The organism is Synechococcus sp. MU1625, from assembly GCF_020514205.1.
Taxonomy (GTDB): Bacteria; Cyanobacteriota; Cyanobacteriia; order PCC-6307; family Cyanobiaceae; genus Parasynechococcus.
In genome coordinates this window covers 441,521-552,836 of the sequence record NZ_VTLA01000001.1, presented here as the reverse complement: position 1 = coordinate 552,836, position 111,316 = coordinate 441,521, and the positions used below count along the sequence as shown (strand labels likewise).

General features: G+C 57.5%; 118 protein-coding genes, 2 tRNA genes and 1 pseudogene (2 of these 121 cut by a window edge). 69 read left to right on the top strand and 52 right to left on the bottom strand.

All coding sequences use genetic code 11. The features are described from left to right. Positions 1-525, top strand: the 3' portion of a protein-coding gene (dacB, locus tag FZX13_RS03140; protein WP_226407198.1) for a D-alanyl-D-alanine carboxypeptidase/D-alanyl-D-alanine-endopeptidase. It extends 780 nt beyond the left edge of the window; the window shows 525 of its 1,305 coding nt (coding positions 781-1,305); the start codon falls outside the window, past its left edge; the stop codon is at positions 523-525. Here dacB and FZX13_RS03135 read toward each other — a convergent pair. Both FZX13_RS03135 and coaD read right to left on the bottom strand, forming a co-directional pair. After that, the gene (locus FZX13_RS03135) at positions 470-1,576 is read right to left on the bottom strand and encodes a hypothetical protein (RefSeq protein ID WP_115023051.1); all 1,107 of its coding nucleotides are present in this window, start codon (positions 1,574-1,576) and stop codon (positions 470-472) included. The two genes, dacB and FZX13_RS03135, sit on opposite strands and share 56 nt — an antisense overlap. 1 nt (position 1,577) lies before the next feature. Further along, complete coding sequence (gene coaD, locus FZX13_RS03130; RefSeq protein WP_226407196.1) at positions 1,578-2,069, bottom strand: pantetheine-phosphate adenylyltransferase; 492 nt, start codon at positions 2,067-2,069, stop codon at positions 1,578-1,580. Between the two features lie 69 nt (positions 2,070-2,138). On the opposite strand from coaD, the gene FZX13_RS03125 reads away from it, so the two are divergent. The 7 genes from FZX13_RS03125 to FZX13_RS03095 are packed head-to-tail and all read left to right on the top strand — an operon-like array spanning position 2,139 to position 8,235. Continuing rightward, on the top strand, positions 2,139-2,621 hold the full coding sequence (locus FZX13_RS03125) for a flavin reductase family protein (protein ID WP_226397767.1): 483 nt from the start codon (positions 2,139-2,141) through the stop codon (positions 2,619-2,621). 9 nt (positions 2,622-2,630) lie between these two features. Next, positions 2,631-4,622, top strand: a complete 1,992-nt coding sequence (gene uvrC / locus FZX13_RS03120) for an excinuclease ABC subunit UvrC (RefSeq protein WP_226407194.1) — start codon at positions 2,631-2,633, stop codon at positions 4,620-4,622. Beyond that, a complete protein-coding gene (locus tag FZX13_RS03115; RefSeq protein ID WP_115023056.1) occupies positions 4,619-4,906 on the top strand; it encodes a hypothetical protein in 288 nt (95 codons plus the stop codon). Before uvrC ends, FZX13_RS03115 begins: the two co-directional genes overlap by 4 nt. Before the next feature lie 2 nt (positions 4,907-4,908). After that, the gene (locus FZX13_RS03110; RefSeq protein WP_226407192.1) at positions 4,909-6,396 is read left to right on the top strand and encodes a cryptochrome/photolyase family protein; all 1,488 of its coding nucleotides are present in this window, start codon (positions 4,909-4,911) and stop codon (positions 6,394-6,396) included. A gap of 35 nt (positions 6,397-6,431) precedes the next feature. Further along, entirely contained in the window at positions 6,432-7,004 is a 573-nt protein-coding gene (gene hemJ, locus FZX13_RS03105; protein WP_115023060.1) for a protoporphyrinogen oxidase HemJ, read from the top strand. A 1-nt stretch (position 7,005) separates the two neighbouring features. Beyond that, complete coding sequence (locus FZX13_RS03100; RefSeq protein ID WP_226407190.1) at positions 7,006-7,653, top strand: PHP domain-containing protein; 648 nt, start codon at positions 7,006-7,008, stop codon at positions 7,651-7,653. 27 nt (positions 7,654-7,680) lie between these two features. Beyond that, positions 7,681-8,235, top strand: coding sequence for a hypothetical protein (locus FZX13_RS03095; protein WP_226407188.1), 555 nt, complete (start codon positions 7,681-7,683; stop codon positions 8,233-8,235). Here the strand turns inward: FZX13_RS03095 and cobN are convergent. Beyond that, positions 8,225-11,953 (bottom strand): cobaltochelatase subunit CobN, encoded by a 3,729-nt coding sequence (gene cobN, locus FZX13_RS03090; protein WP_226407186.1) that lies wholly within the window; start codon positions 11,951-11,953, stop codon positions 8,225-8,227. The genes FZX13_RS03095 and cobN overlap by 11 nt on opposite strands. 65 nt (positions 11,954-12,018) lie before the next feature. On the opposite strand from cobN, the gene FZX13_RS03085 reads away from it, so the two are divergent. The 3 genes from FZX13_RS03085 to FZX13_RS03075 are packed head-to-tail and all read left to right on the top strand — an operon-like array spanning position 12,019 to position 16,931. Beyond that, on the top strand, positions 12,019-12,933 hold the full coding sequence (locus FZX13_RS03085; protein ID WP_115023068.1) for a branched-chain amino acid transaminase: 915 nt from the start codon (positions 12,019-12,021) through the stop codon (positions 12,931-12,933). 52 nt (positions 12,934-12,985) lie between these two features. Beyond that, positions 12,986-16,612 carry a methionine synthase gene (gene metH, locus FZX13_RS03080; RefSeq protein ID WP_226407184.1) on the top strand — a complete coding sequence of 1,209 codons (3,627 nt, stop codon included), beginning with the start codon at positions 12,986-12,988 and terminating at the stop codon, positions 16,610-16,612. 46 nt (positions 16,613-16,658) lie between these two features. After that, positions 16,659-16,931 carry a DUF4090 family protein gene (locus FZX13_RS03075; protein ID WP_226407181.1) on the top strand — a complete coding sequence of 91 codons (273 nt, stop codon included), beginning with the start codon at positions 16,659-16,661 and terminating at the stop codon, positions 16,929-16,931. 34 nt (positions 16,932-16,965) lie between these two features. Here FZX13_RS03075 and FZX13_RS03070 read toward each other — a convergent pair whose 3' ends face one another. Continuing rightward, positions 16,966-17,196, bottom strand: a complete 231-nt coding sequence (locus FZX13_RS03070) for a hypothetical protein (protein WP_115023074.1) — start codon at positions 17,194-17,196, stop codon at positions 16,966-16,968. A gap of 111 nt (positions 17,197-17,307) precedes the next feature. On the opposite strand from FZX13_RS03070, the gene FZX13_RS03065 reads away from it, so the two are divergent. Further along, entirely contained in the window at positions 17,308-17,703 is a 396-nt protein-coding gene (locus FZX13_RS03065; protein ID WP_115023076.1) for a DUF2237 family protein, read from the top strand. Here FZX13_RS03065 and FZX13_RS03060 read toward each other — a convergent pair. Beyond that, positions 17,685-18,413: an SDR family NAD(P)-dependent oxidoreductase gene (locus FZX13_RS03060; RefSeq protein WP_226407178.1), complete on the bottom strand. Its 729-nt coding sequence runs from the start codon at positions 18,411-18,413 to the stop codon at positions 17,685-17,687. The two genes, FZX13_RS03065 and FZX13_RS03060, sit on opposite strands and share 19 nt — an antisense overlap. A gap of 76 nt (positions 18,414-18,489) precedes the next feature. Here FZX13_RS03060 and FZX13_RS03055 point away from each other — a divergent pair, with 76 nt between their 5' ends. Both FZX13_RS03055 and FZX13_RS03050 read left to right on the top strand, forming a co-directional pair. Further along, positions 18,490-19,407, top strand: coding sequence for a SpoIID/LytB domain-containing protein (locus tag FZX13_RS03055; RefSeq protein ID WP_226407176.1), 918 nt, complete (start codon positions 18,490-18,492; stop codon positions 19,405-19,407). Beyond that, the gene (locus tag FZX13_RS03050) at positions 19,397-20,239 is read left to right on the top strand and encodes a DUF4922 domain-containing protein (RefSeq protein WP_226407174.1); all 843 of its coding nucleotides are present in this window, start codon (positions 19,397-19,399) and stop codon (positions 20,237-20,239) included. Before FZX13_RS03055 ends, FZX13_RS03050 begins: the two co-directional genes overlap by 11 nt. A 20-nt stretch (positions 20,240-20,259) precedes the next feature. Here the strand turns inward: FZX13_RS03050 and FZX13_RS03045 are convergent, their stop codons facing one another. Continuing rightward, positions 20,260-20,703: a hypothetical protein gene (locus FZX13_RS03045; RefSeq protein WP_226407172.1), complete on the bottom strand. Its 444-nt coding sequence runs from the start codon at positions 20,701-20,703 to the stop codon at positions 20,260-20,262. A 187-nt stretch (positions 20,704-20,890) separates the two neighbouring features. Here FZX13_RS03045 and FZX13_RS03040 point away from each other — a divergent pair, with 187 nt between their 5' ends. Beyond that, a complete protein-coding gene (locus tag FZX13_RS03040; RefSeq protein WP_226407170.1) occupies positions 20,891-21,523 on the top strand; it encodes a sigma-70 family RNA polymerase sigma factor in 633 nt (210 codons plus the stop codon). Here FZX13_RS03040 and FZX13_RS03035 read toward each other — a convergent pair. Then, on the bottom strand, positions 21,508-21,693 hold the full coding sequence (locus tag FZX13_RS03035) for a hypothetical protein (protein ID WP_226407168.1): 186 nt from the start codon (positions 21,691-21,693) through the stop codon (positions 21,508-21,510). The genes FZX13_RS03040 and FZX13_RS03035 overlap by 16 nt on opposite strands. A gap of 155 nt (positions 21,694-21,848) precedes the next feature. On the opposite strand from FZX13_RS03035, the gene FZX13_RS03030 reads away from it, so the two are divergent. Both FZX13_RS03030 and FZX13_RS03025 read left to right on the top strand, forming a co-directional pair. Further along, a complete protein-coding gene (locus FZX13_RS03030; RefSeq protein ID WP_226407166.1) occupies positions 21,849-23,393 on the top strand; it encodes a DUF3370 domain-containing protein in 1,545 nt (514 codons plus the stop codon). A gap of 78 nt (positions 23,394-23,471) precedes the next feature. Next, positions 23,472-24,419, top strand: coding sequence for a molecular chaperone DnaJ (locus FZX13_RS03025; protein WP_226407164.1), 948 nt, complete (start codon positions 23,472-23,474; stop codon positions 24,417-24,419). Between the two features lie 63 nt (positions 24,420-24,482). Here the strand turns inward: FZX13_RS03025 and FZX13_RS03020 are convergent, their stop codons facing one another. Then, the gene (locus tag FZX13_RS03020; protein WP_115023093.1) at positions 24,483-25,016 is read right to left on the bottom strand and encodes a YqhA family protein; all 534 of its coding nucleotides are present in this window, start codon (positions 25,014-25,016) and stop codon (positions 24,483-24,485) included. A 533-nt stretch (positions 25,017-25,549) separates the two neighbouring features. Next, entirely contained in the window at positions 25,550-26,044 is a 495-nt protein-coding gene (locus FZX13_RS03015; RefSeq protein ID WP_115023095.1) for an allophycocyanin subunit alpha-B, read from the bottom strand. A 100-nt stretch (positions 26,045-26,144) separates the two neighbouring features. Between FZX13_RS03015 and rlmD the strand changes: the two genes are divergently transcribed. After that, positions 26,145-27,542, top strand: coding sequence for a 23S rRNA (uracil(1939)-C(5))-methyltransferase RlmD (rlmD, locus tag FZX13_RS03010; protein ID WP_226407162.1), 1,398 nt, complete (start codon positions 26,145-26,147; stop codon positions 27,540-27,542). Here the strand turns inward: rlmD and pheT are convergent. Further along, positions 27,532-29,955, bottom strand: a complete 2,424-nt coding sequence (gene pheT, locus FZX13_RS03005) for a phenylalanine--tRNA ligase subunit beta (RefSeq protein ID WP_226407160.1) — start codon at positions 29,953-29,955, stop codon at positions 27,532-27,534. The genes rlmD and pheT overlap by 11 nt on opposite strands. Before the next feature lie 126 nt (positions 29,956-30,081). Here pheT and rpmG point away from each other — a divergent pair, with 126 nt between their 5' ends. Genes rpmG through FZX13_RS02990 form a run of 3 tightly spaced genes read left to right on the top strand, consistent with a single transcriptional unit; the run spans position 30,082 to position 32,577 of the window. Next, positions 30,082-30,276: a 50S ribosomal protein L33 gene (gene rpmG, locus FZX13_RS03000; RefSeq protein WP_006851071.1), complete on the top strand. Its 195-nt coding sequence runs from the start codon at positions 30,082-30,084 to the stop codon at positions 30,274-30,276. A gap of 38 nt (positions 30,277-30,314) precedes the next feature. Then, positions 30,315-30,536 carry a 30S ribosomal protein S18 gene (gene rpsR, locus FZX13_RS02995; protein ID WP_006041316.1) on the top strand — a complete coding sequence of 74 codons (222 nt, stop codon included), beginning with the start codon at positions 30,315-30,317 and terminating at the stop codon, positions 30,534-30,536. A 10-nt stretch (positions 30,537-30,546) separates the two neighbouring features. After that, positions 30,547-32,577, top strand: coding sequence for a ribonuclease catalytic domain-containing protein (locus tag FZX13_RS02990; RefSeq protein WP_226407139.1), 2,031 nt, complete (start codon positions 30,547-30,549; stop codon positions 32,575-32,577). On the opposite strand, the gene FZX13_RS02985 is transcribed toward FZX13_RS02990, so the two are convergent. Further along, positions 32,574-34,352 carry an FAD-dependent oxidoreductase gene (locus FZX13_RS02985; RefSeq protein WP_226407137.1) on the bottom strand — a complete coding sequence of 593 codons (1,779 nt, stop codon included), beginning with the start codon at positions 34,350-34,352 and terminating at the stop codon, positions 32,574-32,576. The genes FZX13_RS02990 and FZX13_RS02985 overlap by 4 nt on opposite strands. Before the next feature lie 86 nt (positions 34,353-34,438). Here FZX13_RS02985 and metG point away from each other — a divergent pair, with 86 nt between their 5' ends. Then, positions 34,439-35,983, top strand: a complete 1,545-nt coding sequence (gene metG / locus FZX13_RS02980; RefSeq protein WP_226397637.1) for a methionine--tRNA ligase — start codon at positions 34,439-34,441, stop codon at positions 35,981-35,983. Positions 35,984-35,991: 8 nt separating this feature from the next. Further along, the gene (gene lptC, locus FZX13_RS02975) at positions 35,992-37,161 is read left to right on the top strand and encodes an LPS export ABC transporter periplasmic protein LptC (RefSeq protein WP_226407135.1); all 1,170 of its coding nucleotides are present in this window, start codon (positions 35,992-35,994) and stop codon (positions 37,159-37,161) included. On the opposite strand, the gene FZX13_RS02970 is transcribed toward lptC, so the two are convergent. Then, positions 37,106-37,756: a cofactor assembly of complex C subunit B gene (locus FZX13_RS02970; RefSeq protein WP_226407133.1), complete on the bottom strand. Its 651-nt coding sequence runs from the start codon at positions 37,754-37,756 to the stop codon at positions 37,106-37,108. The genes lptC and FZX13_RS02970 overlap by 56 nt on opposite strands. Before the next feature lie 62 nt (positions 37,757-37,818). Here FZX13_RS02970 and FZX13_RS02965 point away from each other — a divergent pair, with 62 nt between their 5' ends. The 6 genes from FZX13_RS02965 to FZX13_RS02940 all read left to right on the top strand — a co-directional run bounded on the left by FZX13_RS02965 (position 37,819) and on the right by FZX13_RS02940 (position 42,274). After that, entirely contained in the window at positions 37,819-38,226 is a 408-nt protein-coding gene (locus tag FZX13_RS02965) for a hypothetical protein (RefSeq protein WP_226407131.1), read from the top strand. 33 nt (positions 38,227-38,259) lie between these two features. After that, positions 38,260-38,931, top strand: a complete 672-nt coding sequence (gene psb32 / locus FZX13_RS02960) for a photosystem II repair protein Psb32 (RefSeq protein ID WP_115023113.1) — start codon at positions 38,260-38,262, stop codon at positions 38,929-38,931. Positions 38,932-38,944: 13 nt separating this feature from the next. After that, positions 38,945-40,093, top strand: a complete 1,149-nt coding sequence (pxcA, locus tag FZX13_RS02955; protein ID WP_115023115.1) for a proton extrusion protein PcxA — start codon at positions 38,945-38,947, stop codon at positions 40,091-40,093. A 22-nt stretch (positions 40,094-40,115) separates the two neighbouring features. Beyond that, entirely contained in the window at positions 40,116-40,664 is a 549-nt protein-coding gene (gene cobU, locus FZX13_RS02950; RefSeq protein ID WP_226407129.1) for a bifunctional adenosylcobinamide kinase/adenosylcobinamide-phosphate guanylyltransferase, read from the top strand. After that, entirely contained in the window at positions 40,661-41,152 is a 492-nt protein-coding gene (locus FZX13_RS02945; RefSeq protein ID WP_226407127.1) for a tRNA (cytidine(34)-2'-O)-methyltransferase, read from the top strand. Before cobU ends, FZX13_RS02945 begins: the two co-directional genes overlap by 4 nt. Before the next feature lie 72 nt (positions 41,153-41,224). Beyond that, a complete protein-coding gene (locus FZX13_RS02940; RefSeq protein ID WP_226407126.1) occupies positions 41,225-42,274 on the top strand; it encodes a M23 family metallopeptidase in 1,050 nt (349 codons plus the stop codon). Positions 42,275-42,336: 62 nt separating this feature from the next. Here FZX13_RS02940 and FZX13_RS02935 read toward each other — a convergent pair. Together FZX13_RS02935 and FZX13_RS02930 are read right to left on the bottom strand one after the other, a co-directional pair. Beyond that, positions 42,337-42,410 (bottom strand) — tRNA-Met (locus FZX13_RS02935). 46 nt (positions 42,411-42,456) lie between these two features. Next, positions 42,457-42,759: a hypothetical protein gene (locus FZX13_RS02930; RefSeq protein WP_226407124.1), complete on the bottom strand. Its 303-nt coding sequence runs from the start codon at positions 42,757-42,759 to the stop codon at positions 42,457-42,459. Positions 42,760-42,880: 121 nt separating this feature from the next. Here FZX13_RS02930 and FZX13_RS02925 point away from each other — a divergent pair, with 121 nt between their 5' ends. Next, entirely contained in the window at positions 42,881-43,483 is a 603-nt protein-coding gene (locus tag FZX13_RS02925; RefSeq protein WP_115023120.1) for a peroxiredoxin, read from the top strand. 44 nt (positions 43,484-43,527) lie between these two features. Here FZX13_RS02925 and FZX13_RS02920 read toward each other — a convergent pair whose 3' ends face one another. Next, the gene (locus FZX13_RS02920; RefSeq protein WP_226407122.1) at positions 43,528-46,275 is read right to left on the bottom strand and encodes a UPF0182 family protein; all 2,748 of its coding nucleotides are present in this window, start codon (positions 46,273-46,275) and stop codon (positions 43,528-43,530) included. Then, complete coding sequence (gene ftsH, locus FZX13_RS02915; protein ID WP_226407120.1) at positions 46,272-48,071, bottom strand: ATP-dependent zinc metalloprotease FtsH; 1,800 nt, start codon at positions 48,069-48,071, stop codon at positions 46,272-46,274. Before ftsH ends, FZX13_RS02920 begins: the two co-directional genes overlap by 4 nt. A gap of 87 nt (positions 48,072-48,158) precedes the next feature. On the opposite strand from ftsH, the gene FZX13_RS02910 reads away from it, so the two are divergent. Further along, positions 48,159-48,335 (top strand): 50S ribosomal protein L32, encoded by a 177-nt coding sequence (locus tag FZX13_RS02910; protein ID WP_226407118.1) that lies wholly within the window; start codon positions 48,159-48,161, stop codon positions 48,333-48,335. Here the strand turns inward: FZX13_RS02910 and FZX13_RS02905 are convergent. From FZX13_RS02905 to FZX13_RS02895, 3 genes are read right to left on the bottom strand one after another with little or no spacing between them, the layout of a single operon-like run. After that, entirely contained in the window at positions 48,299-49,276 is a 978-nt protein-coding gene (locus FZX13_RS02905; RefSeq protein WP_226407116.1) for a phosphoribulokinase, read from the bottom strand. The genes FZX13_RS02910 and FZX13_RS02905 overlap by 37 nt on opposite strands. Beyond that, positions 49,266-49,577, bottom strand: a complete 312-nt coding sequence (locus FZX13_RS02900) for a DUF565 domain-containing protein (protein WP_226407105.1) — start codon at positions 49,575-49,577, stop codon at positions 49,266-49,268. The genes FZX13_RS02905 and FZX13_RS02900 overlap by 11 nt, the downstream gene beginning before the upstream one ends. Next, positions 49,574-50,332 carry an HAD-IA family hydrolase gene (locus FZX13_RS02895; protein ID WP_370630770.1) on the bottom strand — a complete coding sequence of 253 codons (759 nt, stop codon included), beginning with the start codon at positions 50,330-50,332 and terminating at the stop codon, positions 49,574-49,576. Before FZX13_RS02895 ends, FZX13_RS02900 begins: the two co-directional genes overlap by 4 nt. A 53-nt stretch (positions 50,333-50,385) precedes the next feature. Between FZX13_RS02895 and recJ the strand changes: the two genes are divergently transcribed. Then, positions 50,386-52,284, top strand: coding sequence for a single-stranded-DNA-specific exonuclease RecJ (gene recJ / locus FZX13_RS02890; RefSeq protein ID WP_226407101.1), 1,899 nt, complete (start codon positions 50,386-50,388; stop codon positions 52,282-52,284). Between the two features lie 10 nt (positions 52,285-52,294). On the opposite strand, the gene psb30 is transcribed toward recJ, so the two are convergent. Continuing rightward, positions 52,295-52,402 carry a photosystem II reaction center protein Ycf12/Psb30 gene (gene psb30 / locus FZX13_RS02885; RefSeq protein ID WP_115023138.1) on the bottom strand — a complete coding sequence of 36 codons (108 nt, stop codon included), beginning with the start codon at positions 52,400-52,402 and terminating at the stop codon, positions 52,295-52,297. Between the two features lie 108 nt (positions 52,403-52,510). On the opposite strand from psb30, the gene FZX13_RS02880 reads away from it, so the two are divergent. From FZX13_RS02880 to fmt, 11 genes are all read left to right on the top strand, one after another. Beyond that, complete coding sequence (locus FZX13_RS02880; RefSeq protein ID WP_226397653.1) at positions 52,511-52,885, top strand: YkgJ family cysteine cluster protein; 375 nt, start codon at positions 52,511-52,513, stop codon at positions 52,883-52,885. Further along, positions 52,875-53,207, top strand: a complete 333-nt coding sequence (locus FZX13_RS02875) for a TMEM165/GDT1 family protein (protein ID WP_226397654.1) — start codon at positions 52,875-52,877, stop codon at positions 53,205-53,207. Before FZX13_RS02880 ends, FZX13_RS02875 begins: the two co-directional genes overlap by 11 nt. 2 nt (positions 53,208-53,209) lie before the next feature. After that, positions 53,210-53,527: a TMEM165/GDT1 family protein gene (locus FZX13_RS02870; RefSeq protein WP_226397655.1), complete on the top strand. Its 318-nt coding sequence runs from the start codon at positions 53,210-53,212 to the stop codon at positions 53,525-53,527. A gap of 100 nt (positions 53,528-53,627) precedes the next feature. After that, complete coding sequence (locus FZX13_RS02865) at positions 53,628-55,949, top strand: RNB domain-containing ribonuclease (RefSeq protein WP_226407099.1); 2,322 nt, start codon at positions 53,628-53,630, stop codon at positions 55,947-55,949. A 3-nt stretch (positions 55,950-55,952) separates the two neighbouring features. Next, entirely contained in the window at positions 55,953-56,561 is a 609-nt protein-coding gene (locus tag FZX13_RS02860; RefSeq protein ID WP_226397657.1) for a flavin prenyltransferase UbiX, read from the top strand. Continuing rightward, positions 56,558-57,031, top strand: a complete 474-nt coding sequence (locus tag FZX13_RS02855) for a hypothetical protein (protein WP_226407097.1) — start codon at positions 56,558-56,560, stop codon at positions 57,029-57,031. The genes FZX13_RS02860 and FZX13_RS02855 overlap by 4 nt, the downstream gene beginning before the upstream one ends. A gap of 45 nt (positions 57,032-57,076) precedes the next feature. Then, entirely contained in the window at positions 57,077-57,514 is a 438-nt protein-coding gene (locus FZX13_RS02850) for a DUF2996 domain-containing protein (protein WP_115093862.1), read from the top strand. 66 nt (positions 57,515-57,580) lie between these two features. Continuing rightward, the gene (gene acsF / locus FZX13_RS02845; RefSeq protein ID WP_226407095.1) at positions 57,581-58,651 is read left to right on the top strand and encodes a magnesium-protoporphyrin IX monomethyl ester (oxidative) cyclase; all 1,071 of its coding nucleotides are present in this window, start codon (positions 57,581-57,583) and stop codon (positions 58,649-58,651) included. 31 nt (positions 58,652-58,682) lie between these two features. After that, positions 58,683-60,092, top strand: coding sequence for a TldD/PmbA family protein (locus FZX13_RS02840; RefSeq protein WP_226397660.1), 1,410 nt, complete (start codon positions 58,683-58,685; stop codon positions 60,090-60,092). 2 nt (positions 60,093-60,094) lie between these two features. After that, positions 60,095-61,462: a TldD/PmbA family protein gene (locus tag FZX13_RS02835; RefSeq protein WP_226407093.1), complete on the top strand. Its 1,368-nt coding sequence runs from the start codon at positions 60,095-60,097 to the stop codon at positions 61,460-61,462. A 2-nt stretch (positions 61,463-61,464) separates the two neighbouring features. Next, positions 61,465-62,481, top strand: a complete 1,017-nt coding sequence (fmt, locus tag FZX13_RS02830) for a methionyl-tRNA formyltransferase (RefSeq protein WP_226407091.1) — start codon at positions 61,465-61,467, stop codon at positions 62,479-62,481. Between the two features lies 1 nt (position 62,482). Here the strand turns inward: fmt and FZX13_RS02825 are convergent, their stop codons facing one another. Genes FZX13_RS02825 through FZX13_RS02815 form a run of 3 tightly spaced genes read right to left on the bottom strand, consistent with a single transcriptional unit; the run spans position 62,483 to position 64,202 of the window. Continuing rightward, positions 62,483-63,133, bottom strand: coding sequence for a hypothetical protein (locus tag FZX13_RS02825; RefSeq protein WP_226407089.1), 651 nt, complete (start codon positions 63,131-63,133; stop codon positions 62,483-62,485). 3 nt (positions 63,134-63,136) lie between these two features. Next, a complete protein-coding gene (locus FZX13_RS02820) occupies positions 63,137-63,475 on the bottom strand; it encodes a DUF6464 family protein (RefSeq protein ID WP_115023158.1) in 339 nt (112 codons plus the stop codon). Beyond that, positions 63,465-64,202 carry a DUF475 domain-containing protein gene (locus FZX13_RS02815; RefSeq protein WP_226407087.1) on the bottom strand — a complete coding sequence of 246 codons (738 nt, stop codon included), beginning with the start codon at positions 64,200-64,202 and terminating at the stop codon, positions 63,465-63,467. Before FZX13_RS02815 ends, FZX13_RS02820 begins: the two co-directional genes overlap by 11 nt. Before the next feature lie 38 nt (positions 64,203-64,240). Between FZX13_RS02815 and FZX13_RS02810 the strand changes: the two genes are divergently transcribed. Next, positions 64,241-64,981, top strand: a complete 741-nt coding sequence (locus tag FZX13_RS02810; protein WP_226407075.1) for a hypothetical protein — start codon at positions 64,241-64,243, stop codon at positions 64,979-64,981. Positions 64,982-67,623: 2,642 nt separating this feature from the next. Here FZX13_RS02810 and FZX13_RS02805 read toward each other — a convergent pair. The 3 genes from FZX13_RS02805 to FZX13_RS02795 form a co-directional block, all read right to left on the bottom strand. Further along, positions 67,624-67,788, bottom strand: coding sequence for a hypothetical protein (locus FZX13_RS02805; RefSeq protein WP_226407073.1), 165 nt, complete (start codon positions 67,786-67,788; stop codon positions 67,624-67,626). 379 nt (positions 67,789-68,167) lie between these two features. Next, positions 68,168-68,395, bottom strand: a complete 228-nt coding sequence (locus tag FZX13_RS02800) for a hypothetical protein (protein WP_226407071.1) — start codon at positions 68,393-68,395, stop codon at positions 68,168-68,170. Between the two features lie 272 nt (positions 68,396-68,667). Continuing rightward, positions 68,668-68,979, bottom strand: coding sequence for a hypothetical protein (locus tag FZX13_RS02795; protein ID WP_226407069.1), 312 nt, complete (start codon positions 68,977-68,979; stop codon positions 68,668-68,670). A 219-nt stretch (positions 68,980-69,198) separates the two neighbouring features. Here FZX13_RS02795 and FZX13_RS02790 point away from each other — a divergent pair, with 219 nt between their 5' ends. Then, on the top strand, positions 69,199-69,705 hold the full coding sequence (locus FZX13_RS02790; RefSeq protein ID WP_226407067.1) for a hypothetical protein: 507 nt from the start codon (positions 69,199-69,201) through the stop codon (positions 69,703-69,705). Positions 69,706-69,796: 91 nt separating this feature from the next. Here FZX13_RS02790 and FZX13_RS12885 read toward each other — a convergent pair whose 3' ends face one another. Next, positions 69,797-69,931 carry a hypothetical protein gene (locus tag FZX13_RS12885; RefSeq protein ID WP_255613917.1) on the bottom strand — a complete coding sequence of 45 codons (135 nt, stop codon included), beginning with the start codon at positions 69,929-69,931 and terminating at the stop codon, positions 69,797-69,799. 1,030 nt (positions 69,932-70,961) lie between these two features. Continuing rightward, positions 70,962-71,213 (bottom strand): hypothetical protein, encoded by a 252-nt coding sequence (locus FZX13_RS02785; RefSeq protein ID WP_226407065.1) that lies wholly within the window; start codon positions 71,211-71,213, stop codon positions 70,962-70,964. A gap of 402 nt (positions 71,214-71,615) precedes the next feature. On the opposite strand from FZX13_RS02785, the gene mfd reads away from it, so the two are divergent. Together mfd and FZX13_RS02775 are read left to right on the top strand one after the other, a co-directional pair. After that, complete coding sequence (gene mfd / locus FZX13_RS02780; RefSeq protein WP_226407054.1) at positions 71,616-75,194, top strand: transcription-repair coupling factor; 3,579 nt, start codon at positions 71,616-71,618, stop codon at positions 75,192-75,194. A gap of 79 nt (positions 75,195-75,273) precedes the next feature. Continuing rightward, complete coding sequence (locus FZX13_RS02775) at positions 75,274-75,441, top strand: hypothetical protein (RefSeq protein ID WP_006849887.1); 168 nt, start codon at positions 75,274-75,276, stop codon at positions 75,439-75,441. Between the two features lies 1 nt (position 75,442). Here the strand turns inward: FZX13_RS02775 and FZX13_RS02770 are convergent, their stop codons facing one another. From FZX13_RS02770 to FZX13_RS02755, 4 genes are read right to left on the bottom strand one after another with little or no spacing between them, the layout of a single operon-like run. Further along, complete coding sequence (locus tag FZX13_RS02770; RefSeq protein ID WP_226407052.1) at positions 75,443-76,792, bottom strand: S41 family peptidase; 1,350 nt, start codon at positions 76,790-76,792, stop codon at positions 75,443-75,445. A 34-nt stretch (positions 76,793-76,826) separates the two neighbouring features. Further along, on the bottom strand, positions 76,827-78,023 hold the full coding sequence (gene ispG / locus FZX13_RS02765; protein WP_166016502.1) for a (E)-4-hydroxy-3-methylbut-2-enyl-diphosphate synthase: 1,197 nt from the start codon (positions 78,021-78,023) through the stop codon (positions 76,827-76,829). Further along, the gene (locus FZX13_RS02760; RefSeq protein ID WP_115023190.1) at positions 78,020-78,607 is read right to left on the bottom strand and encodes a uracil-DNA glycosylase; all 588 of its coding nucleotides are present in this window, start codon (positions 78,605-78,607) and stop codon (positions 78,020-78,022) included. The genes ispG and FZX13_RS02760 overlap by 4 nt, the downstream gene beginning before the upstream one ends. Then, positions 78,604-78,996, bottom strand: coding sequence for a VOC family protein (locus tag FZX13_RS02755; protein WP_226407050.1), 393 nt, complete (start codon positions 78,994-78,996; stop codon positions 78,604-78,606). Before FZX13_RS02755 ends, FZX13_RS02760 begins: the two co-directional genes overlap by 4 nt. A gap of 95 nt (positions 78,997-79,091) precedes the next feature. On the opposite strand from FZX13_RS02755, the gene FZX13_RS02750 reads away from it, so the two are divergent. The 6 genes from FZX13_RS02750 to FZX13_RS02725 are packed head-to-tail and all read left to right on the top strand — an operon-like array spanning position 79,092 to position 84,332. Beyond that, positions 79,092-80,270 (top strand): pyridoxal phosphate-dependent aminotransferase, encoded by a 1,179-nt coding sequence (locus tag FZX13_RS02750; RefSeq protein ID WP_226407048.1) that lies wholly within the window; start codon positions 79,092-79,094, stop codon positions 80,268-80,270. A gap of 27 nt (positions 80,271-80,297) precedes the next feature. Further along, on the top strand, positions 80,298-81,221 hold the full coding sequence (locus tag FZX13_RS02745; protein WP_226407046.1) for a putative selenate ABC transporter substrate-binding protein: 924 nt from the start codon (positions 80,298-80,300) through the stop codon (positions 81,219-81,221). Then, positions 81,218-81,922: a phosphonate ABC transporter ATP-binding protein gene (locus FZX13_RS02740; RefSeq protein ID WP_115023198.1), complete on the top strand. Its 705-nt coding sequence runs from the start codon at positions 81,218-81,220 to the stop codon at positions 81,920-81,922. The genes FZX13_RS02745 and FZX13_RS02740 overlap by 4 nt, the downstream gene beginning before the upstream one ends. Then, a complete protein-coding gene (locus tag FZX13_RS02735) occupies positions 81,901-83,427 on the top strand; it encodes an ABC transporter permease (protein WP_226407044.1) in 1,527 nt (508 codons plus the stop codon). The genes FZX13_RS02740 and FZX13_RS02735 overlap by 22 nt, the downstream gene beginning before the upstream one ends. Beyond that, on the top strand, positions 83,424-84,110 hold the full coding sequence (locus FZX13_RS02730) for a GDSL-type esterase/lipase family protein (protein WP_115023202.1): 687 nt from the start codon (positions 83,424-83,426) through the stop codon (positions 84,108-84,110). Before FZX13_RS02735 ends, FZX13_RS02730 begins: the two co-directional genes overlap by 4 nt. Positions 84,111-84,164: 54 nt before the next feature. Beyond that, positions 84,165-84,332, top strand: coding sequence for a hypothetical protein (locus tag FZX13_RS02725; RefSeq protein ID WP_170952109.1), 168 nt, complete (start codon positions 84,165-84,167; stop codon positions 84,330-84,332). A gap of 3 nt (positions 84,333-84,335) precedes the next feature. Here FZX13_RS02725 and FZX13_RS02720 read toward each other — a convergent pair whose 3' ends face one another. After that, positions 84,336-84,584, bottom strand: coding sequence for a PCP reductase family protein (locus FZX13_RS02720; protein ID WP_370630769.1), 249 nt, complete (start codon positions 84,582-84,584; stop codon positions 84,336-84,338). Between the two features lie 29 nt (positions 84,585-84,613). On the opposite strand from FZX13_RS02720, the gene FZX13_RS02715 reads away from it, so the two are divergent. Next, positions 84,614-85,339, top strand: coding sequence for a sigma-70 family RNA polymerase sigma factor (locus FZX13_RS02715; RefSeq protein WP_226407042.1), 726 nt, complete (start codon positions 84,614-84,616; stop codon positions 85,337-85,339). On the opposite strand, the gene FZX13_RS02710 is transcribed toward FZX13_RS02715, so the two are convergent. Next, positions 85,340-86,059, bottom strand: a complete 720-nt coding sequence (locus FZX13_RS02710) for a TIGR00297 family protein (protein WP_226407040.1) — start codon at positions 86,057-86,059, stop codon at positions 85,340-85,342. Between the two features lie 86 nt (positions 86,060-86,145). Here FZX13_RS02710 and FZX13_RS02705 point away from each other — a divergent pair, with 86 nt between their 5' ends. Next, positions 86,146-86,640 (top strand): hypothetical protein, encoded by a 495-nt coding sequence (locus FZX13_RS02705; protein ID WP_226407038.1) that lies wholly within the window; start codon positions 86,146-86,148, stop codon positions 86,638-86,640. On the opposite strand, the gene FZX13_RS02700 is transcribed toward FZX13_RS02705, so the two are convergent. Together FZX13_RS02700 and FZX13_RS02695 are read right to left on the bottom strand one after the other, a co-directional pair. Beyond that, complete coding sequence (locus tag FZX13_RS02700; RefSeq protein WP_226407036.1) at positions 86,630-87,361, bottom strand: 16S rRNA (uracil(1498)-N(3))-methyltransferase; 732 nt, start codon at positions 87,359-87,361, stop codon at positions 86,630-86,632. The genes FZX13_RS02705 and FZX13_RS02700 overlap by 11 nt on opposite strands. Beyond that, positions 87,354-87,803: a DUF3531 family protein gene (locus FZX13_RS02695; protein WP_115023212.1), complete on the bottom strand. Its 450-nt coding sequence runs from the start codon at positions 87,801-87,803 to the stop codon at positions 87,354-87,356. The genes FZX13_RS02700 and FZX13_RS02695 overlap by 8 nt, the downstream gene beginning before the upstream one ends. A 41-nt stretch (positions 87,804-87,844) precedes the next feature. On the opposite strand from FZX13_RS02695, the gene FZX13_RS02690 reads away from it, so the two are divergent. Together FZX13_RS02690 and hslO are read left to right on the top strand one after the other, a co-directional pair. Further along, positions 87,845-88,483, top strand: a complete 639-nt coding sequence (locus tag FZX13_RS02690; protein ID WP_226407034.1) for an ABC transporter ATP-binding protein — start codon at positions 87,845-87,847, stop codon at positions 88,481-88,483. A gap of 14 nt (positions 88,484-88,497) precedes the next feature. Further along, complete coding sequence (gene hslO / locus FZX13_RS02685) at positions 88,498-89,415, top strand: Hsp33 family molecular chaperone HslO (protein WP_226397686.1); 918 nt, start codon at positions 88,498-88,500, stop codon at positions 89,413-89,415. 3 nt (positions 89,416-89,418) lie between these two features. Here the strand turns inward: hslO and FZX13_RS02680 are convergent, their stop codons facing one another. The 4 genes from FZX13_RS02680 to FZX13_RS02665 all read right to left on the bottom strand — a co-directional run bounded on the left by FZX13_RS02680 (position 89,419) and on the right by FZX13_RS02665 (position 92,795). After that, entirely contained in the window at positions 89,419-90,114 is a 696-nt protein-coding gene (locus FZX13_RS02680) for a CPP1-like family protein (protein ID WP_226397687.1), read from the bottom strand. A 41-nt stretch (positions 90,115-90,155) separates the two neighbouring features. After that, positions 90,156-90,377 carry a hypothetical protein gene (locus tag FZX13_RS02675; protein WP_166018412.1) on the bottom strand — a complete coding sequence of 74 codons (222 nt, stop codon included), beginning with the start codon at positions 90,375-90,377 and terminating at the stop codon, positions 90,156-90,158. Positions 90,378-90,461: 84 nt separating this feature from the next. Continuing rightward, positions 90,462-92,108: a peptide chain release factor 3 gene (locus tag FZX13_RS02670; protein ID WP_226397689.1), complete on the bottom strand. Its 1,647-nt coding sequence runs from the start codon at positions 92,106-92,108 to the stop codon at positions 90,462-90,464. 6 nt (positions 92,109-92,114) lie between these two features. Further along, positions 92,115-92,795 (bottom strand): class I SAM-dependent methyltransferase, encoded by a 681-nt coding sequence (locus FZX13_RS02665; protein ID WP_226408232.1) that lies wholly within the window; start codon positions 92,793-92,795, stop codon positions 92,115-92,117. Between the two features lie 118 nt (positions 92,796-92,913). On the opposite strand from FZX13_RS02665, the gene nrdJ reads away from it, so the two are divergent. The 4 genes from nrdJ (at position 92,914) to FZX13_RS02645 (ending at position 96,271) form a co-directional block, all read left to right on the top strand. After that, positions 92,914-95,244: a ribonucleoside-triphosphate reductase, adenosylcobalamin-dependent gene (nrdJ, locus tag FZX13_RS02660; RefSeq protein ID WP_226407032.1), complete on the top strand. Its 2,331-nt coding sequence runs from the start codon at positions 92,914-92,916 to the stop codon at positions 95,242-95,244. Positions 95,245-95,302: 58 nt separating this feature from the next. Continuing rightward, positions 95,303-95,389, top strand: a tRNA-Ser gene (locus tag FZX13_RS02655). A gap of 209 nt (positions 95,390-95,598) precedes the next feature. Then, positions 95,599-95,895 (top strand): DUF3104 domain-containing protein, encoded by a 297-nt coding sequence (locus tag FZX13_RS02650; RefSeq protein WP_226407030.1) that lies wholly within the window; start codon positions 95,599-95,601, stop codon positions 95,893-95,895. A gap of 217 nt (positions 95,896-96,112) precedes the next feature. After that, a complete protein-coding gene (locus FZX13_RS02645; protein WP_226407028.1) occupies positions 96,113-96,271 on the top strand; it encodes a hypothetical protein in 159 nt (52 codons plus the stop codon). 767 nt (positions 96,272-97,038) lie between these two features. Here the strand turns inward: FZX13_RS02645 and FZX13_RS02640 are convergent. Then, positions 97,039-97,293, bottom strand: coding sequence for a hypothetical protein (locus FZX13_RS02640; RefSeq protein WP_226407026.1), 255 nt, complete (start codon positions 97,291-97,293; stop codon positions 97,039-97,041). 883 nt (positions 97,294-98,176) lie between these two features. Here FZX13_RS02640 and FZX13_RS02635 point away from each other — a divergent pair. Beyond that, on the top strand, positions 98,177-98,413 hold the full coding sequence (locus tag FZX13_RS02635; RefSeq protein ID WP_226407024.1) for a hypothetical protein: 237 nt from the start codon (positions 98,177-98,179) through the stop codon (positions 98,411-98,413). 17 nt (positions 98,414-98,430) lie between these two features. After that, a complete protein-coding gene (locus tag FZX13_RS02630) occupies positions 98,431-98,832 on the top strand; it encodes a hypothetical protein (RefSeq protein WP_226407022.1) in 402 nt (133 codons plus the stop codon). On the opposite strand, the gene FZX13_RS02625 is transcribed toward FZX13_RS02630, so the two are convergent. The 4 genes from FZX13_RS02625 to FZX13_RS02610 all read right to left on the bottom strand — a co-directional run bounded on the left by FZX13_RS02625 (position 98,816) and on the right by FZX13_RS02610 (position 100,887). Next, positions 98,816-99,283: an HIT family protein gene (locus tag FZX13_RS02625; protein WP_226407020.1), complete on the bottom strand. Its 468-nt coding sequence runs from the start codon at positions 99,281-99,283 to the stop codon at positions 98,816-98,818. The two genes, FZX13_RS02630 and FZX13_RS02625, sit on opposite strands and share 17 nt — an antisense overlap. An 11-nt stretch (positions 99,284-99,294) precedes the next feature. Beyond that, on the bottom strand, positions 99,295-99,582 hold the full coding sequence (locus tag FZX13_RS02620; RefSeq protein WP_226407009.1) for a hypothetical protein: 288 nt from the start codon (positions 99,580-99,582) through the stop codon (positions 99,295-99,297). Between the two features lie 67 nt (positions 99,583-99,649). Then, positions 99,650-100,345 (bottom strand): SDR family NAD(P)-dependent oxidoreductase, encoded by a 696-nt coding sequence (locus FZX13_RS02615; RefSeq protein WP_226407007.1) that lies wholly within the window; start codon positions 100,343-100,345, stop codon positions 99,650-99,652. Beyond that, positions 100,345-100,887, bottom strand: a complete 543-nt coding sequence (locus FZX13_RS02610; protein ID WP_226407005.1) for a TIGR00730 family Rossman fold protein — start codon at positions 100,885-100,887, stop codon at positions 100,345-100,347. The genes FZX13_RS02615 and FZX13_RS02610 overlap by 1 nt, the downstream gene beginning before the upstream one ends. Between FZX13_RS02610 and FZX13_RS02605 the strand changes: the two genes are divergently transcribed. Together FZX13_RS02605 and FZX13_RS02600 are read left to right on the top strand one after the other, a co-directional pair. Then, positions 100,882-101,787, top strand: coding sequence for an SdiA-regulated domain-containing protein (locus FZX13_RS02605; protein WP_226407003.1), 906 nt, complete (start codon positions 100,882-100,884; stop codon positions 101,785-101,787). The genes FZX13_RS02610 and FZX13_RS02605 overlap by 6 nt on opposite strands. Beyond that, positions 101,774-102,721 (top strand): SDR family NAD(P)-dependent oxidoreductase, encoded by a 948-nt coding sequence (locus tag FZX13_RS02600; RefSeq protein ID WP_226407001.1) that lies wholly within the window; start codon positions 101,774-101,776, stop codon positions 102,719-102,721. Before FZX13_RS02605 ends, FZX13_RS02600 begins: the two co-directional genes overlap by 14 nt. Before the next feature lie 74 nt (positions 102,722-102,795). Here the strand turns inward: FZX13_RS02600 and FZX13_RS02595 are convergent. Then, positions 102,796-103,038 (bottom strand): annotated as a pseudogene (locus FZX13_RS02595) (DUF389 domain-containing protein); the annotation flags it as partial. A gap of 89 nt (positions 103,039-103,127) precedes the next feature. Between FZX13_RS02595 and FZX13_RS02590 the strand changes: the two are divergent. Then, positions 103,128-103,994: a DMT family transporter gene (locus tag FZX13_RS02590; protein ID WP_226406999.1), complete on the top strand. Its 867-nt coding sequence runs from the start codon at positions 103,128-103,130 to the stop codon at positions 103,992-103,994. Here the strand turns inward: FZX13_RS02590 and cobW are convergent. Continuing rightward, on the bottom strand, positions 103,931-105,049 hold the full coding sequence (cobW, locus tag FZX13_RS02585; RefSeq protein WP_226406997.1) for a cobalamin biosynthesis protein CobW: 1,119 nt from the start codon (positions 105,047-105,049) through the stop codon (positions 103,931-103,933). The two genes, FZX13_RS02590 and cobW, sit on opposite strands and share 64 nt — an antisense overlap. A 6-nt stretch (positions 105,050-105,055) precedes the next feature. Then, a complete protein-coding gene (locus tag FZX13_RS02580; RefSeq protein ID WP_226406995.1) occupies positions 105,056-105,565 on the bottom strand; it encodes a pentapeptide repeat-containing protein in 510 nt (169 codons plus the stop codon). Positions 105,566-105,620: 55 nt separating this feature from the next. Between FZX13_RS02580 and FZX13_RS02575 the strand changes: the two genes are divergently transcribed. From FZX13_RS02575 to ilvD, 3 genes are read left to right on the top strand one after another with little or no spacing between them, the layout of a single operon-like run. Further along, entirely contained in the window at positions 105,621-106,226 is a 606-nt protein-coding gene (locus FZX13_RS02575; RefSeq protein ID WP_226406993.1) for a uracil phosphoribosyltransferase, read from the top strand. A gap of 36 nt (positions 106,227-106,262) precedes the next feature. Continuing rightward, positions 106,263-106,541 (top strand): hypothetical protein, encoded by a 279-nt coding sequence (locus FZX13_RS02570; RefSeq protein ID WP_115023247.1) that lies wholly within the window; start codon positions 106,263-106,265, stop codon positions 106,539-106,541. A 44-nt stretch (positions 106,542-106,585) separates the two neighbouring features. Beyond that, positions 106,586-108,259, top strand: coding sequence for a dihydroxy-acid dehydratase (gene ilvD, locus FZX13_RS02565; protein ID WP_226406991.1), 1,674 nt, complete (start codon positions 106,586-106,588; stop codon positions 108,257-108,259). 1 nt (position 108,260) lies between these two features. On the opposite strand, the gene FZX13_RS02560 is transcribed toward ilvD, so the two are convergent. The 4 genes in view from FZX13_RS02560 to gndA are tightly spaced (at most 10 nt apart) and all read right to left on the bottom strand, a layout consistent with a single transcriptional unit that may run on beyond the window. Continuing rightward, on the bottom strand, positions 108,261-108,629 hold the full coding sequence (locus FZX13_RS02560) for a hypothetical protein (protein ID WP_226406989.1): 369 nt from the start codon (positions 108,627-108,629) through the stop codon (positions 108,261-108,263). Positions 108,630-108,633: 4 nt separating this feature from the next. Further along, complete coding sequence (locus FZX13_RS02555; protein WP_226406987.1) at positions 108,634-109,194, bottom strand: CIA30 family protein; 561 nt, start codon at positions 109,192-109,194, stop codon at positions 108,634-108,636. After that, positions 109,175-109,888, bottom strand: coding sequence for a 6-phosphogluconolactonase (gene pgl, locus FZX13_RS02550; RefSeq protein ID WP_226406985.1), 714 nt, complete (start codon positions 109,886-109,888; stop codon positions 109,175-109,177). The genes FZX13_RS02555 and pgl overlap by 20 nt, the downstream gene beginning before the upstream one ends. Before the next feature lie 10 nt (positions 109,889-109,898). Next, on the bottom strand, positions 109,899-111,316 hold the 3' portion of the coding sequence (gndA, locus tag FZX13_RS02545; RefSeq protein ID WP_115023257.1) for an NADP-dependent phosphogluconate dehydrogenase. It continues 1 nt past the right edge of the window; the window shows 1,418 of its 1,419 coding nt (coding positions 2-1,419); only part of the start codon is in view: it crosses the right edge, with 2 bases visible at positions 111,315-111,316; it ends in the stop codon at positions 109,899-109,901.

The window sequence follows — 111,316 nt, the reverse complement described above, 5'->3', positions numbered from 1 at the left end:
AGCCTTGCCAACACGGAGAGCCATAACTTCACCGCCGAGGTACTGATGCGCGAAGCCGCAGATGCTTGGGACGTGAATCGTGCGGCCCTGGCTACCACCCGTTGGATGCAGGCGCAGGGACTTCCCATGACGGGTCTGCGGGTGAGGGACGGAAGTGGACTCTCCAGGGGCAACCGTCTCACCAGTCGTTCCCTCTCCGTTCTGCTGTGGCGCATGGCGCAACATCCCCTGGGGGCCTACTACCAGGCGTCGATGGCGATCGCCGGGCAGAGGGGAACCCTGCGCAACTACTTCCGGGGTACGTCGCTCCAAGGGCGTTTTTGGGGCAAAACAGGAACCCTGACCGGTGTTCGCTCGATTTCGGGAATTCTTGAAACCGCTGATGGGCCCCGATACGTGAGCATGATCTCCAACGGGGCCTATGCACCCAACAGCGTGATGGGTCAAATCCTTCTGGCAAGCCAGCGGGTCAGCCGTTGCCCCTCATGGAACGCAGGCGGGACGCCGCACGGTGTGCGCGACTAATCGGCACGGTCTTGGAGTCCTCTCCACCGTTGGCCGCAGGGGTGGCTGAACGGATGGTTTGAATCTTGGATAGCTCCTGCCGCCCGGCCATGACCACCTGGGCCATTTCTTTCAAACGCACTTCCAGCTCGCCCAGCGTCTGTTCCGCGTAACGGTTAGCGCCATCCTGAACACCGGCAGCCTCCTGACGGCTGCGCTGGATCAGCGATTCACACTGCTGCTGGGTCTGCTGACGGAACTGAAGCGCATCGTTGTGGATCCGCTCGGCTTCGTCGCGGCCTTCCTTCTGAAGGCGAAGGGCTTCACGGCGGATGGTTTCCAGGTCCTGCAGTGCTTGTTGGCGGGTGTTCTCGTGTTGCTCAAGGTGTTGACGCTTGAGCTCGGCAATTTCTTTCTCCATCGACTGAAGCTGAAGCTGGGCCTGCTGGCGGTTCGCTTCATGCTGATCAGCGTGTTGCCGCTTGAGCTCAACAGCGTTTTTTTCAATCTGCTGGATTTGTTTCTGGGCCTGTTGGCGGCTCGCTTCGTGTTGTTCGGCGTGCTGACGCTTCAGTTCAATCGCCTCTTGATCCAGCTGCTGGCGACGCTCCAGGGCCTCCTGCTCCAGCTGCTGACGCCGGGCAGAGAACTGTTGCTCCATCTGTGCCAGCTTGCTTTGCATCTCCTGTTCGAGCTTGGCGCCCTGCTGACGCGTCGTTTGAAGCAGTTGTTCACACTGCTGGCGGGTCTGATCACGCATCTCATTCACCTGCCGCTCCGCTTCCTGGCGGATGGCGGCATTGTTCACCAGCTGTTCGCGCTGGCGCTGGGCCTGATCAACGATCTCCTCTGCGCTCTTGCGGGCGGTGTTAATGAACTCGTCGCGCCGATCAATCAGCTTGGCGGCACGCTCAAGATCTGTTGGCAGTCCTTCCCGTACGGCATCGAGAAGCTCCACGGCATCTGTTTCATTGACCAGACGTCCGCCGGTGAAAGGGAGTCGACTGCCTTCCAGAACAACTTCCTCCAACTGGTCGAGTTGATCGAGAACGGTGAACCGGACGTCGTTCATCTCAGCTGGTTGGGAAAGCCGAATTAAAGAGCCTGTTGAGGTCCTTCGCCACCTCTGGCGGCACCATGTGGTCGATGGATCCGCCAAAGCGGGCCACTTCCTTCACCACGGAGCTGCTGAGGAAGCTGTGTCGAGCAGTCGTGGCCATGAACACGGTCTCCAGATCCTCCGCTAACGACCGGTTGGTGTGGGCGATCTGTAGCTCATATTCGAAGTCACTCATCGCTCGTAGGCCCCGCAGGATTAAGTCGGCGCGATGGGTGACAGCGCAGTTCACCGTGAGGCCATCGAAACTGATCACCTCAACGCCAGACAAATGGCGCGTCGATGTGCGGATCTGTTCGATTCGTTCTTCGATCGTGAAGGCAGGTCGCTTGCTCGGATTGCTGAGCACGGCAACGACCACTTCGCCAAAGAGACTTACCGCCCGCTCAATCAGGTCCATATGACCGTTGGTGAGGGGGTCGAAACTGCCTGGGTAGAGCGCCCGCATCGGGAATCAGCGATGGGCGGATCCTATGCAGCGGATTGCTGTTTAGATTTCGTCCATCGCACCCGTGCCATGAGCCTCGACGCTGACGCCAAGAAGGTCTTGCTCCGCAAGATCCCGCATGGACTCTTCATCTGCGGCGTTCGCAACGGCGATGAGGTCAATGGTTTCACCGCCAGCTGGGTGACCCAGGGATCCTTCGAACCACCTCTGGTGGTGATGGGCGTTCGAGCCGACAGCAGCAGTCACGCCATCATCGAAGCCACCGGCAAGTTCTCCCTGAATGTGCTGCGGGCCGACCAAAAAGATCTGGCTGCCGTTTTCTTCAAGCCCCAAAAGGCGCTTGGTGGTCGTTTTGAGGCCGCACCTTTTGAAGAGGGAGAGCTCGGCTTGCCTCTCCTCACCGATGCCGTCGGTGGTGTGGAGTGCGAACTCGTTGGGGCGATCAAGCACGGTGACCACACGGTCTTTGTTGGAGAAGTGAAAACAGCGCGTCTGATCGCTGATGGTGATGCGCTGAATCTGGCCAGCACCGGCTGGAATTACGGCGGCTGAGCTGACGAGGTGGATCCAGCTCCAGCTCCCGGTTCACCGCTGCTGACGCAGCCTGAACGTCTTGAACACCGCCTGAAGGAGATTCCCGCTGAACCGGGTTGCTATCTGATGCGGGACGGCGACGACCGGATCCTCTACGTCGGTAAGTCGAAGTCCTTGCGCAGTCGTGTGCGCAGTTATTTCCGCAGTCGGCACGATCTGTCGCCACGGATCCGCCTGATGACGCGCCAGGTCTGCGAGATCGAGTTCATCGTGACCGACAGCGAGGCGGAAGCCCTCGTTCTTGAATCCAACCTGATCAAGAACCATCAGCCGCACTTCAACGTGCTGCTCAAGGACGACAAGAAATACCCCTACCTCTGCATCACCTGGAGTGAGGCCTATCCAAGGATTTTCATCACCCGTCGCCGTCGTTTCCGCAGTCCCCTGGATCGCTTCTATGGGCCCTATGTCGATGTTGGGCTGTTGCGTCGCACGCTGTTCCTGGTGAAACGCGTCTTCCCGCTGCGGCAGCGGCCACGACCGATGTATCCCGACCGCACCTGCCTCAACTACAACATCGGCCGTTGTCCTGGGGTTTGTCAGGAAAAAATCAGCTCCGAGGACTACCACCGCACCATTCGCAAGGTGGCGATGGTGTTTCAGGGCCGCAGCGATGAGTTGCAGCAGCTGCTTCAGGAGCAGATGGGGCGTTACGCCGAGCGGATGGATTACGAATCGGCAGCCCGCGTGCGTGATCAACTTCAGGGTCTGGATCAGCTCACCGCAGACCAAAAGATGAGCCTGCCGGACTCTTCCGTGAGCCGTGATGTTCTTGCCCTTGCGTTTGATGAGCGGCTGGCGGCCGTCCAGCTGTTTCAGATGCGGGCCGGGAAGCTGGTGGGACGTCTCGGCTACACCGCCGATGCGTCTGGTTTGGAGCCTGGCCTGATCCTGCAGCGCGTGATTGAAGAGCACTACAGCCAGGTGGATTCCGTTGAGGTTCCGCCCGAGCTTTTGGTTCAACACGCTTTGCCGCAGCAGACGCTGATGGAGGACTGGTTGACGGAACAACGGGAGCGTCGGGTGCAGATCCACTGCCCGCAGCGCCAGCAAAAGGCCGACCTGATCGAACTGGTTCAGCGCAATGCTGAGTTTGAGTTGCTTCGCGCCAAGCAGGGGCAGGAGAAGCAGTCTTTGGCGACGGAGGATCTGGCGCAGCTGCTGGAGTTACCGACCCCGCCGCGGCGGATTGAGGGGTATGACATCAGCCACATCCAGGGCAGCGATGCCGTGGCCTCGCAGGTGGTGTTCATTGATGGACTGCCTGCCAAGCAGCACTACCGCAAATACAAAATCCGCAGCAGCAGCATCCGAGCTGGCCACAGCGACGACTTCATGGCGATGGCGGAAATCATGCGTCGCCGTTTTCGACGTTGGGCTCGGGCGAAAGCTGAGGGGGTGGATGTGGGGGCGCTGCGACACAAAGGCGGCAGTGCGCTGCAAACCGACGGCCTTAACGACTGGCCCGATGTGGTGATGATCGATGGGGGCAAGGGCCAGCTTTCCGCTGTGATGGAGGCCCTGCGCGAACTGGATCTACATGAGGATCTGAACGTCTGCTCGCTCGCCAAACAGCGCGAAGAGGTTTTTCTCCCGGGTGAAAGCCAACCGCTGGAGAGTGAACCGGACCAGCTCGGTGTTGTGCTTCTGCGCCGGTTGCGGGACGAAGCTCACCGTTTTGCCGTCACCTTCCATCGCCAGCAGCGGGGAGAACGGATGAAGCGGTCTCGCCTGTCTGACATCCCAGGGGTTGGGCCGAAGCGGGTGAAGGATCTTCTGGCCCATTTCCATTCGATCGATGCCATCCAGTTGGCGTCGATCGAGACCCTCTCCAAAGCACCTGGGGTGGGCCCCGCGCTGGCCCGCGATATCCATGACTTCTTCCACCCTTCAGAGGACGGGGACGACGGTGTTGACGGGGCTGCTTTAGAAGAACAGCCTCAGGAACTCTCCGCATGATCCGTCATCTCTGCATGGCCCTGGCAGGAGTGCTTCTATTCGCCACCCCGGTCTGGGCGTCTCCCGGCCTCTGCACAGGGCCTGTGTGTGCCGACGGCATCACCCGCAGTGCCAAGAATCATTGGCAGTTGGTGCTGCGTCTCAACGACCAGCAGGGCCATCACGAAAAGGTGGTGATGAATTGCCGGGCCGGCCAGCTGAGCCCCATGTCCGGTCCTGTGGACCGGGCCTATGCCACCGCCCTGGGTCGTCGTGCCTGCCGTCTTGCGGGTGAGGACAGCTGACGGTGGACCTCAGCCTCGTTTTTCCCCATCAGCTGTTTGAGCACCACCCTGCGATTCGTCCAGGACGGCCCGTTGCCCTGATCGAGGATCCGCTCTTCTTTGGTTCCGACCCCACCTGGCCCATGCAGGTGCATCGGCAGCGTCTTCTCCTTCATCGAGCATCGATGACGGCCTACGCCGAGATGCTTCAAGCCAAGGGCCTCACCGTTCTGCGCATTGTGCAGGGGCAGGTGGGTGACACCGCTGAGATCCTGGCTGATCTAGTGGCCCAGGGATACCGCTCTTTTTATCTGGCGGATCCGGTGGACGACGTCCTCTCGAAACGGATCTCAGCCTTTGCATCGCGGCATCAATGCGGCTTAGAGATCGTCCCCACACCGATGCTGCTCACCCCAGCTGCGGTGATCGATGAACACTTCGCTGCTGGCAAGAAGCCCTTGATGGGTCGCTTCTACGAGATGCAGCGCAAGCGACTGGATCTGTTGATCGAACCTGAGGGTGGCCCCGTTGGCGGGCGCTGGAGTTTTGATGCCGATAACCGCAAGAAGCTGCCCAAAGGCATCGTTGTTCCTGATCCACCAGTGGAGCGCTCGATAGCAGCCGTTGACCAAGCGCGGCAGCAGCTGATCGAGGAGGGTGTGGCTGGTATCGGCAGCTGGGATTCGTTTCATTACCCCGTGACCCATTCCGATGCTGCCCGCTGGCTGGATGGGTTTCTCGACCAACGGTTGCGAGAGTTCGGGGCCTATGAAGATGCGATCAGCACCCAGCACCGGGTGATGTGGCACAGCGTGCTCACACCGATGCTGAACATCGGGCTGCTCACGCCACAACAGGTGCTGGATCGCACGCTGGAGCGAGCTGCGAGCGGCGATGTTCCCTTGAATTCACTTGAAGGATTTCTGCGTCAGATCGTCGGCTGGCGGGAGTTCATGGCCGCGATGTACCGGCGCCATGGGGTGGAGATGCGAAAGGGCAATTTCTGGGGTTTCGAAGACCGACCGATTCCCTCTGCCTTCTACACCGCATCAACGGGCCTGCCCCCGATTGATGACGCCATCCGTCATGCGCTCGAGACCGGCTACTGCCACCACATCGAACGCTTGATGCTCCTGGGCAACGTGATGCTCCTCTGTGGATTCCATCCAACCCGGATCTACACCTGGTTCATGGAGCTTTTTGTCGATGCCTACGACTGGGTGATGGTGCCCAACGTTTATGGAATGAGTCAGTTCGCCGATGGTGGGCTGTTCACGACCAAGCCCTATCTGTCGGGTTCGAATTACGTGCGCAAGATGTCGGACTACCGCAAGGGGGAGTGGTGCGACACCTGGGATGGATTGTTCTGGACCTTCATCCACCGCCATCAGGACTTCTTCCGTCGCCAATACCGGCTGGCGATGATGGCCCGAAACCTGGATCGCATGGGCCCTGATGCTCTCTTGGCCCATCAGCGCCGGGCCAGCGATTTTCTTGACGGGCTCACCTGAACCCTGCGTAAGGTCGCTTCAGATCGGCTGTGTTGATGACGTTCTCGCCCGAGGCCTACCTCTGGTTCAAGACCCTGCACATCGTTGGGGTTGTGGTGTGGTTTGCGGGCCTCTTTTACCTGGTGCGCCTGTTCATCTACCACGTCGAAACCGAGGAGCTGGCGCCGGAACTGCAACAGCCGTTCCGGGATCAGTACACCTTGATGGAGAAACGTCTCGCCAACATCATCACCACGCCCGGCATGGCTGTGGCTGTCTCGATGGCCATCGGCCTGCTGTTGGCTCAACCGTCTTGGCTTCAGCAGGGCTGGATGCACGCCAAACTTGCTTTTGTGGCAGCCCTGCTGGCCTATCACGTGTTTTGTTATCGGCTTATGGGCCAACTGCACGCGGGCACCTGCGCCTGGTCGGGCAAGCAGCTTCGGGCTCTGAATGAGCTGCCCACCCTGCTGCTGGTGATCGTGGTGATGCTGGTGGTGTTCAAGACGCAATTCCCCACAAGCGCGGCGACCTGGTTCATCGTTGCCCTGGTGGTGTTCATGGCCGCGTCGATCCAGTTCTATGCCCGCTGGCGGCGTCTGCGGGCTGAAGCCTCTGCCAAAGCCTGAGATGACCCACCCCCTCAAGGCCGTCCTCGAGCAGGTGGGACCGTCGAGCTGCCCCACCACGCACAACTTTCACTGCCACACCATCTGCAGTGACGGAAGCCTCGAACCTCTCGAGCTCATCCAACAGGCCACCGAGCTGGGGCTCCAGCACCTGGCTGTGACGGATCACCACAGCTCCCAGGCCCACAGGGAGATCCGTGCCTGGTTAGATCAGCAACGCGGCGCCGGTGCTGTTTGTCCCATGGTCTGGAGCGGGATGGAAATCAGTGCTTTGCTGAAGGGATGCCTTGTGCATGTGCTGGCCCTCGGCTTTGAGCTGCACCACCCAGCACTTCAGCCTTACAACCGCGGTGATGCCGTCGTTGGAGAACCGTTGCGTGCCGAGGCGGTGGTCAAGGCCATTCATGCCGCCGGCGGATTGGCGATCCTTGCTCATCCCGCCCGGTATCGCCTTGACCATGACGTTCTGATCAACGAGGCGGCTCGGCTGGGTTTCGATGGGGGTGAGGCCTGGTACGACTACGACATGCAAACGACCTGGTCTGCCAGCCCGTTGATCTGCGACTCCATCGATCGTCAGCTCGGCAACCTTGGCCTTTTGCGTACGTGTGGCACTGATACCCATGGAATTGACCTTCGTGGCCGCTAAGTTCGGACCATCTCAGTTCCGGTCGACATGGGCTTCTTGGATCGTCTGCTGAAAAAGGATTCCGCAGAGTCCGACTCCTCGATTGAGCCTCGCAAGCCAGCGAAGGAGAAGCCGGCGGAGTTCTTCCTCGATGCAGATTCCTCATCCTCACTGGGGGATGTGAACTACATGCGGGAGTCGAAAACGATTCGCCGCACCTTCCCCGGCACGGCTGCCAGCCCCGGAACGAAGGAACAGATCATGGAGGTGGCTGCCGAAACCGAGAAGCTTGAGAAGCGCAGCGAAGGCCTTGGCGGGGTCGTCAAGAAGGAAGAATCCGTCAACATCACAGCCGGCATTCCCAAGCCGGTGAAGAAAACCTTTGCTGAACAGGTGAGCACGAAGGAGATGAGCCAGCGCCTCAAGGGCACGGCCATCACCGGGGTTAATACCCCTGCTGCGGCTGATGCAGCTCCTGTCGGTCGCAAGGAAGAGCTGAAGGCCCCGGCGGAACCGACGGCCAAGGTTGGCTCCGCTGCACCATCCTCCAAGCCTGGATCGATCGATCCCTTCCGTCAGATGGTCCGCGATCTCAACAAATAGGACTGCCCCGTTCAATCTTGGCTTCGCTGCTGTTCACCAGCCGTTGCAGCAGCTGCAACTGTTCAGCAGTTGCGGTACCCCAGAGGCCTCGATTCGAGGCTTCCAAAAGTCGTTCCGCCATATCCCTAAGCACCCAGGGATTGCTGGTGCTTAGGAACTCTTGGATCCTGGGCTGGTTCAACCACTGATCACAGAGTGCTCCGTAACACCAATCGGGTACACGATCGGTGGAGGCGTCATAGGCGAACAGGTAATCAAGACTGGCCCCCATCTCGAAGGCCCCCTTGTAGCCGTGTTGCATCATTCCCTCGATCCAGCGGGGATTGAGCATCCGGCTGCGCATCACCTTGTCGATTTCCTTCTCGAGATGGTGTATCCGAGGCCGTTCATGGCGTGAGTGATCCCCAAACCACAGCTGCGGACGCGCCCCGGACACCTCTTCCACGGCTGCACTCAGCCCACCCTGGAACTGGTAATAGTCGTCTGAATCGAGCAGATCATGCTCGCGGTTGTCCTGGTTGTGCAGAACCACCTGCACCCTGCCCAGTGCCTGCTCGAGTCCGGAGCGATCAAGGCTGGGAGCGTCGGAGCCGTCATAGGACCACTGACTCCAGCTGAGGAAAGCCTGCGCGAGATCTGAGCGTGACTCCCAGCTGCCACTGTCGATCAGGGCCTGAAGACCGGCTCCATAGGCACCTGGGGCTGATCCATAGATGCGGCCCTGGGGTCCCCCTTCACGGGTCAGACCCGCCAGCGGATTGACTGAGTCCGGTTCATCGAGCACTGCGACCATCGACTGGGCCTGATGCACCCAGCCCACCAACTGGGGAAAGGCATCGCGGAACAGTCCAGAAATGCGCAGCACCACATCCACTCGCGGTCGACCCAGCAATCGAGCCGGAATGACCTCGAGATCCACCAACCGCCGGGTGGGGCCATCCCAGACCGGCCGAACACCGATCAGGGCCAGCAGTTGGGCGATGTCTTCTCCGCCATTGCGCATCGTGGCAGTTCCCCAGACCGATAAAGCCATATGGCGCAATGGCTCCCCTTGCTCCAGTAGATGAAGGTCCAGCAGCTGCTCCGCTGATCGACGCCCGAGATCCCAGGCCGCTTCCGTGGGCAAACCCCGTAGGTCGACCGAATAAAAATTTCGGCCCGTGGGAAGCACATCGGGACGTCCACGACTCGGAGCTCCTGAGGGTCCCGCTGCAATGCGCTGGCCTTGAATGCCCCGCAAGAAGGCCGATTTTTCGGCGCCGGCACAACCGTTCAAGCGGGGCCAGAGCTCGTTGCGGAGGTTGAACAGGCAGCGATCATCCGGGTCCCAGTTCTGGAAGGGTTCGGCCAGCCCGTCGCTTCGTTCTCCGTGGACAACCTGTCGAATCAACAGAAGCGCCTGCTGCTCAAGCCAGTCACAGCCATCGCCGACCCGACGGCAATCCGAGCCGCCCAGCCTGCTTAGCCGGTTCTGGTCCGTCTCAGACAGCCGCTCACCTTCATCCTGTTGCCAGGGGTCGAACGCCAGACTCGCTTGCTGGGCCATGGCCTGCAGCAACCCAGGCTTCCCTTGCCGGGGCGGGCGGGCGAGTGCGATCAGCAGTTCATCGGCTGCGGCGGCAGAAGGAGCGACGCCGAACCGATGCAGCCCTGTGCGGATCTGCGATTCCTTCAGTTCGCAGAGATAGGTCTCTGCCTGATCCAGGCAGGTCTCCAGGAGTTCCGGTTGTTGTCGAAGCTCCTCCCCGCTGGGAATTCCAGGCCAGTTGAGGGTCAGCAAGGTGGCATGAACCGACTGTTCCAGCACCCGCGCCCGTTCACCCCCGAGCTGACGAACCTCCACCAGTTCATCGAGAAGCCCTTCTAAGCGCTGCAATGGTCCATGCAGCCCAGCACGGCCGAGAGGAGGTGTGAGGTGGTCCAGAACGACGGCGTGACCACGTCGTTTGGCCTGGGAGCCTTCTCCGGGGTCGTTGACGATGAAGGGATAGAGGTGGGGGATGGGACCGAGGGCCAGATCGGGGCCGCAGCTCTCGCTCAGTCCCACCGATTTGCCCGGCAACCATTCGGCACTGCCGTGTTTTCCCACATGCAACATCACCTGGGTCTGATGCACCTGGCGTAGCCAGAGGTATTGGGCCAGATAACGGTGCGGTGGTGGAAGATCTGGTGAATGAAGATCAGCGATCTGATCAGCGTCGTAACCACGATCCGGTTGGATCAACACCAGCACGTGACCGAAGCGCAGCCCGTGAATCGCAAAACCCTTGCTTCCGTCCAGATCGCAGGCGCTCTGCGGAGGTCCCCATCGGGATTCGATCAAGCGTCGTGCCGGCTCAGGAATTGTGCTCCACCAGTCCAAATAGATGGCAAGGGGAAGATGATCCAGCGGCGGTCGGTTCTGCCCCTCCGGTGCATTGGTCCGTCCGGCCAGCAGCTGTTGCATCAAGGCATCGCCCGTGCTTGGCAAAGACTCCGTCCCGAGGCCATAGCCCGCTTCCGCTAGCCAGGTGAGCATCCGCCACGTGCTGTCAGGTGTGTCGAGACCGACGCCATTGGCAACACGGCCATCCCGGACGGGATAGTTGGCCAGAACCATGGCGATACGACGGTCAGCGCATGGCGTCTGGCGCAGCTCGATCCAGCGGCGGCTGTGCTCTGCAAGCCATCCAATCCCCCTTGAATCCGGCTCTAGGCAGGGAATGGCTGTGGCTAGAGGTCCGGTGGCCTTCTGGTGGTCACGAAAAGCGCACGGTCGCGTGGTGATCCGCGCATCCAGTTCCGGCATCACAACCTGCAGCGAAAGATCCATCGGATTGAGCCCTTGGCTGCTCTCCAGCCACTGGGCGCGGCTGCGGCTGCTGCTGAGCAGCTGCAACACCGGTCGATCCAGGCGATCCCAGAGCGGACTTCCCAAGCCGGCTTGTTCCGCCTGGACCGAGGCAAAAGACGTGCCTGCGATGACGAGCTCTGCCCGTTGCTGCAGGAGCAGGTCATGCACTCCGGCCTGGACTGCGGGGTCTCGCAAGCTGCTGACCCAGAGCAGACAGGGTCGCAGTCCCTGCCTCCGCAGGGCGTCATTCAAGGCATCCGCCAGGGCCAGATCACCTGCTTGAAACTGGGCTCTGTAGAGCACCACTCCCACCGTGGCACCGGATTCATCCCGCCAGTCCCAGGGCATGGGGTCAGGGCATGGCACCACCGCAATGCTCTTTGGGGACGGTGGGCTGCCGTCAAGCAGGGCCTCGAGGCATCGCAGCAGTTGGCCCATGTTCTCGATACCTCCCTCCCGCAGTAGTGCCGACAGCTGATCAGCTAGTTCAGGGCTGCAGGAGCCAAGTCCATGGAGTTCGTTGGTTTGGTCGGCGGTTCCGGCCAGGACGATCAATTCCCGTTGCGGTGCATCACTGCACCATCGCTGCAGCTGCTCGAACCCGTAGCTCCAGTGCCCACGGCTTCCCAGCAGTCGAACCACAATCAACCGAGCCGCCTGGGCAGTGGTGTTGAGGTAGTGGTCCAGCTGAGCTGGGTGTTCGAGACAACTCAGGGGCAACGCGCGGATCCGCTCGTTCCAGGCCGGGGTGAGTGGAAGGCAGGCGTCGAGGCAACTGATATCTGTGCCGGCGCTGGTCAAGAACAGCACATCTGCGCCTGGCTGCTCGACGAGCACCACGTCTTCGGGTGGGTCCAGACCCGGACAGGTGGCAAGACGATGCATGGCTCCATTCTCCGTCTCGTGGTGCCCGGTGGTGAGAAGATTCAGCGATCGGATTCATCAAGGTGATGCATCAGTTCCTGCCCTATGCCTGGTTCCAGGGCCAGTGCGTTCCCTTCGAGGAGGCCAGGATCTCCATCGCCACCCACGCCCTGCACTACGGCACCGGAGCGTTCGGCGGGATGCGGGCCATTCCCGATCCGCAGAACAGCGACACGATGCTGTTGTTTCGCGCTGATCGGCACGCACGCCGCTTGAGCCAGAGCGCCAGGTTGCTGCTGACTGATCTGAGTGAGGAGACAATCCTCTCCGCACTCACCGCAATGCTGAGGGCCAACAAGCCTGACCAGCCGATCTATCTGAGGCCCTTCGTTTACACCAGTGATCTGGGCATCGCTCCGCGACTGCACAACATTGAGACCGATTTCCTGATCTACGGACTCCCCCTGGGGGATTACCTCTCCCCGGAAGGGGTGAGCTGCAGGATCAGCAGCTGGACCCGCCAGGAGGATCGCTCGCTTCCGTTGCGCGGCAAAATCTCCGGCGCTTACATCACCAGTTCACTGGCCAAGACGGAAGCCGTACAGAGCGGTTTCGACGAGGCCCTGCTGCTGAACAGCCGCGGCAAGATCAGCGAAGCCAGCGGCATGAATCTTTTCCTGGTGCGCGATGGCCAACTGATTACGCCTGGGGTCGATCAGGACATCCTCGAGGGGATCACCCGCGCCAGCGTGATTGAGCTGGCGAAAGCGATGGAGATCCCTGTGATCGAGCGGCCGGTCGACAAAACCGAGTTGTTCATCGCCGATGAAGTGTTTCTGTCAGGCACGGCCGCCAAGGTGACGCCGATTCGGCAGATCGAATCCACGGTTCTGAACGCCGAGCGTCCCGTGATGAATGCTTTGAAGACCAAGCTTGTGGCCATCACCGAAGGACGGGACCCCGCCTATGAGCACTGGGTGACCCGTATTCCGATCGCCTGAAGTTCGTGCTGAGCTTTTCCTAGGATTAGCTGTCTTCCCGGGAGTGAACGGAATGGTGGTGGCGCAGGCAACCCGGCAACTCACCACCTCCCGCTTCCTGGACCATCTGCACGGTCCCGACAGGCCTGTTCTGGTGTTCGACGGTGCAACAGGCACCAGCCTTCAGGACCTTGGTCTCACGGCTGACGATTTCGGTGGGCCAGACCTGGAGGGTTGCAATGAAAACCTCGCCGTCACCAAACCGGACGCGGTCAAAGCTGTGCACCGCAAGTTCCTGGAGGTGGGCTGCGATGTCATCGAGACCGACACCTTTGGTGCGGCATCCATCGTTCTGGCGGAGTACGGCCTTGAGGACAAGGCCTTTGAGCTGAACAAACGGGCGGCGGAACTGGCCCGGGAGATCGCCGATGAATTCAGCACCTCTGACAAACCACGATTTGTGGCTGGGTCCATGGGACCAACCACCAAGCTGCCCACCCTGGGCCACATCGACTTCGACACGATGCGGGCCTCGTTCCGCGAGCAAGCCGAGGGCCTGATTGCCGGCAACGTCGACCTGTTCATCGTTGAGACGTGTCAAGACGTGCTGCAGATCAAGGCAGCTCTGCAGGGCATTGAAGAGGCATTTGAGGCCACCGGTGAGCGGCGGGCGCTGATGGTGTCGGTGACCATGGAAACCACTGGGACCATGCTCGTCGGCACGGACATCGCAGCGGTGGTGTCGATCCTGGAGCCCTTCCCAATCGACATCCTCGGTCTGAACTGCGCCACCGGGCCCGAGCAGATGAAGGAGCACATTCGCTACCTCTCGGAGCATTCTCCCTTCACCGTCAGCTGTATTCCCAATGCTGGTCTTCCGGAAAACATCGGTGGTGTGGCTCATTACCGCCTGACCCCGGTGGAGTTGAAGATGCAGTTGATGCACTTCGTTGAAGATCTCGGGGTGCAGGTGATCGGTGGCTGCTGCGGCACCACTCCCGCCCACATCGGCAGCCTGGCAGAACTTGCTCAGGAGCTCAAGCCAGCGGAACGCCCATCCCGCTGGCACTGCGCCACGGATGAGGACGTTCGCCCCAGCCTCAACTATGAACCGGCCGCATCGTCGATTTACGGCGTCACGCCGTATTACCAGGACAACTCTTTTCTGATCATTGGCGAACGGCTCAATGCCAGCGGCAGCCGCAAGGTGCGTGAACTGCTTGCGGAGGAGGACTGGGACGGTTTGGTGTCGGTGGCCCGCGGCCAGGTGAAGGAGAACGCCCACGTGCTCGATGTCAACGTTGACTACGTCGGTCGCGATGGCGAACGGGACATGCATGCGCTGGTGAGTCGTCTGGTCACCAACGTCAACCTTCCCCTGATGCTCGACTCCACTGAGTGGCAGAAGATGGAGGCTGGCCTGAAGGTGGCTGGTGGTAAATGCATCCTCAATTCCACCAACTACGAAGACGGCGATGAGCGCTTCTTCAAGGTGCTTGAACTGGCCCGGCGCTACGGCGCTGCCGTGGTCGTCGGCACGATTGATGAAGACGGAATGGCCAGAACGGCTGAGAAGAAGTTCGCGATCGCCCAACGGGCCTATCGCGACGCCCTTGAATTCGGCATTCCGGCCCACGAGATCTTCTACGACCCTCTGGCGCTGCCCATCTCCACTGGCATTGAGGAAGATCGCCTGAATGGCCGGGCGACCGTCGATTCCATTCGAATGATCCGGGAGAACCTCCCAGGCGTTCACGTGGTGCTGGGGGTCAGCAATGTGAGTTTCGGCCTATCACCGGCGGCACGGATCACCCTCAACTCGGTGTTCCTGCACGACTGCTGCCAAGCCGGCATGGATGCGGCCATCGTCAGCCCCGCCAAGATTCTTCCGCTGATCAAGATCAGCGAAGACCACCAGAAAGTCTGTCGTGATCTGATCAACGACAACCGGCGCTTTGACGACGGCATCTGCGTTTACGACCCGCTCACCGAGCTCACCACGCTGTTTGAAGGCGTCAGCACCAAAGAAGCCCGGGCGTCAGGCCCCTCATTGGCGGATCTCCCAATCGAGGAACGGCTGAAGCAACACATCATTGATGGGGAACGCATCGGCCTGGAACCGTCTCTCAATGAGGCGCTGCAGACCTATCCCCCCCTGCAGATCATCAACACCTTCCTGCTTGATGGCATGAAGGTGGTGGGTGAGCTGTTTGGCAGTGGCCAGATGCAGCTTCCCTTCGTGCTGCAAAGCGCCGAGACGATGAAATCCGCAGTGGCTCATCTGGAGCCGTACATGGAGCAGATCGAAGGGGAGAGCACCAGCAAGGGCAAGTTTCTGATCGCCACGGTGAAAGGCGATGTGCACGACATCGGCAAGAACCTTGTCGACATCATCCTCACCAACAACGGCTATGAGGTGATCAACCTGGGGATCAAGCAGAGCTGTGAAGCCATCGTTGAAGCCCAGCGCGAGCACCAGGCCGATTGCATCGCTATGAGCGGACTGCTGGTGAAGTCCACGGCCTTCATGAAGGACAACCTCCAGGCCTTCAATGATGCAGAAATCGATGTTCCTGTGATTCTTGGCGGTGCGGCGCTGACGCCACGCTTTGTTCAGAAGGATTGCCGCGAGGTTTACGACGGCAAGGTGATCTACGGACGAGATGCCTTCGCTGATCTGCGCTTTATGGATGCGTTGATGGATGCCAAGCGGAACGACAACTGGACCAACTCCAAGGGATTCCTGGCAGACGCACCTCAGGGCGTTGGCTTGGATGAAGAATCGAAACTCTCTGAGGAGGCTGTCGAGCCTTCCGCCTCCGCTAAGGATGCTCCAGCAGCGGATTTGCCTCCCGTCACCTCAGATCGATCTGAGGCTGTCCCCGCTGAAGCCGCACCGAAGCCGCCCTTCCTGGGGTCTGCTGTGATCACCGAAGACGACATCGACATTGCCGCGGTCTTTGACTACCTCGACCGCAATGCCCTGTTCGCCGGTCAGTGGATGCTGCGCAAAACGAAGGAGCAGAGCCGGGACGATTACGAGGCGATGCTGGCTGAGAAAGCGGAGCCGGTGTTGCAGGAGTGGATGCAGCGCTGCATCGACGAGTCACTTTTGACCCCGCGGGCGGTTTACGGCTACTTCCCTGTGGGGCGCGATGGGAACAGCCTCAGGGTGTTCGATGCCGATGGCACGAGGGAATTAGGCCGATTTGATCTGCCCCGTCAACGGTCCGGCAACCGCTACTGCATCGCCGATTTCTTCAATGATCTGGATTCTGATGGACGCCCCACCGACGTGCTGCCCATGCAGGCCGTGACCATGGGACAGAAGGCGTCAGTTGTGGCGCAGGACTTGTTCAAGGGCGATCGCTACAGCGACTACCTGTACTTCCATGGTCTTGCCGTTCAGATGGCTGAGGCGATGGCGGAGTGGGTTCACGCGCGGATGCGTGCGGAACTCGGCTTTGCTGATCCCGACGGCATGGTGCTGCGGGACGTTCTGGCTCAGCGTTATCGCGGAAGTCGCTATTCCTTCGGATATCCCGCATGCCCCAATGTGGCCGATTCCAGGCAGCAGTTGGAGTGGCTTGATGCCGAACGGATCGGCCTCACGATGGACGCCAGCGACCAGCTCGAACCGGAGCAGAGCACCACAGCACTCGTAGCTCTTCATTCGCAAGCTCGGTACTTCAGCGCCTGAGCCAAGCACGACGTCCCATAACCTGAGGCGCCCTGTTCTGTTCACCATGGCCATTGCCGGACCTGATGGTGTTGATGCCGCCATCAATGCGGGTGTTGATCTGGATGGAAGTCCAATTCCCGAAGCAATGCTCGCTCTCTACAACCAGGTGATGGATCTTGAGAGTCAGCGTGCTCGAAGTGGTGTTGTTAAGTCGATGCGCAACCGGGTGGTCAAGACCGGAGCCAAGCATTTCGACCAGGAGACTCTGAATCAGAGGCTGCATGAGGCCGGATGGGAGGGTCTGAAGGACAAAGAGATCGCCTTCTTCTACGGATGATTCCGGACTGATGGAGAGACTGCCTCTGCCTGACTCAGTCCTGGCAGAGCTTCTCCATGGTGTCGATCACCTCCTGCTGAAACGACTCCAGGGCGCTGGACTCACTCAGATCAAGGCCTTCCCCTGCGGCGTTCTGGGCCAGGTCCTGGAAATGAAAAGCTCCCTCTCCATTGGCAAGGAACTCGATCGGTGAGCTTTCGCCGCTCTCGCGAAATGCATCGCAGAGCGCCAGAAACGCAGCGTCTTCAGTGAACTCCCAATCCATCGAGTGGACATGACTGAATGACCTTTAACCCGCTCCCCCAGGGGTTCGTCAACCGTCTGGAGTCAAAATGTGCCAGTCCTTGGGCAGACTCCCCTTCTCTCCAGCAGTCAGATGTCCAGCAATAGCCCCGAATTTTCACCGGCCAGCAACGTTCTCGGGGAACCGCTTCAGAGTTGCAGTTGCGAGCCGATGACGGGCTGGTATCGCAATGGTCTCTGCCAAACCGATCCAACGGATCACGGCCAGCACAGCATCTGCTGTGTGATGACCGAACAGTTTCTCCGTTACAGCAAGGCCCAGGGCAATGACCTGATGACCCCAGTGCCAGCGTTTCAATTCCCCGGGTTGAAACCTGGGGATCACTGGTGTGTTTGTGCACCGCGATGGAAACAGGCCTATGAAGACGGCGTTGCGCCCCTTGTCCGGTTAGAGGCGACAGAAGACACAGCTCTGAACGTGGTCAGCCTCGAGCAGCTGAAGCAACACGCTCACCAGTCGATCGACTGACCATCCCAAGCGAGAAAGCTTCCTGACTTGGCTGGGGTCTGTTGAAGCAGCACCTCCACCAACTGCCGCGCAGCTCGCTCGGGTGCGAACAACTTCTCGGGGGCGACAAAGCTCTGGAACGGACGAGACAACGCTGTGTCCGTTGTGCCCGGATGCAACAGGCTGACTGTGGCCAGGGGCCAGCGGCGGGACCATTCAATGCTCAGAGAGCGCAGAAGCTGGTTCTGCGCCGCTTTAGCAGCCCTATAGCCGTACCAGCCACCACTGCGGTTATCACCAATGCTGCCCACCCGGGCACTCAGGCTGGCGAAATGGAATGGTTGATCCCGCTTCAGTAGAGGTTCAATCGCTTTGGCCAGGAGGATCGGAGCAATGGCATTGATTCCGAATTGCTGCTCCAACTGGAAGCGGTCGACCTGTTGAAGACGTTTTTCTGGATGAAGCTCAGGTCCATGCAGACGGCCGCTGCAGTTGAAGACCAACCTCAGGGGTAGCGTCTGTGTACGCAGCGTTGCGGCCAGACCGTCCAGATCGCTGTCGTTCTCGATGTCCAAACGCAGTGAGCAGGCTGATGGACCATGACGTCCAGCCGTCAGAACCTTGAGGCCAGGACAGGAACGCCTCAGTTCCGCCGCGACCGCCGAACCGATGCCACCAGGACCGACCACCAAGGCCAGGCCAACCCAGTCGGTCGAGGACGCTTCGACCATGTGATCTTGCTGCGGAGTGGAGACCGTCTAACGGAAATCGGGCATCATCGGCTGCAAGCTCCGTCGAGCACCTTTGGTGGCGAATCGCAGTCGTTACTGGCCCCCTGCAGCGCTCGGAGCTCTGCTCATGGCCGCCTTGGTGGGCTGGCTTGCACGACCTCTCCCTCAGCAAGCCGACCAGATGCCTCTCAGCCTGCTTGAGCTGCTCGAGGATGAATCAATAGATGCTGGCGCAGACCCATCCAGAACGGCGGCCGTTCAAACACCTAAAAACGTCGTTCCCAAGGTGCCACTGGGGGCTGAAGCCGTTCCACTGGATATCCGAGTTGGTCTGGTCAGCCAGACGCCGGTCACAGCTTTCTGGCCGGGTCGCGACGTCCTGTGTCGCAACCATGCGGGCTCCGTGGTCCCTGTCCAGCAGTTGGGCAGCACAATCGCTTCATCCACCCAACAGGAGATTCACTGCTCCGGAGGGCACGTTCAGATCAATCATCAGCGCTATCTGGGGGATGTTTCTCTGCTCAAAAGCCAACGTGATTGGCTCGCCGTGATTTCCCTTGATTTGGAAACCTATGTGGCCTCGGTCGTTGGTGCAGAAATGCCCAGCCAGTGGCACCAAGAGGCCTTGAAGGCACAAGCTGTGGCAGCACGCTCCTATGCCCTGGCGCATCTTGCAAGACCAGCAACAACGGCATATCACTTGGGCGACACGACACGCTGGCAGGTGTACTCGGGTGAGACAAGCACCACCCAGGCCAGTCGATCAGCTACTTGGGAGACCCGAGGGATCATCCTCAGTTACGCCGGTGGCATTGTGGAAAGCCTGTATGCATCTAACGAGCAAGTCAGTGCTGAAGCCCATGGCCATCTCGGCGCAAGCATGAGTCAAACCGGGGCCCAGCAACTCGCCCGTCAAGGACTCTCCTTCAATGCAATTCTTGGCAGGTACTACACAGGAGCCTCACTGGCACGGTTGAAACGGCATGACCAGTGAACTGCTCCGACAAGCGAATGGCGTTGCGGCTGAGGCGAAAGCATCCGGAGCTTTGGTTCCGCTCAAGACCTCGCTAACGCACCTGATGGGAGAGGGAGGCACCAGCTTTGAGCTGCGCCATCTCCTTAGCGCAACACCAAAACACTTGCGAGCCGCAGGCCCCAAGCCAAATCCTTTCCTCCCCTGGGATCAACGGCTGGAGGTGGACCGGATCGGCGATTCGCACGTGGTGATTCTGAACAAATATCCGGTTCAGTCCGCCCACATGCTGCTGATAACCCAGACCTGGCAACCCCAAACCGGTTGGTTGTCACTTGACGATTGGCGTGCCCTCGCCTTGGTCGATGCAACAACCACTGGATTGTGGTTTTTCAATAGCGGTCCCAATGCTGGCGCCAGTCAGCCGCATCGCCATCTGCAGTTGTTACCTCGAGCAGCAGGGGAACCGATTTGCGCAAGGCAAGATTGGTTCCGACGTTGTGCTGCAGATCCAACGGTCCTGGCGGATGACCCTCTGTTCCGGAGCAGCCGTGTTGCACCGCTCACTTTTCCCCTGACAGGGGAAATGCTCCACCAGATCTATCTTTCGCTTGCTGGAGAACTCGGGCTGGGATCCCCGTCAAACGACAGCTGTCCAAGGGGTGCCTATAACCTTCTGCTGTCACGCCAGTGGATGGCCATTGTTCGGCGTCAAACAGAAGGCATTCGTGGTTTCAGCGTCAATGCCCTCGGTTTTGCTGGGTCCTTGCTGAGTACCGATGAATCCGATCGTGAATGGATTCAGCGATCAGGGCCAGAAGCCCTGCTTCGCGCTGTTGTTGAAGCGGTCTGAGGCGAGAGAGTCAAAGAGGCTCAGGCCTTGGCCTTTGCTTTCTCCAACTGGCCGATGATGAAATCCCGGTATTCAGAGGCCAGGTCTTGAAATCCCTGTTCGATCAAACCGGCAATCACATCAACTGCATCGTCTTCGCACTCCGGGATCAGCATCACACCACGCTTGCGGCCAAGGATCATTTCTTGAATGATTGGTTGCATTTTTCTGGGCTTACCTGAGGGGTCCTCTAGTAATTCGTTGGCAGGAATGAAGCGTGCACGATGTTGATCGTCGGAATTAATTTGTGCAATAAAGCAATACTGAGTTTTGTTGATATTCACCAATCCCCTGAACTCAGAAAGATCTTCTGTGGCATCAACACAGCAAAAGTTATTGCTTTGGGAAGGGCATTCACCATCAAAGCCACGAATTCTGGTGATCGTTGCAGTGGCATCAAACGACTCTTGACCCAGACGGGTCACCAACGATTCACAGAAAGCTCGCTTGTCCAAGGCCAAGAGGTAGCAAAAATCATTAGAGCCGTATTCAAGCCCCAACTTTGTAGCGATAGGCACAGGCTGTCGACGGTTACCGGCACTTCCGTGGTGGCACGGATGCCAGGGCTTACCCCGCTCTGCCAAGGCTGGAGATGAGATCGACTCGCATCCTTTGAACAAAAAATGCCTCCAGCGTCGGAACCGTCAGATTCAGGACAACTTGCATCTGGTCCGTCCCATTGCGCGCCATTACGCCCTGCAAACAGGCCTCGAGCAAGATGATCTGCTGCAGGTGGGCTGTCTCGGACTGATCAAGGCTTCAAACCGATTTGAAACCAAGCGAGGAACGACATTCCCAAGCTTCGCTAAACCGCATATCCGGGGAGCCATTCTTCACTTTCTACGGGACAAGGTTGGTGTAATCCGCCTTCCCAGAGCCGTTGAGGAACGGGCCATGAGGATGCTGCGAAGCCCTGAAGGCTGCTTAAACGCTGTTGATGCTCTGGTCGTTCACCAGTACCGCAGCAAGCATCACTGGGTGGAGTTCAACGATGACCTGGTCGACGACACCCCGCAGGGAATCGAATTGGTCGCACGTTCAGAAGCGTGGCAGCGGGTTCGAGCAATGTTCCTGAGGATTGGAACAGATGAACAACGTGTCCTGCAGATGGTTGTGATCGATGGAATGAGCCTTAGGCAGACAGCGGCACAACTCGGGATTTCAGCGATGACGGTTCAACGACGCGTCAAACGCGGCCTGAGAAGCCTCGCGAGCCAATTGAACGACGATCAAGCCGGGGTTTGAGTGTCGCGGTCCATTTGTTCCTGGAGTGTCTTGATGGCGGCGTTCAGGGCCGAAAGTTGCCGTTCAGCACTATCCCTCCAAAAACGCAGCATCGACAGCTTCCGCTCCTGATGGTGCCGGCGCAAGGTTGCGTGATCAGTGCTGCCGCTGCAGCAGAAAGGAGGAAGCATGTCAGCAAAAGCAATCCCTTAGATCCTGACGGATTTTCAGACGTGATGCGACTCCTGAATCACTTGGCTCCCGCAGGAGGTGGACCTACGGTGTGGATTCACAACATCTGCACTGTGGTTTCGACGTCCAAGCGAACACCACGACAAATCGCCGCATGAGTCTCAGGCGAGTCCCGATATTGGTCTTGCTCTGCGTCTCGTTTGCGGGACTTGAGTTTTTTTTGCAGGGGAGGGGCGAGGCGTACGTCGCCTTGATGGCTGGTCAGCGTGCACGCCCCTTAAACGGGACGTTTAACAACGTCCCGGTTCTGCATTCAAACCAGCCGGAGATTGTCACTGGTCCAGGGATTCTGGTGAACACAGCGCCCGGATCGGCCATCGCTGCTGAGTCCAACCAGCCGCTTCGCAACGCCGCTTACTCCTTCAACGGTGAGTTCGGCGTTCACATGCATCACAAGTACTACCCCCAGGACCTGTCAAAGCTTGGTGGACGTCGATCCAGGGGCTTGATGACCCTGGCTCTGATTGCAACGAATCCTGGATCGAAGCCAATTACGATTCAATTTGACCGTGGTTCCGTCAAAAACAGTTTTGAGGCGCCGTATCACCCAAATCGCCTGATGGGGGTGAAGCCCCTGGGGAAGCGTCCCTGGAATACAGGACCGGGTGATGCCACTGCCGTTCAACTGCTTCGCGGTGAATTAGACCGCAAACTGCCCGATCGTCTTGAGATACCCGCTGGAGGACGACGGGTCGTGGTAAGTACCGTGCTGCCTGCCCGTGGCATCGCCAACGGTCTTTTGAGGGGACGCAGCAATGGTCCTTTCACCATGGCTGTCGTCGCTGCTGAGCAATCAGCACAGGATTCCGATCTCTTTGCAGTGCTGCAGTCAGGTCGCTTGGCGCCTGGACGGATTTATCTCAACCGTATTCGTGAAATCCAGCTGGGTAGGGTCTTCTCGCGCGTGGCTGGAGTGGCTCTCGGCGATGCCTACAAGGCTGAGATCCACCATGATCTCGGTCAGGGGGCACTTCATGTTCCCCTGACCAGTACGAAGCGGCATCACTTCGGCACGCGCGACATTCAGGTCAATCCATTAACAACGCGGATGGTGGATTCCGCTTTGAACAACGTTGGCACCTACGGCGTCCGTTACGACGTGACACTCAACCTTTCAGGTGCGGGCCCCCATCAACTGGTGCTCAGTCACCCGGTTGTTTCCGGAAAGAAAACGTTCACTGCCTTCCGTGGATCGCTGCAGATTGTTCAGGATCAGACGCTTCAGGAGGTCCACGTCGGCATGCGCTCAGGCGAGAGCCTGGCCCTGGCGGATCTCAACCTCGCTCCTGGAACAACAAAGGCTGTCAAGGTGAGTTTGGTCTATCCAGCTGATGCCACACCTGGCCACCTGCTGAGTGTTGTTCCTGTACAGCAACTGGCCATGCTTCACCGGCGCCAGCAGCAACAGCGTGACGCCCAGGTCAAACTCGCTGAAACCAAATCTCGCAAGGTGGGCCCCAAAACCGCACCGCCACAACCCCCGCTAACGCCTGTTGTTGTGAAGCCAGCTCCCATGCAGCAGAAGCGCAACACCGCACCCCTTCCTTCGACGCCTGCGATCGTGCCTGCCACCAGTCCTCGCTACAGCGAGGTGATCCAATCGCAGCAGCAGTGGTTGCTTCAGCTGCAGGGTCGATAACCTTCGCTGAGCAGGACTGAACTTTTGAGCGGCGAGGACTCAAAACGTCAACGGATCTCTGTCGAGATGTCAGAGCCCATGGTCGAGTTGATTGACCAGCTCAAGGGTGAATACGGAGCACGCTCTCGGGGGCGTGTGCTCGAAATGCTTTTGCAGGATCTGCTCGATCCAGGCGATGGGAGCACAGGCCCTGAGGAAACATCCGTCAAGGACGAGGGTGAACCAGAGGCGACAACCAGCACTGATGAGATAACGAGTCTGGTTTTGATTGGCTCCGGGAGTCTTCTCCACAATGAAGAACCGAGCCAGCCTCCCGATTCCAGCGCACCTTCCGCCAACGTTTCTTCGGGCATTGACCTTCCAGGTTTCGTGAGCAAGCGAACCGGTCAGCTCAAAGCGACACTCCGGTCGCCGCAGCAACGAGATTCCGCTCAAAACGATCCCTTGGTTTCGACGGTTGATCCTTCTGATTTACGAGATGCCAGTGCTGCGGCTGAAGATCACTGGAGATCTCTGTATGGACAACCACCGGGTCCCACAGTGATCGAAGCCTCCATGACTTGGCTAGCCCGCGACGTCTGGTCCAGCACTGACGCCAGTGATGGCCGGCCGTTCACCTGGTCTGCGGCCAATGCTGCTGTTGAGACGCTTTGTGCTGGCTGGGAGTCCCGTGACCCTTCCCTCGGCCGGGTGATGGCCGTTGCAGGTGCGCTTGAGGATCCATTCGCCACCTCATCCCTGGCGGAACGCATGCCGACGTTGATCCGCCGGTTTGTCAATCGCTTTCGTCGCAGCCGTCAGGTCACATCCTTCGAAACTCTTGAGTCCACGATGACGGTCCACGGAGCGCTCAAGCTCTTAGGCCTGTCCACGCGAGCGGGCACAGCGGTGACGTTGAGCTCCATTCGGGATGCCTACAAGCAGCGGGCCCTGGAAGAACATCCCGATGCAGGCGGATCAACCGATGCGATGCGTCGACTCAATGAGGCCTACCGACTGCTGCGCGAGCTGTACCGCAATCGCTAGTGCAATCGTCTAAAGCAAGACGCATACCTGGACTATTGGCGAGTCGCACTTGAGACGATTGCGCTAGCCCTTTTCTTCCGCCCCATGGCTCCGAACAATCAACCAGGCACTGAGAGCCAGCATCACCACCGATCCACTGAGTGCCAGTAGATCGGTTGCATTTTTCACCTCAAAACCAATTGTCTTTTTGAACGCTGCGACAATCAGGCCGACAACAATCACATTGGAGAGATTGTTTTTAAGGCTTTGCAGGCTGTTCACCGACAGGATGTTGGTGTGTTGCTCAGAGCCTCCTTCAAGGCGTGGATCAAGGTCTGAAATCACCAATTCATAAATGCCATAGCCAAAGATGAGCAAGGCAATGCCGATGACGAAATAATCAACACCGCCCACCATCTGAGCGATGGTCTTGGCTGCGAAGCTTTTTGTGCTGAAGGGCATTCGCATGATCACGAGAAAAGCGTTAAAAACTTCAATCGCCCCAATAACGAAGCAGCCGACGCTGCCGAGCAGGCTCAGCACGACGGGAACAATGCTGATCAGACGAAACTTCCAGATGAGCCGCTCAAACCGCCTTTCAATCCAACGGGCGACCATGGGAAATTCACAGCAGACTCCACCGCTAGCACAGAACGCACAACGAGCTCACTTGTCTCATGCGTGACTCATTGCCAGTCTCACTCCATGTCTTATGCGGGAGGCTTGCTAATTAATAAGATCGCAAAAAGCTGTTTTTTTATTGGATCATCCCTGAGATGGATTGCATACCATTCCAGCGAACAATAGTTCTGATTGTCGTTCGTCCATGGCCAGTCCAGCTCTTGTGCATGAGCCACTAGAGGCATTAATTGCAGGCGTTTTGAGGTTTGCGTACCTGCTGTAGACACAGGTACGCAGGCTTTTCGTCCTGGATTTCGAGATTTGGGGCCTGTTGAGACGTCTATGGAGTCCCCGAGTGGAATTATCACAAGACTCGTAACGCGTCTCGAACAATCCAATTAAGACAAATCTGCTGACTCGTTGATCTCAACTGCGTCCTGTTATGAGTCTCGTTCTTTGTCTCAAAAGAGAGCAGTGAGCATAAAAAACCGGGCTCAAAGGCCCGGTTTTAAGCGATGAGGATCCTTGGATCAGGTTGACGTCTGCATGCCTTGAATCAGGTAGTCGAAATAAGGCGACGTGAGCTTCACCTGCTGTTCCGACAAAAGCGCCAGGGAGGCGTCCTTCATGCACTTGATGGCTTCCACCATGCCGGGCATCGGAACACCCAGGCTGTTGTACATCTCGCGTGCGCCCACCAAGCCGATCTCCTGGATCATTTCGGTGCTCCCCGCAAGGACTCCGTAGGTGACCAAGCGCAGGTACCAGCTGTAGTCGCGCAGGCACTGGGCGCGCTGACGTTGACCGTAGGCATTGCCGCCGGGGGCGACGTACTCCGGCTTACGACCGAACAACTGCTTGGCAGATTCGTCGACGATCTTTTTTTCGTTCTCGGTCAGAACCTTGACCACGGACACGCGCATGGCGCCTTGGTCAAGGAAATCCACCATCGTGCGGAGTTCGCCACTGGTGGGATACCGCAGATCGTCATCGGCCTGGAGGATGAGATCCCGGACAACGCTCATGGAACTGGGCAGGCTTCGTGGAGTTTAGTGGTCTCGACCCGTTCACCCGACCCAACTCCGCCCGGGTGTTACGCCATTGCAATGGCAGGGAACCTTGAGCATGACCTACGCCGACAGCCCGAACAGCAGTGAACCGCGGCCGGGGCTCACCATCGAGGTGGAATCTGTTGACCTCGACCGTGACGGAAAAGGACTGGCCCGTTGGAACAACTGGGTGATTGTCGTGCCTGATCTTCTGCCAGGGGAGCGTGCCACGGTTCAACTCCAGCAACGCCAACGTTCCCGCTGGCTGAGCCGACGCGTTGAGCTGATCTCCGTTTCCGAGGTTCGGCGCCGTCCTCCTTGCATCCTTGCTGATGACTGTGGTGGCTGCACCCTGCAACGTCTGGATGATCCAGCTCAGACCCGTTGGAAAGAGCAGCAGATCCAGCAGACCATGCAGAGGATTGGAGGAATCAACCTTGCACCCGCGGCTCCCCTCGTTGATGCCGACCGCTGCTTCGGCTATCGCAACCGAGCCCTGATTCCTTTAAAGCGCGACCAGAACGGACGCCTGAAAGCTGGATACTTCCGTCCCAGGTCCCACAAGATTGTCAATCTGAATCACTGTCCGGTGCTTGATCCACGTTTGGATGCACTGTTGGAACCCATCAAAAAAGACCTTGATGCAGGGGGGTGGCCGGCCGACCATGACCTCATCGATGCGCAAGGTTTGCGTCATCTCGGGCTTCGTATGGCCAGCGCCACTGGCGATGTGTTGATCACCCTGATCAGCAGCCATGGCCAACTGCCTGGACTCCAGGACCTTGCCCAGACCTGGGTTCAGCGATGGCCTGAGGTGAAGGGTGTCTGCCTGAACCTTCAACCGAAGGCCAACAATCTCGTTCTCGGTCGAACGACCCACTGCCTCGCCGGTTCGCCGACCATCGAGGAACAGTTCTGCGGCATCAAGCTTTCCCTGAGCAGCACCACCTTTGTTCAGGTGAACACATCACAAGCGGAACGCATTGTTCAGCGGCTGACTGACTGGCTGTCGGTTCAATGTGGTGGCGGAACCGTGGTCGATGCCTACTGCGGTGTCGGAACCATTGCTCTACCCCTGGCAAAGGCTGGCTTTCATGTTCAGGGTTTGGAATTGAATCCCGACTCTGTGGAGCAGGCTCGGCTGAACGCCATGCACAACGGCCTTTCCTCACGCTGTGAATTTCATCCCGGTGATGTGGCGGATCTGCTCGCCTCTCAGCTTGAGAACTGCCAAGCCCTCGTTCTTGATCCACCCCGACGGGGTCTCGATCGCCGCGTGGTAGCCAGCATTCTTGAGCAACCTCCCGCAGTGCTGGCTTACCTCAGTTGTGATCCCGCCACCCAGGCAAGGGATCTCAAAGAACTACTTGCACCATTAGGCCCCTACGAGCTGGAAACTCTTCAGCCCGTTGATTTCTTCCCCCAAACAACTCACCTTGAGTCGTTGGCGCTGATGAAGCGAATTAGCTCCTGAGCTCGGCCTGAAACTGCTTGCTTAAAGCAGCCCGCACCTTGTCGTGCACCGGCTGGATTTTGTCTTCAGTCAAGGTTTCGTTCTTGCCGCGATAACGCAGACGAAAGGCCTGGCTGACCTTGTTGTCACCGAGTTGCTCCCCTTCAAACCGATCCACCAACTCCACCTGCTCCAGCAGAGGCTTTCCCGCTTTGCGGATGGCTTGAATCAGGTCCGCAGCTGCACTGGAACGATCGACGACGACGGCAAGATCCCGCTCACTGAAGGGCACGGTCGGGTATGCCTTGAAGGACGGGGTCCAGCGGTTGCTGCGGGTAGCAGCGTCCAACAGACGCGTCAGATCAAGTTCAAACAGATATGTCGCTTCGGGGAGATCCAGCTCCTCAGCCAGGGCAGGGTGGAGTTGACCGAAACAGCCGAGGGGTCGACCCTCCAGGACAAGGGTGGCGGCCCGGCCGGGATGCAGTCGTGGATCGTCAGACAGGCGACGATCAGACAGCTCAAGTTGCAGGGTTTCCATCACCCGGGTCAGAACACCACGGGCCTGGAAATAGTCCGGTGCCTGCGGTTTACCACTGGTTCTCCAGATGGAGAGGCGCCGATCTCCGCAAATCACGCCACCGAGTACTGCTGTTTGGTTCACCGCTTCAGGTGATCCGCTGTAGGTGTTGCCGATCTCGAAGACGGAACACCCGCGCTGGGATGCCTTCAGATTGCGCACGCAGATCTGAAGATGTTCCTCCCAGAGATTGGTGCGCAGATGGCTGGTATCGGCCAGCAAAGGATTACTGATGGCGATGCGCTGTTCTTGCTCTGAACCCGGAACAAGCGACAGGGTGGTCACTTCCTGAAGGCCCGTCGCACAGAACAGCTGCCGTAAGCGCCGTTCCGCCTGCTGGCGCGGTGTCAGTACACCTGGTTCCAGCGGATCAGGCAGATGAGTTCCGAAACGGTCGAAGCCGACCAGACGCGCCACTTCTTCAATCAGATCCACTTCACGCTGCAGGTCTTGGCGTCTTGAGGGTGGCGCTATGACCTGCCACCCCTCGTCAAGGGCTGAGAGTTGACAGCCCAGGGCTGTCAAACAGGTCTCGATGCTGCGGTCGTCCAGATCTTCAGCGCAGTCTGGCCCGACGAGAGGGCCAAGCAGTTGATGCAGTGCATTACGCCGCAACATCACTGGTGCGGGTTCAGCGGGACCATCCCCACCAACCCAGCGGCCCGTCTCGGTGCAGGCGAACTCCTCCATTAACAATGCAGAGGCCCGAGCTGAACAAGCCAGGGTCATCTCTACTGGCAAGCCTTTTTCGTAACGGCTGCTGGCATCCGTGCGCAACCCGAGGGCCCGGGCCGACTGGCGAACCCGCGGTGGTGCAAACAGGGCGGATTCCAGCCAGATCTTCCGTGTCTGGGCGGTCACGCCACTCTCGAGACTCCCCATCACCCCCGCGACGGCCACAGGACGGTCATGACAGGTGACGACCTGAACGCGGCTGTCGAGGCTGCGCTTCTGATCATCTAGACCCACAAAGGTTTCCCCGTCGCGAGCGGGACGGACGCCAAAACTCTGGGCATCCACCGGTTGCCCTGTTAGTTGTTCCAGCGCATCGGCATCAAAAGCGTGGAGGGGCTGCCCCTGCTCCAGCATCACCAGATTGGTGACGTCGACCACCGCATTCACGCTGTTCACACCACCGCGCTCAAGCCGCTGCTGCAACCAGGTCGGTGACTGCTTGGAGCCATCCACGCCCTCGATCCTGGTGATCGAGTAAAAGCAGCCATCCATGTCCGTGGTCAGCGGTGTGGTGCTGGGATCAAGATCCAGCTGGGGCAGGCTCAAGCTCCCACCGGTCAGGGCCGCCACCTCGCGAGCGATACCCACCATGGACAGGCCGTCGGGGCGATTGGCGGTGATCGCCAGCTCCAAGACGGTGTCATCAAGGCCCAGCAATGGCGCCACTGGTGCACCCGTCGCAGGCAGTGTTGCCTGGAGCTCATCAAGGATGGCAATGCCGTCGGATTGCTCCGTCAGGCCCAGTTCCGTGAGGGAGCAGATCATCCCGTTGCTGGCAACTCCGCGGAGTTCGCCGGCCTTGATCGTCAAACCAACGGAGGGGAGAGTCGCTCCGACCATGGCGACTGGAACATGAATGCCGGCGCGAACGTTGCTGGCACCACAGACGATCTGGATCGGCTCCTGGGCACCGATATCGACGCTGCAGACGCTGAGCTTGTCGGCATTGGGGTGTTTATCCCGTTCGAGCACATGGCCGACCACCACGCCCTGGGCGCGCGCGCTTAGGTCATCAACGTCGTCCACCTCAAAGCCCGCCATGGAGAGACGCTCCGACAGATCGTCCACGGATTCATTCACCTGGACCAGCTGTTTCAGCCAGGAGATGGATACCCGCATCGGATCAAAGCCAGACAGCGCGCGATCTTAGGAAGTCCCCCTTGGAGTGCTGCTCAGTGCCTGTCGGGTCAGGGGGTAAGCTCGATGTTTGTCAATTCGCTTCGCACCTGCGGCGCAACGTCCTTTATGGCCAAGAACAAGGGCGTCCGGATCGTGATCACTCTCGAGTGCACCGAATGCCGGTCCAATCCCGCCAAGCGTTCACCCGGCGTGTCTCGCTACACGACGGAAAAGAACCGCCGGAACACCACCGAACGGCTGGAGATCAAAAAGTTCTGTCCCCACTGCAACAAGTCCACGCTCCATAAGGAGATCAAGTGACCTTGCAGGTCCGTCTTTCCTCCATCCGTTCCTGAGTCATGTCCAGCTCCTTCTTCAAGAAGCGTCTCTCGCCGATCAAGCCCGGTGATCCCATCGATTACAAAGATGTGGATCTTCTCAAGAAGTTCATCACCGAGCGGGGCAAGATCCTTCCCCGTCGCCTCACCGGTTTGACCGCTAAACAGCAGCGCGATCTCACCAACGCCGTTAAGCGTGCACGCATCGTTGCCCTTCTGCCGTTCGTGAACCCCGAAGGTTGATCCTCGGGCGTTGAACAACTCCATCCAACCCGGAGACACCGTCGCGGTTGTTCTTAAGGGTTCCCCACTCATCGGCCGTCTTCTGTCCATCAAGGGCAGCAAGGCGGTTGTTTCTTTTGGCGGTCAACGTCGGGATCAGGGCCTCCCCCTGCGAGACCTGATTGCTATCGATCCGGAGCATCTTTTCGATAACAGCGTTCTGCCCGCCCCCGAGCAGGTGCAGGACAGCGCCCCATCAGCCCGGGCTGTCGTTGAGGCCTGGCAGCTGTTGGAAACGGATCAACCAGGCGGAATGGCTCGACTCAGCCTCTGCGAACTGGGAGAGCTTGTACTGACACCCCTCAACCTCGAAGGTTTGGCAGCACTGTGGAGCTGGGTACAGGGGTCCCAGCAGTTGTTCCGCTGGCGTCGAGACCGCTTACTCCAACCGCTGACCCTCGAGGAGCGTGCCAGCCAGCGGCGCCAGCGCCGTTCTGAGCGCCAAGCGCAAAGGAAGGAAGAACGGCAGCTCGAGTTGCTGCAGGCGGAGCGAGGCCTCAGCGACGATGAACGCCTCGAACTGGGCCAGGTTTGGGATGAGCGCTTCAGCCATTGGATTCAGTTGCTGAAAGACAATCCCGCGTCAGTCGGCTCAGACCCCGAGCTTCAGCAATGGTCTACCCCGTTGTCGATCGGGTCGGACGCCGCCGATCTGCGGCACTGGTTGATCGTGCGTGGATTACTCGATCCCAATCAACCGATCGCCCTGAGAGGCAGTGTCTGGTCCCGCAGTTTTCCCCACGACCTGGAGGCGGAAGCGGAACGTCTCGTTGCGCTCTCTGATGAGGATCAACCGGGGGATGAGCAACGCATCGACCTCACCAACCTGGCGACCTACAGCCTTGACGATGCGGGCACCCGTGAAATTGATGATGCGCTGTCAATCGAGCGGCGAGATGGATGCGATTGGATCTGGATCCATATCGCTGATCCCAGTCGTCTCATTGGTGCCGACTCTCCCCTCGATCTGGAGGCCCGACGACGGGCCACCAGTCTCTACCTCGCCGATGGGGTTATGCCGATGCTGCCCCTCGTGTTGGCAGCTGGCCCCCTCAGCCTTCGTGCCGGTCAGCGTTGCGCAGCACTGAGTGTCGCCGTCAGGCTTGGGGACGATGGTGCGGTGGTAGAGCACCGCATTGCCCGCAGCTGGATTCGACCCCGCTACGGACTGACCTATGCCGACGGTGATGAGCTGATCGATTTGGCCCCCCCTGGCGATGAGGCTCTCTCGGATCTGTCTCGACTGTTGCTGCAGCGAATGCGCTGGCGTCGCTCCAACGGGGCTGTGATGTTTGACCGGCCGGAAGGACGCTTTCGCCGCTGCGATGAATCGCTGACACTGCAGGTGATTGACCCGTCCCCCTCCCGCTTGATGGTGAGTGAAGCGATGCTTCTGATGGGGGCAGTTGTGGCCAGCTTTGGGCAACAGCACGATCTCCCGCTTCCGTACCGCAGTCAACCTGCAGCGGAGTTGCCCTCCAGCGATGAACTCGATCGGATTCCAGAGGGTCCAGCACGCGATGCGGCGATCAAGCGTTGCTTGAGTCGCGGCGTACAGGGCACGCGACCGATGCCCCATTTCAGCCTCGGATTGGCCGCCTATGTGCAGGCGACATCACCGATCCGTCGTTACGCAGATCTCGTGACCCACCGGCAGATTCTTGCGCAGCTCTCTGCTGTTCAACCGATGGGGGAGGAGCGTCTTGGTGAACTGATCGACGATCTCGACGACCCTCTGCGCCAATCCATTCAGATCAGTCGAGAGGATCAACGCCACTGGCAGCAGGTGTGGTTCGCCGAGCGTCAAAGCACCGTTTGGTCAGCACAATTCCTGCGTTGGTTGCGACCCCAGGATCGATTGGCCCTGGTTCATGTCAGCGACCTGGCAATGGATCTGGTGGGATGTGTCGCCTCAACAGACCCAGCGCCAGGCGACACACTGGAGCTCAGGGTGGGTTGTGCTGATCCCGTGCGTGGGGAGTTGCAGCTTCTAATCGGTTAATCCAGAACTCCGGTGATCCGGACCCAGGGTCCCCATGGATTTTTGATCCCGCGCAGGTTCAGCCTCTGATCTGAATGATCAGTGGAGGCAAGCCAGTGATGAATCGCTGGTTCCAGGGTGATGAGAGGCCAGCTTTCATCTGCGCTCTTCAACTCGTATCCCTCTGCGGCATTGCCAGTGAGCACGCCGTTTAAGGCGATCTCATGCCGTTGGTTCGGCGCTTGATTCAACCCTGGCTGTTTCAGATCTCTTGATGGCCGGCCTGCCAATTCGGCCCATGCATCCAGTTGATCCGGCTGAGCCAAGCCCTGCTTCTGGGCCTCCGCCCAGTGCGGATGCCAGTGGGGCCAGTCCCAAATCGGGAGCACTGCAGCCGGGGCTTGTGGCTCTTCAATCAGGGCTGACTGGATCTCATCGACCGCCAGATCGCCAATGTCACATCCCTGTCGAACGGCCAGGGCCGCTGCAAGACCAGCCACCTGGCCCAGATTCAGAATCAACGGCTGCAACCGGGTTGCCCCGTTGGCCATGTGGCTGACGCTGACTCCTTTCTCCGCCATCACCAGGTTGGCAACGGAATCACAGATCAGGGCATCGAATGGGATGCAGAACGGGGTACCGCTCCAACGCCCTCCCCAGCGCACACTTTTCGGAGCCAGGGGCCAGTCTTCACCGGGATAGTGATGGTCATTGGCGTAGGTCCCCACAGCGATGCTGGTGCAGCGTCCCTTGGCATCGATCGGGATCGGTCCACGAAGGGCGCCCGTGGAGATCGGCAACAGGTCGCGTTCCGTCACCGTTGTTCTGCCGATCAAGCGCCGACTTTCACGCCAGTACGGCATCAAAGCCAAGCTCGGGTCTTCTCCAGGAAAGGCGTTGCCGGGGCCAATCCAACCGCCGCTGCATTCCGACAGCGCAGCGAGAAAATCCTTGCTGTGACGCTGCATCTCATGGGCCAGATCTTCGCGTTCCTGGGTATCGGCACTGATGGCCCGACCGAGTCCGTTGTGCCAGTCATTGCCCTTCAGGGGCCAGTTCACCATGACCAGGCCGCCCGGCAGACGGCCATAGGTGACAGTTTTTTCAAGGCCAAAATTGGCAGTGCTGCGCTGAAAGGGGGCCCGTGGAATTGCATTGAGGTGCTGCTGAGCGAGCTCCCCATGCAATTGCCCCATCACCACCCACGTCGGTGACTGAACCGGTTGGCGTTGGAAGAACGTCTCGTTCTCAAGCCTTGATCGCTCAGGTGCGCTGGGTTCATCCCAGAGCTCCTTGGCTTCCCAACCCCAACGGAAAGGGGCCGAAGTCTGGGCCAGCAGATCACCAAGGTCACTGCCATCAATAAAGACCTCCGCTGCAACCGTCTCGACGCCATCCGCTTTGAGGATCTGAACTGAGTGGATGTGGCCTTGACGGCAGTGGACTTGCTCCAGCTTGCAGTTGGCCCGCCACTCAAGCTTCGGCTCAGCCGCTACCCAACCTTGCAGGATCTGTTCCGCTGTCTGCGGTCGGTATCCGAAACAGCTCACCCAGTTGTGGTCCAGGCCCGTCGGTTCCTCCAGTTCCAGCTGTCGAAGAAAAGCGCCCCACAGTCCGGTCTGCCAGCAACTCAACTCATGGCCATCCGGAGCACAGACTCCAGCCGAGCTCACCATGCCTCCCAGCCATGGCCCTGGGGTGAGCAACGTCGTTACAGCCCCTGATCTCGCGCTTTGCAGAGCGGCTGCGACACCCCCGCAGCCGCCGCCCCAAACCACCACGTCGCGGTGCGTCATGGAAACGGGCTTTTGGAGTGGATCGCGATGGGCATGATCGTTAGAGTCTGGCGTCGCTGCGGTGCAGCGGAGTTCGAGTTTTTCTGATGCCTTACACCCTTACGACTCCGCTCTATTACGTCAACGATCGGCCCCATCTGGGCAGTACCTATACGACCTTGGCCTGCGATGCACTGGCGCGGTTCGAGCGCCTATGCCTGCAGGAGGTGACCTTCGTCACCGGCGTTGACGAGCATGGGCAAAAGATTCAACGCACGGCTGAACGACAGCAGCTCAGTCCTCAGGACCACTGCGACCGCGTTAGCAGCCGCTACCGCGATCTTTGGAAGCAGTGGGGGATTTCAGAGGATCGCTTCGTGCGTACTACCAACCCGCGCCACTTGAAGTTGGTCGAGCAGTTCTACGAACGGGTCAAGGCATCAGGCGACATCGTTGTCGGCAATCAGACCGGCTGGTACTGCGTCGATTGCGAGGAATACAAGGATGATCCTGCTGAGGCGGAGTCACCGTCATGTGCGATCCACCGCAAGCCTCTGGAATGGCGCGATGAGGAGAACCTTTTCTTCCGGCTTTCCCGTTACCAGTCCGCCATTGAAGAGTTAGTGGCTCGGGACGACTTCATCGCTCCCGCCAGCAGACGTCAGGAGGTTCGAAATTTTGTCGCCCAGGGTCTGCGTGACTTCTCCATTTCCCGAGTGAATGTGTCCTGGGGGCTGCCCGTGCCCGATCATCCCGGCCACACCTTCTACGTCTGGTTTGATGCACTTCTTGGCTATCTGACCGCACTTCTCGATGACGGAGAACCGGTGTCTCTCGATCGACTCGGCTCCTGCGGTTGGCCCGCTTCCGTCCACGTGATTGGCAAGGACATTCTCCGCTTTCATGCCGTCTTCTGGCCTGCCATGTGCATGTCTGCGGGTCTGCCGGTACCGCAAAAGGTTTTCGGTCATGGCTTTCTCACCCGCGAGGGGCAAAAGATGGGGAAATCCCTCGGCAACGTGCTGGATCCAGAATTGCTGCTGGAGCGATGCGGCACCGATGCCGTTCGCTGGTACCTGTTGCGCGATATCCAATTCGGGGACGACGGTGATTTCCAACAGCAGCGCTTCGTCGATTTGGTCAACAACGATCTGGCCAACACCATCGGCAATCTTCTGAACCGCACGTCATCGATGGCGCGTAAGTGGTTTGACGACAGCGTTCCCCCTGCCGGGGCTGCCACTGACCCTGACCATCCCCTGGCTCAGAAGGCCTCTGTAACCGTCAGCACGGTGATGGACGCCATGCCGAATCTCGCCTTCAAGACCGCGGCCGAGTCGATTCTTCAATTGGCGATTGCAGCGAACGGCCATCTGAATGACACCGCGCCCTGGAGCCGAATGAAAGAACCCGGCCAAGAGGCCAGCGTGGGCGAAGATCTTTTCGCTGTGTTGGAGACCACTCGCATCGTCGGTCTTCTGCTCGCTCCGCTGCTGCCAGACCTCAGTCAGCGCATCCTGGCCCAGCTGGGGCAGTGTCTTGATTCCGATAACTGGTCGAATCAGCTGATATGGGGCAGGCTGAGCAGCGGTTCCGACCTGCCCAAACCAACCCCGGTGATGCAGCGGTTGGAACTGGATGAACCGCTTTGAGGGAAAGCATGCATTGCCTGTCTCGCTGTGGTCTGACAGCAGCCCTCGTAGCCACCTCTCTTCTGGCCGCCTGCAGTTCCAGCCGGCAGCCCACGATAGAACCCACGCCTTCGTTCGTCTTTCGATCTCTGGATTTGAGTCAGCGAGCCGACAATGGAGATCGAGACTGGGATTTGACCAGCCCAGAGGCGCGCTACGACCTGAGCAGTCGAACCATTCGCGCGCGGCGCCCCCAGGGGATCTTGTATCGCGACGATCAACCGCACTACCGGATCACCGCTGATCTGGCCACCGTGTTGAGGGATGGTGAACTCGTCATTCTTGAAGGTTCGGTTCATCTCCGTCAGTTGAACCAACGGGGGCTAACGATCAAGGGGGACAACTTGATTTGGACGCCCACTCAGTCGCGGATGGTGATCAATCAAAGGCCGATGGCGAGTGATGGCCAGACGCAAATCCGTTCCCGTGAACTGGCCTTTCAACAGGACACGGAACTCTTGGTCTTCGACGGTCCAACAGAGCTGAAACGTCGAGACGAGGCAAGCGATGACAGCACCCCCACAGACGACAATCCTGCTTCAACAGTGGTTCGTGGTGGCAGCGGCACCTGGAATTTGCGGAGCGGTCTGATGCAGGCTCCTGGCCAGGTTGAGGCTGTTCGACGCGATGGCCGGAAGCTCAGTGCTTCAGGGTTAAGTGGCAACACCCGCGAGGGATTTCTCGATCTGCAGGAGCCGGTCACGCTTCTTCTTGAGAACGACCGTGGCACCATCACCGCCGGCCGAACGCGCTGGTTGTTCTCTGCGCAGCAGCTCCAGTCCGTGCAACCGGTACAGGCTGAATTGCAGAACAGCTCAGTTCAAGGCAAGGGTTTCAGGCTTGATGAACGCAGCGGCACGGTGATCATCCCCAGCGACTGTCGTCTGCAGCAGAAGCAGGAAACCCTCACAGCTCGCCGTTGCAGTTGGAACTGGAACAGTGAACGGGTCGTGGCTGATGGAGATGTGGTGTTGCGCCGAAAGAAACCGGAGCAGACCACGCGGGCCTCAAGGATGGAAGCCACGATCACTGACGATGGCGAGATCCGTTTCGGCCAACCGGGTCAGCGAGTTGAATCAACGATCAAGCTGAATCCCAAGACCGATGCGAAACGTCCTCGGTCTCCAGTGTCGTTCTGAGTCGCTGGGCCCATCCCTCCAGCCAACGCTCATCTGAGCGGCTGAAACAACGGGGCGACCAGCCCCCCACAATCACCACCCCCTGCTGTCCCATGGGGCACACGAGAATTGCTGGAAGCGACTGCAGCATCCCGTCAAATTCGGCCCGACCGGGAAAGAGTGTGGTGTTCACGAGAGAGATGGTCTGTTCACGGTCCATGGCTCGCTTGGTGATGGCTCCTGGTTGGAAGGGGGCCTGACTGATCAGGCCCCTTCGCAACACAACCTGCTGACGCCAAAGCACCAGAACCGAAGCAGCTGGAGTCGCTGTCAGAAGCATGTGACTTCCCCAGGCCAGCTCCTGTTTCTGAACATCGTTGAGCTGCTCGAGCAACACCAGTCCCTGCTCTCCCTTCAACGACACCTTCTCAGCTGATTTCGGGTTGGCCCTTGTCCAGAGAACGGCTACCAACATCAGTCCCACCGATGCCATACCTGCCAGAACCTCTGCCCTTTGGAGGTCTGGTGTGACCGTTCCCGCTAACCCCGCATTTGTCACGGTCAGACCCAGCAACAAGAGCGCACAGATCAGAACGACACGGGCGGGGACTGGCATCAACGATGGGGGCTGTCAGAACGCAATCATCCTGCTCAAATACGGACACGTATGTCCCTGCCATGACGACTCAAGAGGCCTTTGCCGCCATAGCGCTAGCCGCTGTTGCCTGTGATGGAAGACTCGGGAGGGATGAAGCACACGCCCTCCGCTGTCAACTGGAGTACCGATCCCTTTACAGCGACAGTTCTGATGCTGCGATGGGGCAATTGTTTGATCGGTTGCTGCTGCTGCTGAGGGACCAGGGAGTTGATGGTCTGATTGCATCCGCCCTGCCCCAGCTCAACGCAAGACAGCAGCAGTCTGCCCTTGCCGTGGCGGCTCATCTTGTCCATGCCGATCGCAGGGTCACTCCGGAGGAGACCGAATTCCTGGATCAACTCACCTCTCAAATGTCTCTGCCCGTCAACGAGGCCCGCATGGTCGTTCAAGCAATTGAGGCCCTCAACCGCGACATGCTGGACAGCTAACGGCAGACTGAGGAGGTTGTAACGCTTGATGGGATGTCCCTTTCCGCCCGACGCCTGTTGGCCAGCCTGCTCAGTTTCGGGATCTGTCTGCTTCTCTTGGCCCCTGCCAGCTTCGCGATAGCTCCTGCTGCCTTAGGCGGAAGCCTGCCGGAGACACTGGTGATCGACGAAGCGGATGTGCTCAGCCGTGCCAGTCGTGGCGAATTGGAGGCGAAGTTACGCAGTTTTGATGATCAACGGGTGGATGCCCGTCTGATCACCCTGCGTCGCCTGGATTACGGCATCAGTTTGAACAACTTTGGTGAGGAACTTCTCGAAAGCTGGAGTTCTCCGACTGGCAATCCTCTCTTGTTGATGTTGATCGAAACTCAGAACAAGAAATCCGCCGTGGTTGCGGATCAGGAGCTGGAAGCTCAGCTTCCCGCCAGCCTTCTTTCCAGTACCGCCCGCACAACGATGACTGTGCCCCTGCGGGAAGGGGACCGCTACCGCCAGGCTTCAGTAGATGGTCTGACGCGTCTTTCGACAGTTCTCTCAGGTGGAGAAGACCCGGGCCCCCCGCAGCAAATTGAACGCGTCACCCTGCCCACCAACATCCCAACCAAGGCGGAAACCGAAGAGAGCGATGCCACCAAATGGGTCATCATCCTTCTGGTGCTTGGAACCATCATTCCGATGGCGACCTGGTGGGTGTTCTCGCGCTGATTGAACGATTGAGATGAGCCGCCGTAACTGGATCAATTTATTCAGCTCCAATCAATCCGTTGAATTCTCCAGTGATCTTGAGCGTGGTTATGAGGCGGCTCTGCTCATTCAGAGCCTGGAACTGGAGTATTACGGAGACCGGCAGATCCGCCCTGACCTCAAGCTTTCCGTACCGCGAGCTGTTCAGGCCACGATTCTGCGCCGGTTTAAAACTGCACTGGCCATTTGCCGAAATTCAGCGGTCAATCTTTCTGAACAACGGGCGCAACTTGATTCTCAGGAGCTACGGCAACTCCAACTGATTGAAACCGTTGTCAGCCGCTATGGACCCCGACGTTCGAGTGGCTCACCCTCTATTAGTCGTTCACCGGACGCGCTGCCCCGTTCCCTTCTGGGTGTCTTTGACAGTATTCGACTGCAGTTGGATCCCTCAACTGAGGACAACGTTGTTGCAGGCTATCGACGCCGTCGTGACAGCACGCTGATCTCCCTGCGTGTTCTGCTCTTGCTGATTCTGGTTCCCTTGCTGGTTCAGCAGATCGCCGGCACGTATCTGATCTCACCTGCGGTGAATCACTTTTCACCTGAACTTCCGTTCCTCAGTTACCCCAAGCCGCAGCTCGAGGAAAAGGCGGCTGAGAAGCTTCGCCTCTACAAACAGGAGCTGGAATTTGATGCGTTTTTAAAAGGTGTGCCGCCTTTGGATGATGTCCAGTTGCGCGACCAGCTCACCGAGAAGGCGACGGAGCTCAAACATGATGCTGATGAGGAGAGTCTGAAGGCGATCAAAAACGTCTTTGCTGATCTCGCAGGTCTGATCGCTTTTGCGGTTGTGTGCTTGATCAGTCGCGACGAACTGCGGGTTCTGCGAGGATTTGTTGATGAGGCTGTATACGGCCTGAGTGATTCCGCCAAGGCCTTCGCCATTATTTTGTTTACCGACATCTTTGTGGGTTATCACAGCCCTGAAGGCTGGTCTGTCTTGCTGGATGGAATCGCAGAGCATTTCGGCCTTCCATCCAGCCAGAGTTTCGTCAATCTCTTCATTGCGACCTTCCCTGTCGTGTTAGCGACGATCTTTAAGTATTGGATTTTCAGGTATCTCAACCGCGTCTCTCCGTCGTCCGTTGCGACCTTGAAAGGTATGAATGGCGGTGGTTGATCCAACGGCCCCTAACGAGCCCATGGTTTCAAGTGTCAACAACGGTTTGATTCTGGTCAGCGGACCAGCGCGCAGTGGCAAGAGTCGGTGGGCAGAGCATCTGCTGCACAACCACCCTGATGTGACGTACATCGCGACGGCAGCAGCCCGACCAGAAGACCTTGAGTGGCAGAAACGTCTTGATGCTCACCGACAGCGTCGTCCTGAGCACTGGGCTGTTGCTGAATCCGGTGCTGAGCTGGTGGAGGTCATTGAGACCCTCTCGCCAGGTCAGTCCGTGCTGATCGATGCCCTTGGTGGTTTTGTCGCACATCATTTGGAGCTCGATGCATCCGCCTGGAACCTGCTGTGTGAACGACTGATCGCTGCCGTCACGTCATCGCGCTGCACTTTTGTTCTCGTGATTGAAGAGACAGGATGGGGCGTTGTTCCTCCAACACGTATTGGTGGGCTGTTTCGAGACCGTTTGGGAGCTCTCGCTCAACAGTTGGATCGTGTTGCCGATGCTGCCTGGCTTGTTCTCCAGGGACGGGCTCTTGACCTTCATGCCCTTGGACGTGTGGTGCCATGACTGAGATGGAGCCGCTGCGTATTGCACTGTTCGAGCCACAGATCCCACCAAACACGGGGAATATTGCGCGTACCTCTGCTGCCTTCAGAGTGCCGCTGACGCTGATCGAACCCCTTGGTTTCAAGGTCGATGATCGCAGCGTTCGCCGCGCCGGTCTCGATTACTGGCCGCACGTACAACTCTCCATCGCCTCAGATTTTCAGGCATTCCAGTCACAACTTCTGCCAGAGCAGAGGTTGATCGGCTGTAGTCGCCGCGGTGGTGCATCACTCTCCTCATTTGAATTCAAACGAGGTGATGTTCTGCTGTTTGGACGTGAAGACACCGGTCTGCCGGATCCGGTTCGCGAGGCCTGCGACACCATTCTGACGATTCCGATGCCCGGTGCCGCCGATGACGCTGGCCAGGGTGGCGTGCGCAGCCTCAATCTTTCTGTGGCCTGTGCACTGGTGACCTACGTGGCTGGTCAGCAGTTGAGGTTGTGGTGATCACACCACTGCTCCAATCCCCCTTGCGCTGTGATGTTCGTCTCGTTACCTTCAACGCGTCTGTTGGGTTTCATGCGCGCACTGCTTGCTGTAGCAACTGCTGTAACCCCTGTTGTGACGCTGGGAGTGTGGAGCTCTCTGCCAGGAATTGCTGATAACGCCACCTTCAATCTCGCTGAATTACCCCCACTCCCAGTTGTTGAGTCTCCAGAGCCCGTTTCTCTCGCCAGTACAACAGACACCACAACGCAGCTTTGGTTCAAAGTTCTCTCGTCGACCCCACTGAACAGATTCGCTGATTTGCTTCGGCTGGATGCACAGAAACTTGCGACGTTGAACAGCGTTTCTCCGGATCATGTTTTCGAGCCAACCAGTTGGCTTGCTCTTCCTGATTCATCTCGGGTGGTTGCTGTGACACTGTCGTCTCTCGATCGAGCCAGTGAACGCAAAACGCTTCCTGTTTCGGCCCCACCTCCAGTCAGCACTATCGCGAAAATTCAGCAGGGTGATTCACTCGCTGCATTTCTCAAGCGTCATGGTGTGACCCAAGCGCAGTTGAAGACCTTTAATCCCGGTGTTCAGCTCAATGCCTTGACGGTCGGTCGAGAACTTCAGATCTCTAACGCATCCTCAGGTCAGTCTGTTCTCGCTGTTCGCCCGCTCCGTAGCGGCGGCGCCGCCTGGCCTCAGCAAACTCCATTGTCGACAGCTGACCAGCCTGACAGCCTGAAGCCGCCGATTGTTGGTTATCAGTGGCCGACAAAGGGTGTGTTCACCTCCGGCTATGGATGGCGTTGGGGTCGGATGCACAAAGGGATTGACATCGCCAACAACACAGGAACTCCGGTTATCGCTGCACGGGATGGCATTGTCTCGTTTTCCGGCTGGAGCGGTGCCTATGGCTATTTGGTTGAAATCGCCCATAGCGATGGTGAATCCACCCGTTACGCCCATAACAGTCGCCTTCTTGTCAAAAAAGGCCAGGTTGTTCCCCGTGGCGCGCGTATTTCTCTCATGGGAAGTACCGGCCGAAGCACAGGGCCCCACCTTCACTTTGAAATCCGTCGTGCCGGTGGTGCAGCCCTCAATCCTCTAGTCAAGCTGCCTGCCCGTAAAGCTTGAGCAGATAAGGCTCCAGTCGAAAATAACAAGCATCTGGCTTGTCCCCAGTGTTGTCGAATAAATGTCAGAGGGGAGACTTGAACTCCCGACCTCAGGGTTATGAATCCTGTGCTCTAACCAGCTGAGCTACTCTGACGCAGGCCCTTCAGGCCAGTCGCCATCATACATCTCGGGGTTCTGGCTCAGCGCATGTCGATGGCATTGAGTCGATCGCGAAATGACTTGGGCTGATCATCCAGGTTCGCTAGAGCATCCACCTGGACCGTCGGTGCTGGTGCCGTTGCTGGCTCGACGTTTCGCGCTGGCGCCGAACGACGGGTTGAACCGCGATTGACACCCATACTTCTGAGCCGACCTGATCGTTGGTCACGATCCAAGGGCTTTTTGCGCAGATCTCCCTTCAGCTGGTTCAGCAGACGAAAATGTCCTGTAGCGCTGAACTTTCGAAGCAGTGAAGGGTCCCAGCTCGTGAGTTGATCAGTCATCGTCTGAGTTTATGGCGACGGACGGCCATAGCCGTGATAAGTTGAAAAGTGAAACTGGAAGTCGAATCGACTACGTGTTAAGTCGGTTGCGGCCTTCAGGTCATTCATTCTCCCTCCAATCATGACCGACAACGGTTGCCTGCGTGTTGGCCAGCAGGCCCCTGATTTCACAGCTACCGCTGTGGTGGACCAGGAGTTCAAGGAAATCACGCTGTCCCAGTACCGGGGCAAGTACGTGGTGTTGTTCTTCTACCCTCTGGATTTCACCTTCGTCTGCCCGACTGAAATCACGGCCTTCAGTGACCGTTATTCCGATTTCTCCAGCAAGAACACCGAAGTACTCGGCGTTTCCGTCGACAGCCAGTTCAGCCACCTGGCTTGGATTCAGACAGCGCGCAATCAGGGTGGCCTGGGCGACATCAACTATCCCCTCGTCGCTGACCTGAAGAAGGAAATCTCCACCGCCTACAACGTCCTTGATGACGCTGAGGGTGTTGCTCTGCGCGGGCTGTTCATCATCGATCCCGATGGTGTGATCATGCACGCCACCATCAACAATCTGCCCGTCGGCCGCAACGTTGATGAAACCCTTCGGGTTCTGCAGGCCTTCCAATACGTGCAGTCCAACCCTGACGAGGTTTGCCCTGCCAACTGGACTCCTGGTGAAAAGACCATGAAGCCTGATCCCAAGGGCTCCAAGGAGTATTTCTCTGCCATCGGCTGAGTGCTTTAAGCAGGCCCTTTCACCTGTTACCTCGGCCCTACCCCTCAAACGGGTGGGGCTTTTTTCATGAGTTGCTCTAAGGCAAGGGACAAGCTTTGATCCATGGCGATTGAGCGACCATCACTGACAACGATTCGTGCCAGAGAGGGCAAGCCCACCTTGCTGGTGCGCAGATAAACCGGTTCGACGTAGAGAAGACCGTCGCCAAGGGGAAGCACCAAGAGATTGCCCTGGACGAGTTCAAGATCTCCCTGGTCCCAGAGGCCAAACACCTTGCTGACCTCCGGATCCTGATGAATCAGAGCCTGCACCTGTTCAGGACCCAGAATGTTCTTGTCTTTTGGGAAATCGATCAGCTCCAATTCACCGTAGTGCTCGCCATCGTTTCGGGCAGCCAGCCAGGCGGTGAGATTAGGCCGTGCCAGTGGTGTTAGAGGCTGAAGCAGGAGAAATTCCGAGTTGTCATTGCCCTGAACCTGAGCCGTAACGTGATAGGGCTCCACGTTGACTTTTTCGCCGCCATAAATCTCACTGGGGACCTGCCAGACATCATCACCGCTGTAAAAGATTCTTGGATCTTCGACGTGATATCGCTTTAGCTGGTTGACCTGAACATTGAAGAAATCCTCAGGCACTCTGAGGTGATCACGAATCAGCTGCGGCATGGATTGCATGGATTCAAACAAGCCTGGAAATGCGACATCCCAGCCTTTCACAATCGGATCATCCTTCTCTGAGATATAAAGATGAACACTGCCGTTGTAAGCATCAACGATGGCCTTAACCGAGTTTCTTAAATACCGATCAGAATCGTCGGAAGAGACCGCCGCACTGTAGGCAAGCGTGGAACTGTGGGTATAACCTTCAACGACCCAATACTGATGCTGTTGACGTTGCGCGGATCGTGCTTCCATTGTTCCAGCAGATTCGGGATAAGTCTCCGGGATCGAAATCAGATAAGGATCGCCACGAAAATCAATGAATGGAGCAATTGCTGAAACACGGCTTCTCACTTCACGACGGATCAATATTTTTGAATCAGCGGAGATTGCTTTTGTCGTCAGCAGTCGCGGCTCATGGAGATAAAGCGCCGCTGCACACCGCTGAAGCCAGGATCCAATAGGGATACCACCTGAACCTCGATAGTGGGTCTCAACATTGAGATCTCCCTCGGGATAATCGAATTCCGGAATCTCTGTTGGAGCAACTGCATAGGGAGATGGGAGCATCCCGTAGTAGAGAGCAGCATCGCCAACAGGGATCGCATCTCTAACCTCGGATTGATCGATTCCAAGTGCCTCATTTCCCTTGATTCGTGTTTCTGTACCGAGATCACTGATGAAATATGAGGGCAGACCATCGTTGCTGCGTTCGTTCACAGGGCTAACGGTGAATCCATAGCCGTGGGTAAAGATGAAATGGCGGTTCTGCCACGTTCTTGATCGCCTCGGTAACGCTGACTGATCCAATTCACGTGCAGAAACAATCACCTGTTGAGCCGAATCGCTGTCTTGATTGAGCGGATAACGGTCAACCGCCGCATTCGAGAATCGGTAGTAGACCCGAAGCTGTTGCAGTTGCCGATTGGCTTCCAGCAAGGGGGCGCTATCCCACAGGCGCACATTGCCCAGAGTGCTGGCGCCTTGCTTCAAATCCATAGCACTCAGCCTTGTCTGTGGTTCGTAGACCTGACGTTCAATGTGGTCCAGCTGGAAACCCCATCGGGTGGCCTTAATTGCGTCTGCCAGATAAGGAGCTTGCAGATTGATCTCCTGCGGACGGACCAGGAGCCAACGCGTCAGTGGCGTGGCCACCATTTCCAGCGCCACTAGCGAAGCCAACGTGAGAACTAGTCCTTGACGCAGGCGTTGGCGACAAGGCAAGAGCAGTGCCAGTGCAATCAAAACGAGCAGCAGCGTGGCAGCAGCCCGTAGCGGAAGCGTGATGTGAGCCTGAAGCCAGCCGGCACCAGCCACCAGTCCGTGTTGGCTCCAAAGCAATTGGTGCCTTGATAACCAGACCAACCCGGCCGTTTGCAAAACCAGAACAGCTGACAGGACTCTGAGCAACTGAAGCTGTCGCGTTGTAAAGGCCGGACTGGCCCAGTCAGAGATGGCTTGCGAGTTAGCGAGACAACGCCAGAGTTCAAAGCAGATGGTGAACGCGGTGCTCAGCACCAGCAGCTCCAGCCCCAAATGCAAGCCCACGAAGCGTCCCAGGCCGAAGCTGACATCGGCACCAAGCCTGGGATCTTGCAGGGAACTGTTCGGGATCCAAAGGGCTAATGACCAGATTCCCCACGCTCGCGCGACGACAACAACTAGTGAACCTGCAACGATCCGTGCCAGCCAGGGGCTTGTTCGACGCCAGGCCATCGCCACGGTGATGAGCACTGCTTTGATGAGAATCACAGCGGCCGTGATTCCGTTGTCAGGCAACAGGCTCGGCACCCATTCCCCCAGCTGAAACGGATCACGGATGGTCAGTGCCACCAGATCAAGGGTCAGCATTGTGCTGATCAGAACCACACTGCCACTGAGCAGGAGTGCTGTCCCGTAGGACCAACCGGTCAGGCGCCATCCCTGAGCTGACGTCAGGTTGTGGTGCTTGAACTGTCTTGACCAGGTCCGTGCAGCCATCAGTGGCAGCAGCGCCAATCCCGCAAAGAGAAACTGCAGAAGCCAGCGCTTCAGGAGAACGTCGGTCCAGCCGAACTGCTCAAACCAGAGCCACTCGATCTGCATCCGGGCTGCGACAACAACCAACGGCAGCAGAAGGAGGAGGCGTCTCATGGCAGTCCGGCGATCTCGCGGAATCGATCACCGTTGATCGTTTCCTCCGCAATCAAAACTTCAACCAGGTGGTCCATCAATTCACGACGCTGCTCCAGCAGAGCAATCGCCTGAGCCAAGGCATTCTTGGCGAGCTGACGGATCTGAGCATCAATGGCCTGGCCAGTGGATTCGGCATATCCAGGCCGTTGGTTGAACCAGTCGCGACCGAGGAAGACCTCCGCTCCCGGACCCTCCAGCGCCATCGGTCCGAGATTGGAAAAGCCGAAGCGTGTCACCATCTCGCGGGCCAGTTGAGCCACCATCTGGAGATCTCCACTAGCCCCCTGGGTGATCTCGAGGGAGCCGAAGACCACTTGCTCCGCTGCTCGTCCACCGAGTGCCACAACCAGATCCGCCAGGCACGACGCGCGGGTGATCAAACCGGAATCGAGCACCTCTTCGTCTGGCATGAAGCGGGTGTATCCACCGGCTCCGCCCCGAGGAAGAATCGTGACCTTATCCACCGCATTGGCGGCCGGCAGAAGGGTCGCCACAAGGGCGTGGCCCACCTCGTGATATGCGATGAGGCGTTTTTTTGCGGTGTCCTGCAAGGGGCGGTTGCTCAGCCCCATGGTGATGCGTTCCAAGGCACCTTCCAGCTGAAACTGGCCGATGCGGAGCATGTTCTGACGTGCCGTGAGGATGGCTGCCTCATTCAGAAGATTGGCAAGATCAGCACCAGAGAATCCGGGGGTCCGGCTCGCCCAATCCGACAAAGAGACGGAGTCATCGAGGGGTCGTGTTCTGGCGTGCACCGCAAGAATCGCCTCACGTCCACGCCGATCAGGTAGGCCCACATCAATGCGTCGGTCGAATCGTCCTGGCCTCAGGAGAGCGGCATCCAGCACATCGGCGCGGTTCGTGGCCGCAAGAAGGATCACGCCGGAGTTCTCCTCGAATCCATCCATCTCCGTCAGGAGTTGGTTGAGGGTCTGCTCACGTTCATCGTTACCCCCGCCGATTCCAGCACCACGCTGACGACCGACGGCATCGATCTCATCAATGAAGACAATGCAGGGGGATTTTTCCTTGGCTTGGCGGAACAGATCGCGAACTCTGCTCGCGCCGACACCAACGAAAAGTTCCACAAATTCGGACGCTGCCATGGAGAAGAAGGGCACTTCTGCTTCTCCTGCAATCGCCTTGGCTAGAAGGGTTTTCCCGGTCCCAGGGGGGCCGACCAGCAGCACGCCTCGGGGGATCTTGGCGCCAAGTCGAATGAACGCCTCAGGCTGCTTGAGAAAGGTGACGACCTCCTCCAGTTCGAGCCGTGCATCGTTGATTCCTGCGACATCCTCAAAACGAAGCTGCAGATCTTCCTGTGGTTTCAACCGGGGCTGACTGCGCCCAAAACCCAGGGCACGATTCGCCATCTGTGCTGAACGTTTCAACAAAAAAGACAAACCGACCACCACCAGGAGCACCAGAAACAGGGTTCCCACCAGTTCTCGACCTGCTTGTTCGCGTCGAACATCCACGACCGTCAGGGATGTGCCAGAGCTCTCGGCAGCGCGCAGGATCTGATTGTCGTTCGCGAAGACGGGAACAGTGATTCGTCGCCCGTCGTTGTATTGGACCCTGACCTCCCTCAGGCCCGGCACGAGATCCAACTGCTTGATTTGTTTTGCGTCGATATCCCGCAGCAGGGTGGAATAACTCACAGTGTCCTGTTTCTTCCAGAACCCCTGAATCGAGGAAGGTTGAACCTTCTGAGGAGCAGCGGAACCATTAGAGCTGTTCGAACCTGGTGCCACGTCAACGCTGCGCTTTGTTGAGCCTAGCGATTTGACGCAAGGGGGTTCCAAACGAGACAATCTCAGTTTGGAAATTCACCAGGCGCAATGGCCGTCCCGAAGAAGAAAACATCCAAGGCCAAGCGCAACCAGCGCAGCGCCACTTGGAAGTCCAAGGCTGCCGTCGCCGCCCAGCGTGCAATGTCTATCGGCAAATCTGTGTTGAGTGGCCGGGCTCAGGGTTTTGTCTACCCAGTGAGTGAAGCCGAAGACGGCGAATCCTGAATCGCGTTGGGGAGGTGGATTCGCCGCAAGCTTCGATCCGAATCGACCTCTACAACAACATCAGCGCGCATCTGTTGAAAACAGCATGAGGGCAGCGCGCAGAGAATCATTCGGATGAAACGTTCCAGTTCTGAAGGGGAGAGTGATGCTCCTCGTTCAGACTGAAGCGTGGCTTCCTGTTGGCGTTTCCAGAGCAAAGGAGCGTTGAAATTTTGAGCACGCAATTGCCAGAGCTGATCGAAGCTGCTCCAGATCGCTTCGTAATCGGCAAGTACGGGTTGCAGTTTTGTGCGCCACGCCAGTTCCTCCGGTGTTAGAGGAGTTTCGAGATGGGATTCTGCTGTTGCAAGGTCCATCGTCGATTCACAGCCGACAAACCAACCCTCAAGAATCAAGAAGTCGGCGTCACAGCGTCGCCAACCGTTGCGATCTCCACGGCCATTTCTCTTCGCTTTGTCAAAGCAAGGCATCGACAGGTCTTGGCCCTGTCGCCATTGCAGAAGGCAATCCTGCAGAAGGTTCAGGTCATGGCTGCCCGGAAGCGCGCGGGGCACACCCCAGGGGTTACCGCGCATTGCTGCGTCAAGCTGATCGGCTTCGAAATAAAAATCATCCAGTGAAACCACTTGAATCGATAGGTCCAAGACCTTTCCGGCGGCTTCAATCCATTGCCCAAGGGTGGTCTTACCGCATCCTGGGAGAGCACTGAGCCCCAGCAGACGGCGTTGCCCGCGCCATTGGTTCGCCAGACTCAGAAGGGGCAATCCAACCGACCACAACCAATCCGGTGCTGCTTCGGGATGCCAATGGTCGAGAGCAACTTGATGGCGCTCCGTTTTGCGCTGTTCTGCGAACCAGGTCACTGGATCACCCAGATCAAGGTGCTGGAGCAACCGTTGCTGGTCGTCGCTCGGAATCAAACGTTGGCCCTCAGGATCCAACTTTGAAGGCCTCCAAAACAACGGCATAAACAAAACCAAGCCGCAGGTTGTCGAGCCAGGGGAGTCGACGGCGCCAGAGCACCAGAAGTTCGCAGGCAATCAGGGCATAGAGGGCTGTGAACGTTCTGACCCCTACGGCATTCGCCAGATGCACTGTGAGATTGCTGCCGATAAAAAAGCCAAGCAGAAGAATCAACACCGACGCACTACGTCGCCACCAGGGACCAGACCAATTGCGTCGAAGGACTGCTCCCCAACTGTTCTGCAGGCCCGCCAGGCGTGTGCGCTGGATTGAGCTCATCGATCAGGCACCGACAGCAGAGTCTCCAAATACTTCAGCGTCACTGTTCCGTCCTGGCAAGTGGGACCCGAACGTACGGTCGCCGGCTCCCCCGGTTCCCCAAGATGATCCAGCACGGCCGTTGCATTTTTACTGGCATCACGCAGGGCAGACGCATCCCAGGGGGAGGGGGTGAGCAGACAACACAGACCAGCTGCAGTTGCAGCAGACAGACCCGCCGCTGAATCCTCCACAGCGAGACTTGCCGCGGCATCGGCGCCACTGCGGTTGAGGGCCAGCAGGTAGCCATCCGGTGCAGGTTTGCCTGCTGAAACGTCGTCGGATGTCACGACGCCATCGAAGTGAGGGATGTCGTTCTGAATCTGCTCGAGAAGGGCCATCACGGAGGCGGATCCGCTTGAAGTCACAATCCACTGCTGCACCCCGGCGCGGTTCAGCTCCTTCAGCAGTCTCCTGACACCCGGGCGCAACTTCACATGGCCCTCACGGACGCGCTCCAGGTAATGCAGCCTTTTGCGATCACGCACTTGATCCAATTGATCCTGGCTGAGCATCACCCCACGGTCTTCAGCGTGGACCTTCAGCCTGCGGAGCCCTCCAGGAATTGCCAGAAGCGTGTTGTAAAGCTCTTCATCCCAATGAAACGGAAGATTCAGCTCCTCGAAAGTCTTGTTAAAGGCTGGGCGATGACCCTCCATTTCCGTGTCGGCCAAGGTTCCATCCACATCCCAAAAAACCGCTGAAAGCCTGTTCACCTTGATGACCAGCAACGGCACAATGCTGGGACATCACCGCCTGTTGCGTTCCCTTGCCGGCTGTCCCCCTCCACTGGTCCTGGTCCCTTCCGGCTGTAGTGGAACCATCGCCATTGCTGGGGCTTGATTTACCGCTGGCGTTGCGGTGTGTTCTGCGTCGCAGGGGCTTCACGTCACGATCCGAGGCGGAAACGTTCCTCTCACCTAGTGATCTGCCGCCCACCAGCGATCACTTCCCTGATCTCGACCAAGCCTGTGCGCGCTTGGTTAAGGCTTGCCGTGCCAGTGAACGTGTGGCCATCTGTGGCGATTACGACGCCGATGGAATGACCAGCACAGCTCTCCTTTTGAGAGCTTTGGGCCCGCTTGGCGCCGATCCAGAGCCAGCGATTCCGTCACGGATGGATGAGGGATACGGCCTCAACCCAGCCATGGTTCAGCGGCTCTATGACGACGGAGTGCGACTTTTGGTCACCGTCGATAACGGTGTTGCCGCACGGGAAGCACTCGATCTCGCCGCCAGCTTGAAGATGCAAGTGATCGTGACTGATCACCACACCATCCCGGCGAAACGGCCGCCCATGGCCGCCCTGATTCACCCAGCGACTACACCGGACGGCTCTCCTTATCGGGGTCTGGCTGGGGTTGGACTGGCTTATGTGCTTGCCCATGCCGTGGCCGAAGCCCTGAACAAACCTGAGGCCATCCGCGTGGCTCGGGATCTGTTCTGCATTGGAACTGTGGCCGATATGGCCCCCTTGGTAGGCGCCAACCGCAGCTGGTTGCTGGAGGGACTGAATCATCTGCATCGTTCCGAGTGCAGGGGATTACAAGCGCTGCAGCGTCTTGCTGGTCTCGGGGAACGTCCGCTAACGGCCGAAGACATCGGCTTTCAACTTGCACCACGCATCAATGCCGTAGGTCGCTTAGGAGAACCGAAGCTCGTTGTGGATCTACTCACAGCGGAAGATTCTGATTCGGCCATGGCGCTGGCGCGACGTTGTGATGATTTCAACCGCCAGCGGCGCGATCTGTGCGATGCGATTGAAGCGGAGGCCGTGGCCCTCGTGGAAGCAGAGACAAGTGATGCTCTCCCGTCATTTCTTCTATTGGCGCAAAGCCACTGGCATCACGGGGTTATTGGCATTGTTGCTGCGCGTCTTATGGAGCGATATCACCGACCCACCGCTCTCCTTGCCGGCGATGGTGATGGCTGTTTACGGGCTTCGGTGCGTGGGCCCGTCGGATTTGCTGTGGATGAGGCCCTCTCCAGTTGCAGTGATCTGTTGTCCCGTTTTGGAGGCCATCCCGCCGCCGGAGGGTTCACCGTGAAAGCGGAGCATGTGCATGCCCTGCATGAACGCCTCTGCGAACAGGCGGATGGTTGGCTGATGACCCAGGCCCTCGGCCGACCCGTGCAACCCGATGCTCTGCTGCATTTAAACGACGTGAACTGGGAGCTCTGGCGGCATTTGCAATCCTTGGCTCCCTTTGGGATCGGTCATCCGAAACCGTTGTTCTGGTCACGGGGCGTCACCGTTGAGGAGCGCCGTGACCTCAAAGGAGGACACCTAGCCCTGAGGCTCCGCCAGGGAGACAGCGAGCGCCGAGCCATTGCCTGGCGATGGGATCCATCGGCGGTCGTACCCGAATCCTGTGACGTGGCTTACAGCATTTCGATCAACCGTTGGCAGGGCGAACAGCGTCTTCAACTGGAGCTCAAAGCAATTCGAGCCCATACGGAGCTAGTGCTGATCGACCGCGGGACCCGTCAGTACACAGCTTGCTGGACCGAAATGTCAGGTCTCACGCTCACCAATGGTGATGGGAAAACCCTGCAGGCAAAGATTGAACAAGAAAAATCCCTCACCAGTGACGACGACCTGGCGAGGGATACACGTGTCGTTCAGTTGATGGAAGAAGCCTGTCTTGGATTGGGGCTTCGTCCCTAAGCAGAGGCGATCAGAGCGCGCCGCGGCGGTAGAAGAGGATGAAGATGACAGCGGGGCCGGCAATGGTGATCAACGCCAGGGCGGCAAAGTTGGCGATCAGGTGAATGTCAAAGCCCATGACGATGCAGCGCTGTCCGAAATCTTTTCACCTCCCAGGCTACGGGGCTCTGTCCCGAGATCGACGAATTCGTTCCTCTCTCTGTGATGGCTTGTCACAGCCTCAGCGATGACCAGAGAGAAGCTTCAGTGGACCTGCATCAAGCACTGCGGTGCCTGTTGTCGACTCGCTCCAGAGGAACGTGCTGATGCTCTAGCGGCTTTGAGCGAAGATCAACAGCGCACCTATCTAGCCATGGTGGGGGCAGATGGCTGGTGCATCAATTACGACACGGGCAGGCAGCGCTGCAGGATCTACGACGAGCGTCCTGATTTCTGCCGCGTCAGCGAGCTGGGGCGGTTGTTTCACGTTCCAGATGATGCACTCGACGGCTTCGCCATTGCCTGTTGCAACCAGCAGATCCGCAGCACCTATGGCGGCCGCAGTGGCGTGATGCGTAGGTTCAACCGCGCGCAGATAGCGGGAGGTCCTGTTGACCAGTGAGCAAACAAGCAGCGAGTCGCGGAGCTTCGCTGCCGTGCTGTTCAGCACCTTCACAACCGTTTTTGTAGCTGAACTGGGTGACAAGACGCAGCTGGCGACGCTGCTGCTCTCCGCCCAGTCCGGCTCACCGGTGTTGGTGTTCATCGGTGCCGCGCTGGCTTTGATTGCGTCCAGCCTTGTGGGGGTCCTCGTGGGTCAATGGTTGGCCAAAACGCTTCCTCCTGAGCGGCTGGAGCTGATGGCTGGAGTGTTGATGGTGGCCCTTGGCATCTGGCTGGGCCTGCAAGCCGCCCGATCTTTATGGCTTAGTGCTGCGAGTTGACGATGGATTTTCCCCTTCTGATTTCCACCTTCTTGACCGTGTTCTTGGCCGAACTCGGTGACAAGACCCAACTCGCCACCGTCGCCATCAGCGGCACTTCAAATCGCCCCCTGGCGGTGTTTCTTGGATCATCATCAGCGCTTGTTCTCGCGAGTTTTCTTGGAGCCTTTGCAGGAGGATCCGTCGCCACAGTGATTCCCAGCGACCTTCTCCAGTTGGTTGCTTCCATCGGTTTTCTCGTGATTGGTGGTCGCTTGCTGCTGCCTCTGTTCAGCGATGCTGAAAACTCCTCAGACGGGGATCAGACTTCAGAGCCTTAAAGTGAAGTTTGAAGGGTTGACTCAGCACGGCCAGCTGTTCGGCGTCGGCCACCCCTTCCTTCTCTCCCGGCCCTGATGGTCGGTTCCTGCGTACGCCACGATGAAATTCACGGTTGCCGATCTACTGGATCAGCTCTCCACAGAGCATCCTTCTGAACAAGACCAGCTGGCCAAGATCCTGAAGCTCAATAAGACGGATCAAGCGTCGCTGGAGCTTGCAATCGCATCACTGGTGAAGCTCGGGGTCGTTGAACGATCAAACGAGGGTGGACTCAAGCGCCCACTTGAAAATGATCTGATTGATGCCCGACTGAGGTGCAGTAGCAAAGGGTTCTGCTTCGCCATTCGTGATGACGGCGGTGAGGACATCTACATCCGGGATCATCAGCTCAACCATGCTTGGAATGGTGATCGCGTGTTGGTGCGTGTAACGCGCGAGGGCGGACGACGACGCTCTCCTGAAGGCGGCGTTCAGTGCATCCTTGAGCGTGCAACCCGCTCTCTGCTGGCCCAGGTGGAGCAACAGGGCGAGCAGTTACTGGCATCCCCCCTTGATGACAGGGTGCTGGCTGGCATCGAACTGCCACCGGAGGATTCCGAGCATCTACCTGGAGACGAGATCTCAAGCGTTGTCGAGGTGCACATTGACCGCTATCCCGTGGCCCAAAACGCTGCTGCCGGTCGTGTGGTGCGCTCCCTCCCGCTCAACGGCGGCCCTGCAGCGGATCGTGACCTCTTATTGACCAAGGCTGGGCTTCAAGATCGTCCTGCGGCACCCCGTAGTTCTGGCAAAACTCCTGCGGCGAAGGGCCGTGTCGATCTGACCGGACAACCCTGCCTCCTTCTCAAAGGCTGGAAGCAGGAGGATGCACCGGGCTTGCCGGCAGTGCATGTTGAAGCCAAGGATGGCGGATGCCGTCTATGGATCCACGTGCCCAGCGTGGGCGAGCGAATCGGATTAGGCAGCAGCCTCGATGTTTGTCTGCGAGATCGCGGTGAAGCGCTTTGCCTCGGTGAGGTCTGGCACCCCCTGCTAACACCCGCGCTTCACAAAGCGACGAGCTTCTCCACCGGCACAGATGTCGAGGCCATCAGCGTGCGACTGGACATCGGAGCCAATGGTGAACTCTGCGACTGGGAGTTCATGCTCAGCACGGTTCGCCCCACAGCCGAAGTGAGCGCTGATCAATTGATCGCTCTGGCGGAACGCAAACCAAAGGCTCGAAGCATTCCGGCGGCACTTAAGCCCATCAAAGATCAGTTGGCTCAACTGGAGACCTTGCGGTTCTGCAGCACTCTCCTGCTGGACTACGAGCGCAGCCTCGGGGCTGTGCAACTGGACCTTCGCCCACCCCAGCTGGAGGCGCTTGGTGATCTACGCAGTGCGGATCCATCCGGTCTTCGTCATCGCTGGGTTGACGCCTTCAACCCGGAGGATCCCCATGCATTCCTCCAACCTCTGCTGAGGTGTGCCGATCGTGCCTGGACTGCACACCGGATTGATCTCCAATTGCCCGGGATCAGCATTCAGGCTGAGGAACCCGATGGCAACGTCTTGACCGATGTTGCCAAGACGGCCATCGCCTTGGACCTCCCCCTTGAACTCGATGACGAGGGTTGTCCGTCAGCGTCTGAGCTGATCCAGGTGTTCAAAGACAGCAGCCAACGACGGGTGCTTGAACAACAGCTCAGTCACGCGCTCCCTCCACTCAATTTTGCGGCGTCCACGGAGACGTCTAATGCAGAGCAGGAGCCTTCCTCAGCAGAGGGAGGTGATCCAGCCAGCCATGACGCATCACTCACCCCTTGGACCTGTGCCACACAGCATTACGGACACCTTGTCAATCAACAGATGCTGGTTGCACTGTTGACGGACGCCAAAGATCGTCCGACCGTGCGTCACAAGACGCGTTTGAAGCTTGGTAGCAAGGGAGCAGGCGCTGATCTGACTTGGCCCTTGTTCACGGCATCCCAGGACGACAAATTGAATGGGTTGGTCAACGACCGCACGGTGCAGCGGCTCAATTCGTGTCGCCGGCAGGTGCTGGAGCTTGAAAAAGATCTGCTGTCGATGATCCAGGCCCGATCAGCACAACCGCTGATCGGCGAGCAGGTGGAAGGCCGTATCAGTGGTGTTCAGAGTTATGGCTTCTTCGTTGAAGTGGGCGAGAGTCGGGTTGAGGGCCTGGTTCATGTGAGCTCCCTCAACGATGACTGGTACGAATACAGATCACGACAGAATCGTTTGGTCGGTCGCAAGAACCGTCAGACCTATCAACTCGGCGATCAGGTTCAGGTGCGTGTGATCAATGTTGATGTTCTACGCAACCAGATCGATCTCGAGGTCATCAGTCAGGGCGATGAAGTCTCCACCGAGCTTGAACCGTCTGAGCCGCTGCCTGTTTCCCTCAGCGAGCGCTGAGTGATGCATCCCTACGTTCTGGCCGTCACCGGTGCGTCGGCACAACCCCTTGCCGAGCGTGCCCTGCAGTTGCTTCTACAGCGAGGGCGCTCTGTCCATCTCGTTCTCAGCCACGGCGCCCATGAGGTCTTCCGTGCCGAACAGGGGCTGTCCATTCCCGTGGATCCCCTGAAGCAAAGCGAGTTCTGGAGAGACAGGCTTGGGGTGGAAAGCGGAGATTTGAGATGTCATCGCTGGAATGATCAAGCTGCCTGCATCGCGAGTGGCAGCTACCGGACACGGGCGATGGTGATCGTTCCTTGCAGCATGGGAACCGTTGGACGCATCCACGCCGGAATTGCCGCTGATCTGATCGAGCGCTGTGCGGATGTTCACCTCAAGGAGCGCCGTCCACTGGTGATCGCTCCACGGGAGATGCCCTTCAACCTGATTCACCTCCGCAACCTCACTGGTCTGGCGGAAGCAGGAGCAACCATTGCCGCTCCCATTCCGGCTTGGTACACCCGACCAGAGTCGTTGAACGAGATGGTGGATTTTCTTGTGGTGCGCCTATTCGATGGGCTGGAAGATGATCTTGCTCCGTTGAATCGCTGGAGCGGTCCACTGGAATGAGCACGTTTCAGCGGCTACTGCTGATCCCCTGCCTGGCTCCTCTACTGGCGTTGCTCGCCTTTTCTGCGACCAATGTCGGAGACAAGACTCGGCTTCGCTTGCTGGTTTGGACGACCCCAGCCATGCCCCTGGGTGCGTGGACAGCGCTCGCCGCCGGTGGTGGCGCTGCAGGTGCAGCACTCACAGCGTTCCTGTTGTTGCCAGCGCAACGTCCTCTCAGTCGAAAGCGCTATTCCCCTGTTCAACCCAACGTCCAAGAGACGGAATCAGCCGTCAACGATTCGGCCCGCAGAACCACTACAAACCCCGGCCCTGAAAGGGATGTGCGCGAACCGGCCCCCACGGTTTCTGTGGCTTATCGCGTGATTCAGCGCCCTTCGTCTGAGCCCCGGCATCCACAAGCCTCCGCCGTACCACCTCCCTCGCAGCAGTACAGCGACTGGGGGGATGATCCTGAAGCGAACTGGTAAGCAACGCACCAGGCTGCTTACAGTTGCCGCAGTAACCCTGGATCGGTGAGCGAAACCCCTGTCGAGAAGGAGCCTTCAGGTCAAGAGACCCCTGCCAAGCCTGCGGCGAAAGCAAAGCCTCCGAAACCGGAGGACAAACCCTTCCCAGAGTTCATCGACTCGCTGTTTGTACCGGCCGTCGCCAAACAACTGGCTGATCACAACATCACAGCAGAACGACTGGAGCGCGTGGATGGTCAGCGTCCCGTGGTTGGAGGGGATTGCCCAATGGTCATCGGCGAACTCCCTGGTGGACGTCGCTTCTGGCTCTGCTTCTCCAAGGCAGATATCAACAGCACAAAGGTGATTGCCTTGGCTGACCCCGGCAGTGACCCCACCCTGTTGGAAAGCTTCCTGATCGACGAAAAGCGGATGTCTCTGCCCCTTTTGGTCTCCCGCCTGTTGCAGCGCCTCAACGGCCAAAAGTGGTTGGGAGGTAACTAACCGGTCGTTTTCAGCTCGGGGGTCGTCCTGACACGCCTACATTGGCAGGATCGTGAAACGCAACTGATGGTCCCTCCCACCACCGTGGCCGAAGGCAGCGCTGTAGCCATCAAGGATCCTGTCAAGGACACAATCCTCACCCCACGCTTCTACACCACCGATTTTGAGGCGATGGCGGCGATGGATCTTCAGCCGAACGAGGCTGAACTAGAAGCCATCTGCGAAGAATTCAGGAAGGATTACAACCGTCATCACTTTGTTCGCAACGAGGAATTTGAGGGAGCCGCAGACAAGCTCGACCCGGAGACCCGCAAGGTCTTCATCGAATTCCTGGAGCAAAGCTGCACGTCTGAATTTTCAGGATTCCTTCTTTATAAGGAACTGAGTCGTCGGATTAAGGCCAAAAATCCTCTTCTTGCTGAGTGTTTTGCTCACATGGCTCGTGATGAAGCTCGTCATGCAGGCTTCCTCAACAAGTCAATGAGCGACTTCGGTATGCAACTTGACCTTGGTTTTCTCACCGCCAACAAGGATTACACCTTTTTCAAGCCAAAGTTCATTTTTTACGCGACATATCTCTCTGAAAAAATCGGCTACTGGCGCTACATCGCCATTTTTAGGCATCTCGAAAAGAATCCCGACAGCAAGATTTTCCCGATCTTTAACTTCTTCGAGAACTGGTGTCAGGACGAAAACCGCCACGGCGATTTCTTCGATGCTCTGATGAAGGCACAACCCGATACGGTCCGCGGTCCGATCGCCAAACTTTGGTGTCGCTTCTTCCTTCTGGCGGTATTCGCAACCATGTACGTGCGTGACGTTGCCCGCAAGGAGTTCTACGAGGCCCTTGGCCTTGATGCGCGCACCTACGACAAAATGGTGATTGAGAAAACCAACGAGACATCTGCTCGCGTCTTCCCCGTCGTCCTCGACGTCAAGAACGAAAAGTTCTGGACTCGCCTTGAGCGCCTTGTTGCCAACAACAATGCCTTGGAGCAGGCCGACGCCAGCGATTCCATTGCTCCCGTCAAGTTGCTGCGGAAGCTGCCGTTCTGGATCGGTAACGGTGCCGAAATGGCAAAGCTATTTCTGATGCCAGCGATCGACAGCGAGCGTTTTCAACCAGCCGTGCGCTGAGGGTATTCCCCAGCCAAATTCAGGAGTTTCCTTGACCAACGCCTTTTCCAATCAGTGGCGCGGACTTATGGAGTCCCTCTTGCATCGCGGCAGTGCTGCAGGAGCCGATCTGGTGGAAGTATTCCTCGAGCGAACAGATCACATCGGTTTGCTCGCTGAACAGGATCGGATCACCAGTGTCAATCCATCCTTTGCTCGTGGGGCAGGGCTGCGGGTGTTCCGTGAAGGACGCGATGGCTTTGTCAGCACCAATGACCTCAGCGAAGCGGGACTAAAGCGTGCTCTTGACCAGGCCCTGGCCATGCTGGGACTTGAGCCCCAAGACCTCAGCAGGTCCGCAGGTTTTGAAGGATTGAAGGCCCTGACGGACCACGGCTTGGCGAAGGCGGATTGGCTTGATCGCTGCCCTTCCCTGGATCAAGCCAGCCAATGCCTGCTGCAGGGAACTGCTCATCTCGAGCGCTTGGGCCAGCACCTACAGGTTCGCCGCGGCAGTTACGCCCGCGATTGGCAGGAAGTGCTGGTCGCTGCATCAGACGGAACCTTCGCGAGAGACATTCGATTGCATCAGTCGTCGGGCTTATCAGTCCTGGCTGCCGACGGAGATCACCGATCCAGCATTGGCCGCCGCTACGGCAGTTCCGATCGGCCAGACGACCTGCGTGACTGGGATTCCGAAGCCAGTGCAGCAGAGGTCTGCAACAGCGCCGGCACGATGTTGCGAGCCGATTACGTGGATGCTGGACAAATGCCAGCTGTGCTGGCCAATCGCTTCGGCGGTGTGATCTTCCACGAGGCCTGTGGACACCTTCTCGAAACAACTCAGATCGAACGCGGCACAACCCCCTTCGCTGACCGTGTGGGTGAACTCATTGCTCACCCGGCCGTCACCGCAATCGACGAAGGCTTGAGTGGTGGATCCTTCGGTTCTTTGTCCATGGACGATGAGGGCATGGAACCTGAGCGCACTGTCTTGATCAAAGACGGTGTGCTGCAGCGCTTCATCAGTGACCGTGCTGGTGAACTGCGCACCGGCCACAAACGCACGGGTAGCGGTCGACGTCAGAGCCATGCTTTTGCAGCTGCCAGCCGGATGCGAAACACCTTTATCGATGCTGGATCCCATTCGCCTGAACAACTGATTGAATCCGTGGATAGGGGTCTTTATTGCAAGGCCATGGGAGGCGGGAGCGTTGGTCCGACTGGCCAGTTCAACTTCTCCGTTGAAGAGGGCTATCTGATTGAGAACGGCAAACTCACCAAACCCGTCAAAGGTGCAACGCTGATTGGTGATGCCAAAGAGGTCATGCCACGGATTTCGATGTGTGCCAATGACCTTGAACTGGCTGCAGGGTTCTGTGGTTCCGTAAGCGGCAGTGTGTTTGTCACCGTCGGACAACCCCACATCAAGGTTGACTCGATCACAGTTGGGGGCCGCTGAGAATGACCAGCAACAACAGCCTCAACGCCACACATCTACGAGATCGACTCCAGACTCTCGCCTCGCGAGAAGGGATTCGCTGTTGGGACCTCGGTGCTGCATGCAGCGATGATTGCTCTGTTCAGGTTGACCGGGGTGAAGCCAAGCAACTCAAAGCATCACAGCGGAGTTCCATCACAGTTCGCGTCTGGAACAGCGATGGCCTGGTCGGCATTACCAGCACCACCGACCTCTCTGATGGAGGGCTAGAGCAAGCTTTGGTCGGGGCTCATGCAGCCAGTCGTTTTGGCAACCCCGACGAAATTCCTAAGTTTTCACCTCTGGCCACGGCACCACTGCCAGAACTAGATCGACCACTGCAACCCCGCCAGGGAATCCTCCCTCTGCTGGACACGCTTCGGGACGCAGAAGCAGACCTCTTGAGCCGCCACAGGGCCATTGAAACTGTGCCTTACAACGGCCTGGCGGAATCTCTATCCCAGAGCCTCTATCTGAACAGTGATGGGGCTCTGCGCCAGATGGAGCGCACCCAAGCCAGCCTCTATCTTTACGCCCGAGCCGAAGAGGCCGGCCGCAAGCCGCGAAGTGGAGGAGCCGTTCGTCTTGGGCTCGGCAGCAGCGAACTCGATGTTCAAGGCTGCATCAGCGAAGCGGTTGAGCGAACAATCAGTCATCTCGACTATCGGCCTATCGACACCGGCAGTTACCGGGTCTGCTTTACACCGGAGGCTTTTCTTTCCCTGCTTGGTGCCTTTAGCAGCATGTTCAATGCTCGTTCGGTGCTCGACGGTGTGAGCCTGAGCCAGCGTGATTCGATCGGTTCCAACGTGGCAGTTCCGTTCTTGAATCTGCACGATGACGGACTTCATCCTGGCCATATCAGTGCCGCAGCCTTCGATGGCGAAGGTACGCCAACCCGTCGTCTTTCCTTGATTGAAGGCGGAACACTGAAGAACTTCCTCCACTCTGAAGCCACGGCACGAGCATTCGGCGTTGAGCCCACCGGCCACGCGGGGCTTGGTGCCAAGGTCTCGGTAGGTCCGGACTGGTTCGTGGTCGGCTCCGATCCGGAGGTGATGAGCGGCAGCAGCCTGAATCACCGCACAGAATCCGGGCCATTCGTTTTGATCGAAGATCTTTCTGCACTGCATGCCGGTGTCAAGGCCACCCAGGGATCCTTCTCTCTGCCGTTTGATGGTTGGTTGGTCAAGAACGGCGAAAGGGTTTCGGTTGAAGCTGCAACGGTTGCTGGTGACATCCGCACTGTTCTCAACGGTATTGCCCACCTTGAATCTGAAGCCGAAGTGACCCACCGCGGCGTGAGCCCTCACGTTTGGGTGGATGGTTTGTCCATCACCGGCGAAGCCTGACGTTGAGGATTCTGTTCTGGGGAACACCGGCCTATGCGGTGCCCACCCTTGATGCCTTGCATAAGGCTGGGCACACGATTGTGGGAGTCGTGACACAGCCGGATCGGCGGCGTGGTCGAGGGAAGCAACTGGTTCCTTCACCGGTGAAAGCGAGGGCTGAAGAGCTGTCACTTCCGGTGTTCACACCGGTACGGATCCGACGGGATGAAGATTGCAAGGAGCAACTTGCTGCTCTCGGAGCCGATGCCTCAGTGGTGGTCGCCTTCGGACAAATTCTCCCCAAGGATGTTTTGGAGCAACCTCCCCTGGGTTGCTGGAACGGTCACGGATCACTTCTGCCCCGCTGGCGGGGTGCTGGTCCAATTCAATGGGCCCTGCTTGAGGGTGACGAGGAAACAGGTGTGGGGATCATGGCCATGGAAGAAGGACTCGACACCGGACCTGTACTCCTCGAGCAGAGGATTCCGATCCAGCTGCTGGATACCTCCATCGACCTGGCTGAACGGCTGAGTTCCCTCACTGCAGAGTTGATGGTGCAGGCCATGCCATTGATTGAAGCGGCAGGTCCAGGACGAGAGCAAGAGAGATTGGCAAGGCTGAAGGTGCGTGCTCAGGCAGAGGAGTCGAGCTATGCACGCATGCTGGAGAAGCAGGATTTCAGGTTGGATTGGTCAGCCCCTGCTCTAAGCATTCACCGCAAAGTGATGGGGCTTTATCCCGGAGCCTTCACCCATTGGCAAGGCAAACGGCTGAAGGTGTTGCGCTGTGAACCGTTGATCGAACGGTTGAAGGATCAACTCAGCACAAACAGCCGCCAACTTGTAGGCCAATGGCCCACCGGTGGACATGCACCAGGGACAATCCTGGCGGTGCTTGAGGATCAGGGCCTGGTGGTCAGCAGTTCCGGCTGTCCTCTTTTGATTCGCGAAGCTCAGCTGGAAGGTAAGGCACGCAGCACCGCTCCAGTTCTGTTACAGCAACTCAAGGCCACCAGAGGAGATCGCTTCGACGTGGATTGATTCAGGATTCCGTGTACAACGAACGCGCTTGAGTCCAGACCTGATCAAGATCCTGTTCGGAAAGTTGAAGGGCTTCGGGGAACATGCTGGAGAGCCATTGCTGCCGTTTCAAAAGGCTGTCGGCCTCAAAGAATGTTTGCTGAGACGCGAGAACTCTAAATTTGAGAAATTCAAGCAACCGTGCACGAAGCCGAATCGTGTTCACGAGTTTGATACGTCTGCGTTCATCGTGAAGTTGAATTGTGCAGCCTTCATTCACGCCAGTCAACCGAGGTGCGATCAGCTCCAATGTTGTTGGAGGTTGCCAGTGGCGTTGTTTTGTTTCGGGATGGGGGTAATAAATCCATCCCCCGACAACTTCAGCTTCTCGTGCCTTGATTTGCACACTCCAGAACGAGAACGTTTCAGGAGGATGGAGCTCTGTCCACCGAACTTTCTCGAACAGGTGATCTGGATTCGAAAGTAAAACTTCTAGGGGTGAAAAGTCAACATTCAACGTGCCGAAGTAACAGTTAGTCAGGTCGAGACCCAATGCCATGAATACAGGAGTTTGCATTCGAATCGTTCCATCCGGATAAGGAGATTGACTGCTTGTTCCGGAAGCGACACCATGGCCAGCGCAGAGACGCCCAGTGAGCCATTCAGCGTTCATTGGTCAACGAAGTTCATGATGACTGCAGCTTTCACAGGGTCCCTCGGGCCACACAGCACAGCGCAACAAAGGGCTGCGGGCATTGAAACGACAGTTTGGGTCGCCGATGACCCAGCCGTGTCGCCAGGGCGTTGCATCAGCAGGCCGAGACTGAGGTTTGACCATTAAGGCTACTGACGCCATGACATAGCGCCCGTTGCGTAGGGCGTAGCGGTGGCGACGTTGCATCACTAGGAATGATTCATCCTTGACGACGAGCCATCGTCCAGGGTGTGGTGGGTCTGCAAGATCAACGCGGTTGATTAAATAATCACCACTGACGTGGCGAAGCTCAACAAGCATGGCTTTCGTCTTGATCGAGATCACTGGTTCGAATTGACATTCCCCAAGCAAACAAAACCAACACAACCAGAAGCGTTAACCAATCGGGTTGATTCAAGTCTGGAACGATGACGTGAACGATCAACCTAAAGGCAACGAAAGCAACGGCAAGGAAACCAGCTGTTTCAAGGCGCGGGTACAGGTCAAGCCAGCGAATGAATAGGGCGGACGTGAAGCGCAAAGCCACGATCCCGATAAAGGCTCCTGCACTGATCAGCAGGATTTGATCACTGATTGCCACCGCTGCGGCGACACTGTCGATGGAGAAGGCCAGATCAGTGAAGGCCAGAAGCAGAACGGTCTTGAGAAAGGGACGTTCACTGCGATCAGAATCATCGGCATCCAAAGCAGAGGCCGAATCGTCCGACCGACTTTTGAAGTGATCCACCACAAGCCAAACGAGATAGGCAGCGGCGAAGAGCTGAACCCACGTATTTTGCAAAACCCATTGGGAAACAACGATCAGGGCGATTCGCAACACCAGAGCCATGCCAATACCAAGGTTGAGCGCCAGTCGCTCCTGCTCTGGCTGACGACTACTACGGGCAATGGCAGCAAGAGCGACGGCATTGTCAGCCGAAAGGATCAGCTCCAGGAGCACCAGCACGGGGAGTAGCGCAAAAATCTCTCCCCATTGGTCGGCACCTTCAAAGAAATCCGAAAGCGAGGGGAGCGAAGTGATGTCCATGGCGGCAGCCTAGAAAGTGCAAGCGCTGTTCCATTGCGATGCAGATCCGGGCCGAGCTGTGTCACGTCGATACCCTCCGATGCATCGTGAGGGTTGAGGCATCAACTGACGGGGCTGTTTTGGGCAGCGCCCTTGGCGAAGCAGCCACGGCTGAAGAAGCTGAGGAAAGGGCGTTACAACGTCTCAACACCAGGCTTCAGATCAGTCCTCCACAACGGCTGGAACAGGTTGCTGTCAGTCCCCAAGACAACGAAAGCTCAAAGGCAGCAGAGCATGTCGCGGTAGAGCGGCCACGGAAGATTGAGGCGCCCGAGCCTGTTGCTCCTGCCCCCTCTGCCACTCCACAGATTTCCAACACCCAAGATCCACCTTCGGAAACACCGACGGATCCTGACGATTGGAGCGACGAGCTCACCGCCATCGACCTCGAAATCAGACGCATCGGTTGGACGCGAGAGCAAGAGCAGGCGTACCTCACGCGAGCATTTGGCCTTGGCAGCCGCCACAAACTCACGCGCTACGCCGATTTGGTGGCCTATTTGCGACAGCTCAAGTTGATTCAAGCTAACGATGATGCCTCCACCGCCCCGGCGCCAATCCGCCGTGGAGACTTGCTGAACCAGGGAGATTCGATGTTGAAGCAGCTTGGCTGGAACTCAGATCAGGCCCGAGCATTTCTTCAACAACATCTCGGCTCGACAAGTCGCCAACAGCTCAGTGATGAACAGCTGCTTCAATTCAATATGCTCTTGGAGGAGCAGACAATCAAGAAATCGTAATCACCGAGTTGTCATCCTTCTACTGCAATCTATGACTGACTTTTGAGGATCTTCTGCTCCACCGGTGTTGGGCATGGGTAGAACGTTGCTATGGACTCCACGCTGTTGATGTGGATCACCCGGCTTAGCCCTAACTGCTTGGAACGCTGTGGGTAAAAAGATCGGCGCGGATGACCATCATTCCTGCTTTCACAGACAGGAAACGGATACTAATTTTTGCTCTGGACAATGAAACCTGACAACGAAATTATCGACCGACGCCACGAAGCCATGAGTTCGTACGCACTGGCAACAGAGAAGCGGTCTAGGCAGCCGATGAACTCAAAAGAAGTAACCGCCCAATCCACACGGGAAATTAGACGGTTCAACACTTCTCGTCGGGCCTCGCTCTACCCGGCTTTCAGGACAACGTGCTCCTGACCATCAAATAATGACTGGCAAGAGTCATTTTTAGAGAACATTGGCGAGGAGTATGCTTAATCCGCATTAACAGGTTGGCTAATGAATGAAATCAAAGTTCAAACAACGTTTTGATCAAAGATTAAATTCTCCTAAGCTGCTTTGATGAAACTCCCCAATTTCTGTTGACGCATAGACATGAGATATTGCACTCTGCTTGAGAAGCAGAAAAAAGCCTGCAAGTCACAGGCTTTACTCAAAGCATACGAATAACACTTAGCGACGCAATAGATGCATTTATTGATAAGAAGGTGTAAGCGACAGCCACTTACAGAAAACGACAGGCTGCTGGGGAAAACGACGCTCAGCTCATTGAAACAATTGACTCATCAGCCTCCGAGTTCACACAGAAGCACGCTTATGAACCACGATGGACTCGCCCCCTGTGTCGCCGACGTGAAGCAGACGGTAATGACCGCTACCCAACACGCAGCGCGGACCTCGACGCTCTACTCCAACAACGTCGATGACGTCCTCCGTCATCCGTTGTGAGAGTCCTCATCTGCGGAGTGAACGCCATGCCTATCTGCACTGATCGACAGGGACTGGGGCGATGAGCTTCATCACGAACGGTGCGATCGACAGGTCAAGCGTTGGTCTGCTGGCATCGCACAGGTGTTCACTCGGCTAGAAGCTGGACAGGCATGGTTTGGTCACTGACAAGAGAGTTAGACCTGAGCAGGGTGGGAACAATTGATTCCAGCCTCATGCTTGGACGACGTTCAGCATTCGTGGCCGTCTTGGCAGCAGTTCAAGCTGTTTCGATCGGAGCTCAGCCTGCCCATGCTGCTTAAAAATGCGGTGCGGGGGGCATTGGATTCAGACAGGACCAGCGCTTGACGCTGGCTATTGCAAGCAACACCACAAGCACAAGCACGATCACTTCGTGTGTGCCATTGGTTATCACTTCGCAGGAAATGGTCGCTGCGTAAGGAATGGGACCTGGTAGACAGGCCGCAGACCCGTCGAATGGGGCCCCTACTACGAACCTCGGAACAAGTCAGGGAGCGTCTCCTTCCAGGGGCCGCACGGAGGAGAGATCAAGTTGACGTGGTGAAGAAACGGCAGCATTGGCACGCCTATACCAACTAGGCCTATCAGAAATCTCGGAACAAGCCGACATTTTGTGGATCTCGGGAAAGTGCTCACTGCGGCACTACACCCACGCACTTTTCGGCCCATCATCGAGTCGTCGGGTCGCTAGGTGGACCCGAAAGCCGGGCAGAGCGATGCCCGACGAGAGCAGCGATTTGGCCTCGGCTTCGGCCGGGGTCAAGTCCGTTTTTCCTTAAGAAATTTGGTGGTGTATCGCAAGACACTCCCAGGGCAATCAAGCTACTTACGTGGCCGAATCGCTCCGGTGATGCATCACCGTCGGCCACACAACATGCACTGATTCTCGGCCGACACCGCATCGAATTCGAAAGCTGAACTCTCAGCCATCGCTCACGAAATACATGCATAGCCGTTTTAAAACTAAGAGGTTCCAACCACCCCAGACCCAGGCCAACGCTCAAAGCCTGGGTTTTTTATTGCGTCTTCACAGCCAATCAACGCAAAACCAACTGCCAAAAAGGTTGAAGGCCTAGCTCTGCTTATCGGCAACCCGCTGCGCTGCAAGGCTTTGTAGTAGCGCTAAAGCGCGCGAGCAAGCCATTGCTTGCCTCAATAGAGCCTCGGCGATTCAACGAAACAAATGATCGAGCCGTCACTAAGTAAGTCCTCTACTGAGATTTATGTAAAACAACATGCTTCTGGACGAGCACACTCTTGGATCACTCAAATACCAAGGCTTCGTCAAATAAAAATAAGCAATTGGACTCAGGAATGTTCCAATTCACTGACTTAAAACAGGTTTGCGGCAGGGACAGATACGGCGTCCATGCCGATTGCGGCAGAGTGAATCGTCAAAAACTCTGCGCATTCCGGCCATTTCCCCTGCTTCGTTCCTGAAGGGGGAGATGGCCCCTGTCTGTGGCTCCTGTCAGTGGCCCATGACACCGAGCTTGAATTCATACCATAAATATGAAGCTTATCTTTCACGAACTCAAGAGGTATTCTGATCCACAAGAGAGACTCAATAAAAACATGCAAAGTTTGCATGTTGAATAGCATTACTTGAATCGTTATTACATGTCAGGACTACGACTGAAGACAGCAAAAACCTGTCGGTACATGCAATCTCAGCCCAATTTTCCTTCAGCAATCGCGATCGTTGCGGAGAGCTGCTGGTAATAAAGATTCAGCAGCATGGCAGCGACTCCTTTGATCTCATCAAGATCGGAAGCTGATTCAATTGCCGCAGCAAATTTCTGCTTTTCAAATTGCTGGTGAAGCGGAAGCGTCAAGGCGGATCGACAACTAAGATAAAACTTACATCAAAGCGCCCCAATATGACAGCATCAGTTGATACGTCAAGCATTTGACTCCCTCTGTAACATATGAAAAAGCTTGAGTCCTATGGATCATGCGATTGGCACTTCTCCTATGACCTCACCGCATTGCGTTTGGAATACAAAACCACATGTGATGCACTGACGTACTGGCGTGGCGGTGACCCTGCAGAACAGCAGTTCCTTTTGGAAAAAAGCAAGAAGTTTTTCGTGCTCTGGCAGAAGCCAGCTTCAGTTATCAGATCTGGCACTGAAGAAGATCCATCGCAAGCAGTGTCTTTAGGATGTAGTTACTGAGGAAGCTCCTCATAACAAAGCTGTTGGAAAGCAGATGTCAACTGCGGAAACTAAACTCAAGCTTGGTCTTGGGTTTTTGATACTTAATAACGTTCATAACCTGAAGACCAGTATTTTCAGACTTCCTTTCTTCAGCAAGAGCCTTGAGAATCATAGACCCGCAAGACTGCCAGTCTTCATTCACTTCGATCAACTCTTTAGCCCGAAGATAGAACTCGGCAGCCTTCTCGAGGTGCTTGGATTTCTGGTCAATCGCTTTTGTCACTGACGACTCTGTGATGGTCTTTACAACGTGTCGACTTATTATACCTCATGCTTTGACTAAAACAAATCCCGTTCAGCACCTCGCAAGCAACTCATCAGCAGAGAATATTTAAAGTGGTTAGTTCATTCCTTTGTCTCTACTCAAGATCGAAGCATAAGAGCACATATTCCTTAAAGTTTTGTGGCTGGTGATCAGGGCTGTTTTAACCAACCTTTGTTGACTGATTGAATCTGATTCAGGACATGAAGATGGGCGCTTAAGCCTAGGAGACATTATCGACGAGTTGTCTTATACAGAGCGCGATGAACGAGGGGGAAAGCGTAAGGCATTTGTTTAATTTCTTGCTTGATTTTCGAAAAACATGCAGCAGACCCATCTGAGTAATCCTGCTCGATAACACTTTCTTTTGCTTGCTCTAACGAAAAGCCTTCACGCAATTTTACCTCTAGATTGTAAGCTGCTTCATAACTTTGGCAGGGTCCAGCATGGACCAGTGATTGATCACTGAACAACATCAGTGATAAAACAAAAATATTCGAGAAGGGGAGTCTGAATCCAACTGAAGCACGCATATTGGAATGCAATTGAAGGAGCTGATAATCAGTGATGGCAGGCTATTGCGAGGTTGCAATGAAGCTGATCACAATCTTTTCGTTGTGATCAGTGCCAAGAGCTGTATCAGCAGTCACTTTTGGAAGTAGTTTGTCAAATCATATTCAGCCCTAAGTCTTCTTACAGGATCTCAATGTTTTCAATCGTTACCTTATTCATTTTTTAAGGAGTACTTGGCGATACAGTAAATCATGGAAGATCACGACCATCTTGTCCGGCAGTTGATCAGTGCGCTTCGGGACGATATGTCCGAAGCAGGGCGCGAACTCAAGAATCGAAGTGCTTGGGATCTGCAGTGCCCTATCGTCATCATCGACGCCCGTACCAACCCGCATCGAATCGTCCGAACATCTGTTCGGGGCATTACTGGTGCGATAGCCACAAGCAACGTCATCGACGATCCATTGATACGATCATTTCTTGAGCGGTTCCGTGAGGTTGGTGCAGATGAAGCTCTTGATGAGTTTATGCATGGTTCAGAAGCAGAACGGTTCGCTGAACTTTGGGACATTTATAACGATGAAACACAACAACAGGGCTTAGCGGTTTGGTCCCATAGTGACGCCGCAAAATTTGTGCTCAAGTCGAAATCCTGCTTTGACGAGGGCCAATTGGCCTGCATTGCGATCACAAAGGCTCATGATCGTGATGCCCACGACGTTCTGACCTTCTCAGTCGACGCTTGCTGGTTGTCTTGAGCTAAGGCGAACCTCTGGACTCAAGCCAGAGCTCCGAAGCTGCGTCCAGCGCTGCCTCGCGGTTTCTCAGACGACCAGAGGCTCCTGCAAGTCAGGAGCGGATCAGTTGGAATACAACCAACAGTGCAGAAGCTCCCAGAACCCAATAGAGCCAACTCAGCTGGGGAATCGTGATCGCGAACACAAGCCCGACCACAAAAAAGATCAGAAAACGGCCGAGGGTCATGAATGCACCATTACTTCCGTATTGAACCGAAAACCATGCGCTAGGCCAGCTTCTCTGATTTGGATCTCGGAGGTGGTTGGGGATTGAACATGATAGGTATGGATGACGCGACGAGTACTGCTCCCACAGTCAGCAGCACAAACAAAGGGATCGGACGTACCAGTGGTTGACGCTGTAAAGGAGTCGCGCAGCTGGAACAAAACGGAATTACCCCCTTCGGAGGGTCCAGCACAAGCGCTGGACCACAACAGCAAGACGGGCAGCGATAGCGCGGCATCGACCGGTGGAACGTAGCTGATCGCATCTTATTGATTGAATAGGGAGTACTTGCCATAAACTTTATAGTTGCAGCAAAATCACTAAATTGTGAAACTAGTAAGTGCCGACTGGGTTGGTATTCAGCTAGATGGCGACGACCTAGTCAACCAATTAATTCTGATCGGCCATGGATAATCTGTGCTCTTGTGCCTAAGCCTGCGCCATTGGTGGTGATTGAGTGTCATCCGTCGGACCGATCAAGACGCAATAGCCAAGGCGACATTGAGAACTGCTAGCCCTACCAGGAACACGCCTGCCAACAGGGAGGCTTCGGGAAAGTACTTGGCGATAACAAAGCCAACCCCAAGGAACACTGACGAGAGCAGGACGGCTGTGAGGTCAGTCGCCATGAATAGGTGCTAGTCGGGCAATTTAGCCTGACAAAACTTCTCCTCAACCGTGACGCTTTCAGGCCACCCACCCATTAACCAGATCAGATCCGTCACCTCATCGGCATTGATCCATCGCATGATGCCGGTAGCGACGTCAGCACCTCAAGGAGAGAATTCTCCTTCGGTTCACCTGCGCCACCCTCCCAGAGTGAAGTTGCCCCATCCACTCGTCCCCACCCTTGTCACTCCGTTCTTCTGCATAGATCACAAAGTGACCTGATCAGACATGAAGGAACGGAGCAGTACAGCTTTTAACAGAAGCGCCGTACCCGACAGGCATCCCTCATCGGCGGCCCAGTACGGCTGAACTTATAGATCAACTACATGGCGCGAAAACTGCTTCCTGGCTCAAGGTCCCACGTCCAACCAGCGAGTGCTTCAATCTGTTGGTCGTCCGATTTAATCAATAGCTCAGTAAACTCTTCCATGATTAGATTTAGATCCTCGACATTATTATCAATGTCCTTAGCTGCCAATAAGTACTTTGAAACCAAAAGCTTTCGAAAAGTATTGATGTCAATCTCAGGGTGAGCACTCGTGACGCGAGTGATGCGGTCAGTGTGCTTGGTCATTGTTGTAGGCATACTGATTAAAAACTAGATTTGAACAGGCCGCTGCATGTAGCTTTCGTTGCTTTTACGGGGATCATTAGACGCACTCAAAGCATCTTTTGAGATTATTGAAGAGTTCCCATTAAAATGAAATCAAGAGCTTCAGGGTGATGTTTGAGTTTTAATTTCAAGCCTCAAATCGCTAGAAGACCCATCTCGCCTCTGTGCTTCTAAGCCTGAACTCATTGCAAATAATCAGTAGGGCTGACAGGAGGCTCTCGTTTAGAGACGAGACGAGGGGAACGGGAATGCACCTAACGGTTCGCTTGCTGGGTTGTTGTAGGGACAGCTGGTTGGCTTTCAGCTCGAACCTCACTTGACACCTGTGGATTGCGAAAATCGGTGATTGCCGAAATCTCCTCCATGCCGCTGCGTTCTCTGGTGACCAAGTTGCGGGAAACTGCACTCACCGGTGAGCTCGATGAGCGCTCCAGCCGCGCCGATCGTCTGTTGATGCGCGGAGCAGGCCGTTGCAGCCGTGCACTGGTCTCCAGTGCACTCGCCCAACGTCGAGGCACGCCTCTACTGGTGGTGGTCCCGACGCTGGAGGAAGCAGGGCGTTGGACGGCACTGCTGGAGTTGATGGGCTGGAACCAGGCATGCCTGTATCCCACCAGCGAAGGTTCTCCCTACGAACCCTTTGATCCCACAAGCGAAATCATCTGGGGACAACTCCAAGTTCTCAGTGATCTGTTGGGTGATCCCGATGCATCGTCATGGGCCATCGTGGCAACGGAACGCTGTCTCCAGCCGCATCTCCCACCTCCAGATGCGTTGAAGAGCACGACTCGCACGCTTCGTAAGGGCGATGAAGTCGATCTGGAAGAGCTGGGCGAAACGTTGGCCCAGCTCGGCTACGAGAGAGTCACAACAATCGAGCAGGAAGGAAGCTGGAGCCGTCGGGGCGACATTGTCGATATCTTCCCGGTGAGCAGTGAGCTGCCTGTTCGGCTTGAGTTTTTCGGCGAAGAACTCGACAAGCTGCGTGAATTTGACCCAGCAAGCCAACGGTCACTTGATTCAGTCGATGCTCTTCGACTGACTCCAACGGGGTTCGGACCACTTGTGGCCGATCAGCTGCGCACGTTGATGCCTTATGGATTGGAGCGACTCCTCGGGGATCAAGCCACAGAACAACTTCTTGACGGTGGCACGCCGGAAGGCATGCGTCGGCTGATGGGCCTGGTCTGGGAGCAACCAGCCTCCCTGCTCGACTACATCCCCGACACCACAACAATCGTCATTGATGAACGTCGCCATGGAGTAGCCCACGGCCAGCAGTGGCTTGCCCACGTTGAAGAGCATCACCTTGAAATGGCTGCTGAGGCAGGTCTCGATCAATCCGAGTGCGAACAGATCTGGCCTGCAGTTCTTCATCGCAACATCGACGCCGCCTATGGGTTGACCGAGGTCTTCCATGGCTTCGACATGGCAGAACTGCTGGAGGTCGACCAGCACCCCAACAGCTTCGATCTGGCCAGCCGACCTGTCCCGGCCTATCCCAACCAATTCGGGAAGCTCGGAGAACTGATCAAGGGATTTCAGGCCGAACGCACAGCTGTGTGGTTGATCTCCGCTCAGCCAAGTCGAGCTGTTGCCTTGCTGGAAGAGCACGACTGCATCAGTCGGTTTGTTCCAAACGCGGGAGATAGCAACGCCATCTCGCGACTGATTGAGCAGAACACACCCGTTGCTTTGAAAGTGAGGGGGACTGCAGAACTGGAGGGGCTGCAACTGCCGGCTTGGCGGATTGCACTGGTGACAGACCGTGAATTCTTCGGGCAGCAAAGTCTGAGTTCGAGTGGGTACGTCCGTCGTCGACGCAAGGCGGCCAGCCGCACCGTCGACCCCAACAAGATGCGACCCGGGGATTTTGTCGTGCACCGGAACCATGGAATTGGACGGTTCAAAGCCCTGGAAAAACTTGCGATGTCCGGTGACATTCGCGACTACCTCGTGGTTCAGTACGCCGACGGAATTCTCCGCGTCGCAGCCGATCAACTGGGGAGCCTTGGTCGATATCGCGCCACAAGTGAAACGCCGCCTCAGCTCAACCGCATGGGTGGCAGTGCCTGGAACAAAGCCAAGGAACGGGCGAAGAAGGCGGTTCGCAAGGTTGCCCTTGACCTGGTGAAGCTGTACGCGGAACGACAGCAAGCAGCTGGTTTTGCGTTCCCAACAGATGGCCCCTGGCAAGTGGAGATGGAGGACTCATTTCCCTACGAACCAACGCCAGATCAGCTGAAAGCCACATCCGACGTGAAACGGGACATGGAGAAAGAGGAGCCGATGGACCGGCTTGTGTGTGGTGATGTTGGCTTCGGCAAGACGGAAGTCGCTATCCGCGCAATCTTCAAGGCAATCACCGCCGGGAAGCAGGTGGCAATGCTGGCACCGACAACGGTGTTAGCCCAACAGCATTGGCGGACGTTGTCGGAACGCTTTGCGCCCTATCCGATCAAGGTGGCGCTGTTGAATCGCTTCCGCACAGCATCGGAGCGAAAAAACATTCTGGACGGACTCAAGCAAGGAACCATCGATGCGGTGGTGGGAACGCATCAGTTGTTGAGCAAAGGAGCCGCCTTTCAACAACTAGGCCTACTTGTGGTGGACGAAGAACAGCGTTTCGGGGTCAACCAGAAGGAAAAAATCAAAGTGTTGCGGAAGGACGTGGACGTTCTCACGTTGTCGGCAACGCCAATCCCCAGAACGCTGTACATGAGTCTTTCGGGGGTTCGGGAGATGAGCCTGATCACGACGCCACCACCATTGCGTCGTCCGATCAAAACGCACTTGGCCTCACTCGATCCTGAAGCCGTACGTAGCGCCATCCGCCAGGAATTGGATCGGGGGGGACAAGTGTTTTACGTGGTTCCCCGTGTGGAAGGAATCGAAGAGGTGGCCGCTGGCCTAAGAGACATGCTGCCGGGCCTGAAACTGCTGGTGGCCCATGGCCAGATGGCCGAAGGCGAGCTGGAAAGCGCCATGGTGGCTTTCAATGCCGGCGAAGCTGATGTGATGCTTTGCACCACCATTGTTGAAAGTGGCCTGGATATCCCTCGCGTCAACACAATCCTGATTGAGGACGCACACCGTTTTGGCTTGGCCCAGCTGTATCAACTGCGGGGCCGCGTTGGTCGCAGTGGAATTCAGGCCCACGCTTGGCTGTTTTATCCCGGAAACTCCTCGCTGAGCGATAACGCCCGTCAACGACTGCGCGCCATCCAGGAGTTTGCCCAGCTGGGCAGTGGCTATCAGCTCGCCATGAGGGATATGGAGATCCGTGGGGTGGGCAATCTGCTCGGTGTGCAGCAAAGCGGCCAGATGGAAACCATCGGCTTTGATCTCTACATGGAAATGCTGCAGGAATCGCTGGCCGAAATTCAGGGGCAGGACATTCCCAGTGTTGATGACACCCAGGTGGATCTTCCGGTGACCGCCTTCGTACCTGCCGACTGGATCACCGACCCCGACGAGAAAATCGCTGCCTACCGAGCTGCTGCTGATTGCCTAACGGCCGAAGCTCTCGTGGAACTTGCCGCGGGTTGGGCCGATCGCTATGGGGCACTGCCCGCTGCAGTTGTATCTCTTCTCCAGTTGATGGAACTCAAGCTTCTGGCCAAGCGCTGCGGCTTCTCCAGGATCAAACCGGAAAAACCCAACGTGGTGTTCGAGACTCCCATGGAAGAACCGGCATTCCGCTTGCTACGCCAGGGATTACCCCAGCACCTGCATGGCCGTTTGGTCTATCAGGCCGGCAGTGGCATCCAACACAAAGTGATGGCCCGTGGTCTCGGAGTGCTGCCCATGGAGAAGCAACTCGAACAGCTGATGGAGTGGCTTCGATTGATGGCGGCCCAGATTCCCGATGCCGACGGCAAAACCGAGGCCCAGCGCCAAGAGGAGCTGAGTGCCAAGAACGCGGAAGTGGTTGAGGTCTGAGGCCTCAAGTCAATTCTGAGAAAAACGTTACCAACCACGCAATTCTTCGTTACAATGGTCGCATCGCAAACCGTTGGACATGGGTGAATTCGTCGAAATCGGTGCCGGTGGCGTCTCTCTGGAACTGATCAGCGGCGTTTTCTGTGCCACTGCACTCGGTGTCTATGCACTGTTCCAACCTGGAGCGTCCGACGATGACGACTCCAACGGTGGTGGCGGTGGTGGCTTAATGCAGCCAATCTCCTGATTTACGGCAAGGCGTAACTCAGATTGGCTTTGCCTGGCTGGAATGTTGTGCCAGCCTTGATTGCTTTGATTTGCTTCAGCAGGGTCCCTTCTGCAGTTCTGTATTGGCTATCCCTCTGAGTACCTAAATCATCAATCGAGAAATTTTTGATTTCCTTTTCAGACATCGCTGCAGCTATATCAGGCTGGATCCCGTTCTTATGAATATCCGTTCCTTTGGGTGTTAGATATTTCGCGATTGTGACCGTCAGGCCTGATCCGTCCGCCAGGCCACGCACGGCTTGGACAAGACCTTTGCCGAAGGTTGTCTGACCAACGAGCTGAGCGCGGGAATTGTCTTGAAGTGCGCCGGAAAGAATTTCACTGGCACTGGCAGATCCCTGATCGATCAGCACCACAAGGGGCTTGTCGGTGATCGCGCTGCCAGTCGCACGCCTGACATCGCGAATTCCTTCACGAGTGCGGGTGCTGACGATGGTGCCCTCGTTCAACCATTGCCGTGCAATATCGACGCTGGCCTCAAGCAATCCGCCAGGGTTGCTGCGCAGATCAAGCACATAGCCCTCTGCTCCCTGAGACTCAAGATCCTTGATGGCCTCTCGCATCTCACGAGATGCGTTTGCATTGAACTGCTTAAGCCTGATGTAGCCCACCTTGCGGCCGTTAGGGGCCGTGTTGAGCGTGGACTTCACGGCATGAATCTCGATGCGCGCCCGTTTCAGCGGCACATTCAGAACCTGACCCTGGCGCCTGAGTCCCAACACCACATCGGTCCCCTCTGGGCCACGGATCAACTTGACAGCGTCTTCGGTGGTCATGCCCTTCGTGGAGGCACCGTCAATCGAAACGATGACATCCTTGGGCTGAACGCCGGCACGGGATGCAGGCGTTCCCTCAATTGGAGAAACAACGATTAACTCCTTGGTGACCTTGTCGAGACTGAGCTGGATGCCAACACCCAACAGCTCTCCCGAAGTGTCAATCTGCATTTCCTTGAACTCCTTCGGATCAAGAAAACGCGTGTAGGGATCATCGAGGCTCGCCAACATGCCACGAATTGCCTCGTAGGAATCAGCACTGCCTCCATAGGACTTGCTCAACAGATCGCTGCGCAGTTGACGCCAAGTCGTCTCGTCGTAGGAGCCCGTGGAATCCAAATAATCGCGATAGACGATCTGCCAGACCTGATCAATCACCTCCTTGGGGCTGTCACGAATCGAGCCGCCGGAAGCCGATGGCAGGGAGAACCCCGGAGAGCTGATGCCAATGGCTGTGGCAACTCCTCCGACACCGAGCATCAGGAGCAGTGGAGTCGACCGAACAAAGGAACGCAGGCGCTGACTCCGGACCATGTCCCCTCAGGACTAAGTCTTCACCCTAACGAGATCAGGCAGGCTCGACCCAGCGACCGTCCTCTTTGATCAACTGGATCAGAGCCTCAACGCCATCAGCTTCCGGAACCTTGCCGATTTCTTCGCGACCGCGATACAGAGCGATGGTTCCTGGCCCTTTGCCGACATAGCCATAGTCCGCATCAGCCATTTCTCCAGGGCCATTGACGATGCATCCCATCACGGCGATATCAAGACCCTGCAGATGCTGGGTCGCATCCCGCACTTTGTGCAACACCTCCTCCAGATTGAACAAGGTGCGACCACAACTGGGACAGGCCACGTACTCGACCATGGTTTTGCGCAGTCCCAGCGACTGGAGGATCGAGTAACAGACAGGAATTTCCTTTTCTGGTGATTCCGTGAGCGAGACCCGCAAGGTGTCGCCGAGACCATCCGCCAACAAAGTGGCGATCCCCGCCGTGCTCTTGATCCTTCCGTAATCTCCATCTCCGGCTTCCGTTACACCCAGATGCAACGGGTAATTGAAGCCTTCCTTGTCCATGGTGTCTGCCATCAGCCGATAAGCCGCAAGCATCACCGGAGCTCGCGAGGCCTTCATCGAAATCACGATGTTGTGGAAATCAAGCTCATGGCAGATCCGAACGAATTCCATCGCTGATTCGACCATTCCCTCGGGGGTGTCCCCGTAGGTGAAGAGCATCCGCTCGGCAAGCGAGCCGTGATTGACCCCAATTCTCAGGGCTTTGTTCTGATCCCGCAGCAGGGTGACTAGGGGTTCAAAGGTCTCGCGGATGCGTGCACCAATGGCCTCGAACTCTTCCTTGGTGAACTCCTGCCGGTCTGGATCGGGTTTATCGAAAACAAAAAGACCTGGATTGATTCGAACCTTGTCGACATGCTTGGCGACTTCCAGGGCGATCTTGATGCCGTTGTGGTGAACATCGGCCACAAGGGGAACCGTGCAACCCTGCGCCCTCAGCGAAGCCCGGATCTTGGCCATGGCTTTGGCATGACCAATGGAAGGGGTGGTAACCCGAACGATTTCGCAGCCGGCCTCCACAAGTCGCAAGATCCCGGCAACCGACCCCTCAATATCGAGAGTGTCCTCATTGATCATCGACTGCACCACGATCGGGTGCTCACTTCCCACAGGCACATCCCCCACCATCACGGTGCGGGTTACACGGCGGTGGATCTTGGTGTCGTAACGCCGATCCAGGGCAGTCATGGAGCTGAGTTGGAAGCAGTCCAAGGCTCGCACAGGCGATGACGAATCGCGGCGAGATCCTGTCGGGTCAGATCTAGGGGAGCACCTGCCGCTTTGGAGGGATTCCGCAGAAGATACGAAGGGTGAAAAATCGGCATCACAGCCCGTCCATTCCAGCTCTGCCACTGGCCGCGTAACTGGGTCATGCCTCCTTTGATCCCGAGGATTGCTTCCACAGCGGTTGCTCCGGTGAGCACAATCACTTTGGGGTTCATGGCCTCAAGTTGAAGATTCAGCCACGGACGGCAGGCGGCCAGCTCTGCTTTCTTCGGTCGCCGGTTATTCGGCGGTCTGCACTTGATGGCATTGCAGATGTACAAATCACGGGAGGGGTCAAGGTCCGCCTCCCGTAGCAATTGATCAAGCGCACGACCGGAGCGACCTACAAAAGGGATGCCCTGGTCATCTTCCTGAGCTCCTGGGGCTTCACCAATCAGCATCAGATCAGCGTTTGGATTGCCGCGACTGATGACGACTGTCTGGCGCGTGCTGGCCAGTTCACAGGCCGTGCAGAGGTGGCAATTCTCCAGGCTTGAACCGGTCATGACATCGAATCAGCAGAGGCCAAGGGAGCCAGCAGCAACAGTGGATTGCCCTCAGGATCCTTGATCCAGGCCTCGGCACCAAAGGCTTCGACCCGCGCTTCCTCCAGAAGTGATCCACCACGCTCAAGGGCCGTGCTGAGAAGACTTTGAAGCTCAGGCAGCGGATCTAGCGATGGATCCAAACGTAAACAAGGAGCCAACGCACGCCCACGCGTTGGAAAAGAGCGCTTGCGCGAGGGCCTGTAGATCTCAAGCCGGGCTCCATTGCCAAACTCAATGACGCAGTGGTGGTCTGCCATCCCAGGAATCAACCTGGCCTGGAACAAGTCGCTGTAAAAGCGGCCAAGGTTGCCGGTGTCATCAGCGGCCAGAACCCAACTGATCTGCATCGCGTTCATTTGTGCGGTGACATCAAGGTTGTCTGCGACACCATTTGAGGCAGGATGATGTCGTTTTAAACGCGCCGCGGGGAGGTGCGTTACTGATGCCACGCCCGCCAGAACTTTCCGATCGGGCCGTGGCCCTGAAACCGTCCTTGACGCTGGAGATCAGTGCCAAGGCCAAAGCGCTCCGCGACAGCGGCAAAGACATCTGCAGCCTTAGTGCAGGAGAACCGGACTTCAACACACCCCCATTCATTGTTGAAGCAGCACAGCGGGCACTCGCATCAGGCTTCACCCGGTACGGCCCCGCATCCGGCGATCCAGATCTACGTGCCGCGCTCGCACACAAACTGACTGTTGAAAACGAGATTCCAACCCAACCTGAGCAGGTTCTGATTACCAACGGCGGGAAGCAAGCGATCTACAACCTGTTCCAGGTTCTGCTCAATCCCGGCGATGAGGTGCTGCTCTCTGCTCCTTACTGGCTGAGCTACCCGGAGATGGCTGCCCTGGCTGGTGCCAGCACAACCATCATCCCCACGAAAGCTGATGAGGGATTCCACCTGGATCTCGACTTGCTGGAGCAGCAAATCACCACCCGCAGCCGTCTTCTGGTGATCAATTCACCCGGAAACCCCAGCGGTCAGGTCATGCCACGGGCCGAGCTCGAGGCTCTCGCCGAACTTGTGGCCCGTCACCCCCAGCTGATGGTGATGAGCGATGAGATCTATGAATATCTCCTGGCTGACGGCCAACAGCACTGCAGCTTTGCTGCGATTGCCGAGGAGATCCGCGATCGGTGTTTCACCGTGAATGGTTTTGCCAAAGGCTGGGCCATGACGGGCTGGCGCCTGGGATACCTCGCCGGTGATGCAGCCGTCATCAAGGCCGCCTCAGCACTTCAGAGCCAGAGCACCAGCAATGTGTGCAGCTTTGCCCAACGGGGTGCCTTGGCTGCGATTGAGGGATCCAGGGACTGCGTTCGAGAGATGGCGATCAGTTACAACCATCGGCGCACGTTGCTCACAGAAGGACTAGTAGCGCTGAATGGCATCACATTGACTCCTCCGCAGGGTGCCTTTTATGCCTTCCCGCGCCTGCCCGACGGGGCACCGGATTCCATGGAGTTTTGTCGCCAAGCCCTCGAACAGGAAGGCCTGGCTGTCGTCCCAGGCCTCGCCTTCGGCGACGACCGTTGCATCCGTCTGTCGTGTGCCGTTTCGGATGAGACGATCAACGATGGTCTGAAGCGTCTGGAGCGACTGCTCAGTGCCATCTGATCCACTCTGATCCTCTACGACCTCTGTATGTCTGTACGAGAACAGCGGGCCGTGATCGCCACCGGCCTGATCACTGGCCTGGCCATCGCGGCCAGCTTGACCAGCTGTGCTGCTCCTGAAAAAGACGCCAAACAGGCCGTCTTGCAGATCGGAGCTATCCCAGACCAGAACCCAGAGAAACTGAATCGCCTCTACGGCGCGCTCTCAGAGGAACTCAGTGAAAAGCTGGAGGTTCCCGTTCGTTATGCACCGGTCAGTAATTACGCAGCGGCGGTCAGCGCCTTCCGCACCGGCAGCCTTGATCTGGTGTGGTTCGGCGGACTCACCGGCGTGCAAGCAAGGCTTCAGACGCCTGGCGCTCGCGTGCTGGCACAACGGGATATAGATGTCGAATTCACCAGCGTGTTCATCGCCAATGGCGCAAGTGGTTTACGCCCCTTTACCAGTGCAGACCAACTGGTTGAGCTGAAAGGACGCCGCCTGGCTTTCGGTTCAGAGAGTTCCACCTCAGGCCGCCTGATGCCCCAGTACTTCATGGGGGAAAACGGCGTAAAACCTGACGATCTCGCGGGAGGAGCTCCCGGCTTTAGCGGTAGCCATGACGCCACGATCGCCGTGGTGCAGAGCGGTGCCTATGAGGTAGGTGCCTTGAATGAACAGGTCTGGCGCAGCAATGTGAAGGACGGTCGTGTTGACCCCGACAAGGTGAAGGTGATCTGGAGGACACCGCCCTACGTGGATTACCACTGGGTTGTGCGCCCCGATCTTGATGCTCGCTTTGGCGATGGCTTCACCGACAACCTGCAATCCACGTTGTTGGAGCTATCGGCAGAGACAGAAAATGGTGCCGCAATTCTGGAGTTGTTCGGTGCTGAACGCTTTATCCCTGCTGAGGACGGCGACTACGTGATGATCGAAACTGTGGGTCGGCAGCTCGGCAAGATCCGTTGACGGCTCTGCTGGAGCTGACCCAAGCCTGCCTGGGTCAACGGCTCCAACCGATCACATTGACGCTTCGCGCGGATGAGCGGGTGGTTTTGCTCGGTGCCAGTGGCGCCGGCAAAACCACTCTCTTGAAGCTCTGCAACGGGGCCTTGAGACCCGATGCTGGATCGGTGCACTGGTGTGGGCAACCCCATCAACACCTGTCGCGGCGGCAACAGCGGCGCATCGGCACGCTCTGGCAGGACCTTCGCCTGGTGGAGGAACTGAGTGTCATCCAGAACATCAACAGTGGAGCCCTCGGACGCCATGGTCTGCTCTGGGCTCTTCGAAACTTGATGGGTCCCCTCGAACAGGACTGCTGTCTCGAGGTGATGAACCAGGTCAATCTGGATGCCTCACTCTTAAATCAGCCCGTTCGAGAGCTCTCGGGAGGTCAGCGCCAACGGGTAGCCCTGGCCCGCTTGCTGCGTCAGCTGCCTGAAATGGTTTTGGCTGACGAGCCCCTTTCGGCTCTCGATCCCACCCTTGCGGACGATGTCCTCAACACTCTTCTGCTGTTACCGGCGTGCCTGATCAGCCTGCATCGCCCCGATCTAATTCATCGATTTGATCGGGTTTTGGGGCTTCGTCATGGTGCCTTGGTGATCGATGCGGCCCCGGAGACGATTCATCGTGATCAGATGGAATGGCTGTACGCATCACCCTGAAACCGGCGCTGCCGCTGATCCCACTGCTACCTGGCCTGAGCCTGCTTGGCATCGTGGCTGTGCTGTTCAGGGACGGTCATGGCGGAGGGCTGCCTCTTCTGCAGGAGTTCGCGGCTGCAGCGGTGCATCCGTCACTCGATGCCGTTGTGTTGGGAAGCTTGCTGAACGGTCTTCAAATCACCCTGGTCATCGCGTTGCTGTCGTGGGGAATCAGCAGTGTTCTCGGCGTGGGACTCGGTCTCCTCTGCTCCATCACCGTTTCGGAGATTGTGACGGGTGTGAGCTGGCCAGCAGTGCTTCTTCGTCGCTGCCTGGCCCCCCTGCGAGCTGTTCATGAACTGATTTGGGGGCTGTTGTTGCTCCAGGTGTTCGGGCTGAATGGCTGGGTTGCTGTCTGCGCTATCGCCATTCCTTACACGGTGCTGATGGCGCGTGTGATTGCTGATCAGGTGGACTGTCATGTCTCCCCTGCCCTCCCCGTGCTCAAGGGCAGCGGCGCCGCACCATGGGCCGTCATCCTCACGGGGCTTGTTCCTCCCCTGGCGCAGCCGCTTTGCAACCACGTTGGCCACCGCCTCGACTGCGCGCTTCGCTCAGCACTCATTCTTGGCGTGTTCGGCCTCGGTGGCTTGGGTACGGACCTCAGTCTCAGCCTGCGCTCGCTCCAGTTTCAGGAGATGTGGAGTGGCCTGTGGTTGCTGGCCATCGCCATGGTGATTCTCGATCGTTGCCTTCGAATGCTGCGTGGCTGGTCGCGGATGCTGATCATTCCAGTGCTGAGCCCTTTGATCGCCATCGCCTGGGGCACACACCTGGATCTGCAGCTGTCATGGCCTGTCGGCCAGTGGTCTGTGCTCTTCGCCAACGTGATGGATGGGTCGCAAGGCCTGAGTGCTGCCCTTGAGATCTCTTGGCCAGCGGTGATTGCATCAACGTTATGGATCACTCTGATCGCCGGTTGCATTGCCACGGGCTTGCCTCCTCTGCTGCTTCTGGTTTGGCCTGGTCAGACCAGCCTCCGGATCCAGGAGTTGCTGTGGGGAGCGTTGCGACTACTCCCGGCCCCGCTCACAGCACTGCTGTTGCTGATGTTGGCCAAACCGAGTCTGGCCCTTGCAGGGCTGGCCCTTGGGCTTCACCACAGCGGTGTGATGGGACGGGTGCTGATGGACGACATTCGAAACACAGGGTTGCGTTCCGCCCAGACGCTGAAGTCCTGCGGCGCTTCCCCACGGGTTAGCTGGCTTTATGGACCGCTGGCTGATGTCAGCCGCCCTTACCTCACTTATGCGATTTACCGAATCGATGTGATCCTGCGCGACACCGCAATCATCGGACTCGTCGGGGGAGCCGGCCTTGGCTGGCAACTGATGGAAGCCCTCAGTTCCTTTCACTGGTGGTTGGTGTTTTGGATCGTGCTGACATCTGCTGTGCTCACGCTGCTGGGTGAGAGCCTGGGCGAACGTCTTCAGGGGAGCTGGAACAGCCGAGCCATGGCGTTATGAGCAGTTCAAACGAAGCCCCCCGTCAGTTGATCGTGTTGGGGGACAGTGGGGTGCATGGATGGGGGGACCGAGAGGAGGGCGGCTGGTGTCAGAGGCTTCGCATGCGCTGGATGAATCTGCCTGCTGCTCCAGTCGTCTATCCACTGGGCGTACGCGGAGACGGCTTGGAACGCGTCGCGTCCCGTTGGCGGAGCGAGTGGTCCTGTCGCGGTGAACTGCGCCGACAGACACCTGGCGGGTTACTGCTCAGTGTTGGGCTCAATGACACAGCCAGAGTTGGTCGGATCGACGGCAGACCGCAGCTAGAGGTGGATGCCTATGCCTTCGGCATCAGCCAGCTCCTCGGTGAAATGGGGCGGGAGATTCAGGTCTTTGTTCTGGGCCTCACCGCAGTGGATGAGCACGTCATGCCTTTTGCCGGCTGCCTCTGGTACAGCAATCGGCAGATCGCAGCGACAGAAGCAGCCCTGGCGGAACAATGTCGCGAGGCGGATGTTCCCTTCCTGCCCGTGCATCAGGAGATGCAGGAGGAGCCCGACTGGTTGACCTGGATGGAACCCGATGGGATTCATCTCAACGCCGAAGGACACCGCTGGCTGGACCAGCGCCTGGATCAGTGGGCGCCGTTACGCCAATGGGCCGGACTCGCTCCACTTAACACATCAACACCTATCAGCATGTAAACGACCCCCACGAGAACGACTAATGTGTGAGCCTCCTGACATTGGTGATCAGACTTGGGACCTGACCGCTCTGCAGAACGCGCTTCCGGCAATCACCCTGCCCAGCGCAAAACCACACTCAAGTGGGACGACAACGGTGAACTGACTGCCGTTGATATGGCACGGATTATTGACAGGCTCACCCAGCCAGAGCTTCGACGTTGCGATCTGGACCCGACCTGAAACTCAGCTTGGCGCCATCGCCTGCTTTGCGGACTGGTAGAAGCTCAGATCAATGTCAGAGCGTCCTTCTGAATTCGCCATCGCCTCAACGCGTTTGCGGACAGCAGGACGCACGAAGAAAGGAACATCTTTTTTAAGGGCTGCCAAGGCATCTGGTTGCCAGTCCATCCGACCAAAACCGTTGCACCCATGATCCGGCACGAAAGTGCCGAATTGCGGCACCAAAGGGGCGACCGGTTGAAAGCGAAGCATTGAACCGTTGGATCAGTTGCACTGATCCTTTGATTTCACAACGTCACCTGCGGCAGGAATCCCGCCGCGTGCTGCCCCCCTGCATTGCGCGGCGCAATCAACAGGTGCTTGAACACCTCGGTCTGGCCCACTGTGCGGCCCGTCGCCAACAGAAACGCGGGCCTGAGGAATTTGACGACCTCATTCAGGAGTCGCGGTTTGGGTTGATTCGAGGTCTTGATCTGTTTGATCCACAACGGGGCATCCGACCCAGCAGCTATCTCCTTTCTCGAGCCACAGGTCAGATCCTTCATGACCGCCGCGATCGTTCTCGAACGATCCGAATTCCCTGGAGGTTGCGGGATCTGTACGCCGCAGGGAAGAAGATTCAACGTGAACGCGAACAGAACCAGGAACCTGCCCTCAGTGATCAGGCTCTTGCCGCAGAACTGTCTGTACGCCCTGAACGGTGGGCCGCTGCCGTTCAAAGCCATGGGGCTAGCCAGGTCTTCGACCTGAGTGCCAGCCATATGGAACCAACACAACCTTGCGAGGACGATGAGCAACTGAGCTGGTTGAAAAGCGTTCTGCACCAAGTGGACGGCATGCCGGGCAAGGTGTTGCAGGCCCACTTGATCGAACGCAAGAGCATCAAAGACCTGTCTGAAGCCTTGAACTGCAGCCGTGCCTCCTTGCGGATTCATCTGAAAGTGGGACTGAAGCTCCTGAGGCAATGGGCCCAGCGCGATGGTCTGATGCCCATCCAGACAAGCTGATCAAAGCGCCATCAGCAACATGGCCAGGAGAGCGGCCAGCAGGGTCTGGAGAGCATTGACCAGCTCATTGCTCAACCAGGCCAAGCGATCCTGCACCAGGGCGCCAAGCAGGCTTTCGGCAAGGGTGGCCAGCAGACCAACCACCATCACCAGCCCAGCCAAGGGCCAAGAGGGAAGCAGCTGAAGCGCCAGCATCACGAGGGTCATCACAATGCTGCCGACGGCACTCGCCAGCGTTCCCTCAAGGCTGATGGCCCCCTCCGTTCCCGGCGAAACCGGGCGCAGGCTAGTGATTAGAACCGTGGTGCGACCGAAGCGTTTGCCGATCTCGCTGCCAAAGGTATCGGCGAGCTTGGCGGCAAAACTTGCAGCAAAACCAACCATCAGCAGTGCGCGGGGCTCGACACCGGCGCCGATGAGCAACGCCAGCAACGCTCCAACCGCTGCCGAACCCCAGACATTTTCTGGGCCCCGCTGACCACCACGGGCTTCGGCGAGGCCGCGGCTCTGCTTGTTCTGAAAACCGATCTTGGTGACCAGAGTTCCCAGGCTGAGGTATGCCACAACGGCAAGCCAGCCCGACCAACCAAGACAACCCCAAAGGATCGTGCCTAGCGCTGCCGCATGAACCCAGCCACTACGGGTGAGCAAGGGTGTTCGCTGCGCCAAAGCAATCAAGACCGTGTTCACCACCAGGGCCTGAATCCAGAGTCCAGACATCACACCGTGTTGCAGTGCCCTAAGCATCTCCTGCCTTCGGGCTTAGCAGAGGGAGAATCGGTTTCGTTCGTTCTCTGGTCGACCGGATGGTGTTCAACAGAAACAAGGGCTTTTTCCTCACCCTGGATGACGCCGCCGCTCCGGCCACCCTTGAGGTGCCTCAGAAAGAGGCTTCCCAGGAGAAGCAAGCAACACCTGAGCCCTCGGTAGCCACCACCACGCTGGAGGCTCCCAAGCCCACAGCAACTGCTCCTGCGGCTGCTCCCAAGGCTGCTCCTGTTGCCAAGGCTGCTCCTGTTGCCAAGGCTGCTCCTGTTGCCAAGGCTGCTCCTGTTGCCAAGGCTGCTCCTGTTGCTGAACCCAAGGGTGAAGACCGTCCGCAGTCCTCATCTGGGATGACCACTGCGGAAGCCATCGCAGCGGAACTCGCCGCATCGGACGCATCACGTCCTGCCGTTACTTACACAACCTTCGCTCCCAGCAACCTCGCCCCAGGTGGCGGATTGCGCCAGCGCAGCCGTCGTCCCGGAGCCGCTCTGAAATCCTTCCGAGGAATTGCCCAGGATCTGTTCAAGAGCTGATCAGCCCATCTCGCCAACGCACCAGTTCCACCGCACCCGCAACCGCCGCTGTGGAACTTCGCAGGATCGACGATCCCAGCTGGATGGGATGAACGCTTGCTTCGGTAAGCAATCTTTTCTCCGCGGTCGTCCAACCTCCTTCCGGACCGATCACCAACCAGGTGAGTTGAAGGGGGTCGCCCTTTTGGATCAACCATTGATTCAACGCCGGAGGTTCTATCTCACGGGTCACACCCACCAGACGCTGGCCTTGGTCATCTCCCATCCATTGGGATAACTCCTCCACAGCAAGCAGCTGTGGCATCCACAACCGCTCGCACTGTTCCACAGCTTCACGAACGATGGAGGCCCAGCGCTCCGGTCGATGTTCGGCCTGGGGAACACAGCGCTCACAACGGATTGGCTGAATGCGATCAATGCCGAGCTCGCAAGCCATCCGGATAACCTCATCCATCCCCCGCCGCATCAGGGCCACGGCCAAACCAAGCTGAGGTTGAGGCGGCGCCTCAATGTGTACCGCGGTCGGGTCGATCTCAAGCAGGTTGGATTCCAGCAGTGTTGCGACTGATAGACGACCGCAACCATCGGTGACATCCACCCGTCCACCACAGCGCAAACGCAACACCCGCCTGAGGTAATGCTGCTCTTCGGTGTTGAGCAGCACTGGGCCACCGGCCATCAAACGATCCGGCGTCAGGAGCAGCCTGCGGCGTTCAGCCACCAGCAGGGAAAACGCTGTCGGGATGCTCTTCCACGGGCCAATTTTCGTTGATCCCGCCAACGACAAGCTCCTCGAGCTGCACCACGTCGGAATCCAACTGGCGTAGCGCATTGATCAGCACGTCAATCGCGACACCATCCGAGGTCCCGAGATCCACCCAGCAACGTCCCCATTCCTGCTGGTATTCCAGCTGCCCCATGTTGTGCATCAGGGCCGGCATCGCCGACTCAGCAGCAGCATCGTCATAGGTCATCCAACTCAGATCAGCCCCTGCGTCATGGACCTGAAGGTTCTCGGCATTGAAGCCACCGAGACGTCCGATGACATACCAGCTATCGAACACACCATCGACATAATTCCGCTCCCCTTGACTGGGTGGTTCCGAGAATCGAATCCACAACCAGCAATTGAAGGGATCGACTTCACGAAAACGAATGTCCATGGGGCCATTGCGACAGCTGCATCATCGTTCAAGCTGATCAAATGCTCGAGCTCTCAGGCATCACCTATGCACCCGCGACGGCTGGCGCTCGCATCCTGAACGGTGTCAGTTTTCAGACGCAAAAGGGACGACCGCTTCTGATCGCTGGAGCCAGTGGATCTGGCAAAACCTCGCTGTTGGAGATCATCAGCGGACTGGCGTCGCCAACATCCGGCAGCATCCACTGGAATGGCAGTTCCATGAAACGCCGGCAGCTTCGCTGGCTTTGCGGCATCGTCTTCCAGTTTCCGGAACGCCATTTCCTCGGCCTGAGCGTCACTCAGGAACTGCGTCTAGGGCATCGCCGACTCGGCCATGAGCAGGAAAACAACGTGCTAGCACGAGTCGGACTCAGCCAAATCGGAACCACGACGGCTCCGGAACGACTGAGCGGCGGTCAACAACGGCGGCTCGCCCTTGCCGTTCAAATGCTCCGAGGAGCTGAAGTTTTGCTGCTGGACGAACCCACCGCAGGCTTGGATTGGTCGGTCCGTCGCGACGTGCTCGATTTACTCGCCAACCTGGCCCATGAGCAAGTGCTGATCGTGGTCACCCACGAACCTGAGCTCTTCCAGGACTGGGACTGCCAGCGACTGCGCTTGCAGGGCGGTCGGCTCGAACCGATGACTACATTGCCCTGAGCTTCCGAGAGGACATGGCCGACCGGCTGGTACGCGCAACAGCCGCTGAAGGCGGTATCCGGTTGGTCGCGGTCTCAACAACAAACATCCTGCGGGAGGCAAGGGAGCGCCATGGGCTGTCGTTCCTCACCAGCGTGATGCTCGGACGGGCCATGACTGCTGGCCTGATGCTGGCCAGTTCGATGAAGGTTCGCCACGCACGGGTGAATCTTCGTTTTGGCTCAGACGGACCGATCAAAGGCTTGATGGTGGATGCCGGTCGCAATGGAACTGTTCGCGGCTACGTCGGAGAGCCTGCTCTTGAACTCGATCCCATCAAGGACGAGACAGGCCATTTCAGCTTCAACTTCAAGGAGGCTGCTGGCACCGGCTATCTCCATGTCATGCGTGACGACGGGAAGGGTGAACCCTTCAACAGCACGGTTGAGCTGGTGAGTGGTGGCATTGGCGAGGATGTTGCCTCCTATCTGCTGCACTCCGAACAAACCCCTTCCGCCGTGTTTGTGGGGGAACAGATCAACAGCCAAGGCATCCATGCCAGTGGTGGGCTCCTGGTTCAGATCCTTCCCAAAGCTGCCGAAGAGCCGGCGTTGGTTGAGCTGATTGAACAGCGTTGCCGCGAAATTTCAGGGTTCAGTCAGCGGCTTGCCGAAAGTGGCGACCAGCTTGAGGACCTTCTTCGGGATGTTTTTCCCGACCTTGATCCCAAGCCCCTCGACGACGCCGAAGCAAGTCAGGAACTTCGTTTCTTTTGCCCCTGCAGCCGTGAACGCAGCAAGGCTGCTCTACTCCTGCTGGGCAGACAGGAGCTCTCTGATATGCGTGACAAGGATGGAGGCGCCGAGCTGACCTGCCATTTCTGCAGTAACCGCTATGACGTCAGTGCTGCGGAACTGCAGGAGTTGATTGATGCGTTGCCGGAAGCCGCCTGAGGCTTAAGCCAGAAAAAGAGCAGCAGCCCATAGCAAGAGACCAGCCGGCAGTGCTTGGATCTGAAGAGGACTAAGCGCCAGCTGCTCGAAAGCGGTGGGAGACAGCGCCAGATTCAACAATGAGCCTGCAGCCAAACCAATGCTCAGCACGAGCAATGTCCATCCCAGGGATGCCAGCGGGCGACGACCACGGCGGATCTGACTGAGGAAAACACCGATCGTGGCCAGAGCAAGAACAAGCTGAATGCTGGCGGCAGAGATCACCAGAAGAACGACGGCGATGATCCCGGCGATGATTCGCACTGAACGCCCCTGCCCCTCCACCAGGGCCCAGTCCGGCTTGAGGCCGGAGAGAGATTGGGAGGGGTCCGGCAACTTGTTGCGGAGGTTCGCAAAGACATTGGTCATCGGAACCTGGGCAGGCAGCGAAGGCAGCGATCCTGCGGACGCCTCCCGCTCAGATGCTGTCGCTGCTGCTGCGCTGACTTGACCCTGCTGACGGTCACGGAGACGGGCCATCAAAACAGCGTCATAAGCCGCCTCGATTTTTGCCCTGGCCTGATCATCTCCTGAGACTTCGGCCAGACATCGAACCTTGGCTGCTTGAACCTGTTCAAAACCAGCATCACGACTCAGGCCGAGACGAACGAATGGATCATCAGAGCTTGCGTCGGGACCAGATTCACCAAGGGCTGCCATCGCGTCGATCCGGTTCTTCAGATGAGCGTATCGGGGACCGTTCAGAACAGGGGCGCACCGTGACGAAAACCTTCGCTTCGCTCTAGCCGGCTGCGGCAACTGAGGGCATCCACGCGGTTCAACCAGGAACGACGCTTGATCAACGGCATTTGTGGAGGCAGGTGGTACCCCTCGAGCATTTCCACTGATTCGTCATCGCCGCGAAAACACACGTATTCCGTGCCACCGTCAGCGTTGTTCTTCAGTAGCCAGAACGTACTCACGAGAGTTGTCGTCGCAGCACGATTCTGGCGAGCGGGACGAGCAGGTGTGGGTGAGGCGACCCACTGCGGACAACGACGCAAGGGTCAAAGACTGATCGGCTCCACTCCACTCACCACCGGGGCAACACTGCTGAGTTCAAGATCGGGATGATCCTCCTTGAGTTGGTTGAGATTCCACTCGTTCTTGAACAGCAGAACAGGACGATTCCAAGCATCGCGGACGGCTTTGCAATTGAAAATCCGACCCACCTTGTCGAGTTCGGTCCATCCGCCGTTGATCCAACGCGCGACCTGGAAACCCATTGGCTCGAGACGAGTTTCCACGCCGTATTCATTTTCGAGCCGGTGCTGAACAACCTCGAGTTGAAGTTGTCCGACAGCGGCCAAAATCGGATCCCGCTTGCTCTCATCCGTGTCGTAGAGGATCTGCACCGCCCCCTCTTCCCGAAGCTCGTTCACCCCTTTACGGAAATTTTTGAATGCCGAAGGGTTGGGGTTCCGCAGCCAGCTAAAAATCTCCGGACTGAAACAGGGAATGCCCTCATATTCGACTTTTGACCCCACATAAAGTGTGTCTCCAATGGAAAACATGCCCGGATTGTTGAGACCGATCACGTCTCCCGGATAGGCGTCCTCGACAACGGCTCGGTCTTGACCAAAGAGCTTTTGGGGTCGTGAAAGGCGAATGGCCTTGCCCGTGCGGGCATGCTTCACCGTCATGTCCTTCTCGAAACGACCACTGCAGACCCGGACGAAGGCCACACGGTCGCGATGCCTGGGGTCCATGTTGGCCTGGAGCTTGAACACGAAGCCGCTGAAACCCTCCCGCAGCGGATCCACCAGGCCGTCGCTGCTGGATCGGGCGATGGGTCGTTGCGCCATCTCGAGAAAGGCATCGAGGAAAGGGCGAACTCCAAAGTTGGTCATGGCTGAGCCAAAGAACACCGGAGTGAGCTCACCGGCATGAACCATCTCGATATCAAGCTCGGCTCCAGCCACATCCAGCAATTCCATCTCTTCAATGGCCAGGTCCAGGAGCTCGGCTTCCACCAGCTCCCGCAGTTCTGGATCCTCCAAAGAAAGGCGTTGCTCGCTGGCCTGTTTACCTCGCTCAGCGCGAGTAAACAGAACCACTTCACGGCTGCGACGGTCGATCACACCGCGAAATTGCTCCCCACTGCCGATGGGCCAGTTCACGGCCCAGGGTGTCAGACCTAACTCCGACTCAATCTCATCGAGCAGGGTGAGCGGTTCCCGACCCGGTCGGTCCATCTTGTTGATGAAGGTGAAAATTGGGATCTGACGCATGCGGCAGACCTCGAACAACTTCCGGGTCTGAGGCTCGAGACCTTTGGCGGCGTCCTCAAGCATCACGGCATTATCTGCCGCAGCCAGGGTGCGATAAGTGTCTTCAGAAAAATCTTGGTGACCTGGGGTATCCAGGAGATTGATGGTGGTGGCGTCGTAATCGAACTGAAGCACCGTTGAGGTGATGGAGATCCCGCGTTGTTTCTCCAGTTCCATCCAGTCGGAGGTCACCTTGCGCTGTTCACCCCGCGCTTTCACGGCACCGGCCTGCTGAATGGCACCGCCATAGAGCAGCAATTTCTCGGTGAGTGTCGTTTTTCCCGCGTCAGGGTGGGAAATGATTGCAAAGTTGCGACGGCGATCCACCGCCGAGGCCAGAACTTCGGTCAGATCGCCGTCGGTGGTCACTTGACTGCCGCTCATCGGATTTCAGGAGTCCACTAAGCCTGACACCACCAGATAACGGTCGTCCTCCGCGGCAACCGCCAACTGGTCGAGACCCACCGTGCGGAGCTCCGCGGTGACCTCCTGAGGTTCGAAGGCCGCTGCTAGAGAGGCGGCGAAGTCGTGCTGCAACACCTGTGGAGCAGACGGAAGGTGCTTCAACAACAGTTGCTGGACTTCAGCAGACGACGCCGGCCGCCGAAGATCTCGATGAAAAACTCGGCAACCAGGAGCAGCCAAACCTCGGGTGACCTTCCAAAGAAGGTCGGGTTGATGCAAGTGATGCAAGAGGCTGTTGCTGACAACCAAATCAGCCTTCCCCAGAAGAGTTCCTTGCAGAACCTCCTGGAGGGTCAGACAAAGGAACGAAATTTCTAGGCTTTGCCGCTGCGCCCGTTGGCGGGCCAAGACCAACATGGCTTCTGCACCATCAATGCCAATGATTCGTGCATGGGGAAAGAGTTCGGCAAGCCGAAGCGTGATGTTGCCCGGTCCGCAACCCAGATCAACCACCAGCGGCTCAGGCGGCAAAGGTGATGTGCGATCGATGAGCTGCTGGACCCCCTCAACAGTGGTGCGATCGCCTGAACTGAAGTCAGCGGCGGCATAGGCCTGAACCTGCGCATCACCATTCATCAACTCAGGCTCTAAGCACCGCTGCATCATTTGCTGCTGATTCAGAGGCCAGTTTGAACGGGACACTGTTGATGGTGGTGAAGAGACCTTGCCGCCACCATTGGTGGCGTTAGGGTTTCGCTACTTGTCCTTTGATCCAGCACCGCACGTGACTCTCACCCCAAACCGTGTGGAGACCTCTGCGGGACCTGTCGCCGGGTTCGGCGACTTCCCCGCAACGGCACCAGCTGCCAACCCGGTCTTCTACCGCACCTACAGTCGGAAAACCCCTGGTGGCCGTGAGAGCTGGAGTCAGGTCGGCAGCAGAAACCTCGAAGGTCTCCGTCAGTTGGGCAACCTCAATACCGAGGAAGTTGCCCTCTTGGCACGCATGCAAGCCGAGAAGAAAGCTCTTCCCTCAGGCCGCTGGCTGTGGATCGGTGGAACCCGGTGGATCGAACAGCCCGAGAACTTCTCCGGCTCATACAACTGCACCTCCACCAACCTCGTCGACTGGAAGGCCTTCAGTCTGATGATGGACCTGGCGATGATGGGCTGCGGTACGGGCGCCATCATTGAGCCGCACCTGATCGATCGGCTTCCTGTGGTGAGCAACACCCTTGAAGTCCTCAGCGTCAGCGACATCGGCATTACACCAGCAGCCGAGCGTCAGGATCCCTGCAGCCACAGCATTGATGGCAACAAGGTAACCATCAAGGTGGGCGACACCCGCCGCGGTTGGGTGGACAGCTATCAGCTGATGTTGGAGCTCAGCAGCGATGAACGCTTCAACGGCGATCCGATTCAGATCGTTGTAGACCTCAGCGATGTGCGCCCCGTCGGGGAAACCCTGAAAGGTTTCGGCGGCATGGCCAATCCTGTGAAGTTGAAGGATCTCTACGGTCGTGTGGCCCGACTTCTCAACAAGGCCAAAGGACGGCGCCTGACTTCGGTGGAGTGCTGCTTACTCATCGACGAAGCCGCTGTCACGATCGTTGCCGGCAACATTCGTCGCAGTGCTGGCATGCGTCAGTTCGCTGCCGATGACTTGGCCGCGGCTTCCTCCAAGGACAACCTCTGGCAGCAAGACGAGGAGGGCAACTGGCGGATCGATCCAGAGCGTGATGCGCTCCGAATGGCCAATCACACCCGCGTCTATCACACCCGACCCACCAAAGAGGTGGTGCACGCGGCGGTGACCAAGCAGTTCCAATCGGGGGAAGGCGCCATCCAGTTCGCCCCCGAAGCCATTGCACGCTCCAATGCCGATCTGCTCAGCACCCCTGAACTGCGCAGTGAGTTCATCGAGATTTACTGCGACCAAGGTCGCGAAGAGGCCGGTCGTTGGCTGGCCGACAACCATGGCCCAATCGGAACCGAGGAGCTCGAGCACCGCCTCAGCCGTTATGGGCTGAACCCCTGTGGCGAAATCCTCGGTGCCGACTTCCACTGCAACCTCGCCGAGGTGCATCTCAACCAGATCGACCCCAGCGATGAGGAAGGGCAAGCCGACGCCTTCCGCGCTGGAGCCCTGTCGGTGGCCTGTCTGCTCAATCATCGTTTCGAGGTTGAGCGTTATCGCCAGAGCCGTGAGTGGGACCCGATCGTGGGTGTCAGCTTCACGGGTCTGTTCGACTTCTTTGTGCATGCCTTCGGATCTGAATGGCTGCGCTGGTGGGAAGCCGGACGTCCTGAGACCGAGGAAGGCCTTCGCTTCAAGGAGCAGGAAGCCGCATACCTGAGCCGCTGGAAAGAGATCGTTAATCAAACGGTGTGGGACTACTGCGACCGCCAGGGCCTACGGCGTCCCAACCGCTGCACCACCGTTCAGCCTGCAGGCACGAAGAGCCTGCTCACCGGAGCAGCCCCTGGCTGGCATCCCCCCAAGGCTCAGCGCTTCATCCGTCGGATCACCTTCCGTAAGAACGATCCTGTAGCCATGGCTTGCATGGACTACGGCTACACCGTCGTGCCGTCACAGTCCGACAAGGACGAGGACGGTCGTTTGCTGAACGATCCCTTTGATCCCCGCTGCACCGAATGGTTGGTGGAGATCCCGACCGAGGTGAGCTGGGCGAATCTGCCTGGAGCTGATGCCGTGGACATCAATGGCTTTAGTGCCATGGCTCAATTCGATTTCTACATGCAGGTGCAGCGGCATTACACCGCTCACAACACCTCAGCCACGATCGAATTCAGGGAGCACGAAATTGAACCCTTGGCCGACGCTCTGCATCAGGCGATGGAGAACGGAGAGGGCTACATCTCTGCGGCACTCCTGGCACGATTCGATGCCAATGCCACTTTCCCCCGCTTGCCTTTTGAGCCAATCGATTTGGCCACATATGAGGAGCTGCAATCCGCTGTAGTGAAGCGTCGCGTCAGCAGTGATTTCTTCGAGGCGCTACAGCGTTACGACCAGGGTGAGCTAACCGAAGCGGGCCCTGCCGGTTGTGATTCAGACAAGTGCCTGCTCCCACTGGCCAAGCCTGAAAGCTGACACCTCATCACGTCCCGATAGAGTTGTTAGGTGTCTCCCGAGGCACCTGACACCCTCTGGAGAGGTGGTCGAGTGGTTTATGGCTCTGGTCTTGAAAACCAGCGTGTCTTCACGGGCACCGTGGGTTCGAATCCCACCCTCTCCGCTTTCAACTACAAAGCACCCAGCGAGTGCTGGAGCGCATTTGGCGGACATCCGCAACATTCCATTAATCGCCAGAATGAACGACCTCTGATCAGCATCCATGCCCACCGGGACGACTTCACGGATCTCAGGAATTTGGACAGTTAGCCGCTGTTGCCACCAGACAGCTCCCTAGCTATCAGTACATGTGTACTGCAAGAAAGGTCAGAGATGTCCGTTGATCACAGCGTCCTCACCGTCAAAGCTGACGCCCCGTTCCTTTATGTCCGCCCTGGGCACTTCGTGATCGTTGGTGGTGACCACATCGAACAGGGTGATTGGTGGATGGGCCAGGTGATTTTCTGCGAGGGAAGTGCTCGTCACCCCAAGATCCCGTCCCTGTTCCAAGTGGCTGATGTCGATACAGGAGCGATCAAGTGGATTAATGCCGACGAGGTGACGAATGTGATTTGGTCAATGGATGGATGGCCTACCAGCACCCCCATTTACGAAAAGCACAAGGGATGAGGTCACGAGAAACGTTCCTTCTCCGAACAGCTGGAGGCTGATTGAAAGGGGTGAGACAGTGCCGAACACCCACACACTGGCGACGGATCACTGATTGGCATCACCAGCAATTCAGGAGATCTTGCAGACTCCTGCTGATGCATGGGTTCGTTGTCCTGGGTGAATCGCGTCTAGTGCAGCGGAATGGCGGTTCGCCCTCACGTCATTTACGGCCAAGGTGGCGGTCTTCTGGTTGCTTGAGCTGGCGTTCTGTGAATGGGATCCGCAAAGGCGAGTTTGCGATCTGGTGGAGAAAGGCTTCGTCCCCTGCCTAATCACGTATGCGGTGATGGATTTTCTGGTGATTCCGACACTCCGGCGACGCTGGCACCGTTGATGGAAGTGCTGGCCAGCCCAGCGCTATCAGCACTCCGTTGAACATTCGATCAGGGCGTCAGTAACGCACTCCCTTCCACCACAATAGGCATTGCATTGACGGCCTCAACAGACATCCAAGCTCCAGGAGCTTGATAGATCGAAAATACTGTTGAAGTATCAAAGAAATGTTTGTGGTCGACGGTGATGCACCACCGGAGCGATTCGACCACGTGCATACCTTGATAGGCATGGAGACAATATGGAGTTCAGCACCAAATCTCTTAACAAAGAACGGACTTGACCCCAGTCGAAACAAGGGTCAAATCTCGGCTCTCGTCGGACATCGCTCTGCCCGGCTTCCAAGCCCCAATAGCAGCTTTGGCACGACCACTATGAGCCAAAAAGTGCAGGATTTCGTCGTAGACAGAGGCAATTTTTCGACATTCACAAATTCCGTTCGAGTCTCGGAATGATTCCCCTCTAGATGGCCTAGCCATGGTCGGCTCAATAGGACGCCTAGACGCTCGTCAGACTCAATCCGTCAGCAGGCGAGGCTTCGCTGAGGTGCCAAAGCAGCATGAAAATCTCTGCGGAACCAAATCGCAGGCCACATAGCGTTCAGGCTTTGGCACTTAGTAAAAAGTATGTATGCCGAATGATGGACCGGAACCGGTTCTTGCAATCGCTCAGGAGTGGGCTTGAGCATGGGAGTGAAGCCAACGATTGCGAAATTCCGGCGATACCAGACATCTGTCGTGGCTGGAGACTTGAGTGGGCTTGGCCTGCTTAGGACGGACGGTCGATGCTGCTTCCGTCGAAGTCGAAGATGTAAGCCGACTCCTCCGTCACCAGTTGGCGTATTTCCTGACGGGGGATGTAAAGCAATTCTGTCTCGCCGGCCTTGCAGGCTTCTGCATGTCGGCAGTAGTAACAGGCATAACCAGCACAGGGTTTCGCGACCCTGGGGTCTTGATCGACGCAATGCTCTTCCATCAAGGAGCGCACAAGACGACAACAGAAATGTTGCTTCTGGATTTCCATCAACGTGAAATCCCTCAGCACATCTTGCATGCTGCGGTTTACCGAGGCGCAATACGCTTTCAGCAAAGTGTGCTCTGACTCGGCCATTTTGACGTTGACCACCTTGTCAGCCTGAATTGCAGCCGCACCCATAGCGTCTCAAAGACTATCTATACATTATAACGACACAGCAAGGGCGTTGAATTTACTTTTAAAAACACATCCAACTAACCACAATCAGAGATCGCTCATCAGACTCAAAACATCTGAGACAGTTAGCTCCGAATTAAACGATCGACAACAGAAGTTTCCTGCACCGAGCCTAAGCCAAGGCAGTTAGCCTGAAGGAGAAAACAACACTTTTGCACTATCAACAAAGCAACTTATTAACTGCAAAGCTCACACTATTCATAGCAGAAGCATATGCCCTGGAGCAAGACTTTAGCCAATATCTGCTAAAAACAATCACAGCGGAAATAACTTGATTAACGAACAAAATAATCGCGAACTTCCAACAACGCATTGCTCCGGCAACAGTGATAATTGTTAAATTCTTGACAACAATCCAACCATTCTGTTGCACAGGCGATTCAAACAAGCCAAGCGGGATTCTGATCATCAATATTGCAAATAATCATGTCGCTTAACAATTTATTTGTTCGACCTTTTGACATCCACCCAGAGCAAGAGCTCATTTGTTTAATGCCTGATAGCCCCAGAGACGCTTCGGGGGGAACCTGGCCCTACCCGACGACACAACACCTCAGAGGCGCCCTTGGCTGCAAAAGCAGATCAAGGCGCAGGGCCTCTATCGAGTAACCCAGAAGCAACCCCATGGAATCTCAGCAGTTGCTTTTGGGTGACTTTGAAGGTACTCTTGAGTTGCTTCGGCAGCACACGGGTCATGATCAGAACCTCCACCCGCGAAACCCAGGTCAAGCTCACGGTCTCGGTTCCACCGAGCCTTCATGTTCTGCTACGCAGCTGGGCCCTGTGCGAAGGCCGAGAGCTCACCAGTGTTGTGCTTCAGTGCGTTGAGCACTCAGTGCGCCAACTCAAGAGCAATGGCTCTATTCCCAGCGCAGCCATCCGTGCTTACGAGGGTGCCTGTGATGAACGCTTGGCTGTGGGAGGTCTTTAATCGTGCAGATCGAACGGATGGAACAAGCTCTCCAGGCGCCGGTCATGGAAGCAGTGATTGCCCTAAGCGAACGGGTGCAAACTCTTCAGGACAATCCCGAGGGGCGGATCTACACCGCGTATCGCGCCATTGATCAAGCTCTCACCCTTGGCTATTGCGACAACATCGAAGCGATTGATCAACAGATCCGCGATCGCGATTTTGTCGTCCTCGCTAGTCGTCGGGGAACCCGTCGTGAGCAGCGGTTGCTTCTGCTTACCCTCAAAGAAATCGGGATCACTGGCAGCTATAGCGATAACTGCTTTAAAGCCTCACCCCACACCTTGATTCATCTCAAACACCTCGGCTGGCCTCTTGGCCGCTTGAAGCACAGCATCAACAACAGCAAAACCCGCAAGCGGTTCAACTCTGAGCGGTGATTAAGGAACGACTGCGTTGAACTAACGAGGCCACAGCAGCTGGATCTGATGCAGCTCGATCACCTGAATCCATGGCTCGATAAAGGTCTGCAACGGCCCAGGCCGTGGACGCCGGTTCATCGAGGTGTCGAGGGATGAGATGCAGATGAAGGTGTTGGGCACCTTCACCGAAGGCGATCGCATACACGCGCTCGCACCCGGTGATCTGCTTCACAAGATGACTGGCATCTCTTACTGCGCGTCCCCAGTCTGAAGCCTCCGCCTCAGAGAAATCCACAGGTCCAGAACAGTGGCGTAGTGAATCAAGCAAGAGCCAGCCGGGGAGTGGGGCTGGGTCAGGGTGATGGCGCAGCACCCAGAGCTCAGACCGCCGAATCTCATAACGCTGTCGGGCTGCAGGGTCGGCATGCAGCTGACAAATGGCACAGCTTTCCACGGAGATGGTGTTCAACGGTGCAGGGTTCAACGGCGCACGGCTCCACGGCCGTTGCCGATCAAGCCGAAGTCAATGATGAGTCCGATCAAAACCACCAACAGTCCACTGAAGGAGGAGACTCCTCCAAACGACGCCTCAGCCCAGCAATACCCAAGAGTTGTTGTGGGAAGAAACAACAGGCCAAGAAAGGGAAGTACTGGATTGGGAACACTGGTGCCAGTGAATGGCTGCAGAACGAAGCTGCTGTTGATCAACCACATCAACACCAAGACAAGGCGTGGGGCAAGCAAGCCAATCGCCGCCAGAAGACACATCGCGGTAAAGACGCTGCGTCATCCATAGCGCCGTCACCGGAGCAGGAAAGCCTCGTCACCAGAAGATTCAGGTTTCGAAGGAACAATTCATCGCTAACTCGAAGGGAACCGAAGCATCCGGCAGCGACAGCAGGGTGCTGGAAAGCATCGCCAGGTCACCGGGTTGGGTCATTTCTGCCGGTTGTACCGCCGTCACCGCACGAGCCATGTCGGTGTTGACCCAACTGGGACAGATCGCGGTCACGCGAATCCCCTGGTCCCAGCCTTCATTGCGCATGCTCTGGCAAAGCGCCATCAAGGCGTATTTGCTAACGGGGTATCCCGCCATCCGACCCTTGACGCGCTTGCCACTCATCGAGACCAGAACCTGAATCCGCCCATGGCCACAGGACGCCAAGGATGGCCAGGCGGCGCGAGTCAGCCACCAGGGTCCCATCACATTGACGGACCAGAGTTCATCCAGGTCGCGCTCTTCGCCATTGGCAAACAGCAGCGGGGTGCGATGCAAAATTCCAGCACAGTGGATCAGGGTGTCGATCTGTCCCCACTGGTGAATGGTGGCCTCCACCCAGGCTTGAGCACTCGCGGGTTCCCTGGCGTCGTAGGGATGATGGGCAACTCGGTCGACATCAAGTTCAGTTCCCCTGAGTGAATCTGGATCTCGCAAGCCGAGGCTGAGACGATGACCGTCGTCCAGGAGTCGCTTCGCAATGGACCGACCGATGCCTCGACTGGCTCCGGTGAGCAAGACAGTGCGTGGCATCAGGTCACGTTCAAGAGTTGATTGAGAAGAGATTGTGGTGTCGATGCATCCACCAGAAGAGCTCGATTTTCCATCGTCATGAATCCTGTCGAGACGCTGTCATCCAGAAATCTCAGCAAAGCGTCGAAGTAGCCATTGACGTTGAGCATGCCGATCGGTTTGGCATGAAAACGAAGCTGAGCCCATGTCAATGCCTCAAACAACTCCTCCAGCGTTCCAAGACCACCGGGCATTGCAATTACCGCATCAGCCAACTCAATCATCCGCGCTTTTCGCTCATGCATCGAGCCCACAACATCTAGACGGGTCAAGCCGGTATGCACGACCTCATCGAGCATCAACGGCTCAGGGATTACCCCGATCACCTCACCACCAGAAGCCAGAGCGGCATCAGCAACGGCGCCCATCAAACCAATCCGGGCACCGCCATAAACCAGGGAGATGTCCTCGGAAGCAAGCAAGGCGCCCAACTCATTCGCGGCAGCCTTGAACAAGAGAGACTCTCCACTCCGAGAGCCGCAATACACAGCGATCCGATGCATGACGCCCCTGCCGTGATCCGTCCATCTTCTCCTGCAGTGGCTGGCAGAAGCGACATCAATGCAGACAATCGCTTCGAATGGCACCTTGTGAACATGACCTCGTCTCGCCTTGAACTGCTGAGCCGTCACCGGATTCGTGATCCAGGGCTCGGCCTCAATGAACCTTCCGGGCTGACATTGAACCTTGATGGATCAGCGCTCTACACCGTCAGTGATGACACCAAGGCGATTTTTCGCCTTGACCTCAAGGGCAGGGTTTCGGTCGCCGACTCGTTCTTCATCGGCCTCGACGACCTGGAGGGGATTGCTATCCGCCGCGACGAAAGTGAACTGCTCGTGGTTCAAGAGGCGACAAATTCACTCGTGGTGGTGGATCTCAACACCCGGCGTGAACGCTCTCGCCGCCCCCTGTCAGCCATGAGCAACTACGACACCATCGCTGACTATTTCCCAGATCCCCCAGACAACAATGGATTGGAGGGAATCACCGTAAACACCAGCAACGACCACGTGTTTGTCGTCAAGGAGCAACGACCAGGTCTGTTGATCGAACTCGACCCCGCTCTCACAACCATTCTTTCAACGAGGGTGCTGCAAGCAGACCAGGGGTTCAATCACCCCCGGCTCAAGTCCGACAAAATTGATTTTTCCGGGCTGAGTTACGACAGCAGGAATGACACGATCTGGATTGCCAGCGACAAAGGTCAGTGCCTGTTCCAATACGACTGGACACGTGATGTTGTTCTTCAGCGCCTTGATCTCACCATCAGCACTGGAGCCAAGGAAAGGCAGATCCGCAAACCCGAGGGCATTGCCTTCGATCCGCAACGGAACAGGATGTATGTGGTGAGCGATCGTGACGCTGATCTCTACGTGTTCAAAGTCCATGACGACAGCTGAGCAGCGCAGAGTCCTGATCACTGGTGCAAGCAGCGGGATCGGGCTTGAAGCGGCAAAGATCCTGCTGGCCCGTGGAGATGAGCTGACCATCCTTTGTCGTAATGCAGAACGGGCCGGTCAAACCCAAGCAGCGTTGTCTGGATCTGTTCAGACCTGTGTTGCTGATCTGGCAGACCTTGGGTCCGTCGCCAAGGCGATCAACTACCTCCGTCAGAGCCACACAACATTTGATGCGATGGTGCTCAATGCGGGGTTGCAATACGCCGGACATCGTTCACCCCGTTGGAGTCAACAAGGCATTGAACTCACCTTTGCGGTGAACCATTTGGCCCATCAACTCCTGGTTGAAAGATTGAAGGAGCACGCCCGAGCCATTGTCATCACCGCCTCTGAGGTGCACAACCCATCCACTGGAGGTGGACGGGTTGGCCAACCTGCGGGACTCGGCACGATGGAGGGCATTCACCAGGGGCCAGGGGCGGCCATGGTGGACGGCATAAGCCCTTTCAATGCTGATAAGGCCTACAAGGACAGCAAGCTCTGCAATCTGCTGATGGCCCAGGAGATTCATCGTCAAAGTCCTGGAGTCCCCGTGGTGGCATGGAGTCCGGGGCTGGTGATTCCACGGACATCAGGGGGGTTTTTCAGAAACAGTCGCCAAGCCAATCCCATGGGGCAGGCCTTGTTTGGATTTGTCGCCCGAGATCTATTGAGATTGACGGAAAGCGTTGAACAGGCCGGAGGTCTTTTGGTGCGACTCATCGACGAAGAGCTCAACCAGCCTGGATTCACTTACTGGAGCAACGGGCTGCTGGGGCCCGGACGACATCAATTCAGCCCAACTGAATCTTCCGAAGAAGCATCCGACAGCAACAAAGCGACGACTCTCTGGACGCTGTCGTCCAATCTGATCAAGGCGACGCTTTCAACATAAAACTGTTGTTCAGCCCCATAGAAAGACACACAGACAACAGAACGTCGGATCAATTTCCCGTCACTGACGGCTCAACCAAAAGCCAAGCTGAGGATGGGGTCCATCAGCGGGGCGACGATCATGGCTCCAATGACGACAGCCGTGCTGTTGGAGATCAACCCAATGGTTGCGATCACCGCTGAACTGATCAGAAGAATCAAAAAGCCAAGCGAAGGCTTGGATGATGCGATCCGTGCTTCGTATAGCTCAGTACGCGGGACACGACTTTCAAGATGAACCGGCCAATGCCCCGACAAGTTCTCAAGCAAGTGCCCCAGCGCCTTTCGCCTCTCAAGAACTCACGTTCCTGAATTGGGCACAGAGTTCTGAACGACACAGCAGACTTCACGACGATCACCATCACGAGATGACGGGAGTGCTGGCGGCCCTCGGTGCAGCCATGGCCTGGACCGGAGCCAGTGCTCTTTGGCGTTCGCTATCGGGTCGGGTGACGGCGATCCGGCTCAATGCTTTGAAAAACGGCCTGGCCAGCCTGGTGTTTCTGCCGGTACTGCTCATGCTTCCGCGGGATACCGAGGCAGAAGCTGTGTTGCTGCTGCTGATCAGCGGCTTGATCGGAATTGCTGCAGGAGACAGCTTTTACCTCGGTGCTTTACGTCGACTTGGCACCCGTCGAACCCTCACCGTCGAGGCAAGCGGTCCGGTGCTGGCAAGCATCGCTGGAGTCCTTGTGATGGGGGACAGCTTGAGTTCAAGGAACTGGCTTGGCGCCATCCTGGTGTCGGGCGCGGTTGTGCTGATCGCGTTACAGGCCAAGGAAGCAAGCCATCAACAAGAGGGTGAAATCGGCACCGAACTGAGCAGCGGTCTGATGTTGGCCCTCGTCGCTGTGATCTGTGGTCTGAGCGGGGCCTTTCTTGCCCGTCATGTCTTGATCAGCTCAGAACTGACGCCACTGCAGACGGCAGCCATTCGCTTGCTGGGGGGATGGCTTGGTCTGATCCCCGTGATGAAGGGGGCCTGGAGAAGATCAGCAATGACACGGCAGGAGCAATGGAAGCTTGTGGTCGCCACCCTGATCGGAACCAACGGGGGCATCCTGTTGCAACAGGTCGTGTTGCAGACCATGCCCGTTGGACAAGGCGTCACGTTGATGGCTACGGCTCCGGTGATGGCTCTTTTTATTGGCCGAATGGAAGGTGATCCGATTCAGCTCCCCGGAGCTGCTGCTGCAGTGCTGGCCTTGGCCGGTGTGGCCTGCACAAGCCTCTGAAGAGCGGTTTCCACGGCCGAAGCTGCAGTGTTGTTCAACGCCAGCACCACAAGATCAGCACCGCAGCCAACCTCAGGACGCCAGGCATGGCTGGGGGCAGCTTCAAACCAGCTGTTCAGCCGTGGCCCCACCATCTGGACTTGAAGCGGAAGCGCTTTGCCCTGCAACCAGACGCGCCCTTTTAGACGAAGCACCTGCTGATCACGAACGAGGTTGGGCAGCAGCTGCTCGAAAGCCTGCCGATCCAAGGCGCCTTCCACGCGAACGTTGCTACCGACCATCTCGACGTGGGTGTGGTCGTGATGATCGTGATCGTGATCGTGGTGGTGGTCGTCGTGGTGCTCGTGGTCGTGGCTCTGATGCGTGGCCTGGTGCTCCAGTCCCAGCACAACAGCCGTCTCCACCTGGCCCTGAGAGACCGGAAGCAGAGCAGTTCCCGGTCGGACTTTGTTGCTAATTCCCTCCTTCACATCAGCCATCGCCGAAGCGTCCAGACGATCGGCACGACTGATCAAGACCAGGTCAGCGGCCTGGAGTTGATCCTCAAACAACTCGTCGATGGCGGTGAGGTGATCGAGGCTCGGATCCTCGGCGCGCTGACGCTCAAGCGCATCGGCATCAGCCACAGGGCTGCCCTGCGCAAGGGCCTCGCCATCCACCAACGTCACCACACCATTCACATGAACACGGCTGCGAATGGCGGGCCAGTCCAAAGCCTGAAGCAAGGGACGTGGCAAGGCCAGGCCGCTGGTTTCAACAACAATCCCATCCAGCTGATCCGCCCGTTCAAGCAACGTCTCCATCGTCGGGAGGAAATCGTCCTGAACCGTGCAACAGAGGCAGCCGTTGTTCAGCTCCACCAGGCGGCCGGCCACATCCTCCTCAGGGCAAAAGCCACAACTGCGGATCAGATCACCATCAAGGCCCACACTGCCAAATTCATTCACCATCACCGCCAAACGCTGGCCGCCGCGGGTAAGCAGATGGCGCAGCACAGTGGTCTTACCAGCCCCAAGGAAGCCAGTGATCACGGTCACCGGCAGACGTTTTGGCATGGGAACTTAAGGGCGACAGCCCAGGCTCTCACGGGTTGACACCCCGCTAATCGGGTTGGAGCCATCAGCCCTTGCGCAAAGGGCCCGCTGCTGAGGCAGATCGATCACGGCGTTGGTGAAATCAGCACCATCAATCTGCGCGTCGGTAAAACGGCTTTGCATCATCATTGCGTTGGTGAAATTGGCACCACGCAGATCGGCGCCTTCGAAGTGACTGGCAAAGCCGACGACATCGGAGAGGTTGGCGTCACGCAGATCGGCGCCCTGAAGTTGAGAGGTGTTGATCACAGCTCCCCGCAAATCTGTGCCGCTCAGATTCACCTCCCGCAGATCGGCCTTAAGGAACTCTTTCTCCTTGAGATCGAGGCCGTGCATGTCGGAGCTGATCTCCTGAACTGCAAACTGTCCGCGGAGTTCCGGAGCCGTGATGGCCTCGGCCGACTCAGGCCAGAAGATGGTGCTGAGAACCAGCAGGATCACCGCCAGCAGCGAGGCCGTACGTCGAAGGGCGCCCATGAGACCGGTAATTTGAGCAATCACGTTATGGCAAACACCAGCGGAGCGAGTCGTTATGGCCATGAGCCTGCGGGTGGTGGTTCCACCCCATCCCCTAATCGGTCATTGGCTGACGATGCTGCGGCACAGGGAAACCCCTCCAGCCCTTTATGCCACTGGACTGCAGGAACTGGGCCGCTGGCTCACCTACGAAGCCCTGCGGGACTGGTTGCCCCATCGTCGCGACACGGTGCCCGGGATGGACGGAGACACCGAAGGAACCATCGTTGAGGCTTCTGTGCCCCTGATCGCCATCCCAGTTCTTCCTGGTGGCCTCGAGCTGTGGCAAGGAGGACGATCCGTACTACCTGATGCATCCCTTTGTTTAGGGACATGCCCGCAGGAGATTGAGGCGAACGCTGGGGTGATTCTGTTTATTGATCAGATCCGCGATGGCCAGGCCACACTCCAGCTCCTTCAGGAGCTGCAAAACAAGGGTGTTGATGGGCGACGTCTGCGTTTAATCACCGCGCTGTGTGCCAGTCCGGGGCTGAAGCTATTGGGAGAAACCGTTCCCGACCTGACGCTGCACACTGCTTGCATCGACGAAGGTCTGGGTGAACAAGGCGAGATTCGTCCGGGAATCGGTGACCCTGTGCGACGGCTCAACCTCAGACATTGAGAGCGTGACTAACCTTCAGTCAGGTTGATTGCACCCATGGCCCAGCAGCACGACACGGGCTCAGGCACCCTGGCAACGCTGGTCACCGGAGCAGTGCTCGGTGCCGCTGGTCTGGCCTGGTGGCTCTTGAATGAAGCCGACAGGCGTAGGCGCTATGGAGTGCAGAAGTCGATGTTGCATGCGCCGCGAATGCAAGACGGCTCTGAAGTGCTGGACAGCTCACCCAACGGTCACCTCGAGGAACGGGTGGAAAAACTGAACGCTGAGATCGCCCGCGTTCGCGCCCAACTTGAAGGTCTCGGTAGCGAAGGATGAGCGCTCGGTAGGTTGGCTTAATCGCCACTGGTCCGCTCCGTTACATGCTTCGCTCTGATGCCGTCACCAAGGGGATTCAGCGGTCTCCCAACCGGGCCATGCTGCGGGCCGTCGGTTTTGGAGACAGTGATTTTGGCAAGCCGATCCTGGGCATTGCCAACGGCTACAGCACCATCACTCCATGCAATGTGGGGCTGAATGACCTGTCTAAAAGGGCTGAGGAAGCAGCCCGACAGGCCGGAGGCATGCCTCAGATGTTTGGAACCATCACGGTGAGTGATGGCATATCCATGGGCACCGAAGGGATGAAGTACTCCCTGGTGAGTCGGGAGGTGATCGCCGATGCGATCGAAACTGCCTGCAACGGCCAGAGCATGGACGGCGTGCTGGCTGTTGGCGGCTGCGACAAGAACATGCCCGGCGCGATGCTGGCCATGGCACGGATGAATATTCCGTCGGTGTTCGTCTACGGCGGCACGATCAAGCCCGGCAAGCTTGGCGGCTGTGATCTCACGGTGGTGAGCGCTTTTGAAGCTGTCGGCCAGCTGACCAGCGGCAAAATCGATGAAGCGCAGCTCACCGCGGTTGAGAAAAATGCCTGCCCGGGTGCTGGCAGTTGCGGCGGCATGTTCACCGCCAACACGATGAGTGCCGCCATCGAAACAATGGGTCTCAGCCTCCCCTACAGCTCGACGATGGCTGCGGAGGACGAGGAAAAAGCCGACAGTGCAGCGCGCTCCGCTGAGGTGCTGGTCGAGGCGGTGAAAGCCAATATTCGCCCCCTCGATCTGCTCACCAAAGAAGCATTTGAGAACGCCATCAGCGTGATCATGGCGGTAGGTGGCTCCACCAATGCGGTGCTCCACCTGCTAGCCATTGCCCGCACAGCCGGTGTCGACCTGAGCATCGACGACTTCGAGCGAATCCGTCAGCGGGTGCCGGTGATCTGCGATCTCAAGCCCAGCGGTCGCTACGTAACCGTTGATCTGCACAATGCCGGCGGTATCCCCCAGGTGATGAAGCTTTTACTCGATGCCGGGTTGCTCCACGGGGACTGCCGCACGGTGGAAGGAAAAAGCCTGAAGGAGCTTCTGGCGGACGTTCCAGGAGAACCACCCACCGGGCAAGACGTGATCCGTCCACTCAGCGACCCCATGTACGCCAAGGGACATCTGGCGATCCTCAAGGGCAACCTGGCGACAGAAGGCAGCGTGGCCAAGATCAGCGGTGTGAAAACGCCTGTGCTCACTGGACCAGCCCGGGTTTTCGAAAGCGAGGAAAAATGCCTGGCTTCCATCCTCGACAAGCAGATCAAAGCCGGTGACGTGGTCGTCGTCCGCTACGAGGGTCCCGTCGGTGGACCTGGCATGCGGGAGATGCTGGCTCCCACCTCAGCGATCGTGGGACAAGGCCTTGGGGACAAGGTCGCTCTGATCACCGATGGGCGCTTCAGCGGTGGCACCTACGGTCTCGTTGTGGGCCATGTCGCTCCGGAAGCCGCAGTCGGAGGAACCATCGGCCTGGTTCAGGAAGGCGACAGCATCACCGTCGATGCCGACCAACTGCTGCTTCAACTGAACGTGGATGAGGCCGAACTGGAGCGTCGTCGTGCGGGGTGGACCAAACCGCAACCGCGCTATCGCAACGGAATTCTCGGCAAATATGCACGGCTCGTCTCCAGCTCGAGCCGAGGCGCAACAACCGATCACGACGACTGAGTCAAGCGGCCGGTTGCACCAGAGCCCTTAAGCGTCGACCCAGCGCCTCCAAAGGAGCGGCATCCTGCGGCTCCGAGCAACGTTGGCCCGAGGCCCCATCCATCCAAACCGGATGTCGCCCGTGCCAGAGCATTGGGCGTTCGGGTTGATCCCACCAGCTGAGCATCAGATTGATCTCATCACCACTCCGATAAATCTCCAGCTCAAGATCCCGATCGGGATGGCGCTGGCCATCGCCATCCCGGCTTTCAATCCGCACATGAAGGTCGTCGAGTTGCTCAGGAGCTGAGGGGTCAATCAAGACCACTGCATGGCTCCATGGCTTGAGACAAACGTCGGCCGCCTTGGCGATCAACACCAGAAGGTCCATCGGTTCAGGGCAAGGCGCGGATGGATCGAATCAGCATTCGTATGGAGCCGGGGCGAAAGCCTGGATTGAGATCGCCCGCATCGCCGAACTTGGAGTGCAGCACCTGAATGCGCGTGATGCCACTGGGATCGAAGCGCAACGGCAAACCAACTGGCTTGGCACGCACCGTTGGCCTGAGCTCAGTGAAAGGCACCACCACGCGGGTTACCCCATCGGGATCAGTTACGGCATCAACCACCCAGCGCAGACCACCAGGAATCAATTCGGTGAGTCCCATGGCCCCATCCCGGCAACCGATGGCAATCTTCAGCGTTCGACCCTCCCCCTCCACATCCAGCTGCAGAGCGGAGAAAGGAGAAAGGTCGAGCGGGGGGTGGAGGCGGGGCGAGCGACAGCTAACAAAACCGCCACCGGTTTCCACCAAATCTCCCTCCAGAACGAGTCCTTCTGGGGAAACATGACAACCCGCACGGGATCGGCCGCCCATGATGGTGTCATTGAGGCTGGCCCAGTCAGCGAAATCGCTGCCCTGGAAAAGAATCTGTTCAGAGACCGGCGGCTGCATCCTGATCAGCAAGGATCAGCACATCACTAGCAGGCTGAACCAGGCGTGCGGGAGTGCGCTCGGCGGACTCAGAAGAATCCAGCAGGCGCCGCAAGGCTTCTTGCTTGCCGACCCCACTCACCAGAAAAATCACTTGTCGGGCGGCACTGAGCACAGGAGCCGTCAAGGTGATCCGATCCAACCCCTTGCCACGACCAATGGTTGTCCAGCGATCCACAACCGTTGGAGCATCCGTACCGGGAAAAAGGGAGGCGGTGTGACCGTCGTCGCCCAGCCCAAGCAGCATCACATCAAACACGGGAGGGACACCCGAACAAAGCCGGGAGACCTGTTCAGCAAAGGCGTGAGCGCTGGCCTCCGGGCTCTCAAGTTCCACCGTGGGCACAGGGTGGAAGGAGGAAGAAGCTCCAGGCCCAGGGGCGAGCAGGGTGCGCCGCAACATGCCCGCGTTACTGGATTCATCCTCAGCAGCGACCCAACGCTCGTCACCCAGCACCACATCCACCCGATCCCAGGGCAGCCTCTCCTGACCAAGCAGTGAATAGGCACTGGCAGGGGTACTGCCACCAGAGAGTGCGATCTGGCATCGGTCTCTTTGATCCAAGGCAAGATCGATCTGGGCAGCGATTGTTTCGGCAGCCCGGCGGGCAAGGTCCTGAGGATCCCTCGCCCGCTCGACGCGGTAGTTCGTCATGGCTGACCGCTCAGCTGAGCCATTCGGTGTGGAACGTTCCCTCCTTGTCGACCCGTTGATAGGTGTGGGACCCGAAACAGTCGCGCATCGCCTGAACCAGGTTCTGGGGAAGGCGACCTGAGCGGTAGCTGTTGATGTAGTCGAGGGTGCTGCTGAAGCAGGGAACCGGAATGCCAGCTTCGGCAGCACCGGCAACCACCTTGGCCAGGCCGGGGAGACGGCGGTTGATCTGCTCGGCGAACCAAGGATCCACCATCAGGTTGGGCAGTTGGGGATCAGCGTCAAAGGCATCCTGAATCCGCTTGAGCAGGCGCGCGCGAATGATGCAGCCGCCTTTCCAGATCTGAGCGATGGAAGGCATGTGGAGCTCATAGTCGAGATCCTGGGACGCAATGCGTAGCAGTTCCATGCCCTGGGCATAACTGGCGATGCAGCTCAGCACCGTGGCATCCATCAACGGAGACATGGCATTGTCAGGTGTCCCCAGATCAAAGTCCTTGATTGCGGGACCCTTGAGGATGGATTCAGCCGCCATCCGTTGGGGCCTCATGGAGCTCATCACACGCGCATTGAGCGATGCATAGATGGTGGGAACCGAGGCACCCATCTGCAGTGCAGTCACCACAGTCCAGAGACCCGTACCCTTCTGGCCAGCCTGATCCGTGATCTTCTCGACCAGATCGGTTCCATCTTCAGGATCCTTGGTGCGCAGACACACCTCCGTGATCTCCACCAGGTAGGACGACAACTCCTCAGTGGCATTCCACTGACCGAGAACATCAGCCATCTGCACACCGGTCATTCCCTTGACCCGCTTCATCAGGTCGTAGCCCTCGGCCAGGATCTGCTCGATGCCGTACTCGATGCCGTTGTGGACCGTCTTGACCAGATGACCTGATCCACCGGGGCCGATGTAGGTGACACAGGGGCCATCCTCGACCTGTGCCGCCATCTTGTTCACGAGGCTCTCGATGGCCTCATAGGAGGCTTTCGTCCCCCCGGGCATCATGCTTGGCCCCTCCAAGGCGCCTTTTGCACCACCGGAGACACCCATGCCGATGAAGCCAAAACTCTTACTTTCGAGCTGCTTAACCCGGCGTTCGGTGTCGTGATAATCGGAGTTACCTCCATCAATCAGCAGATCTCCTTCCTCCAGATAAGGAGAAAGCTGATCCACCACAGCATCAACTGCGGGGCCCGCCTTCACCATCATCAAAATCCGGCGGGGGCGTTCAAGTTTGCCGACGAAGTCTTCAAGATCCGTGGCGCCCTGGATGTTCTTCTCCCTGCCGCGCCCATTCAGGAAGTCTTCAGTCTTCGCATAGGTGCGGTTGTAGACAACGCTGGAGAAGCCATTGCGCTCCGCATTGAGGACGAGGTTTTCCCCCATCACGCCGAGACCGATGAGGCCGAAGTGAGACTTGGACA

Excerpts from the sequence above, each read along its gene's own strand:
- FZX13_RS03135 (WP_115023051.1), bottom strand. The coding sequence starts at position 1,576 with ATGAACGACGTCCGGTTCACCGTTCTCGATCAACTCGACCAGTTGGAG.
- coaD (WP_226407196.1), bottom strand. The coding sequence starts at position 2,069 with ATGCGGGCGCTCTACCCAGGCAGTTTCGACCCCCTCACCAACGGTCAT.
- FZX13_RS03125 (WP_226397767.1), top strand. The coding sequence starts at position 2,139 with ATGAGCCTCGACGCTGACGCCAAGAAGGTCTTGCTCCGCAAGATCCCG.
- FZX13_RS03115 (WP_115023056.1), top strand. The coding sequence starts at position 4,619 with ATGATCCGTCATCTCTGCATGGCCCTGGCAGGAGTGCTTCTATTCGCC.
- hemJ (WP_115023060.1), top strand. The coding sequence starts at position 6,432 with ATGACGTTCTCGCCCGAGGCCTACCTCTGGTTCAAGACCCTGCACATC.
- FZX13_RS03100 (WP_226407190.1), top strand. The coding sequence starts at position 7,006 with ATGACCCACCCCCTCAAGGCCGTCCTCGAGCAGGTGGGACCGTCGAGC.
- FZX13_RS03095 (WP_226407188.1), top strand. The coding sequence starts at position 7,681 with ATGGGCTTCTTGGATCGTCTGCTGAAAAAGGATTCCGCAGAGTCCGAC.
- cobN (WP_226407186.1), bottom strand. The coding sequence starts at position 11,953 with ATGCATCGTCTTGCCACCTGTCCGGGTCTGGACCCACCCGAAGACGTG.
- FZX13_RS03085 (WP_115023068.1), top strand. The coding sequence starts at position 12,019 with ATGCATCAGTTCCTGCCCTATGCCTGGTTCCAGGGCCAGTGCGTTCCC.
- metH (WP_226407184.1), top strand. The coding sequence starts at position 12,986 with ATGGTGGTGGCGCAGGCAACCCGGCAACTCACCACCTCCCGCTTCCTG.
- FZX13_RS03075 (WP_226407181.1), top strand. The coding sequence starts at position 16,659 with ATGGCCATTGCCGGACCTGATGGTGTTGATGCCGCCATCAATGCGGGT.
- FZX13_RS03070 (WP_115023074.1), bottom strand. The coding sequence starts at position 17,196 with ATGGATTGGGAGTTCACTGAAGACGCTGCGTTTCTGGCGCTCTGCGAT.
- FZX13_RS03065 (WP_115023076.1), top strand. The coding sequence starts at position 17,308 with ATGTCCAGCAATAGCCCCGAATTTTCACCGGCCAGCAACGTTCTCGGG.
- FZX13_RS03060 (WP_226407178.1), bottom strand. The coding sequence starts at position 18,413 with ATGGTCGAAGCGTCCTCGACCGACTGGGTTGGCCTGGCCTTGGTGGTC.
- FZX13_RS03050 (WP_226407174.1), top strand. The coding sequence starts at position 19,397 with ATGACCAGTGAACTGCTCCGACAAGCGAATGGCGTTGCGGCTGAGGCG.
- FZX13_RS03035 (WP_226407168.1), bottom strand. The coding sequence starts at position 21,693 with ATGCTTCCTCCTTTCTGCTGCAGCGGCAGCACTGATCACGCAACCTTG.
- FZX13_RS03030 (WP_226407166.1), top strand. The coding sequence starts at position 21,849 with ATGAGTCTCAGGCGAGTCCCGATATTGGTCTTGCTCTGCGTCTCGTTT.
- FZX13_RS03025 (WP_226407164.1), top strand. The coding sequence starts at position 23,472 with ATGGTCGAGTTGATTGACCAGCTCAAGGGTGAATACGGAGCACGCTCT.
- FZX13_RS03020 (WP_115023093.1), bottom strand. The coding sequence starts at position 25,016 with ATGGTCGCCCGTTGGATTGAAAGGCGGTTTGAGCGGCTCATCTGGAAG.
- FZX13_RS03015 (WP_115023095.1), bottom strand. The coding sequence starts at position 26,044 with ATGAGCGTTGTCCGGGATCTCATCCTCCAGGCCGATGACGATCTGCGG.
- rlmD (WP_226407162.1), top strand. The coding sequence starts at position 26,145 with ATGACCTACGCCGACAGCCCGAACAGCAGTGAACCGCGGCCGGGGCTC.
- pheT (WP_226407160.1), bottom strand. The coding sequence starts at position 29,955 with ATGCGGGTATCCATCTCCTGGCTGAAACAGCTGGTCCAGGTGAATGAA.
- rpmG (WP_006851071.1), top strand. The coding sequence starts at position 30,082 with ATGGCCAAGAACAAGGGCGTCCGGATCGTGATCACTCTCGAGTGCACC.
- rpsR (WP_006041316.1), top strand. The coding sequence starts at position 30,315 with ATGTCCAGCTCCTTCTTCAAGAAGCGTCTCTCGCCGATCAAGCCCGGT.
- FZX13_RS02985 (WP_226407137.1), bottom strand. The coding sequence starts at position 34,352 with ATGACGCACCGCGACGTGGTGGTTTGGGGCGGCGGCTGCGGGGGTGTC.
- metG (WP_226397637.1), top strand. The coding sequence starts at position 34,439 with ATGCCTTACACCCTTACGACTCCGCTCTATTACGTCAACGATCGGCCC.
- lptC (WP_226407135.1), top strand. The coding sequence starts at position 35,992 with ATGCATTGCCTGTCTCGCTGTGGTCTGACAGCAGCCCTCGTAGCCACC.
- FZX13_RS02970 (WP_226407133.1), bottom strand. The coding sequence starts at position 37,756 with ATGCCAGTCCCCGCCCGTGTCGTTCTGATCTGTGCGCTCTTGTTGCTG.
- FZX13_RS02965 (WP_226407131.1), top strand. The coding sequence starts at position 37,819 with ATGACGACTCAAGAGGCCTTTGCCGCCATAGCGCTAGCCGCTGTTGCC.
- psb32 (WP_115023113.1), top strand. The coding sequence starts at position 38,260 with ATGTCCCTTTCCGCCCGACGCCTGTTGGCCAGCCTGCTCAGTTTCGGG.
- pxcA (WP_115023115.1), top strand. The coding sequence starts at position 38,945 with ATGAGCCGCCGTAACTGGATCAATTTATTCAGCTCCAATCAATCCGTT.
- cobU (WP_226407129.1), top strand. The coding sequence starts at position 40,116 with ATGGTTTCAAGTGTCAACAACGGTTTGATTCTGGTCAGCGGACCAGCG.
- FZX13_RS02945 (WP_226407127.1), top strand. The coding sequence starts at position 40,661 with ATGACTGAGATGGAGCCGCTGCGTATTGCACTGTTCGAGCCACAGATC.
- FZX13_RS02940 (WP_226407126.1), top strand. The coding sequence starts at position 41,225 with ATGCGCGCACTGCTTGCTGTAGCAACTGCTGTAACCCCTGTTGTGACG.
- FZX13_RS02930 (WP_226407124.1), bottom strand. The coding sequence starts at position 42,759 with ATGACTGATCAACTCACGAGCTGGGACCCTTCACTGCTTCGAAAGTTC.
- FZX13_RS02925 (WP_115023120.1), top strand. The coding sequence starts at position 42,881 with ATGACCGACAACGGTTGCCTGCGTGTTGGCCAGCAGGCCCCTGATTTC.
- FZX13_RS02920 (WP_226407122.1), bottom strand. The coding sequence starts at position 46,275 with ATGAGACGCCTCCTCCTTCTGCTGCCGTTGGTTGTTGTCGCAGCCCGG.
- FZX13_RS02910 (WP_226407118.1), top strand. The coding sequence starts at position 48,159 with ATGGCCGTCCCGAAGAAGAAAACATCCAAGGCCAAGCGCAACCAGCGC.
- FZX13_RS02900 (WP_226407105.1), bottom strand. The coding sequence starts at position 49,577 with ATGAGCTCAATCCAGCGCACACGCCTGGCGGGCCTGCAGAACAGTTGG.
- psb30 (WP_115023138.1), bottom strand. The coding sequence starts at position 52,402 with ATGGGCTTTGACATTCACCTGATCGCCAACTTTGCCGCCCTGGCGTTG.
- FZX13_RS02880 (WP_226397653.1), top strand. The coding sequence starts at position 52,511 with ATGACCAGAGAGAAGCTTCAGTGGACCTGCATCAAGCACTGCGGTGCC.
- FZX13_RS02870 (WP_226397655.1), top strand. The coding sequence starts at position 53,210 with ATGGATTTTCCCCTTCTGATTTCCACCTTCTTGACCGTGTTCTTGGCC.
- FZX13_RS02865 (WP_226407099.1), top strand. The coding sequence starts at position 53,628 with ATGAAATTCACGGTTGCCGATCTACTGGATCAGCTCTCCACAGAGCAT.
- FZX13_RS02860 (WP_226397657.1), top strand. The coding sequence starts at position 55,953 with ATGCATCCCTACGTTCTGGCCGTCACCGGTGCGTCGGCACAACCCCTT.
- FZX13_RS02855 (WP_226407097.1), top strand. The coding sequence starts at position 56,558 with ATGAGCACGTTTCAGCGGCTACTGCTGATCCCCTGCCTGGCTCCTCTA.
- acsF (WP_226407095.1), top strand. The coding sequence starts at position 57,581 with ATGGTCCCTCCCACCACCGTGGCCGAAGGCAGCGCTGTAGCCATCAAG.
- FZX13_RS02835 (WP_226407093.1), top strand. The coding sequence starts at position 60,095 with ATGACCAGCAACAACAGCCTCAACGCCACACATCTACGAGATCGACTC.
- FZX13_RS02825 (WP_226407089.1), bottom strand. The coding sequence starts at position 63,133 with ATGAACGCTGAATGGCTCACTGGGCGTCTCTGCGCTGGCCATGGTGTC.
- FZX13_RS02820 (WP_115023158.1), bottom strand. The coding sequence starts at position 63,475 with ATGCTTGTTGAGCTTCGCCACGTCAGTGGTGATTATTTAATCAACCGC.
- FZX13_RS02815 (WP_226407087.1), bottom strand. The coding sequence starts at position 64,202 with ATGGACATCACTTCGCTCCCCTCGCTTTCGGATTTCTTTGAAGGTGCC.
- FZX13_RS02810 (WP_226407075.1), top strand. The coding sequence starts at position 64,241 with ATGCAGATCCGGGCCGAGCTGTGTCACGTCGATACCCTCCGATGCATC.
- FZX13_RS02790 (WP_226407067.1), top strand. The coding sequence starts at position 69,199 with ATGGAAGATCACGACCATCTTGTCCGGCAGTTGATCAGTGCGCTTCGG.
- FZX13_RS12885 (WP_255613917.1), bottom strand. The coding sequence starts at position 69,931 with ATGACCCTCGGCCGTTTTCTGATCTTTTTTGTGGTCGGGCTTGTGTTC.
- FZX13_RS02785 (WP_226407065.1), bottom strand. The coding sequence starts at position 71,213 with ATGACCAAGCACACTGACCGCATCACTCGCGTCACGAGTGCTCACCCT.
- mfd (WP_226407054.1), top strand. The coding sequence starts at position 71,616 with ATGCCGCTGCGTTCTCTGGTGACCAAGTTGCGGGAAACTGCACTCACC.
- FZX13_RS02775 (WP_006849887.1), top strand. The coding sequence starts at position 75,274 with ATGGGTGAATTCGTCGAAATCGGTGCCGGTGGCGTCTCTCTGGAACTG.
- FZX13_RS02770 (WP_226407052.1), bottom strand. The coding sequence starts at position 76,792 with ATGGTCCGGAGTCAGCGCCTGCGTTCCTTTGTTCGGTCGACTCCACTG.
- ispG (WP_166016502.1), bottom strand. The coding sequence starts at position 78,023 with ATGACTGCCCTGGATCGGCGTTACGACACCAAGATCCACCGCCGTGTA.
- FZX13_RS02760 (WP_115023190.1), bottom strand. The coding sequence starts at position 78,607 with ATGACCGGTTCAAGCCTGGAGAATTGCCACCTCTGCACGGCCTGTGAA.
- FZX13_RS02755 (WP_226407050.1), bottom strand. The coding sequence starts at position 78,996 with ATGCAGATCAGTTGGGTTCTGGCCGCTGATGACACCGGCAACCTTGGC.
- FZX13_RS02750 (WP_226407048.1), top strand. The coding sequence starts at position 79,092 with ATGCCACGCCCGCCAGAACTTTCCGATCGGGCCGTGGCCCTGAAACCG.
- FZX13_RS02745 (WP_226407046.1), top strand. The coding sequence starts at position 80,298 with ATGTCTGTACGAGAACAGCGGGCCGTGATCGCCACCGGCCTGATCACT.
- FZX13_RS02735 (WP_226407044.1), top strand. The coding sequence starts at position 81,901 with ATGGCTGTACGCATCACCCTGAAACCGGCGCTGCCGCTGATCCCACTG.
- FZX13_RS02730 (WP_115023202.1), top strand. The coding sequence starts at position 83,424 with ATGAGCAGTTCAAACGAAGCCCCCCGTCAGTTGATCGTGTTGGGGGAC.
- FZX13_RS02720 (WP_370630769.1), bottom strand. The coding sequence starts at position 84,584 with ATGCTTCGCTTTCAACCGGTCGCCCCTTTGGTGCCGCAATTCGGCACT.
- FZX13_RS02710 (WP_226407040.1), bottom strand. The coding sequence starts at position 86,059 with ATGTCTGGACTCTGGATTCAGGCCCTGGTGGTGAACACGGTCTTGATT.
- FZX13_RS02705 (WP_226407038.1), top strand. The coding sequence starts at position 86,146 with ATGGTGTTCAACAGAAACAAGGGCTTTTTCCTCACCCTGGATGACGCC.
- FZX13_RS02695 (WP_115023212.1), bottom strand. The coding sequence starts at position 87,803 with ATGGACATTCGTTTTCGTGAAGTCGATCCCTTCAATTGCTGGTTGTGG.
- FZX13_RS02690 (WP_226407034.1), top strand. The coding sequence starts at position 87,845 with ATGCTCGAGCTCTCAGGCATCACCTATGCACCCGCGACGGCTGGCGCT.
- hslO (WP_226397686.1), top strand. The coding sequence starts at position 88,498 with ATGGCCGACCGGCTGGTACGCGCAACAGCCGCTGAAGGCGGTATCCGG.
- FZX13_RS02680 (WP_226397687.1), bottom strand. The coding sequence starts at position 90,114 with ATGGCAGCCCTTGGTGAATCTGGTCCCGACGCAAGCTCTGATGATCCA.
- FZX13_RS02670 (WP_226397689.1), bottom strand. The coding sequence starts at position 92,108 with ATGAGCGGCAGTCAAGTGACCACCGACGGCGATCTGACCGAAGTTCTG.
- FZX13_RS02665 (WP_226408232.1), bottom strand. The coding sequence starts at position 92,795 with ATGATGCAGCGGTGCTTAGAGCCTGAGTTGATGAATGGTGATGCGCAG.
- FZX13_RS02650 (WP_226407030.1), top strand. The coding sequence starts at position 95,599 with ATGTCCGTTGATCACAGCGTCCTCACCGTCAAAGCTGACGCCCCGTTC.
- FZX13_RS02640 (WP_226407026.1), bottom strand. The coding sequence starts at position 97,293 with ATGGAAATCCAGAAGCAACATTTCTGTTGTCGTCTTGTGCGCTCCTTG.
- FZX13_RS02635 (WP_226407024.1), top strand. The coding sequence starts at position 98,177 with ATGATCAGAACCTCCACCCGCGAAACCCAGGTCAAGCTCACGGTCTCG.
- FZX13_RS02630 (WP_226407022.1), top strand. The coding sequence starts at position 98,431 with ATGGAACAAGCTCTCCAGGCGCCGGTCATGGAAGCAGTGATTGCCCTA.
- FZX13_RS02620 (WP_226407009.1), bottom strand. The coding sequence starts at position 99,582 with ATGTGTCTTCTGGCGGCGATTGGCTTGCTTGCCCCACGCCTTGTCTTG.
- FZX13_RS02615 (WP_226407007.1), bottom strand. The coding sequence starts at position 100,345 with ATGCCACGCACTGTCTTGCTCACCGGAGCCAGTCGAGGCATCGGTCGG.
- FZX13_RS02605 (WP_226407003.1), top strand. The coding sequence starts at position 100,882 with ATGCATGACGCCCCTGCCGTGATCCGTCCATCTTCTCCTGCAGTGGCT.
- FZX13_RS02610 (WP_226407005.1), bottom strand. The coding sequence starts at position 100,887 with ATGCATCGGATCGCTGTGTATTGCGGCTCTCGGAGTGGAGAGTCTCTC.
- FZX13_RS02600 (WP_226407001.1), top strand. The coding sequence starts at position 101,774 with ATGACGACAGCTGAGCAGCGCAGAGTCCTGATCACTGGTGCAAGCAGC.
- FZX13_RS02590 (WP_226406999.1), top strand. The coding sequence starts at position 103,128 with ATGACGGGAGTGCTGGCGGCCCTCGGTGCAGCCATGGCCTGGACCGGA.
- cobW (WP_226406997.1), bottom strand. The coding sequence starts at position 105,049 with ATGCCAAAACGTCTGCCGGTGACCGTGATCACTGGCTTCCTTGGGGCT.
- FZX13_RS02580 (WP_226406995.1), bottom strand. The coding sequence starts at position 105,565 with ATGGGCGCCCTTCGACGTACGGCCTCGCTGCTGGCGGTGATCCTGCTG.
- FZX13_RS02575 (WP_226406993.1), top strand. The coding sequence starts at position 105,621 with ATGGCCATGAGCCTGCGGGTGGTGGTTCCACCCCATCCCCTAATCGGT.
- FZX13_RS02570 (WP_115023247.1), top strand. The coding sequence starts at position 106,263 with ATGGCCCAGCAGCACGACACGGGCTCAGGCACCCTGGCAACGCTGGTC.
- ilvD (WP_226406991.1), top strand. The coding sequence starts at position 106,586 with ATGCTTCGCTCTGATGCCGTCACCAAGGGGATTCAGCGGTCTCCCAAC.
- FZX13_RS02560 (WP_226406989.1), bottom strand. The coding sequence starts at position 108,629 with ATGGACCTTCTGGTGTTGATCGCCAAGGCGGCCGACGTTTGTCTCAAG.
- FZX13_RS02555 (WP_226406987.1), bottom strand. The coding sequence starts at position 109,194 with ATGCAGCCGCCGGTCTCTGAACAGATTCTTTTCCAGGGCAGCGATTTC.
- pgl (WP_226406985.1), bottom strand. The coding sequence starts at position 109,888 with ATGACGAACTACCGCGTCGAGCGGGCGAGGGATCCTCAGGACCTTGCC.